This window comes from Leptolyngbya sp. UWPOB_LEPTO1 (genome assembly GCF_017302695.1).
Lineage (GTDB): Bacteria > Cyanobacteriota > Cyanobacteriia > Leptolyngbyales > Leptolyngbyaceae > Leptolyngbya > Leptolyngbya boryana.
On record NZ_JAFLCJ010000016.1, the window covers coordinates 57672 to 165466 of the forward strand.

Genomic DNA, 107795 nt, shown 5'->3' on the forward strand with positions numbered 1-107795 from the left:
TTTTTGAATTTCAGACCGAAAGCGCGACAAATCGAGGCGTAGAATGCGGCGGATTGATGCGATCGGGATAACATTTGGCGTATTTCTTGCGGGCGGACTTGCGTACCTGATTTTTCAGGGCGTAGGTCTGGATCAATTTAGCGCCGGAATTTGGAGTCAGGTTTTACTCGTCGGCGGCTTAATCGGATGGCTGATCAGCTATCTCACCCGCGTCCTGTCGAAAAATATGACCTATAACCAGCAACTGCGCGACTATGAAGAAGCCGTCCTGCAAAAACGGCTCGAAGAATTAACGCCTGAAGAATTAGAAAAACTTCAAGCCGAAATCGAACAGGAAAAGTCTTGAAATTCCGACCCAGATTTGCAGTACGCTACTGAAGTTGTCAAATCTAGAGGGTTGAGATGTCTTCAGTGTCGGAATGCTTTGAGCGGCTTCGGAATCAAGCTCAGTGTGCGTTGATTCCCTTTTTAACTGCCGGAGATCCGGATTTAGAAACCACTGCCAAAGCGCTGGAAATTCTCGATCGCAGCGGAGCCGATTTAATTGAACTGGGCGTACCCTATTCCGATCCCTTGGCAGATGGGCCAGTGATTCAAGCTGCCGCAACGCGATCGCTTGCCCAAGGAACCCGTCTAGAAGATGTCCTACAACTGGTCAAACAATCGGCTCCGAACCTGCGTGCGCCGATTATTCTGTTTACGTATTACAACCCGATTCTGAACCGGGGAATTGAGAAATTTTTGAAAGATATTGCAGAAGTTGGAGCAAAAGGTCTAGTCGTACCCGATTTGCCCTTAGAAGAAGCTGAAACGCTCTTGAAACCTGCAAAAGAATATGGCATTGAATTGACATTGCTCGTTGCACCGACGAGTCCAAAAGAACGGATTATGGCGATCGCCGAGCAGTCTCAAGGATTCATTTATCTGGTGAGTACCACAGGTGTCACCGGAATGCGAACACAAATGGAATCGCGCGTCAAAGATCTGATCGCCGAAATGCGGCAAGTCACCGATAAACCGATCGGAGTCGGATTCGGAATTTCTCAGCCCGAACAAGCCAAACAGGTGATGAATTGGGGATCAGATGCTGCGATCGTCGGCAGTGCCTTTGTGAAAAGACTTTCGGAAGGAACGCCTGCAGAAGGATTGAAATCTATTGAGGAATTTTGTCGATCGCTACGGGCAGCAGTTACACCTGATTGAGCAACCCCAACCCCTGGCTTTGCTCACGCATTTCAAGTTCATCAATAAATAAAAACACGGAGGATTCTACGGAAATCTCCGTGTTTTTATTCACGGGCGGAACCTGCTGATTTGTCTTACCCTGATTGAAACTGAGTAATTTTGGCTCCCGAATCATCCAGGTTTTCCTGCTCTATTCCTCAAATTTACCGGGTATATACCCAAATCAATCTCGTACAGACACGGAGCATCAGGAAAACTATTTATGTGGTTTTTATAACAAGTAGAAATTTATCCTGATCTATCCGAAGAATCACTGTATCAGTAGTCGTGTGCATCTGTAGAGGTCGCGATCGTTTTGAAGGCTCCCTCTCAATTTCCTCAATGTTGGTGTAGCAAAGTTCAACCCCGTGAGCTTATGAAGTTGAAATTAACCCCTACTCGTATTTCGCTCCTTGCTTTAGGGGCTTTCGCAGCAGTCGTTGCCCAAGAACTGACGCGTTCTGATGCAAAAACACCGAGCGCTACTCCTAATAATGCCAAGTCAAAGCGCAATCCTACTGCTGTGCCTGCTTCACTACCCAGTAGCGCTATGGCACTTTCGCAACCAGAAAGTTTGTTTTCTGCTGAAACCCCGCCCCTCGTTCCGAATCCTGCCGCCTCGTCCTCACCCAAAAGCTCTCTGAAAGAGGCACCTCAACTGAACTTTGCTACTCCGACTCTGCGGCAACCCCCTCAAGTGAGTGTCACCCCGAATCGGCTGCGCGTTGTCGATGTTAATCAACTGCCGATCGATGCACTCGTCGATGCCACCTTAAATCTCGCGAACACAGCGCCTCCCCCACCGCCGCGAATCGCTGCGGCTTCCGGTGTAGACGAAGAACCTACTCCTCAGAAAGTTACAGCGGCAAACAATACTCAAAATACTCAAAATAATAAGGTTGCAAAAGACATTCAAGGACACCGTGCCCAAGCCCACATTACAGCCCTGATGCAGCAAGGAATCATGAAGGGATACAGTGATGGCACATTCCGTCCAAATGAGAAGATTACGGATGCGCAGTTTAGGGCAGTCGTCAATCAAGCCTCGAACCGATCCAAGTCTCTAGCGGCTCTGCGCCGCCCTCGCGATATTGTGAGCCGTGCTGATGCTGCAACTTATATCCATCGTCAGTTGCAGCGTACTAATCCTATCGGGTCAGAGGCTCTCATTGCCAAAACCGCGACTCCGCTGCCGAAACTTGCCAGTGCTGAGATCGCACCGATTGCTCAAAGCAGTCCCTTGCCTCCCGCACTTGCTCAAAGCAGCCCTCTACCTCCCACAACCTCTCCATCTTTCACATTTGAAACCGTTCAGAACACCGCATCAGCCGATGCCGCCGATGCCGATTCCTACACGTTGGGTGCAGGCGATCGAGTGCGCGTTGAAATCTTTAATGTCCCGGAGTACAGCAAAGAATATACGGTTCTCGTGAATGGAACACTCACGCTGCATCGCGCGGGCAGCCTTTCGGTCAGCGGCTTAACCCTGCGGCAAGCACAAAGCGCGATCGCGGCTCGATATGCGCGTTTGCTCAAAAGTCCGGTCGTCGATCTCAGCCTAATGGCATCGCGCCCATTAAATCTCGCGATCGCAGGTGAAGTCAGCAAACCTGGAACCTACTCTTTGACCGCCACCGACGGTAAGTTTCCCACGGTCACAAAATTGATTCGAGAAGCGGGTGGGATGAATCGATCTGCAAATGCCCGGCAGGTGATTGTGCGTCGTCCTCAGCGATCCGGTCCCGACCAGCAAATTCGCTTGGATATGTGGGAACTCTTCACCACAGGCAACATTCGTCAAGATCTCACCCTTCGAGACGGCGATTCAGTGTTTATTCCCGCCTCCAATACTGTGAATTTAGCAGAAGCAACTCAGATGGCAGATGCGAACTTTAGCGTCAGTTCGACTCAGCCTGTCAGTATTGCGATCGTAGGTGAAGTGTTGCGTCCGGGACCTTACACTCTAAAAGATAAAACTCCGACTCTCTCAGCCGCGATTCGAGAAGCGGGAGGCATCAAGCAGTTAGCCAACCTCAAAGAAGTCAAAGTCAGTCGGACTACGCGCACTGGCACCCCCCAGTCAATCAGTGTTGACCTGTGGCAATTGCTCAAGTCCGGCGATTTAAATCAAGATCTCGTTCTTCAGCAAGGCGATACCATCACCATTCCAACTGCACTCGCAATCAATCCTGAACAGGCAAGAGAACTCGGAGATGCGAGCTTTGCAGGCTTAGTCAAGGTTACGGTTGTCGGTGAAGTCACCCGACCCGGACAGATTGAAGTGCCCATGAATACTCCGCTCAACCAAGCTTTGCTGACCGCAGGTGGATTTACGCGTCAAGCGAATCGCCGTCGAGTTGAGTTAGTGCGCTTGAATGCGAATGGCAGCGTCACACGTCGTGACGTCTCGATCGATCTATCGCGCGGCATTGATGAGCAAGGCAATCCGCTGTTACAGAATGGCGATGTGCTCGTTGTCGATCGTAGTGGAGCAGCTAAAGCAGGAGATACGCTCGAAAACATTCTCAGACCCGTATTCCAAGTCTTACCTTTCCGCTTTCTGTTTGGATTGTAATTCCTCGCTCTCCTTTCACCTGTAGGCTCATTCATTTTGCATCGCTCTTCAACGTTCGATTTCTTTTAGGTGTCCCAATGGAAAACCAAACCAAGCTCTCCTCATTAGACATCTCCAAAAATGGTAAAGTACCTGCCCTGCCGGAGTATTTGCAGATCTCAGAACTTTCCCAACTTGAAGAGGAGTCAGGACAGCTTTTTGACACCCTACGGCGTAGAGTGCCGCTTATTGCTGGGATAGCAGCAGCGACCACTGCTGCGACTTGGGCAATTACTTGGAATCAACCTCCGGTCTATGAAGGTGGACTTCAACTCTTAATTGAACCTGTTAACTCACAGGCGCAGCAAGCTCGTGAACCCCTGAGCCAGAATTCACAAGGCTCTGACAAAGGCGAAGTTGACTATGCAACTCAAATCGAAGTGCTGAAGAGTCCAAAACTGATGCAACCGATTTTGGAGCAAGTTAGAACACGCTATCCGAATTTTTCTTATGCCGATCTCGCGCAATATCTCACAATCGCGAATCCTGACGGTACTAAGCTCATTCAAGTCACTTACACTAGCTCTGAGCCAGATCAAATTAAGTTTGTGCTGGATAAAGTTGCAGAAGCCTATCTGAGATACAGTCAGAAAGAGCGCGAAAGTAATCTCAGCTATGGGATTACTTTTGTCGATCGACAGATTGTCGATACGCGCAAACGGGTAGACAGTCTACAGCGACAGATGCAGGCATTTCGCCAACAGAACAATTTTGTCGCTCCAGAATCGCTCGCTGGACAAGTGACGGGTCAAATTCAAAGCCTGACGCAGCAACGTCTAAATTCAGATAAAGAGATTGCAGAGAAGCAGCGGAGATTTAACAGCCTAAACGAGCGTGATGGAGCACTGGCAGCACTAGCCGGTGATGCTTCTTATCAAAGCACTCTGAATAAGATCCGTGAATTGGAGAGTAAGCTAGCGGTTGAGGGGACTCGATTCCAAGCTGAGAATGATGAAATCCGCGTCCTCCGACAGCAGCGAGACAGTTTATTGCCCGTTCTACGCCAAGAAGCGCAGCGAGTTTTAGGGAATGAACTTGCAAAATTGGGAACAGAGTTGTCAGTGCTATCAACTCAGCAGCAGGTGCTGACTCAAGCAGAAGCCTACTGGAACAGGGAGGTTCAACGAGTCCCTGTTCTCTCACGCGTGTTTACGGATCTCGATCGAGAACGCACCGTTGCTACTGAGAGTTTAAATCGTCTGCTTGAAACTCGTGAAAAATTGCAGATTGAGGCAGCACAGAAAGAGATTCCCTGGCAATTAATTACACCCCCTGAACGTCCTGATTTGCCGAAGGAATCGAGGGAACGCAATTTGATCTTGGGCGCGATCGCAGGATTGCTGTTAGGGGTTGCGGCGGCTTTAATGTCGGAACGCTTTGACAAGCGGTTGCGGACAGTGACTGATGTGAAAAAGCTCTCGAAACTGCCAGTTTTGGGCGTGGTTCCGCACGAAACAAATCCTTTGGGACGGGGTGCGATGCCGCAGATTTTACAAACGATGCAGAGCGATCACCCCAGATACGATCTCAGTCAATATTCACAATTTACAGAATCGTTTCGATCTCTCTACACGAATCTTTGTTTGCTCAATACTGATCATCCTGTGCGATCGCTCGTGGTCAGTTCTCCAACTGCGGGAGATGGCAAGACTACCGTGGCACTTTATCTCGCTCAGGCGGCGGCGGCGATGGGTCAAAGAGTCTTGCTCGTGGACACGGATTTGCGGAGTCCTCAAATTGCAGATCGCTTAGAAGTTTCAAATGAGCAAGGGTTAACAGAACTGATTGCAAGAAATCTGAATCCTCAAGATGTCGTACAGCGGATCAATGCCTTGGCAACGGCAGGCAATGTCGATCGTGCAGCAGTAGAGCCAACGAATTTCTCGGTGCTTGTTGGTGGAAAAATACCACTTGATCCGACACGATTGCTGTCCTCTCAGAAAATGCAGCGCCTGAATGACTATTTCAAAGCGATGTATGATCTCGTGATTTTTGATGCTCCCCCATTGTTGAACTTTGCAGATAGTAGTCTGCTCGCAAATCACACTGATGGTATGTTAGTCGTGACCAGATTAGGAAAAACCGATCGTGAAGATCTGCGGCAGATGCTAGATACCTTGCAGACCGCTCGAATTTCAGTGTTAGGGATTGTCGCAAATCAAAGTAGTTCAGGTTCCGACGTTTAAGGTTCAAAGTTTAAGGTTCAAATTTAGGGAGAAAAGCGCGATCGCAGTAAGCGATCGCGCTTTTTTTGATTGAAAGATCTCACCCTAGGTAGAGTGCAACTCTACGAATTAACGAAATAAATTTCTCTTGGGATAGATAGCTTTCAGAAGAGTCGCAGCCTAGAATGCAGACATGATAAGCAATTCAACAAAAAAATCTATGTCTGAACCAAATGGCGTGATGATGCAATATTTCCATTGGTATAATTCACCGGATGGAAATTTCTGGAATGAATTGACCGAGAATGCTGAAGAACTAGCAAATGCTGGCATTACGTCGCTCTGGTTGCCTCCTGCTTACAAAGGGTTGGGTGGAGGATGCGAGGTTGGGTATGGCGTGTATGACCTCTATGATCTGGGTGAATTTGATCAAAAGGGCAGCGTTCGGACTAAGTATGGAACCAAAGATGAATACTTAAAAGCAATTAAAGCAGCTCATGATGCGGGATTGCAGGTCTATGCTGATGTGGTATTCAATCATCGTATGGGTGCAGATGCAGAAGAAGAAGTAGAAGCAACCCCGTTCAATCCAGACAATCGAGGAGAAGTGATTGGGGAGTATAAGCCAATTCGAGCTTGGACACATTTCACCTTTCCAGGACGTAATGGCAAGTACTCGGATATGGAATGGCATTGGTGGCACTTTGATGCGATCGATTACAATGCAGATGAAGCAGACCAAAATGCAATCTACCTGCTTAAAGGCAAGCAGTTTGATGCGAATGTTGACCTTGAGAAAGGTAGCTTCGACTATCTCATGGGTTGTGACCTGGATATGGACAATCCTGAGGTGCGCGAAGAACTCAAGCGTTGGGGAGAATGGTATATCGATACAACGGGTGTCGATGGGTTTCGCTTTGATGCAGTGAAGCATGTGAAAGCAGGGTTTTTCAAAGAATGGTTTGAGCATGTGCGGCATTATGCTCAAAGGGATTTATTCTCAGTTGGTGAGTACTGGTCTGCTGAAGTCGATGCGTTGCACTACTTCTTAGATGTCACGGATGGTCGAGTCGCACTGTTTGATGCGCCGTTGCACTATAACTTCCATGCAGCGAGCCAAGCAGGAGATAGTTATGATATGCGCCAAATTTTTGATAATACTTTGGTACAGCAGCAACCCGCACTTGCAGTAACGTTAGTTGATAACCATGATTCTCAGTCGTTACAGTCGCTGGAGTCTCCCGTCGAATCTTGGTTTAAGCCATTAGCATATGCGTTAATTTTACTCAGAGCACAGGGCTATCCTTGTATCTTTTATCCTGATTACTATGGAGCCTGTTACAAAGATAGAGGCAATGATGGGAATGAGTATGAGATTTGGATGGATAGCCATCGCTGGCTGATTGACAAGTTCTTAGTAGCGCGGCGAGAGTTTGCTTATGGCGACCAATATGATTACTTTGATCATCCGAATTTAGTCGGTTGGACACGCTTGGGTAATGAAGAGTATCCGGGTGGTGTGGCAGTTTTACTCAGCAATGGTGAAGGCGGAAGTAAGTATATGGAAGTGGGACAACCCAATCGCACTTACATTGATATTACTGAACATGTCGGTGAGCCTGTGACGACAAACGAGCATGGTTGGGGCGAATTCCGCTGTAATGGAGGTTCGGTTTCTGTTTGGGTTCCGCAAGACTAGGAGTTTATTTTGATCAGATGGGGAGATAGGGAGTGATCTGAGTCTGAGTTCTTCCCACTCATGCAGCGGACTACTCGTATGGGTCTGGCACGCGATCGACACTCTATCTGATAGCAATGAGAAATCATATTCTTAGCGCTATATTTTGAACCGCTTACGCTAAAAAAAGCCCCTCATTTATTGAGGGGCTTTTAGTCATTGCATTAGAGACTTCTAGAAGCTGAACTGGGTGCGAATATTACCGACAAACACGGTTGGGTTGCTTTCAAAGTTGTTGGGATTGAAAATCGCATAGAACGTCGGCACGATCGCGATTTTTTCCGAAAGTGGGTAGAAATATGAGGCTTCTAGCTCATACTGCGTTCCGCCGTCTCCACCCCCAGAAGCGAAGAATTGGCGACCTCTCGTAATGTCCATCGGCATCACAAATGCCACTGTTGCTTGCGCGCCTTTTTTACCCAAATCTGGGAAAGCTGCTCCAACTTGGAACGATTGTGTTCTCACTTTGGCATCGATCGGATTCAGGGTGAGATTCGCAAAGCTATAGCGTCCAAACAGCCCAATTCCAGGCGTAATCAACCAGTCAAAATTCACGCCGAACATACTGGCTGTAGCATAGCGTAGACCGCCTCCGATTCCACCTTCTGAGAAACCGGGACCTGCATCCAGATAGCCATAAGGGATTGGTTCACCGATCGCGCCTCCCACTTGTCCACCGTAGGCTTGAATTCGCGAATAGTTATATTGCAGGCTCAAGTTAATATTACTACTCGGAGAATAGGTGAGTTCCGCAGATGCAGTATTCGTGCCGCCAAAGAGTCCAAATCTGGGAGAGCTAGAGGTATTGAAGCCAAATTGGGAAGGAAGAAATTCAGTGTTCTCACCCAGATAGCCCACCGCAAGCTTGAGTTGCCTGTTCAGTTGCCATTCTACAACTGCACCGGAACCGCGATCGATTGTATTCGACTGAGTACTATTCGAGGTGTCAAAGCTTGCTCCAGAGCCAAAGATGGACAAGAAGCGGTTGCCATCAAAGTGGCGATACCAGTTGATGCGAGGGCCGACTGTCACTTTAATTGCATCATTGAGTGGGAAGCTATAGAACAAGTCCCGGATAATGATGTCGCTGACTCCATTGGTTGTCCCAGCCGTTTGATCGAAGAAAGGAACACCGCTGGCATTGTAAAAGCCTGCTGAAGCGTATTGGTTGTAGGGCGATCGACCGTTACCGGATGCTAGCTGAGTAACTAACTGATCTTTCCCGCTAAATGACGTGACTAACGTTAACCAAGCTAAGAAACTTGCTGTAATTTCTGGATCTTCAGCGACAACCCGAGTCGGCTGTCCATTCGTTCGCGTTGCAAAGAATCGTCCTTCTGTATTGTTTCCGCTACCTGCAGGACCTTCAAAGACGACATCGCGGTTTGCACCTGCACCTGTGATATTGAACCAGACGTTTCCGAACAGTTTTGTCGTAGTTGAGAATTGCTGTTTCTCAAGGGTAGTGGTGCGGGCTTCGAGAGAGTCCACGCGACCACGTAAGGTTGCAAGTTCGGCAGCAAATTGTTCTTGCAGCTTTTGTAGTGCGTCAAGGTCTTCTTTTTTAACCAGATCAGCAGTTGAAGCGGCGATCAGTTCGTTGACGCGATCGAGACAAGCATTTAGACCTGCTGCAAATTCATAGCGGGTTAGCGCGCGATTGCCACGATACGTTCGGTCAGGATAGCCTGCAATACAGCCGTAGCGCTCGACGAGAGACTGCAAGGCTTGGAATGCCCAGTCGGTCGGGCGAACATCGGTCAGTTGAGATACTGAGGTGACTTGAGCCATCTCAGCTGGAGTTTGAGTATCAGGCGCATTGAGTTCGGAAACGCTTAGAACACGCTCAAAACCCGGAGTTGCATCTTTTACATCGGATTTTGCTTTATCGACGATCGCGTGTAAATTCGCTGCCTCGATCGCTGAATTAGAAACTTGGACTTTTTCTGACGCTTGAGCAGATTGCATCCAACATAACGCGACTGGAGCTGCTAACCACAGCTTCCAGTGTCGAATAGAATTTGCCATTTTTCCTCACACCAAATGAAATTCACCAAGGATGTATGGTATCAAACATTCTTTCGCGGATATGTAACGTGGCGTACGGATATGGCATGGGGATGTCAGGCTTTGCACACACAAAATTGCGCTGTCGGCTATCCCTCCTTGGGGTTAAGTTTCGGATGCTAGTTGATGGCATTCATTTTGCGGAGTGGGGAGGAGATGGGAGAATGTAAATTCATCGCTTATAGGTGAGTACAACGAGAACAAGTGATGAATGGGTTAAGGTTTCAACTTGCATGGGTTGCCACCTTCACTCAAACTTGGGAAGAGTCCGATATACATACCATTTTCCATGTGATACGCTAATGAATACAGCGTCGTAATAGGCATTGAATTTAAGCCTTGCAATCGTATTTTGGAAGCCTAGCTCCAGGGTCAGCATCAGCACAACCGAAGATAGTGTTAGCTTCGGATGGTCACAAGTACCTTGAATCGCTTGTAAGTAGCTGCTTATGAAAGTATTTCAATTCAGTCCACATGAGTTAGAAGCGTTGCCCAAGACAGAAGATAATCGGCTGCTCTTTCAAGGCAGAACGTTTGTTGAAGATTTCAATGTGTCTCAACGTGTCTATCAGCGTGTCATTGAGCAGTTGCGGCAGCAAGATGACGAGACAACCTTCTGCCTCGTGGTTGAGATGGAAACAGGCTATATGACCTGGCGAGAAGTGAAGCCCTCCCCTGCTGCTCCGATCGCAGCACATGTTACCGAAGTGATCGCGCTCAATCAGCCACTGCAAGACACGGTTAGCATACTGCCAGTGACCGAGACGAGTATTCTCGATCCCGATCAAGCGACACAAGTGGTGCAACCTGAGTTGGCAGAGTTGGAGCAGGCTGAGGCGATTCCGGTAGAGCCATCGACACTCGAGGTTCCGGAGTCACCCGCAGCCGACGTGCCTTCTCCGCAACAACCTCCGATACGCAAGTATCGAGGAGTCCCCTATGCTTCTCCGGCGATTGAAGTTCCGGATTCGCCTGCATCTGACGTGCCTTCTCCGCAACAACCTCCGATGCGCAAGTACCGGGGGGTGCCCTATTAAGCACTTCACATCTTTATATCGATTTTGAAGTTCCGGGTCAGTCTATGACGATCTAGAGAGTTGGGGCGTTAAACGTAGTCAACGTCAGTTCGGGTTAACGTTTGGGCGACTGGCGAATGGAATTCGCATCGGCACAAGAGCGAAATCCCTTATTCCGAATTCACGTTAGTCAAGTTCTAGCAAGTTAGGACTTTCTCGGGATTTAGAAATCAACTCGATCGAAATTAGAAAAGCCCGAGAAGGGCTTTTCTGATGTTGCTACTTTGCCTTGGCTTCTAGATTTTCTAGGCGACTCTTGAGATCCTGGTTTTCTTGCTTGAGTTGATCGAGTTCTTCTCGAAGCTGTTTGAGAGCTTTGTCAGAACCTGCATTTTTTTGCACCGTTTGAATGGATTCTTCGGCAATGCGGCGAACGCGACCATCAGGGGTTTGATCCGCAAGCGATTGCAGAACTGCGATCGCTTTTGTTGTTTCCATTTGTCCTAGGGCGACTGCAACCGCGACTTGAGTTAGGAAGAATGTCTCACGCGAGAGAACTTTCAGTCGATCGAGAATGCGCTCTAAGTTGAGCTTGTCTTGTCCGGTTGAGATTGCGCCAAGTGCTCGAATTGCAGCAAGACGCAGAGGTTGAGGTACGCCAGGTTGCGTGTAGTCCAGAATGAGATTCAGGGCAGATTCAGACGTTTTGAGTTGGCTCAGTGCTCCGATTGCGCCTGCTCGAACAATTTCATTCCAACCTTGACGCTGCTTGAGAACAGAGTCGATCAGGCTTAACGTGTCTGCTTCTGAAGATTCACTCAGCCCCGAAGCAGCTACTTTCCCGAAACTCCGAAGTGCGGCAGCTTCGGTGTAGTAACTCGCATCGCCTTTTTCAACGATCGCAGCAAGTGCTTTGTAGCTTTCAGGCGTTGCAATTTGAGCGAGGCTTGTGACGATCGATTTTCTCACTCGTGCTTCAGGATCGCTCAATCCAGCAAGCACAGCTTCAACGGCTTGATCGAGTTTGATCGTGGCTAGGCTTTCTGCGACTTCAGCACGAACTCCCCAGAATGGATCGTTTTGCAAAGCCTCAGAAAGTGCTTTGACTGCTTCGAGTCCGCCTTTTTTCGCGATCGCTTGTGCTGCATAAATTCTGGAAACAGGATCAGGGTCATGCTGCAATTGCGCTTTGAGTTCTGGTAGCGGATACTCTAAAGCTACTGTTTTAAGGTGATAGTTATCGACATCAAAGCTAATGAAATCCGGTTTGCGATCGCAGGGGAAGTAAAAGCTTTGCTCTTTTTCATGCACTCGAACTTTCAAGAGTTTCGAGTCACCGTCGATGTAGCGTAGCGCGATCGGGATTCTCAGATCAAATAAGTCGGGTTGAGTCTGAGTCACCGTAATCTTTGCGAGGTTACTATCTGCGTCATAGCTGTAGCTGAGTTTGAAATCGGGATGTCCACCGCGATAGACATATTGATCAAACAAGAAGGTAAGATTGCGCCCGGTTGTTTTCTCGATCGCTCTGAGTAAATCGATCGTTTCTACGGTGCGGTGAGCATTGTCTTTGAGGAAAGTTGCGATCGCGCTGTAAAACAGTTCATCACCAAGTTCTGCTCGAATCATGTGATAGACACACGATCCTTTTTCATAGATGTGTCGATCGTAAAGCTCGATCGCTTCTCGATACACATGAGTTATCAGCGATCGCCGATAGCGCGAGGAGTCTTCATCTAAATACTGTCTCGCTTGACCCAGTAAGTAATACAGGGCTTCTTCTCGCCCATATTCTTCCTCGAACCACATGACTTCTGCGTAAGAAGCCATGCCTTCTTTGATCCACGCATGTGACCAGTGCTTGATCACGATCAAATCGCCAAACCACTGATGCGCAAGTTCGTGAGCAACTAAAGATTCGGTACTGCGATTGTCGATCGCGGCACGTTCGTCGAGTAAACAGCGATCGGTGAGTAATGTTGTCGAGGTATTCTCCATCCCTCCAAAAATGAAGTCATCGACGCAGACTTGAGCATATTTGGGGAAAGCATAAGAGTAGCCATACTTTTGACTATAAAACTCAATCATGCGAGGCGTTTTACTCATGCTCAGACGAGCTTGATCTTCTCGTCCTTTCTCGACATAGTAAGTGACAGGTTTGCCGTTCCATTCATCGCGTAGTTCGGCAAAATCTCCGATCGCTAACGTCATCAGATACGTCGGATGAATTTCTCGCTGATACCAATGGAAGATTTGGGTGTCACCTTTGTCTTCAGTCGCAATCAGATCACCGTTTGAAACAGCGATAAAAGGTTTTGGAATCTCGACGCGAATTTCAGAAGTAGCAAGCTGTCCAGGATAGTCAAAGCAGGGAAACCAAAACCGCGAATCTTCATCTTCGCCTTGCGTCCAAACTTGAGTCGGCTTATTCGGATAATGTTCGTCTGGAGCAATGAAGTAGATACCGCGTTGAGGTTTCTCGACGTGGTAGGCAATGACTAACTCGATTCTTTCTGCAATTTTAGTCGGCTGTTTTAGCTGAATGTTTAATAGCTCTCCGTCATAGTCAAACGGCTGTGAAACGTTGTCGATCGTAATCTTTTCAATATTGAGATTGACTGCATCTAACGTTAATCGATCGATCTGGCTGCGAACTGGGTTCAACCGAATCTTGCAAGTGCCTCGATAGCTTTGATTCGGGATGTCGAAAATCAAATCGAGCGCAATATGCTCAACTTGTCCAGGGCGATCGGGATTGTAGTGCGGACGTGCGCCGGGTAGCTCGAAGGATTTGTATCCATTATTGTCTGTATCGTGCATGAGTTCGTGCAGCATAATGTGGGTTCTGAAGCCTACGATTTTCAAGTTTAGCCACAGTTTGGCATTGCGAACCCTTGGACATGATGAAACTTTTGAATGAAAGGAAATGAGCAAGCATCGTTTTATGCTTGCTTATTTATGTTCCTGGGCGCGATCGTAAACTTTCACTCATAAAAGAGCGATCGCCCAGTCGTTTCAATTGCGGCCCATATTTGCCGAATTCCACCACACTGACAGAAGCCGCAGGCATGTCGATGCGATCGCGATATCGCCCTAAATCAATGCCGAGCAAGCCACACAGCACAATCCGCAACGTGGATTTATGTGAGACAACTAAGACATTGCCTGATTTATGAGTTGCGGTAATTTCAGAAATGACGAGTTCTGATCGGCTATCAATCTGGACTGCTGTTTCTCCGCCAGGGGGAGGATTCCAGGCGGGTTCTGTCATCCAGTCTATATAGTTCTCTGAATCATTTTTCCGAACCTCGTCTTGAGTTTTGCCTTCCCATTCACCAAATTGAAGTTCTTTTAATCCGTCTCGTAATTGCATTTCTAGTCCAACTGCGTCACAGAGCGGCTTTGCAGTTGCGATCGTGCGTTTCATCGGGCTGACATAGGCGGCTGTCCAATCGAGATGAGAATAGGCTGCGGCAAAGGCTTCTGCCATTTCGAGTCCTTCAGGAGTGAGGTCGGGATCGAGCGAACCGCAGAATCCGCCAGTGCGACTATAGATCGTTTCGCCGTGGCGGATGAAGTAGAGCGTTAATGCCATGATTCAGAGAATAACTTTTACATCAAAGTATCAGGACAATGAATCGAACAGGGTTCATTCGGAGGACAGATCTTCAGTGGGTCGATCTTCCAGACTTCTTTCACATATTCGCGAATCGAGCGATCGCTGGAAAATTTCCCCATCCGCGCTGTATTTAAAATGGACATGCGCGTCCAGTGGTCTTGATCGCGATAAGCCTCGCCCACTTGCGTTTGAACGTCAATATAAGATTGATAATCCGCAAAGAGCAGATAGGGATCTTGATACATCAATGAACCGACCAACGGTTTGAAAAGTGCTGCATCACCTTTGGAGAAAAAGCCAGAATTAATGCGATCGATAGCAGCCTTCAATTCTGAATTGGCGATGTAGTACTGCATCGGATCGTAGCCTTTCGCTTTGATTTGGGAAACTTCTGAAGCCGTTAGCCCAAACAAAAAGAAATTCTCGGCTCCGACTTCCTCACGAATTTCAATGTTCGCGCCGTCGAGAGTTCCGATCGTTAAGGCTCCATTCATCGAGAATTTCATGTTGCCTGTGCCAGAAGCTTCTTTTCCAGCAGTTGAAATCTGCTCAGACAAATCAGCAGCCGGATAAACGCGCTGTGCAAATTTGACATTGTAATCTTTGAGAAAAACGACCTTAATGCGATCGCGAACATCCGGATCAGAATTCACGACATCTGCAACCGAATTAATCAATTTAATGATCAATTTTGCCATCTGATAGCCGGGTGCAGCTTTCCCACCAAAAATAAAGGTTCGAGGCGTAATATCGAGATCAGGATTCGCTTTGAGGCGATTGTAAAGCGTGATAATGTGCAAGATATTCAAGTGCTGACGCTTGTATTCATGAAATCGTTTGGCTTGAATGTCAAAAATTGAATCAACATTCACTTCGATGCCATTTTGCTCTTGAATATAGTTTGCGAGATCTTGTTTAATCGATTGCTTGATTTGCCGCCATTCATTTCTAAATTCTGAATCTTCTACAAAGGATTCGAGTTTGCGGAGTTCTTGTAGATTTCTAATCCAGTGCTCGCCGATTTTACTAGTAATCAGTTTTGTTAATCTCGGATTACTCAGCACCATAAATCGGCGCGGTGTTACCCCGTTGGTTTTATTGTTGAAGCGCTCTGGATACATCTCAGCAAAATCGTGCAAGACATCTTGCTTGAGCAACTGAGTATGCAGTTCAGCAACTCCATTGATCGAATAACTGCCCAACGTTGCTAAATGCGCCATTCTCACATAGCGATCGCCACTTTCATCAATGATCGACATGCGCCGAATGCGCTCGTCATCTTTCGGATATCTCAATCGCACTTCATTGAGAAATCGCCCGTTAATCTCATAAATAATTTCCAAATGCCGAGGCAGTAACGACCCAAACAATCCAACTGCCCAACGCTCCAACGCTTCGGGTAACAGCGTGTGATTCGTATACGCCATTGTACTTTGCGTAATGTGCCACGCTTGATCCCACTCGATACCATGTTCATCGAGCAGCAACCGCATTAATTCTGCAACTGCGATCGCGGGATGCGTATCATTCAGTTGCACCGTAAATTTCTCGTGGAACGTTGTGATCGGTAATCCTCGGCGATCGCAATGCGTCCGAATCATATCTTGCAGCGAACAAGACACAAAGAAATACTGCTGCTCTAAGCGCAACTGCTTACCCTGGATCTGCTCATCATTCGGATAAAGAACCTTCGAGAGATTTTCAGAAAAGACTTTGTTACCAACTGCCCCATAGTAATCACCTGCATTAAAGGCTCTGAAATCAAATGACTCGACTGCTTGGGCTGACCAAAGCCGCAAGGTATTCGTACTACTCGTTTCATAGCCTAGAATCGGCGTATCGTAAGGCACACCCTGCACCATACGATCGGGAATCCATTTCACCCGACTCCGCCCTTTTTCATCGGTGTAACGCTCGGTTCGTCCCCCAAATTTGACCTCGAATGCCCATTCTGGACGAGCAATTTCCCAGGGATTGCCATTTTTTAGCCATTTATCTGTAATTTCGACTTGCCATCCGTCGTGAATATCTTGATCAAAAATGCCAAATTCATAGCGAATGCCATACCCAACCGACGGAATATCCAACGTCGCCATCGAATCGAGATAGCACGCTGCGAGCCGTCCTAAACCGCCATTGCCGAGTCCCGGTTCTTCTTCTTGTTCGAGCAATGCCTCAAAATTCAATCCGAGTTCTTGAACCGCTTGCCGCATGCGATCGTAGATTCCCAGATTAATCAAGTTGTTGCCTAAATGCGGTCCCATGAGAAACTCAGCCGAGAGATAGCACACTTCGCGAGGCTGAACTTTTGTATAAGTTTGAGAACTAATTAGCCAACGGTGAATTAAGCGATCGCGCACCGTATATGCCAGTGCCATGTAGTAATCATTCAGTGTGGCAATCTCTGGAAACTTGCCTTGAATATAGAAGAGGTTATCTAAAATCGCACGTTTTAGGGTTTCAATCTCTAAGCCAGTCCGATCGTCTTCAATTCTGATTTGAATATCTTCAGTTTGCATAACATGACCGCAGAACGGATGTGCTGATAAGGTAGCAAGAAAAATCACCTCAGATTAATAAATAATTGTGAAAAATGCGGAGCGTCGATCGCTGAAATTTCGCTCATCATCCGGCTGAAGAGAGTGGCTACCTCCGGATAGTTTTGTGTTGGTGCAGAATTGATGCACAATCAGACATGCCAGCGAAAAAAGGAAGGAAGTTCTGGAATGACCTGTAAAACCGTAGCAACGCAACCGTTTTCCGATCAAAAGCCTGGAACATCAGGTTTACGGAAACTCGTTTCAGTCTTTCAACAGCCCCACTATTTAGAGAATTTTGTCCAAGCGATTTTCGATAGCATTGGTGATTTCAAAGGACAGACTTTAGTTGTCGGCGGTGATGGTCGATTTTACAATCGTCAGGCGACGCAAATTATTTTGAAAATGGCGGCGGCGAATGGGTTTGGTCGGGTGAAAGTTGGTCAAGGCGGCATTCTTTCAACGCCTGCGACCTCGGCTGTGATTCGCAAATACAACGCGTTTGGTGGCATTATTTTATCCGCCAGCCACAATCCGGGTGGTCCTGATGGCGATTTTGGCATCAAATACAACATCGACAATGGCGGCCCTGCACCGGAAAAAGTCACGGACGCAATTTACGATCGCAGTAAGACGATCACCGAATACAAAATTGTCGATGCTCCGGATATCAATCTCGATATTCTCGGCACTTCAACGCTTGAAGGAATGACCGTTGAAGTGATTGACTCGGTGATTGATTACGCTGCATTGATGGAATCACTATTTGATTTCGATCGCATTCGTCAATTGTTCACAACGGGCAAGTTCCGTATGTGCATGGATTCACTTCATGCCGTGACCGGATCGTATGCTCACGCGATTTTTGAACAACGCTTAGGCGCACCGAAAGGAACGGTTCAAAATGGCGTTCCGCTGGAAGATTTTGGCGGTGGACACCCTGATCCAAATTTGGTCTATGCACATGATTTAGTCGAAGTCATGTTTGGTGAGAACGCACCGGATTTTGGAGCCGCATCGGATGGCGATGGCGATCGTAATATGATTCTCGGTCGCAATTTCTTTGTGACTCCCAGTGATAGCTTGGCTGTCCTTGCTGCGAATGCAACGTTAGTTCCCGGATATCGCAACGGACTGGCAGGAATTGCGCGATCGATGCCGACTTCTCAAGCTCCCGATCGCGTTGCTGCGAAGCTTGGAATTGATTGCTATGAAACTCCGACGGGTTGGAAGTTCTTCGGCAATCTGCTCGATGCGGGCAAGGCAACCCTGTGCGGTGAAGAGAGCTTTGGAACCGGATCAAATCATATTCGCGAGAAAGATGGGCTGTGGGCGGTCTTGTTCTGGTTAAACATTCTGGCAGTGACCGGAAAATCAGTTGAAGAACTGATGAAAGAGCATTGGCAGACTTACGGACGAAATTACTATTCGCGGCATGATTATGAAGCGATCGATAGCGATCGAGCAAACACACTGATCACTCAACTGCGCGACAAATTGCCGACGCTCAAAGGTCAGAAATTTGGCAATTACGAAGTCGAATACAGTGACGACTTTAGCTATACCGACCCGATCGATGGCAGTGTCAGCCAGAAACAAGGCGTGCGGATTGGCTTTACAGATGGTTCGCGGATTGTGTTCAGACTATCGGGCACGGGAACACAAGGTGCAACTTTGCGACTGTATGTGGAACGGTATGAGGCTGATCCGACGAAACACAGTGATGATCCTCAAGTTGCATTGGGTGAATTAATTGCGATCGCGGATACAATTGCTCAGATTAAATCGTTAACGGGCATGGACAAACCGACCGTGATTACCTGATAGGTGCGTCAAATCCATTGCCCAGATTGCTCAAATTGCCCACCGGACTCTATTCGGTGGGTGTATTCTACAAACTGGTCTATGAATCCTCGCAATTCGCTTTTCATCGCTGCTTTTGCCCTCTTCCTTGGCAATGCTCTCCCCGCTCAAAGCCAAACGGTTCCCCTCGCGACTGCCGAAGCCCGAATCCGGCAGCGCCAAGACCAACTCAATTTGATTTCGCCTGCTGCCTACGATCTCACTCGCAATCCCATTAACGCGCAGACCGAAAGACGCTGGCGGCAACTGCTTTGGGCAACGGCGGTGATCGAACCTCAAGATGCGTATGTGCAAGACTCGATCGCTCAAATTCTCACCCTTACCTCGCAAAAACTCAATCCTCCCCAAACTCGCATCGTCGAAATGGCGCTCCAGGTTGGAACTCAACTCTACTCAACCAATCCCACTTCGACTTTAAGAGAACGATTCACTCAAACGATCGCTCAAAGTTCAAATCCCAGATGGGTCGCACTTTCTCTCTCTGCATTAGTCAAAGGCGGTGCAACGATTCAAGAGCAGCAACAATGGATCAATCAAATTGCCCAACGCTTTCCCCGCTGGTCTGAGAATGTCAGTCTCTACACAACCTTTCAGGATTTAGCAGCACCGAATCGAACACCTCCCGTTAGAGATTTACTGAACTGGTCGATCGCACCAAATCAGCAGCAGCTTTATGTCTTTTGTAGTCGCGATCGCGCTCAACTCTGTTCAGCGTTTCTCAAAGACAGACGCGGGCAATTTGTCCGAGAAAATGGGCGATTGTGGTCGATTCCTTTGTTAACGCGATCGCTGCATAATCTTTCTTGGAACTTTTCACGCGGGTATACTCCACAAGGAATTTATCGTATTGAGGGAACCATTCCCCAACCTGATACTGACTTCTTTCGCGCTTATGGTTTTTTTCCGTTGGTGAAACTATTCGCACCGTTTGAACCAGGAGTCAGAGAATTTATTCCCGGACGCAAAGGAACCTTGGCTGGAAAACTTCCAGGCTACAACGCACTCCTTCCTCCGAGTTGGCGCAACTATTTTCCGATTCAAGGAAGCTACTGGGCTGGACTGGCGGGACGTAGTGAATTTAGAATTCATGGCAGCGGTGAAGATCCAGGATTCTTTACCAACAATCAGCGCTACCCTGACAGCGCAGGCTGGAATCCTGCGATCGGGTGTCTTTCTGCACTTGAACTCTACGACGAGCAAGGACGACTCAAAACCAGCGATGTCCCACGGTTACTGAATTTATTAGGAGCAAAACCAACCGGGTACTTAATCGTGGCAGAATTGCCCACAGACAGTCGGTCAATTCCTGCTCAAATCGAAGCCGCGATCGCGCGTTAAACTCTATGCGTATTTTCTTACTCAGTCTGATTGCCGTAGTTCTCACTGCGCCCGCTACCTGGGCACAGTCTGCGGCAGATTATCGACAGCGAGGTATTCAGTACCGGACTCAAGAACAATTTCCGCAAGCGATCGAGTCTTTTCAAAAAGCAGTCGAACTCGATCAAAAAAATCTCGCGGGTCGAATTGGACTCGGTTGGACATTGCATCTCGCCAATCGGCGCACAGAAGCGATCGACATGCTGCAAAGTGCGATTCTCTACAATCCATTCAACATTGAAACCTTTAATGCGCTCGGCATTGCTTACTTGGTGAATGGCGATTTGACTCAAGCTGTGGCAGCCCATACTTGGGCAACCATGCTCGATCCGAACAACGAAATTCCGTTCTACAATCTCAGCCTGTCTTACGAACGGCTTGCAATGTACGACTGGGCGATCGAATCTGCAAAGCGCGCCGCCGAATTAGAGCCGGATAATCCGCATCCCTGGGTTGCTTTAGCGATTGCATATCAAGGTCAAGGCGATCGCGTTTCCGCCAAGCAAATTTATCTGCAAGCAATGAATATGGATGCTCGGTATCGCGATCGTGCTTTCCTAAAATTCCTTGCCGAAGCTGGATTCAGTGCAGAACAGATCGCCACTGCTCAAGCATTGCTGAACGAAGTAGACGGGAAATCCGCGTTTTCAGAAGACGCAAATGAGAAGATGTCGCGTCAAGCAAGCGGCTCGTTTAAACAGGTCTAGGTGGAATCTGTCACAGGAAGGGCTAAGCCTCGATTATGGGGAAATGTATACCCGTTTGCCAAACCGGAACGGAAACCGTGCCCGTCTGTAGTTCATTTGTGTAGCTTGTATGATTTCTATCTAAAAATCTGATGTAGTGTCCTCAGCTACAAAAGCAGACGCGAATAATTAAATTAGCAAGTCGTTCGTCTGTTTTATATGACTCAAACCAATCCGAAAGGTGTGAGTCGCGATGAAGTTCAGAAACTTTATCGTGATTTTCGTAAGTCGGTACTGATTTCTACTGCCCAGCAAATCACCCGCGAAAATCGCGCTCAGATTCGGCAGAAAGTTGAGATTTTAGACGTAGAAATCGACAATATCTCAAAAGCTGAATTGTTGAATCGATTAACGAGAGGCGTGATCTTCACGCCGAACGTCGATCATTTGATGAAACTGCAAACAGATCCAGAATTTAAACAAGCCTATGAGGTTGCAGATTACAAAATCTGTGACAGTCAAATTGTCTTATACGCTTCAAAATTCTTAGGTTCACCTTTGCAGGCAAAGATTTCTGGTTCTGAACTGTTCCCGACTTTCTGTGAACACCATAAAGACAACCCGAACATCACCATTTTTCTGCTTGGGGGTGCCGAGGGTGTCGCGAAACAAGCTCAAGTCAGAATCAATGCAAAGATTGGACGAGACATTATTGTGGCGGCACATTCGCCTTCTTTTGGGTTTGAGAAAGATGAAGTGGAATGTCAAGCGATCGTGGAGTTGATCAATCGTTCTGCTGCGACTGTGCTTGTGATTGGAGTCGGTGCACCGAAACAAGAGATTTGGATCGCGAAATATAAGGATCAACTGCCGAACATTGATATTTTTATGGCGGTTGGGGCTTCCATTGATTTTGAGGCAGGCGTTAAACCCAGAGCGCCGGAATGGGTCAGCGATCGCGGTTTAGAGTGGTTTTACCGCTTAATGTCTGAGCCGAAGCGGCTTTGGAAACGGTATCTTGTCGATGATTTGCCTTTCTTTTGGCTGTTGTTGCAACAAAAATTGAAGCGGTTAAGGTAAAATCGCGCCCGTTAGAATTGCGCCCCGAAGATTTGTATGCGTCAAATTCGCCCCTGCAAAGTTCGCCTTACTCAGATTCGCCCAAGACAAATCTGCCCCCGATAAGTCTGCATCCGTGAAATCCGCCCCAAATAGATAGGCTCCAATCAGATGCGATCGCACTAATTTTGCCTGCCGAAAATTCGCTCGATACAAATGCGTTCCGCTCAACTCCGCCTCAAACAAATTTGCCCCTGCAAAATTCACATCGGCTAAATTTGCGCCCAGTAAAATGGCATTGCTCAGATCGGCTCGACACAATTCGGCTTGCATCAGATCCGCCTGCTTCAATCTCGCGCCTCTTAATTCAGTGCCAATCAAATTTGCACGGATTAAATCGCTATCACTCAAATTCGCGCCCTTCAGATCAGAGCCAATTAAATTTGCCTCAGTCAAATCCGCTGCCCGAAAATCGACTTCAACCAAATTCGCATCAATAAATTCAGCCTGTCGCAGTTTTGCACCGATCAATTTCGCTTGATGCAAATGGGCTTTATTGAACTTCGATCCACTCAGATCCGACTGATTGAGAATTGCCTCAGTCAAATTGGCGCGACAGAAATCGACTCCACGCAGATCTGCGCTTTGCAAATCTAGTCCTGATAACGCTGCATCACTTAAATCCGGCTGTAGCGTTGGATAACGCGATCGCCAATTTGACCACGCGATCGCGCCTCTCTGCAATGTCATCACCTGCGTCATCACCGCCACGATCGCTTACTCCTTACGATCGTCGTAATATTCGCGACCGGGCAGATTTTCCATCGTCTCAATCACCGCTTTCGAGGCTGCGATAATATCGCGTTCTTCACCGCCCAGATATAGCCGTCCAAAACTTCCCACGGCTGAGATCTGCAAAATATTAATCAGTGCCGCTTTTTCTGCCTCATTTGCCGCCAGCGACGCATACGCCGCAGGTTCAACTTCAAACACATACAAGGTTTGCCCTGCCAGAATCATATTGCCGCGCCGAGTCCGGTTAATCAACTGCGTATGATGCGCGTCAATATTGCGAATAATCTGACTCGAGATCACGCGGGGTTTCAGGCAATCCTGCTTACGCACATCTAATGCCGCTAAAATGGCTCGTCCTGCTGCATTGACTTCGCCTTGATTGCTGGCATGAATTTCCATTAATCCATACAATCGCTCTACGACTTGCACCCCAGGACGGACAACAGCCGCTTTCAGCGCGACATCCATAATCCGGTTAATCTCGATCCCCGGCGAAATTTCAATCCAAAGCGATGCATCACCCGGCAAAGGTAAGAAGCCCAAAGACTCCGTTCCCAAATACGCGGCATGTTGCGGCTGTAAGCGATCGATATAAACGTAGCTACGAAGATCAATTCCCAAGGTGAACGAATGTAAAGTCCTCTATTAGTATAAAGCGTGATGAATCCCCGATCTCAATTCAGCGTGATTATGTCTTTAGGACTACTCCTTTCGACAGAGACGTGCCCATTGCGGGTCACGCTATCTTTCTAGGTGTATTTCTCCGATGACGATTCTGTTCATTATTAGCTAGAAAATCTGTGTTTCAATATCTTCCGCCTCTTAACGAACACAATTTACCTTATCCAGATACCATTCACCCGATTGTGATTCATTTTGTTCTTGCAATGATCTTCTTCGCATTCTTCTGCGACATTGTGGGATATTTTACAAAAAATACACGATTGTATGAGGTCTCCTGGTGGAATCTCGCTTTTGCAACTGTTTCTATTTTTATTGCAATTATTTTCGGTCAAATTGAAGCGGGTCTCGCAGAACCCTATCAAGCCGCCGCAGATACACTCAATTTACATACCTTGTTGGGATGGTCGCTCGCGGGAATTTTAGCGGGAGTCACAGGATGGCGGTATGTGATTCGATTGCGTGAAAAAGAGCAATTGCCAACGGCTTATATGGTCGTGAGCGTCCTCACGCTTTTAATCGTTTGCATTCAGACTTATTTAGGTACAGCGCTTGTCTGGATCTATGGATTGCACAGCATTCCGGTCGTCGATGCAATTCGAGAAGGAGGATTGTAATGAATCCAGACTTAATTGAGCAATTCGGTCGCCTCGGTGCAAATGGATTGCCCTATGTTGTGCCGATTCATCCCCTGTTTGTGCATCTGACTTTGGGATTGTTTATTGCCGCGATCGCATTTGATATTGTTGGCGCATTTTATCCAGTTGAGAAGTCCATCTTCAAATTCTTAGCGATTCCTGCCACTCGCTCTGGGCTGTTTGATGTCGGCTGGTACAACATGCTTGCAGCCGCTGTGGTGACGTTTTTTACGGTTGTAGCGGGCTACTTTGAAATTTCATTGGCTGTTCCTTTGGCGGATGTCAAAAGCGCTTGGGGGTTGCAGGCTTTAAAAACAATGGTGCTCCACGGTGTGGGAGGCATTTTGATCTTGACGCTCATTGTCGGGATGACGGTTTGGAGAGGATACCAACGATTTCTCTGGCGTAAAGATATGGCGCGGCAGGTGCAGTGGAGCTATCTAATTGCAGGGCTTGGTATCTTTCTGCTGATGTTTTTGCAAGGCACACTCGGTGCGCATTTAGGCGGAGAGTTTGGCATTCATGTCACGGCTGATCAACTACTCCATCTAGGCGAAAATCCGAATCAAGTTTTGCAATAGTACTTAGGAAACTGACGATGAAACTTCGCGCAATCCTTATCCTGACGATTTATGCTGTGGCGATCGCATTCATAAGTTTGTGGGCCGCAAAACAGTCTTACTCTTGGTTTCCGCCAGAAGCGGCGGCTGAATCGAAGCTCTTTGATGATTTATTTAGCTTGTTTACTGGCTTAGGCACGTTTATTTATCTCGGTGTGATGGGACCTTTTGTCTATTCTTTGATCTTTCATCGAGCGGCAAAATATGATCTCAGCGATGCACCTCCGATCGAAGGCAATACTTGGCTAGAAATCATCTGGACAGCCGTGCCGTTGGTCTTAGTGCTGAGCCTTGCCTTTGCGAGCTATCAAACGTATGAAAAGATGGCAGTTCGAGGCCCGATGGAACTCGTGCATCTGCACATGCCGAAGGTTGTAGAAGCTGCATATGCCGAGCCATTTGATGATACGCCTCAAAAAGAGATCCAGAATGCTCTGCAAACGGCTCCGGTCGAGCATATTGATGTGACAGCGAAGCAATGGGCTTGGATCTTTCGATATCCAGAGCAGAATGTGACGAGTACTGAATTGCATTTGCCGATCGATCGACGAGTGAAATTCACGCTGCATTCTGACGACGTACTGCATGGCTTCTACATTCCTGCCTTTCGGCTTAAGCAAGATGTCGTTCCAAATCATGACATTGACTTTGAATTGACTCCAGTACGAGCTGGACAATATCGCTTACGCGATTCGATGTTAAGTGGAACTTACTTTGCTGCGAATCAGGCTGATGTGGTTGTTCAGTCTCAAGCGGATTATGAGCAATGGCTAGCTGATGCCGCAACTCGCACTCCCGCTCCTGCGTTTAATCCAGCCGCAGATGAATATGCGCGCGCACAAGCCCAAGGACGGAAAACCAAAGACAAAACTGCTGTTCGGGGTTGGGCAACGTTACCGCCTGCACCGCCACCGATTGTGAACTATTCACCCCAGCATGAACCGACTAGCCCAGCGACTTGATGAGGATTATTGAATTATGGCAAATATCTCGATCGACACTCCCCAAGTCGTCCGTGGACAACCTTATCCAGGCGCACCGGATAACTGGAAGCGATTTTTTACGTTTAGTACCGATCACAAAGTGATTGGGATTCAGTACATTGCGACTTCATTCTTCTTTTTCTTAGTCGGTGGGCTGTTCGCAATGGTGATGCGGGGTGAATTGATTACCCCAGAAGCAGATTTAGTCGATCGTACAGTCTACAATGCACTGTTCACGATGCATGGTTCGGTCATGCTGTTTTTGTGGACATTTCCAGTGCTCGTCGGGTTAGGAAATTATCTCGTGCCTCTGATGATTGGCGCGCGAGATATGGCATTCCCGCGATTGAATGCAGTTTCATTTTGGATGATCCCGATCGTAGGGGTGCTGATGATGGTCAGCTTTCTCATTCCGGGAGGACCGTCTCAGTCCGGTTGGTGGGCATATCCGCCCGTCAGCTTGCAAAATCCAACCGGAAATCTGATTAACGGGCAATTTCTTTGGCTTTTGGCGGTTGCGATTTCTGGGGTTTCCTCGATTATGGGAGCCGTGAACTTCGTGACGACGATTTTCAGAATGCGTGCTCCCGGAATGACTTGGTTTAAAACCCCTGCATTTGTGTGGGCGGTTTTAGCTGCGCAATTGATTCAGCTTTATGGACTCCCGGCACTGACAGGCGGCGCAATTATGTTGCTGCTGGATCTAACGGTAGGGACGAGCTTTTTTGCTCCTGAACGTGGTGGCAATCCGATTTTGTACCAGCATTTCTTCTGGTTCTATTCTCATCCTGCGGTGTATGTGATGGTACTTCCTGTGTTTGGGATCTTCTCAGAAGTGCTGCCGGTTCACGCGCGTAAGCCATTGTTTGGCTATCGCGTGATTGCTGCATCCTCGGTTTTGATCACCGTTATCAGCGCATTCGTCTGGGTGCATCATATGTTTGCGAGTGCGACTCCAGGCTGGATGCGCATGTTTTTCATGGTGACCACGATGCTGGTTGCTGTGCCCTCTGGCATTAAAGTGTTTGGCTGGGTTGCCACTATTTGGGGAGGTAAAATCCGCTTTACGACACCGATGCTATTCGCTCTAGGCGGAATTAGTAACTGGGTGTTTGCCGGAATTACGGGCATTTTCTTAGGTTCAGTGCCTTTAGATATTCACCTCAACAATACTTACTTTGTGGTGGGCCACTTCCATTATGTGTTGTATGGGGCGATTGGCATGGGCATCTATGCTGGGTTTTATCACTGGTTCCCGAAGATGACGGGGCGAATGTACTACGAAGGCTTAGGCAAACTACATTTTGTTCTGACCTATCTCGGAATTGCGCTGACGTTTATTCCAATGCATCCGCTTGGATTTATGGGAATGCCGCGTCGAGTGGCTTCCTATGATCTAGAGTTTGCTTACTGGAATGTGATTGCAAGCTTGGGCAGCTTTTTACTCGGTGTGTCTGTTGTGCCGTTTATTCTCAATATGGTCAGTGGGTGGATTCGGGGTGAAAAAGCGGGGGACAATCCTTGGAGAGCTTACGGGTTAGAGTGGTTGACGACTTCGCCTCCAGCAGTTGAGAACTTTGAAGAAACCCCGATCGTGATTGCAGGACCTTATGGCTATGGTAGGACTGAACCTTTAGTCGCCAACAATCCAAATCCAGATTCAATCAATCCGATGCCGGGTTTGGTTGAATCTTCTACAGAACAGGAGTAAGGCTATGACAGAAAGAGCCATTGCCCAAGATGTTGAAGCTCAAGTGCGATCGCATCAAGAACACGATGAAGCGGGAAATAGTAAATTCGGCTTTATTGTGTTCTTACTGTCGGAAAGCGTAATTTTTCTTAGCTTTTTTGCGGGCTACATTATTTACAAAACCCAGACTTTAGATTGGTATCCGCCGGGAGTCACAGGGTTAGAGGTAGATGCTCCTCGAATTAACACGATCGTGCTGGTGTCGAGTAGCTTTGTCATCTATGTGGCTGAGCGATACTTGCATGATAAAAAACTGTGGGGCTTTCGCCTATTTTTGATCGCAACGATGGCAATGGGCGGCTACTTTCTGTATGGACAAGCTGTGGAATGGAGTAGCTTATCGTTTGGGCTGACCGATGGTTTGTTTGGCGGCACGTTTTACTTGCTGACTGGATTTCACGGACTTCATGTGTTGACCGGGCTGTTGTTACAGACGCTCATGCTCGGTCGATCGTTTATTCCCGGTAACTATGACAATGGCTCGTTTGGAGTCGAAGCAACCTCGCTGTTTTGGCACTTTGTCGATGTCATTTGGATTGTGCTGTTCATTCTGATCTACGTTTGGCAATAAGAGGGAATTTCCATGATTATTGATGATCAGCTTTATGATGTGATTATTATCGGCACAGGTGCAGGTGGCGGAACCTTAGTGCGGAAGCTCGCTCCCACGGGACTGAAGATTCTTGTTCTCGATCGAGGAGACTTTCAAGAGAAAGAAAGTTCAGAGTTAGTCGATCTTGAAGTCTTCAAACGCGAGCAATATCATGCGCCTGAATCCTGGACAGATGAAGCAGGAGAACCGTTTTATCCGCAAACCAATTACGGAGTTGGGGGAAATACGAAGACTTGGTACGGTGTGTTGATGCGAATGCGCGATCGCGATTTTGAAGCAGTTCAGCACCAAAATGGCATTTCTCCTGAGTGGGAACTCAAAGCTGCTGACTTTGAACCTTACTACACCGAAGCAGAAAAGCTTTATCAGGTGCATGGTAAAACAGGCGACGACCCAACAGAACCGTCTCATCGCGAAGACTATCCATTTCCAGAAATTGCCCACGAGCCTTTTCCGATTCAAAGCATTTCCGAAACGCTTGCTGAGCAAAACTTGCATCCTTTTTATTTACCGCTCGGATTGGGCGATCAAGGTAGAACTGATTCCGAAGATAGTGGAGTCACTCCTGCTCTGAAATACGAAAATGTGACGCTGAAGACTTCGGCGCAAGTGCTTTGGCTGCATACCAATCCATCGGGAAGCGAAATTAAAGGGGTGCAGGCGAAAGTTGGGGATCAGTACTATCTGTTTCTCAGCCACATTGTTGTTGTCGCTTGTGGTGCAATTAACTCTGCTGCATTACTTTTAAAGTCTGCAAACGAGAAGCATCCGAATGGCATTGCAAATGGCTCCGGCATGGTCGGACGTAATTTGATGAAGCAGCAATTATCCGTTGTTGTGCAATTAATGGCTTCACAGAACTCTGGGCTATTTCCAAGAACGCTTGGGGTGAATGATTTTTACTGGGGCGACAAAGATTTCGCGTATCCGATGGGGCATATCCAAAACTCAGGCGGCATTCTGCGAGATGTTCTCTTTTCTGAGGCACCGCCGATTTTGTCTGCGATTAAAAGTCTGTTACCTAATTTTGGATTGCGACAGTTAGCAACCCGTTCGATCGGGTGGTGGTTGCAAACCGAAGACTTACCTGATCCAGACAATCGGGTGCGATTTGTCGGAGATAAACTGCGTGTCGAGTACAAGGTGAATAACTTTGAAGCGCACGATCGCTTAGTTTATCGCTGGATCGATGTCTTGAAAAACGTGGAAGCAGCACGACCTTCAATCTTTAGCCGTAATGCTCATCCCCGCAGTGATATGCCCATTTCTGTTGTGGCTCATCAGGCGGGAACCTGTCGGTTTGGGTCTGATCCAACTCAGTCTGTGTTGGATTTGAATTGCCGCGCTCATGAGGTTAATAATCTGTACGTAGTCGATAGTAGTTTCTTCCCGTCTAGCTCCAGCGTTAGCCCAGGTCTTACTGTCATTGCAAATGCGTTGCGAGTAGGAGATCATTTGATTCAGCGATTCAAAGGATGAGACTCAATTTATTCAGGCAGAATCGGCAAACGGATCTGAGAAGATTCTCCTGAATAAAGCTCGATCGTGATGATCTGAAACTCGATCGCTCTTGCATCTTTCGGCTTTTTCCCAATTCCAGCATTGACAGCATAAGCTGGAAAACAAGCCCCACTTAGACTCAACCGAATGGCACTACCTTGACGAATCCGAATACAAGTCGGTTGCAGTACGATTCGATAAGCAGTTCGCTCAGAATGTTCACTGCGTAAATATCCCTGGGAAAAGTTCATCACACTGCCATTCGACTGTACCTCTGATAGCACTGCACACAGATCAAAGCTCTCTGCATCTGAACTAGCATCAAGCTCAATGACAACCTCTCCAGCGATGTGCAAATCCGTTTCCAGTGGATCAGTCGTGTAAGTTAAAACATCGCTCCGCGCATCGATCGCGCTACGCTCAAACGATCCACAAGGATAAGCAACATGCCCTCCCAAAGCTGGAACAGGTCGCCAGGGATCATGCACAATCACATCGATCGCTGAATTTAATTGTTGCGTCGTTAACTTGCCTTCTCGATCGTCCATGCCTGCTAGACCGCTACTATTGAGAAAAAGCAATTTTTCTGAACATTTTGGAAATTCAGAGAACGATCGCCATTGATTGCTTCCCATCTCAAACAATTGCACTGCTGGATCAGTTAGCTCTGCTCCTTTGAGAAAGTGATCAAACCAGCGAATCTGAGCGCGATCGCAAAAACTGATCGCATCGGCTCCATAATCGATCGCGCCAACTTTCCGCCCCCAAGGCAAATGTGCCCAAACACCAACAATTAAATGCTGTAGATGCTTTTTAGAGCTAGCTTGATACGATCGCAATGTGCCCCGCATATAAGTATCAAACCAGCCTCCAATATGCAACATGGGTAGCTCGATCAAACTGACATCGGGGGTCAATTTCTGCCAGTACGCCTCTTCTGAATTGAGCCAATCTTGATAGTAAGCATCATACTGTGCATATTTCTGCATCACATCTGGATAAGCTGGAATGCGATCGCTCAAAGGCATGTTTTTTGCTGCTTGAGATAGTTCTAGAAAAGCAACCTCATCGCCTTTCAATCGAGCCGTTTCTGCTGCCAATTGAATCGCCCATCCCAGATTCGCGAATAAACAAAATGCCCCATTCTCATACGCCCAGTCGTGCTGTAAATTAGGCGCTAACATTGCCGGACAAATGGTTTTTAGGGGTTCTGGACGATTCAAGGCAGCATACAACTGAGTCATGCCTTGATAAGAAAATCCATACATCCCAACCTTGCCATTACTCCGAGGCAAATTCGCTGCCCAATTGACTGTATCAAATCCATCTTCGATCTCATGCTCAAATAGCTTAAATTCTCCCTCTGAAGTTCCGCCTCCTCGTACATCCTGAATTACCACAATGTAACCCTGAGCCGCATACCAACTGGGATGAGCATACACAACTGTTGAAGCGATTGCGCGTCCATAGGGTTGTCGCATTAATAGAACCGGAAACTCTCCCTCTGCATCGGGATAGTACACATCCGCATCTAAGCGCACGCGATCGCGCGTATACATTGAAACAGTCTGTTTCAGCATGATTGGGATTTTTGAGCATTCAACAGTGGTTGAGTTGCATAGTAATAGATCGTGAACAAAATTCCTGAAAAAATTTGTCCCCCCACCGTACCATGCCAAAACTCAAACGCATCTTTGCCCCAATACACCGCAGCTAAAACCATGACAGCAATTCTGCACACATTCAGCACGACTGCTAAAGTAATGCCGATCACAATCAACGCAGTCATTTGCCGCGATCGCACTCGAAATGCAATGCCGAGAATGATTGCTGTTAGCAGCATCACAAATGCCATCTCAAACCCATCACAACCTTGGGCAACCTCAACCACCCCTGCAGGCAAGACCACATATTGTTCTTCGACTGACACAGGCTGTCCGATCGCTTTGAGTAGTCCACCTCCCCCCCAAGCCATCCATTTCGATAGGGCTTCGGGAGAAAAAGCGAAATGCCAAAGATGCCGCGCGATTCGGATTAGATTCGGGTGCAAGCTTGCGATTAAGAGCGCGATCGCTAACCACTGCTTTCGGAGAAATTGCCAGCCCTGATAGCTCAAAACTCCACCGATTAAGATGATCATGCAGCTTAGAGATTGTGGAGTCAGAGCGGGATAGTACAGATAGAAAATCCCTAATGCCCCCAAGATTAAGCTACTTCCAAGCCAACGATCTTCAGGTGGAATGTCCAGCACAGGGGAGCGCGATCGCCTGAGTTGCTGAACTGCAAGACCAATGAGTAAAACATTGAGAATTAAGTGTGGCATTCCGCTCAACACGACTGTGGCACACCCATAAATCCAGGTTGGAAAATACACTCCCAACCCAAAAGTTGCACCAGCGAGCAGAATCCAGTTATGAATCGATCGCAGACTCGATTTGAAGAGAGAGAATTCTCGGCGCATTCTCAGCTTCTAAAGAGGTACAACCCATATCGTCCGAGAACGAGGAGTGCCGTCCCAATCACAGCTAAATTACCGATACTGAGAATCCCGCTTTTCAGAATGCTATTATTTGCAGTTTGTTTCACAGATTCTGCTTGAGCACTGATACGCTGGGCAGCTTGCTCTAGTTGTCCAGGAGTCACTTTCGCTGCTGCTTCTGGATTGGCTTGAATGGATTGAATTCTAGAATTGAGTTGTGAAACTTGGGCACTGATTCGCTCATTCGCTTGTCGCTGTAGCGCTAGACTATCTTGGGCAACGACAGCACAAGACAGCAAAAAGAGAATGCCGATCGTAAAACAGAATAATGCGAGCGATCGCAACCTTTTCCGCTGCTCAGCACCATACATGAGCAATGCGACTCCGAACAAAATCACAATACTGCGATCGCCAATTTGCTGAAGCGTTCCTAATCGCCACTGCGATAACCCAAAATTTGGCGGCAGGACAATGACGAAAAAATCGACTGCAAATGCGATGAGACAAGCAAGACCAACAATCCGACAAAGTTTTTTAGCACGAGGTGAATCAATCAACGAGGAACCCACGATTTTCTTGGAAGTAAGAGCCATAAAGAGGACTGCGACGCGAAAGAACAAGTGGTAGCCTGCGCCGAATTCCCTGATCGGTTAAGTACCCGCAATTCTAACAAGGGGGTTTTAGCGCCTTGTGGAAATTACTCAAACTTTATTAAGACTCGATATTGAATTCATCTAGTTTTTATAGACTGCTTCACTAATTTTGCTGTGGGCTTCACGGATTTTTGTAATTGCGCGTTGGGTCGTGGCATTCCAATCGACTTGTTCTGGATAAGGTGCAAATACAGCTTGTCCGGTTACAGGATTGTAGATGCGACAGAATAGAACTTGTTCTGTATCTCCAGCTTCAACCGCGATCGTAATCGGTTGCCGAAAGGCTTCGACCGGAAGTTTGGACAGCATAAACACTAGGCCACGGGCGAACAGAGTGTCATACCCAGATTGGATGACATAAGCGCGATCGGCACGCATGTGCAAATTCACTTTATAGTCAGGTTTGCCGCGAAATTCTTTCTCTTCGACTTCAAGTTTTTCGATGATTCCGGTAAGGGCGTGATGTTCGATCGGTTCGTGTTCAGATTTTGCACCGTTCCAGAAGTACCACAGACAATCACTGTATTGGCGATTCGCGTAGATATAGCGCGGCTTTGGAGGATGACTAAAGCCTAAATTTTGTTTGGAGGAGCGCAGTTCGTCAAGAATCGCTTGCAGAAGTTGATTGCTGTCCATAGAAGACGAGAATAAGTTAATACACACATACTATACTCTGGAACAGAAGGATGATGAGAAAAATTCAAATTTCTTCGCCAAGGACAGTTGGTTTACGCTTGGTTCGTTAAGTTGAGAATGATGGGGAGCAAGAGTCATTTCTAATTTTCTCCCTATCTCCCTATCTTCTAGGCTGACTGCCCAATCCAATCCTCGACCTCTGAGAAGTCATTACATCCGGTGATTTCCATCAACGTTTGTAGCATTGCGATGTCTCGTTTTTCCCACTCTGCCAGGATCGAATCTCGATCGTCTTGGGGTGGAAAATACTTGTAAATTCGTAACCCGCCTCGTCGTCCATCGGGTGCAACGGCTCGACCTGTACAAGTCAGCTTTACTCCGATTTTGCCAAGCAAGGTTTGAACAATTGCAATCGGCGCAAGTTTCTCGGTGACGGTGAACTTAAACAATGCCTTCATGTCTTCACGGCACTCTAGTGCAGTCTTCGCCACAAATTGCACTAAGTCATCTGTTGCGAGAATCTTCTCTTCGGGCTTGAGAAATTCGAGAATTTTCAGCGATCGTAGTGCTTCAACTTGCGCGGTTAAAAGTTTGACATCCTGAATCGAAATCTTTCCGTAACCGCGTTCGAGATGATCTTCAAGTTCCTGCATATCGTGTAAACGCACATATTCAGGATTGTGAGTGAGGTAGTAATACAACCGCAATTGGGTATACCATCCATCATCATCTTTGAGTTTGATTTCAGGAGTGATCGTTTCAACGTTGTACTTGCGTTGTAGTTCGTGTTTGCGTCTACTATGGCGTTTCTGAACGGTTTGATTTGCCTGCTCTTTGAGTTCGTAGTATTCTTCTGCGGTAATTTCGGGAGAATCAGAAACAGCGATCGCTTCTGCGGTTTGATTGCGTGTGCGAATTGCGGACATGACTTGAGCAATGCGATCACACTCTTGGGCATCATGTCGAATTGGGAGATATTCAAACCCTGGAACTTTTAAGGTTCCAGCGAGTAATTCACCTGACATTTGATCGTTATACTGTCCGAAGATTTTCTCCAAATCATCTGTGACGGTTGTGACTTGATGACCTTCCAGCAGTAAACCGTTGCGAAACTCTCGACGATAGCGCCACAGAGACGCATTGACTCGTGCTGCCATCTTTGCCCAAGTCCGAAGTGCGATCGGATCACTTTGCTCATCGAGATCGAAATCAATATCTTTGAGCAATGCAATGTTGTACTGAACTGATTTGGTCAAAGATTGTGCAACATCTCGATAGTTACAGCTACCATTGCCAATTTTTCCCGGTCCAAAATGAGCTGCCCAAATATAACGAGGAACAGATTCACGAATTCTTGCTAAAGCCTGACGCGACTCAGAATCAGGTGTAACCCCTTGGAAAATACCAAACACCGCTTTGAAATGATTGCGAATGTCGATCGATACGCCAGTTCCGATCGTTGGAGTTGCTAAAACAACATCGTAATCACCGACGACATCGTTAATCCGCTCAGCAATGTGATAAGCAGCATGATCTGGATCAGAAACGGTTTCGCTATCGATTCGGAGAACTCGCTTTTGGGGAAATTGTAAGCGCAAATAGGTTTCTAAGTTTCTAGAACTCCAGCGCCCGCGAACTTTTTGAGAATCGAGACAGACAAACACAGCTCCTTCTTCTTGCAGAACAGTGCCTAAGCGATCGAGCAGTGGTGCAGGATTTTTTGTATCGTAGAGTGAAACATTCCAAGCAAGTTCAGGCTTCCACTCATTCACAACGACCCAAGGCTGAATCGCACTTTCAGCTAAGCCTCGCAGGTAATCGATACTCACGTCAGATAAATCTGCATCTTGAGCAATTAACAATCCACCCGTTTCGAGCACAACTGCAACGAGTTCGCGCAGTGTTTCTAAAATTCTGACGCGCTGTTGATAGCAAGTTGCACTATTCAAAGCGTGCCAAAGCACTTGCTCGACTTCATCGAGAATGACGATCGCGCCTTCCCAATCCGCCGGATTAAACCGCGCTCTCGAATTTGGATGCAATGAATCAACACACAAACCATAGCTATGTTGATTTTCAGATTTCAAAGCATCATCAATCCAATCGATGCCAATACTTTGACAAATTGCTTTGCCGAGTTGAATTCGGTGAGTAATGACTAAAACTTTTCGTCCAACTGATTTTTTAATTAACGCTTGTAGAGCCGTGGTTTTGCCCGTTCCTTTAGCACTTTTAATACAAGCTAAACCTGACTCTGGGTAAGGCAAATCACCCAAAAACGGCTGATTTAATTTTAGCGAAGCAGAATAAGTTAATGACCATAGTTTGGATGCTTGCCAGAATTCAAGCTCGATCGCTGATTCATATAAGTTTGTAAATGCATCAGCACCACGAGCGACAACGAAATCATCAACGCCTTTTTCAGCGCCTGGCAGTGTAATAACTTTAACTTGACAGCCAGCATTGGTTAAAAGTTGTCCTAGTCGAGAAGTTGCAAGAAAAATATTTTGTAATGTTTTGGGTTTCGTTTCGTAGTCAAAACAGATGTGAACAGACCGCTCTTTGCTAGCAAAGTATGCGAGTTCTGCAATGAGCTGCCGAGTTTCCCGGCGATAGCCACTAAAAATTCCAGGTAATGCGATCGCGGGATAACCTAGTGTCAACACACATCCTGCTTTCTTCTCACCTTCTGTGAGCACGATCGGTAAATTATTTTGCCAAACCCATTCCCAGAAATTCGTCGAATCTGCGATCGGCACATTAAACCGCTGTGAAATGTTCTGCCAAATCTGTGGCGGAACATCGAGCAGAACTAATCGGCTAGAGCCTTTGCCCAAACTTGGACTGAGATATTTTGCAGGTTTGCCCTTTTTCTGGTCGAGAACTGGTGTATCCGCGTCTGGCTTAAACCGTCCCCAATCCATTCGCTGCCAATGATTGAGCGGATCAACTCCACTCACCCACCAGCCGCGCATCGAAGCGCGTGTCTGTTTACCAAACCGAGTCACCCGCCAATTCAGCAATTCCGCGATCGGGTATTCTGCTTCACGAGTAAAGGGATTGCATTCGGTATCTTCGAGCGATCGCACATTGCGGCGAATAATTTCTCGATCGACTCCGCTTGCTAACCATTCCTGTTCATGATCCGGATGAAGGTCGCCAGCCAACTGTGCCGCTGCTCCTGAAGGAGCAACTCTGAGGTAAGTCACCATCAGTTTTGCTCCTGAGTTGCGAACGGGTTCAAACAAAATGCACGGAAAAGTAGCGCAGAACGACTGCACATGATACGATGTTCAGACATAGAAATCAGCCCAATCTTTTTTGGGCAAACAAGGTTATCAACCCCTTAAGCTGACTGTGGTAGGAAGGCTTTGGGGGTTTTGCTTTTGTGTTTTTTTAGAGAATCAAAGCTTGGCGGAGTGGTGGTAGACACTCGAATCGCACAATCTTTTTTCTTAACTCCAGACAAACAAGGTCGGTCAGTTGGATGGTGGTAGACATCGCTGACGTGAGGAAGAGATTAACACCGATTTTTGATCCGCTCAAGAGGGGGTGGATCAGAAGGACGGGGGAGTTATAGAGAGAATGTACGGGGGAGTTAGGGAGATAGGGAGTGGGAAGTGGGGAGTGGAGAGGTTTGAAATTCGGGGAGATCGCGTAGAATTGAAGCGGTAGAATTTTGGGGTTCGGGGGTCGGATTTTGGACGCGGGAGTTGCAGAGGCGGCGCGCGAAATCAGACGCAGGTGTTATAGGACTCCGCAAAAACACTACTACTGGTGGGGGTCGTCGTGGATCATTGGTCGGTAAGACGCCAGATATAGCGTTTTACCACTAGACAAAATTCAGAGGGTGAGGCACTATATGTGGGGTTCTCATTCTCACGAGCGATGAAACAACTAGAAGCAGCCTTTCCAGTCGATAGTCAACTTTTGATGGTCTTGCCTAGAGCAGGGGCATCTGTGCGAAATCCAGATGTGCGATTACCAATTTTGCGATCGGATGTCGATGGCTATTATTTGGAAATGCGGGTCGAGGAGGATGCTCAAGATGACAGCGAGTTTTCGGTGATTCGGCGCGTTCCTTTAGAGAATTTGTCGGATGAAGAATTAGCAGACATCAAAGCGGAATATGCCAATCTGGATTGGTCAGCTTGTGTGAATAAAGGCGTGAGTAATGGATTAGAAAAAATCCACGATCGCCGAATTCAAAGAATGTTCATGGCGTTGATGACATTCCTAAATCCACGCCAAATCTCGATCATTCTTTACCTTTATAAATTGGCAGCCGAGCAGGGAAATAACGGGACAGTTAAATTTCGATCGAACGATTTATTGGAGATTTTGGGATATACGCGGACGAAAGATGGCGGGTTTGCATCGAAATTGCGATCGCAGTTAAATCGCGATTTGGTTGCGCTGCATCGAACTGAATTGGTATTAGCTCAATCTTTCAAGAAGACAAGTCTGAATCGTGGCGCAAAAGTCATGATTAAAAGCATTCTGAGAATTAAAGATTACGAGGTGGATCATGCTCCTAGAGACTTTGATATTACAAAAGCAGCTGATTATACGTATGAATTGGCTGATTCTTACACGATCTCTTTGGAATTTTTTGATGGCACAAGAAACGGAGATTGTGTCTTATTTCCAAACCAGTTTGACATTACTCAGCGACTTGGAAGTAATGCAAAATGCGACTATAAAACAAAGCTTCTGATCTATCTGGCGAGCCGCATGAAATGGGACACGCTCACAGATGGACAATTCATTTCAATTTCTAAGCAGTATTTGTTTAAGAATTTGGATTTGTTCGGAAGTAATTCTTCTCGAAATAATCAAATTTTTTGGCGAACGGTGGATGAGTTGAAAGAGGAAGGCTATCTGTTTGGAGCGCAGGAGTTATCTGGAAAACATCGGATTTCAACGATTCAATTTCAGATTAATTCGATGAAATTGAAATGTAAGTGATGTATAACTTTGCTCAACGCTGAGAGGACGCTTTAAAAGTATAAAAAGACTCTTCGCTCACGCTGTCCTCCCGCCCCGGAATGGAATTCCAGGGCTAGTAAAACGAAGTCCACTAAACTGGACTACACAGAGGTTTGAGCGATGCAGTCCTTTTAAGGACTTCGCACTGTTAGCCCTGGAATTCCATTCCGGGGCGGGTGAATGCGATGAACGATACGTTTCAAACCTCCTCTTACTCCTCATGACATGAGCAGAGCTATATTTGATTTTGTAACTTTCTCGCTCTCTGGAATACGCTACACTTGCATCTACGAAATTAGGGCAAACGATCGTGGCTCAAGTTGTTCTCGAAAACATCTATAAGTCCTATCAGAAGGGCGATCAGAGCGAAAAAAATGCGGTCTTGAGATCGATTAATCTCCGCATCGAAGACGGCGAGTTTATGGTGCTCGTCGGGCCATCGGGCTGTGGCAAAAGCACGTTACTGAGACTGATTGCAGGACTCGAAGAACTGACCGCCGGACAGATCCGTGTCGGCGATCGCATTGTCAACGATTTGCCTCCCAAAGAGCGTGACATCGCGATGGTGTTTCAAAATTACGCGCTTTATCCGCATATGAGCGTTTATGACAACCTCGCGTTTGGATTGCGTCGCACGAAGCTCGATGGCAAGCGATCGAAATGGACAGAGAATCTTGCAGTCGGTGTGACGCGCAAATTACCGAGCGGAATGCGCTATGTCAGCGATCGAGAACAAGCCGTCCAAGAACGCGTTAAACTCGTGGCTCGGATGTTACAGATTGAGCCGTTACTGAATCGTCTGCCGAAACAACTCTCAGGCGGACAAAAACAGCGAGTTGCCCTGGGTCGTGCGATGGCAAGAAATCCGCAAGTCTTTTTGATGGATGAACCGCTCTCAAACTTAGATGCAAAACTGAGAGCCGAAACCCGCGCTCAGATTGTCAAACTCCAGCGACAGCTAGGCACAACGACAATTTACGTCACGCACGATCAAACTGAAGCGATGACGATGGGCGATCGCATTGCTGTCATGAATGCCGGACAAATTCAACAACTGGCAACCCCGCTGGAACTTTACAACACTCCCGCCAATCGCTTTGTAGCTGAATTCATTGGTTCTCCGCCAATGAACTTTATTCCCGTGCAAGTTCGCGCCCCCCTCACGCTGCATCATGCGTTATTTCAACTGACTTTGCCGGAGCAGTGGGCATCTGTGCTAAATCGCTATGACGCGCAAATGATCTCGCTTGGCATTCGTCCTGAGCATCTCAGTTTGAGTGACTCCACCGATCAGACCCTTTTAGTTGCAGTCGATCTGATCGAAGCATTGGGGCACGAAACTGTTTTATCGGTGCGCTTGGCAGACAACTCTGACACGATGCAAGTCCGAATTACGCCTAATCGAGCGGTAAAACTGGGTGAAGCGCTACGGCTAGCGTTGCCGATCGACAAAATTCATTTGTTTGATCAAGAAAGCGGAAATGCGATCGTGCCTGAGTTGCACTAATGCCGATTTCCATGAGAAGGACAAGGCGGTGCAGAAATCGAACGATCGAGCCAGCCGACTGCTTGCTGCAAGCGAGGGAGGGCTTCTTCTGGATTTTCTTTGAGCAGGTAGACTAATGCAACTGCTGATTGTTCGAGCGCTCTGGCTTTGCGATTTGATTTGAGGCGATGCCAATCTTGATTATTAATGCTTAGGCGTTCGACTAGGGCTTGAGCCAGTTCGAGGGTGGTTGCTTCAGAGAGAGCGGCTGGAGAAGAAAGAGTTTCTGACATGATGAGATGTGAGTAAAATGAAGCGTTCTTCCTTTATTTTGGCGCATGTCGGCTTCGCAATCAGAATCAGAAGAAACCAATTTTGAGCAAAATTTGGAAAATGTTGAGCGATCGCTCAATGCCCTCAAAGATCGCTATGCTCAAGTTCAGCAAGATCAACAGCGAAAAGCTGAGCTAGAAACTCAGAAAGAATCGGCAAAATTGAAAACCGAATTACGGGAAATTGAGCAACAATTAGAAGAACTAGAATTAAATCTGGAAAGCCGATTGTTTTCGTGGTCTGGCTTGACAGAAATATTCTGGTTGGCGGTGCGATTCGGAGGACTGGGAATTGCGATCGGTTGGTCGCTTGCCTTCGTAACTCTGAAAAATCCAACGCCAAATTCTTCTTCGACTCCTTCTAGTTTGTCTAGCCCCAAGTGATTTATGACTCGACGTATTGCAGAACTTCTCCGCGCTGGTCAACCTGACGAAACTGTAACGATTCAAGGTTGGGTGAGAACAAAGCGTGAGCAAAAAGGTTTCTCATTTATTGAAGTGAATGATGGCTCTTCAATGGCTGGGCTGCAAGTTGTGATTAATCAAGACGTGCCCGATTATGAGGCAAGTCTCAAACGGATCAGTACCGGAGCTTCGGTGGAAGTGTCGGGCGTGCTGGTTCCGTCTCCTGGCAAAGGTCAGCGGATTGAATTAAAAGCTGAGTCGGTCAAAGTCTATGGCGAGGCTGATCCTGAAACTTATCCGTTGCAGAAGAAGCGGCATTCGTTTGAGTTTTTAAGAGAGATTGGACATTTACGATCGCGCACCAACACGTTAGGTGCTGTCTTCCGGGTGCGGAATGCTTGTGCGACTGCCATTCATCAATTTTTCCAAGAACGCGGATTTTTGTGGGTTCACACCCCTGTGATTACGGCGAGTGACTGTGAAGGTGCAGGTGAAATGTTCGCTGTGACGAGCTTGAATCTGAAACAGCCTCCGCTGAATGACCAGAAAGAGATTGATTACAGCCAAGATTTCTTTGGTAAGCCTGCTTATTTGACAGTCAGTGGGCAACTCGAAGCTGAGATCATGGCAATGGCATTCAGCAATGTCTATACATTTGGACCCACCTTCCGGGCAGAAAACTCGAATACTTCACGGCACTTAGCAGAATTCTGGATGGTTGAACCTGAGATGGCATTCTGCGATCTCGACGGAGATATGGATTTAGCCGAAGCCTTTTTGAAATACATCTTCAGCTATGTGATGGAACATTGCCCTGAAGATATGGAGTTTTTCAATAAGCTGATTGATCAGTCAGTGTTGTCAACGGCTGAAAATATTATCAATAATCAGTTTGAGCGGATTACTTACACCAAAGCGATCGAGCTTCTAGAAAAAGCCGACAAGAAATTTGAGTATCCGGTTGAATGGGGCTTAGATCTGCAATCCGAGCATGAGCGCTATTTAGCAGAGGATTTGTTTAAAAAGCCAACGATCGTCACCGATTATCCGACTGAGATTAAAGCGTTCTACATGCGGCTGAGTGATGACGGCAAGACCGTTCGAGCGATGGACATTCTCGCGCCGAAGATCGGCGAAATCATCGGCGGATCGCAGCGCGAAGAACGGTTGGATGTGTTGGAACGGCGGATTGTTCAGCAAGGCTTAGATCCAGCAACCTACTGGTGGTATCTAGATCTGCGTCGGTATGGAACTGTTCCCCATGCCGGGTTTGGATTGGGATTTGAGCGATTGGTGCAATTTATGACCGGAATGGCAAACATTCGCGATGTGATTCCATTCCCGCGCACACCTCAGAATGTGGAGTTTTAGAGTTCAAGATTTCTGATCGATTTTCGATTGTGTCAAATCTTTCTACTGAACTGTGCTTATATATTTGCGCTATCCATTTTTCTTAGATGGACGAGAAATCTGCAAGGGGTTGAATTGTAAGCCCCTTTGCAGCTGCAGCTCTCACCTGACGCTCATCTAGCGAAATGAGGGGAAGATCTAATTGCTCAGCAAGCGCGATGTAGAGCGAGTCATAAATTGCAAGTTGATACGTTAATCCAATTTGCAGTGCATTGGGCAATAGCGAGATGACTGGCTCGATTTGCAATGGTAAACGTTGTAACTCTGTGATAATTTGAGATGCGATCGAGGGTGCTAGATCATTAAACCGAACAGCCTTCCAAATCACGTTTGTACACTCTAGAAGACAAAACTCAGGCACATATAGACGATCTCCCTGATACATCCGCGCAATCAAAACTCTTACTGCTGGTGTGTATTCTTGTGTGATTGCATACTGAATCAAAACACTAGCATCGACGACGTAAGCAGACATTATTGATCTCGATCCTCACGAATCATCTCTGAAGTCGTTTTTGCATCGGGTGGCGGAGTCCAGCGGATCTGATCCATTGCTGCCAAAACTTCTTCTATAGTACGATCGTCTTCCGGGGCGCGATGCAGTTTTTCATCCACAATTTGAGTCACGAATGTTTTAAGTTCTTCGATCGTCATGTCTGAAACTCGCTGTGTTCTCATATGCCCAAACCTCTGAAGAAAATGTTAACTGAGTCTATCCGAAAGATAGTCAGCGGTCGCCTCAACCAAGGCGATCGTATCTTCATACAGCATTCGAGTTGGCCCCAAAACACCGATACTTCCGACTGGAACCGTGCCGCGATTGTAAGTCGATGAAATCAGCGAACAAGCACGGATCGGTTCAAGTGGATTTTCAGAACCAATTCGGATCGAGACGCGCCGACCTTCTGAATCCGGTTGATCAAAAATCAAAGGCACAAGCTGATCCTGTTCTTCCTCCAATAGATGCAGGATCATTTGCACTTGGTTGAGTTCTGAGAATTCGGGCTGACGCAATACTTCAGCCACTCCGCTAATCATCAATTGAGAGGGCAGCGCCGATTGAGCGAGACGATTGAGTAAATCTGTCAGAACAGACGTGAGTAAAGAGCTATAGCGATCGAACTCTCGCCCCAACTCACCCCAGTCTAAGGTTTGTAACTCGGTCAAAGAGCGACCGCGCAATTGCTCAGACAAAAAGTTCGAGAGAATTTTGAGTTCGCGATCGATGACTTCTGGATCGTCTTCGGACGGCGGCAGTTCCATCAAGACAGACTGGGTTTCATACGTGTCGGTGACTACAATCAGCATGACGCGACTTGCATCAATGGGAACCAGTTGTAAATGGCGGAGTTGCGTCGTATGCGTCATCGGCATCGTGACGATCGCGATGTATCCACTCAGCGTGGATAGAATTTGTGCTGCCCCTTTTAAAACAGACTCAAAGCTCCATTTGTCCCAATTTAAGCGATCGCTCAACATCTGCTCTAATTGCACCGAGATGCCTGGCGAGGGCTGAATCAATTGATCTACATAAATTCGATAGCCTGAATCTGAGGGAACACGACCTGCTGAAGTATGCGGCTGAAACAATAGCCCAACTTTTTCCAGGTGTCCCATCGCATTGCGAATTGTCGCAGAACTGACGCTGAGATTAAACTCTTTGACTAATGCGCCTGATCCAACAGGTTCGGCAGTGGCAATGTAATGCCTGACCGTTGCCCAGAGAACTTGCTGCTGGCGATGATTAAGGGGAGGATTTATCGGCATTTTGTAAGAACAAGCGCTTTATATCGAATTGAGACTACGATAGCATTTTCATTATGTTTACTTCAGATTCTGGCGAAGTATCGTAGCAAAACCGACGAAATCCTTAAATTTATCTTTGAGCGCTGGACAATTTTTAGGGCAGTCAGACTGGCGCAACTGAGATCGAGGAAAGCTGGCCATCTTCCATATTGATAATGCGATCGGCAATATCCAAAATGCGGTTATCATGCGTCACTAGCAAAATTGCTGCGCCCTGCTGCTTTGCTAGATTTTGCATAATCTCGACGACATCTCGACCTGATTTTTTATCGAGTGCCGCAGTGGGTTCGTCTGCTAGAACAATTTTTGGATTACACACTAAAGCTCTAGCGATCGCAACTCTTTGCTTTTGTCCTCCCGAAAGCTCATGAGGATATTGATTGATCCACTCTCCAAGTCCAACTGCCGCTAACATCGACTCTGCCATCGAATAGGCTTTGACTTTTGGAATATCCGTATGAAGCTCGATCGACATCTGGACATTCTGTCGAGCGGTCAAAGAATTCAGCAAATTGTGGGCTTGAAAGATATAGCCAATGTTGCGCCGTAGCTCAACCAGTTTACTTTCAGGTGCATCTCTCAATTCTTCTCCTAAGACTTGCATACTGCCTTCTTGAGTCGATCGTAATGCTCCAATTAAAGTGAGAAGCGTTGTCTTTCCAGAACCAGATGGCCCGGTCATAATCACGACTTCGCCAGGCTCGATCGAGGCTGTGACATCAAATAAAACCTGCTTCCGTAATCGTCCAGAACCATAGTAGTGATTGACGTTTTGAATCTTGATGATGGAATCGCTTGCCATAGTTGGAAAATATCAGGTTAAAAAATGTCAGCCGGATCAGCTTGTTGGACTTTACGAACCGCGATCGCGCCAGAGATCACACACATTAAGATGGTCAGACACAAGACAAAGATTCCTCTTGAGAGCGTCATCGCGAGCGGTAATGAAGTTGCATTGCGAGTTAAATGGTATAAGCCAATGCAGAGAACATAGCCAGGGATATATCCCATGACTGATAAGATGATTGCTTCTTGAAACACAACAGATAACAGATAGCGATTCTTATAGCCCATTGCTTTGAGCGTGGCATATTCAGCTAAATGATCTGCGACATCCGTATAGAGAATTTGGTAAACAATCACTGTTCCGACAATAAATCCGATCGCAGTTCCCAAGGTAAAAATAAACCCGATCGCAGTACTGTCTTTCCAGTAGTTCATCTCAAAAGCGATAAATGCTGCTTTCGACATCACACGCACATCACCAATGACAAAATCCTCGCGATTGTCTTGTTTTTTCGGGTCAATTCGGCGTTCTCCTGGTAAATTCTTGAACCGTTCTAAACTTGCATACAAGTCTGCTCCTGGTTCGAGCTTAATTACCCCGATATCAATCTGTCTCGGATCACGGCTCGGAAAAATGCGATGGAAAGTGAGATCGCTTGTCATTAAGTTGCCATCTGCGCCAAAGGAAGCCCCCAGTCGAAATAAGCCTCCAATCTCAATCTGCCGACTTTCAACTTCAGTCCGAATCGGTGGATCAGATGGGCTGAGCGCCTGAAGTTTTTCTGGAATCGGCCCAAACTCAGGACGAGACGCACTATCAAATAGCACGACATCAGTCAGACGAATCTTCGATCGATTCTCTTCTACGCCTGGAACTGAAAATAACGTATCTCCTGGATTCGTTCCAAGCACCAAAATACTGCGCGTCTGAGGGGTCGGTAGACCCTGCCAATACGGATTCTTCCAAATTCCAAACCCAATGTAAATCGGACTAATCGACTTCACTCCGGCAAAGCCTAACGACTGATAGAGCCGCCGCTCTGGAAAGCTTTTCATGGCAATCAAGGAAGTCGATTGTGGACTGACCAAGAAAATATCGCCTTCAATGTTCTGATGTAGTGTGACAGCGCTATCAAATAAGGCATCCTGAAATCCCAATTGCAGAAACATCAGAATGACGGCAAAGCCAATTCCAGCTAATGCAACAAGCAACCGAATTTTCTCGCGCTTAAGTTGTAACCAAGCTAGAGGAATTGCAAACATTAACCGCTCCCCCTATGGTTCGATCACAACTTTCACTTGCAAGTTCGTCAATCCTGCAACGGGTTCACTGTTGTCTAGGCGAATTTTGACTTCTACGACTCGCGTATCGGTTTTATCGACCGGATCAGTGTTCAAAACTTCGTTCTTACGCACTTGTAAGCCAACGCGATCGACGGTTCCGGTGAGTTCTCCCGGAAAAGCAAACCCTGTGATTTTCGCACGTTGTCCCGGTTTTACTCGACGGATAAAATTCTCATCGATTTCAGCAACAACATACATCTGATTGGTGCGACCGAGATCCATGACTCCTTCATTTCCAACAACTTCGCCTGGATCGCTATGAATTTTCAAGACTTGACCTTCAGCAGGCGCACGGACGATCGCTTTATCTAAATCTGCTTTTGCTCGCTGAAAGTTTGCCATCGCAACCTGTACGCCTGCTGCTGCTTGCTGTACATCGGTTGGGCGCACTTCGGCAACACTTTCTAACGTTTGCTTTGCCCCTTCAAACTCAAGCTGTGCTTGTGCGACCGCTGCGGAAGCTTGTTGTCGCTGTTTTTCTGTGGTGTCCAGAGCCAGCTTACGATTTCTCACCTCTGATTCGTTCACGGCTCCTTCTTTGAAGAGTGTCGAAAAGCGATCGTAATCCCACTTTGCTTTCTGAAATTCTGCATCGACTCGCGCATACTCTGCTTCTGCTTTCGGCAATTCTGCCTGTGCGCGCAGTACAGTTGCCCGTTGAGCGTTGATATCGCCTCGTTTTGCTCCGGCTTGCACTTGTGCCAATCTCGATTCAGCTTCTTTGACTTGTGCTTCTGCCTGCATGGCAGTGGCTAACAGCGATTGGTAAGTATCGAGAACAGCTAAGGGCTGATTTGCTTTAACGTTTGCGCCTTCTTTGACTAAAACTCGTTCAATTCGCGATCCGCCAAATCCGCCCGCAGCAGACGCACTCGGAGCCGAAACTTTAATCACACCGCCTTCTGGTTCTAATCGTCCTAGTGCGCTGACTGCATCGGGTTGAGAGGATTGTTCTTGCTGGGATGGGCTAGCAGACGATTGCGATGTGGGACGAAAAATTGAATAAGAGAAAATGCCAAAGCCAGTTAAAGCGAGTGCGATCGCAGACCCAATCAACACCACGCGCGCACCACCAGGTTTCATCAGCGGTTTCAGACTCACAACGGAACTCCTAGCTTATGGTAAGCAAGAAAAAAGAACGGGAGCGAAGTTCTTCTATTATGAACCAATTATTACTGAATATGAAGAATTTAACAGCAAACTTCTGTTGCCCCCATTCTCCCAACTTGCAACCCTTTGAGGACTGCGATAAAACCGATTACCGAGGTTCCATCGTTGGCATTTGTTCAGGTGAGATCGCGATCGCAACGGTGCGATCTTTTCGTCTGACTTGGACATTTAATCTGCCATGAATTCCGGCTTCATCGACCTGTTGTTGAATCATTTTGACTTGTTGAACAGGCTGATCGTTAATCATTTCAATCACGTCTCCGGCACGGAGTCCAGCTTTTGCAGCAGGTGTTCCTTGACCAACTTGCACGACTAAGATCCCTTGATCTTGCTCAACTTTTAGACGGCTATTCGGTAACTGATTGACATAGTTCTTGACATTCGGATCTAGCGCGACTAATTGCACTCCGATGTAAGGATGCGTTGCTGCTCCTGTTGCGATTAATTGTTCTGCAATTGTTTTGGCTGTGTTAATTGGGATAGCAAAGCCTAATCCTTGTGTGCCCTGAATGATAGCTGTATTGATGCCAATCACTTCACCTTGAGCATTGAGCAATGGGCCGCCAGAATTACCCGGATTGATGGCTGCATCTGTTTGCAAAAAGCCGACACGTTTATCTGGAACGCCAATATCGACACTCGATCGCTCTGTTCCACTAATCACACCGACGGTCACGGTTTCTTGCAGCCCGAGCGGATTCCCAATCGCGATCGCCCACTGTCCTTGCCGAACTTGATCCGAATCACCTAATGTCACTGTGGGCAAATTATCAGTTTCTACTTTAATCACAGCAACATCTGTGACGGGGTCTTTTCCGAGCACTTTGCCTTCTAAAACACGCCCATCTTGAAATGTTACGGTGACTGTATCTGCGCTATCTACAACATGGGCATTGGTAAGGATTTGCCCGACTTTGTTGATCACAAATCCCGAACCTAACCCGCGCAATACCCGACCTGGCGCTGCTTGCGGATTTCCTAAAAATGGACGTAATGCTGTGGGAACTTCACCCCCTAAAGTTCGAGAGACATTGACCTGCACGACCGCATTCTCCGCGCGATCGACAGCATTCATCACAAAGTTGTCATCTAAATTTCCGAAGGGAGCTGCTTGTGCTGGGAAGCTGAGCCATAGCAGTCCAATCCATACGATCGCGCTACTGAGCCAACCCCACTGAAATGGTTTATGCATAATTGTTCCCTTATGTTTAGATCGGAAAATTTTAACTAAAAATTAGCCTATTCACAGCGTAGAGGTTGTCGTCAAATCGCCTTCATTCCTACGATAGAACTTCGCGCTGATGCGATACAAATGTGTTTGGGCTTTCAAAAATCAAAAATGACGGATAAACTCTATTACTTCTCAAACCAATCTTTTGAACATTCCTTTGACATTTCTCACTTCTCTCCCTTCAGGAGTATTCTCATCGTTAAGAGGAGTGGTCATTCTCTAGAGAGTTTGTGTGAATACAATCAGTCCTAACTCAACGCATCACTCTGAGCCTGAGTAGCATTGATAACCCAGATTATCGTCGCATTGTCAATCTTTATCGATCGTATGACCTGTTCTACTCAAACGCTTCTTCTCATTGGAGATTGCCTGCCGGATCGAGAGAGATATCGGCAGTATTTGATGTCGGATTCGGAGTACGCCTATCGCTTGTTGGAAGCTGAATCGATCATAGAGGCATTAGAAATATGTCGAACCCAAGCGATCGATGTGATTCTCTTAGAGTATGTGCTACCCGATGGGAATGGTCTTGAGATGATTCAAGCACTGCACGCGCAGAGTAAGGATGGAAGCCCACCGATGGTGATGATTACAGATGGAGGAGATGAAAGACTTGCAGTACAAGCGATGAAGCGAGGAGCAGAAGATTACCTAGTAAAACATTATCTCACACCAGAACTCTTGCAGTTGACGATACGAAGCGCGATCGAGAGTGCTCGATTACGATTACAACTGCAACAGGCGGAATCTGAGCAACTGCGGTACGAAAACGATCTCAAATATCATCAGCACCAGCTTCAAGAATCAGAGCAACAATTACAACTCGGTATCAAAGTCGCGGGCGTTGCCTTGGCTCGATTTGATTATGTCTCGAATACAGTCACGCTTTCTCCCGAAGCGGCAGTTCTCTATGGAATTGAAATTACAGATTTAACCGTCACCCGCGATCGCTTTCACGCAAACGTTCATCCTGACGATCGCGATGAACTGGCTCGCCTGATTGCACAAGCGATGCATCCCGCTGGAGCTGGTTGGTTTGCTCATGAATATCGGATTCGGGGGCGAGATGGCGCGGTGCGTTGGCTAAGTGTGCGAAAACAAATCTTCTTCGATCGTTCGGGTCAAACGCCTCGCCCAGATTATGCAATTTTGGCAGCGATCGATGTGACTCAAGCGAAACAGCACCAAGCCGAACGCCAACAAGTCGAAGAAACGCTACGCCAAAGTGAAGAACGCTATCGGTATCTATCCGGTCTGATTCCGCAGTTAGTTTGGATTGCAACTGCGGAGGGCGTAATGCTCGATGTGAATCAACGCTGGACGGAGTTCACTGGATTGACGCTACAGCAAGCTCAAACCGATGGCTGGCAGCAAATCGTTCATCCTGAAGATGTTCCTATTCTCACTCAAGCCTGGCAACAGGCACAGCAAGAAGGCAACTCTTATCAAGCCGAAGGGCGGATACAACGAGTAGACGGCATTTATCGCTGGCATTTGCATCAAGCGACACCGTTGAAAAATGCTCAGGGGAAAATCATCAAATGGTTTGGAACAGCAACCGATATTCATGACCTCAAGCAGATTGAGGCAGATCGAACTCGATTGCTCACAGAAGCACAAGCCGCACGAGAAGAAGCTGAAGCAGCGAATCGGAGTAAAGATGAGTTTGTCGCTGTCGTCGCGCACGAACTGAGATCGCCTCTTAACTCGATCGCAGGCTGGGCAAAGCTTTTACAAACTCGCAAGCTCGATGAAGCAACAATGGCAAAAGCGCTTGATACAATCTGGCGCAATACTCAAGCACAAGTGCAACTCGTCGAAGATTTGCTCGATATTTCTCGCATGGTTCGAGGAACATTGCATCTGCAAATTGCGGCTGTGAATTTGATCGAAGTGATTGAATCGGCTTTAGATGTCGTTCGCCCCATGACCGAGGCTAAGCCGATTCAGATCGAAATGCACTTCGCTGCTGTACCACACATTGCAGGGGACTTTCATCGTCTTCAGCAGATTGTCGTTAACTTGATGACAAATGCAATTAAATTCACACCTGCGGGGGGACGAGTCGAGATTTCTCTATCTGCGATCGAGTCTGAAGTGATGCTGCAAGTTCAGGATACGGGAAAGGGCATTGCGTCTGAGATCTTGCCGCAAATTTTTGAGCGCTTTAAGCAAGGTCAGCAGAATATGGGGTCGAAAGATGGTTTAGGCTTGGGACTAGCGATCGTCAAAAATCTCGTTGAATTACATCACGGCACGGTTACGATAGAAAGCCCTGGCATTGGGCAAGGAGCAACTGTTACAGTACGTTTACCAAGATACAGTCCCCGTGCTGCTTTGTTGGATCACAGATAGACAGAAAAGATAAAAGCAGAGTACGGCTCATGCACTTCGGAGACGATGGTACAGACTCGTTTTACCTTGAACTGCTTCAAATCGAGAATCCAACTGAAAAGTAGTTTCGCCGCCGCCTAGAAACAAGTAGCCATCCTGCTGTAAATAGGTCTGAACTTTGTTCAAAATCGATCGCTTGGTCTCAACATCAAAGTAAATCAGAACATTTCTGAGAAAAATAACATCCATTTTTGGCAGGACGCTCCAAGATTGAATCAGGTTCAGGGGTCGAAACTCAACCATCTGTCGAATTTCATGAATGATTTGCCAAGATTGCTCAGTCTTGTAGAAATAGCGATCGCGCAACTTAGGCGTTAATCCTCGCTCGACCTCTAAACTGCTATACCGTCCCTGCTCAGCTCGATCCAAAGCCTGCTGAGAAAAATCACTCGCAATAATCCGAACTGTCCAAGTGGAAAGTTCTGGAAAATTTTCTCGAATCAACATCGCAACGCTATAGGGTTCCTGCCCGGTTGAGCAAGCTGCGCACCAAATATGAATGGTTTTCTGCATGGCTCGCGCTGCAATCAGCGCCGGAAGCACACAAGATTGCAGTGCTTCAAAAGGATAGCGATCGCGAAAAAAAGACGTTTCATGGATCACTAAAGCTTCGATAGCTTGATGATGCACATGACTCAAAGGACTTGTCTTCAGATATTCAACGAATGGCGCGAGAGATGCAAATCCAGCTTGAGTCGCAAGTTCACTCAGATATAAGGTAGCGAGATAGTCTTTGTGTGGCTCTAGCACAACTCCAGACTGCTCTCGCACCAAATGACGAAGATACTCAAAATCAAACGAAGAATTGGGCATTAGGGGGTGCTCCGCATCGAGTTGGACGCGCGACTGACCCGGCGTAAAATCTCGGGCATCATGTCATCGATCGCGAACACTGCATCTGCAAGTCCTGCATTCACTACAAATTTCGGCATTCCCCAAACCACACTGCTCGCTTCATCTTGAGCCAAGATTTGCCCATGCGATGCGCGAATTTTGTAGCAACCTTGTAGCCCATCTTGTCCCATGCCTGTTAAAACGACACCTAAAGCACGATCGCCATAAGTCTCTGCGACGGATGCAAATAAAACATCGACCGACGGACGGCAAGAATTGCGAGGCGGAGTTTGATCCAATACAAGCTGCACCCCTGATCGAGTGTGTTGCACGCTCAGATGATAATCTCCGGGTGCAATCCAAATCGTGCCGGGATTCAGACATGCGCCCATCGTTGCTTCGCGCACAGACAAAGGGCATTTTGCCGTCAGTCGTTCGGCGAGTAGCTTTGTAAACATGGGTGGCATATGTTGCACAATCAGGATGGGAACTGGAAAATCAGCAGGTAAGGTTGAAAGTATCCGAGCGAGTGCATTCGGTCCGCCCGTTGAAACTCCGATCGCGACAACCTCAGCGAGGGCATTAGTTCTAGTTGAGGTTGTAGAAACCGCAGGTAGGGAAGATGCGATCGAAGGTTTTGTGCTTTCTCTGCGGCTTAAGACTTTGATTTTTGGAATTAGAGTCGCTTCTAGATATTGAGTGACATCTCCTGTATTGAGCATGTGGTCTGGCTTTGTCACATAGTCTGAGGCTCCCAAAGCGAGTGCGTCTAACGTAATAGATGCTCCTTTGAGAGTCATTGCACTAAACATAATCACAGGGAGCTTTGGGTCAAGGTTGCGGATATGACTTAAAGTTTGTAGCCCATTGAGATCAGGCATTTCTATATCGAGAATGATCACGTCGGGCTTAAGCTGTGGCAGTTTTGCAAGAGCAATTCGTCCTGTTGCTGCAACTCCTACGACTTCGATGTGCGGATCGGTCGCTAAGATTTTACTCAAACGGCTTCGCACCATGACCGCATCATCCACAATCAAAACTCGAATTTTTTGCATCATGCTCACAGGATAAAGGGCAGTGCCGATTTGATGTTGACTATAACCTGCTTTCAGATGCTTTCTAAGAGCACAACTGACAGTTGAGTGAGCCTGTATTGTCGCAAATTCTCTTCCCTAGAAATGTTCAACTGCTTAGACCTCGAAACTGCTGAACAATGTTTTGCAGGTTGACTGCCATTCGTGCTAGTTCCGTTGCTGCTTGGGCTGTGTTGTCTGCTCCAGTGGTTGTCATTTGAGCATTGTCTGCCAAAACCCCAATATTTTTCGCAATATCAGAGCTTCCCTGTGCGGCTTCTGTAACATTGCGAGCAATTTCATTCGTCGTTGCTGTTTGTTCTTCTACAGAACTCGCGATCGTATTTTGAATATCATTAATTTGATTAATGACTGCGGTAATCTGAGTAATTGCTTCGACTGCACCTTTTGTATCGGTCTGAATCGCTTCAATTCGCTGGCTGATATCTTCTGTTGCATGAGCAGTTTGTTTCGCTAATTCTTTCACTTCGCTGGCAACAACGGCAAATCCTCGACCTGCATCGCCTGCTCGTGCTGCTTCAATTGTGGCATTCAAGGCGAGGAGATTCGTTTGCTGAGCGATCGAGGTAATGACTTTGATCACCTTACCAATTTCAACACTGCTTTGACCGAGTTTCGTAATCGTGGCATTCGTCTGATCCGAGGTTTTTACTGCATCCATCGCCACCTGTGCTCCTGCTGCTGCATTTTTAGCAATTTCGCGAATGCTCAGGTTCATTTCTTCGATCGCGGTCGCAACGGTGGCAGCGTTCTGGCTGACTTGTTCTGCTGAGACAGACGCAGAAGTCGCTTGTTCAGAAGTTTGTCCGGCGTTACTTGTCATTTCTCGGCTCACGGCTGTTAATTCTTCTGATGCGCTTGCAACGGTTGCCGAAATTTCTCCAATTTCACCTAATGAGTCCCGCAGGTTCTGAATCATTTGATTGATATCATCAGTGAGCACCCGAAACTCTCCGACATTTTCTGCTGTAATTTGGTTTGCGAAGTCTCCTTGAGCAACTGCACGCGAAATGTGAGCAATACTGCGAATCTGCTCGTTGACTTGACTCGACATCTGATTGACGCTCTCAATCAGGGCTTGCCAGTCTCCGGATACATCTTTGACGGTTGCAACTGAGTCGAGCTTGCCTTGTGTTCCAATTTCGCGGGTAACACGGGTGACTTCACTTGCGACTAACTGGAGTTGATCTGCTATGGCATTGACCTGTGTTGCCACTTGTAGCACTTCGCCTGCAAGTGGTTGCTCCTCAATTTCTAGCGCAATTCTTGCATTCAGGTTTCCTTGTGCGATCGCGCTGAGGACTCGTTCTACTTCACTCATGCCTTGAGCAGAGTGCTGATGATGGCTGACCCATTGATTAAATTCTTGAGCAATCTCCTCAAGTCCGTTACTTTCATCAAGCCGGACTGAAAGATCGCCTGCATTGACTGCCTGCATTGCTGCGAGCAGTGTTGCTTTCATTGCAACTATCGAATCTTGCTTTTGTGATGAGTTAGAAACCATTGCTCTCTCCTAATCTAAAATCTTTGCAGTATTGAGAACGAGTAAAAAATCTTGCTCAAGTTTGTATGCTCCTTTTAGAAAAGTTCGCATCTGAGGATTCAAATTACTCGGAGGTGGATCAAATGTGCTGCTCGAACAGTGCAGCACATCTCCAATGTCATCCACAACGAAACTGACCGTATCCTCGATCGTATGAACAATGATGTTGTAGATGGTTTCATCGCTTCTGACGCAGGGTGTCGATCTCAGGGCTAAACGACAAGCTAAATCAACGACTGGAATGATTTGCCCACGGAGATTCATCAATCCGCAAATCTCCGGCGGTGCGAGGGGAATTCGGGTGAGTGAGGGTTGACAAATAATTTCTTGAACATCCTCAATTTCAATGCCAAAGTAAGAACCATTGAGATAGAAGGTGCAGATCTGTTGAGTCACTACAGTTTACCTCCAGCTCTCGTCAGAGACGAGGTAGGGATTTGCTAGCTTGACGATCGCATCTAAATCTAACATCTCAGTAATTTGACCTTGCACACTGGCATAGCAGGACGAACCCGGACGAATCGCTGCTCCAGTCACCGTGAGCGATTCTTCTACAATGTCGAGAATCTGATCCACAATCAATCCAATCACCTGATTGTGTTCACGCTCGATGACAACGACCGCAATAGATTCCTCGAATTCATGGCTCGATCGAGGAATTCGGCTCAACACAGCTTGCAGATCAATGAGCGCTACAACGCGATCTCGATACTGCATCAAATATTGTTCTCCGACTTTTTCGATCTTTTGGCTAGCAATCATTTCAAGCCGAGTTGACTGAGTGAGAACAATGCCCATCCGAGTATTGTGATGCCCTAGAACAATCAAGATCAATTGCCGATTTTCCGGGGTTGGTTCAGCAGCAATGATCTGGTTGAATGAGGGCTGAATTCCTGCATATCGTGCCACTCCGACTGCATCCAGAATCAATGCTGCACTGCCATCTCCTAACACTGTCGCACCTGCAAATACTTCTAGCGACTTTATCTGTTTGCTCAGTGGCTTTACGACAATCTCTTGGGTATCTTCGATTTGATCGACAATCAGCCCAAATCGATAGCTCTCTGCGTCAATGACAACAAAGTAAAGCAGATCACTCGAAGACATCGGAAGCTGGAGCACAGTAGCCAGATTGACCAAAGGAAGAATGTGTCCTCGTAGTCGATAAACGGGCGCATCGAATAAGGTTTCAATCTGCTGATCGATGCGATCGCGTCCTTCGATCCGAATCAGTTCTTGGACACTCGACTGAGGAATTGCAAATCGTTCCCCGCCACTTTTCACAAGCAAGGTCGGAATGATGGCTAGAGTAAGCGGAATGTTCAGGCGAAAGGTAGTTCCTTGCCCGACCTGGCTTTCAACTTCAATCGAACCATTGACGGATTCAATGTTCCGCCGCACAACATCCATACCAACGCCACGACCTGAAAGATGAGTCGCTTCATTGAGGGTCGAGAATCCAGGAATAAAAATCAGATCGAGCGCTTCGCGATCGCGCATCGATTCGGCTTGCGCTGCACTAATCAGTCCAAGCTGCTGCGATCGCGCTTTCAGTTGAGCCGGATCAATTCCAGCCCCATCCTCTCGAATTTCTAGGATCACTTTCCCATTTTCTTGCGAAGCTCTCAGCTTTAACGATCCTTGAGCCGATTTCCCGGCTGCAACTCTCACCTCCGGTGGCTCAATCCCATGATCAATACAATTGCGAACGAGATGCATCAGTGGATCTTTAATCGCGGCAATGATATTGCGATCGAGTTCCGTTTCACTGCCTTCGAGTTCGAGCACAATTTCTTTACCACAGGCGATCTCTAGCTCTCGCACTAATCGAGGTAAATTGCGCCAAAGCGTATTAATTGGCTGCATTCGCGCCCGCATGATACTATCTTGCAGTTCATTGGTAATCAAATCAATCTGTCGGCACGTAGCCATCAAGGCTACATCACTGCTATCCGTAGTCAGCTGTAGCACTCGATTCCGGGCAATAACGAGTTCCCCAACGAGATTCATGACCTGATCCAGCAAGTCAACCTGCACGCGAATCGTTGAATCAAGCGTAGTTAAGCTTGTTGAGTCCGAATCTTCTAGCACTCCTGAACGAGTTGCAGCCTGGTGCTCTGAGCTATAGAGTACTGTCAGCTTGGTGATGAAACGCGAATAGTCTGCGGTTCCTTCGGTTTTAGTCGTTTCAATCGTTTTAAGCAGTTGCCGAATGGTATCGGTTAAGTCAAGTAAAACGGTTGCTACACCAGGTGTCATTTTAAACTCGGCGGTGCGAATTCCTTCTAAAAGCGTTTCTCCAGCATGAGCGATCGCGGCAAGCGTCGGTAAAGGCAAAAAACCACAATTGCCTTTAATTGTATGGAGGGCACGATAGAGCCGATTGAGGCGATCCGGATCAAGCGCATGCCGTTCTAAGTCCAAAACATCTTGCTCAAACTGGTTCAAAATCTCGTAACTCTCAACCAGAAAAGCTGCTAAATCCTCTGCATCGATTTCATGTAGAGACTCCATATTTTCAAGCGTACTCCAGCTTTATCCTTCAACATCCTAAGCAGCATCCTTATCTGTCAGGATCTATCTTAAGATAGATGTTTAAGCAGTAGACAACGCTGAACACTAATGATATTTTCATTTGAAAGCATCGCCATGGAATGCCCAAACTGTGGTTCGCATCAGTTACAGCGCAATGGATACCGCAGTCAGATCCAGTGCTACAAATGCAAGGACTGTGGACGGCAATTTCTTGAGACTTACAAGCAGATGCGATACTCAGAGGAGGTGAAGCACTTTTGCATTCGGATGTATTTTCAGGGCATGAGTGCTCGTAGCATTGAACAAGTTACGAACATTCACCACACAACGATTTTGTCATGGCTGCGTGAAACAGATGTTGACGTCTTAGAGCTGCTCTGTGCAGAGCAGCATTCTATAGAAAAATTAGAATTGTAAATATTCGCTGAATTATCTCCTTTCAAGAGGCATAAGTAGACTGTGGATACATCGAATTTGGTATCAGTGTTAATTGTGGATGATGCAGCCTTTTCGCGCCGAATGCTGCGGAAATACGTCGAGGCAGAAGGTTGCACGGTTCTAGAAGCAACCAATGGACAAGAAGCACTAGAGATGGTGAGTCAGCATCAACCGGACTGTATTTTCGTCGATTTACTGATGCCCAACATTGATGGGTTTCAATTTTTACAGAAGCTTCGGGAAGAGGGCTGTGCGATTCCGGTCGCGATCGTCAGTGCAGACATTCAAGATTCTTCTCGGCAGCGTGGACTCGAACTTGGAGCCGCAGCATTTCTGAATAAACCCGCAAAAGAAGCTGAAGTTCGCCAGACGGTTCAACAACTTTTGCAGTGCTGAGGAGCAATGAATGACTTTAATCACTGAGAAGCAGTTAGATGCTTTGCAAGAATTCATTAATATTGGCATCGGGCGGGCGGCTGGAATGCTCAATGAAATGCTGGATACTCCGATTCAGCTCTGTGTTCCGATGCTCCAGATGTTTGAGGGTGCAGCTCTTAAGCAAAAGCTCGCCCAACGACTCGATCCGCATCACTTTTCTGCAGTGAGATTAGGCTTTAGTGGTAGCTTTAGTGGGAGTGCCGAACTGCTCTTTCCGACCGAAAGTGCTTCAGCACTGGTCGCACTCCTGACTGGCGAAGACCGAGATTCTCCAGACCTCGATGGTGTCAAGATTGGCACTCTGACCGAAGTAGGCAATATCGTCATCAATGGCATTCTCGGATCGATTAGTAACTTACTCAGTGAGCATATGAGCTATGCTCTCCCGTCTTACCATGAAGACACGATGGAGCGCTTGTTACTGTCGAACCATCTCTTCAAAGTTGATACCATTTTTTTGCTTGCACAGGCTCGATTTGAGATTAAACAGCTTGAAATTGTGGGTGAGATTATTTTAATTTTTGAGATGACTTCTTTTAGTGAGCTACTAGCGTGTATCGATCGAGAACTTGCGCTAATCTCGCAATCTTCAGAAAAAGGAGCCGTTTGATCTCATGTCCTACCTCGACGATCGCTTTAGTCTGCTCGATCAAATGCCACTCGGGATTTGTGTGCTCCGATCGGACTATCAAGTCGTATTTTGGAACAGTGCGCTAGAAGAATGGACGCAGATTGGGCGCAAGCGGATTGAGGGGCAAGCGATTTGTGACTTTTTTCCTCACTTTCGTCAATCGCTTTATACCAATCGCCTCGCTCCGATTTTTGAGGGAGGACCACCGACAATTTTCTCCTCACAGCTTCACAAATACATCATTCCAACTGCGTTCTCGGATGGCAGACAGCGGATTCAACATACCACCGTGACTTCGATTCCCGCGACTCAAGGAGACGGATTTTATGCAATGCTGTCGATTCAAGATGTCACCGATTTGACCTTTCAGGTGCAAGAGTATCGTCAAATGCGCGATCGCGCTTTAGCTGAAGCTGAGAACCGCAAACTCGCTCAAGAAAGCGCTGAAGTTGCTAATCGCGTTAAAGACGAGTTTCTGGCGATCGTCTCTCATGAACTCCGTACCCCGCTTAACCCGATTTTAGGCTGGTCGAAACTGCTCTGTGAAGGCAAGCTTTCAGGCGAGGTCGCTCAACGCGCGCTCAATACGATCTTTAGAAATGCAGCGTTGCAAGTGCAATTGATCGATGATTTGCTCGATGTGTCTCGCATTCTGCGCGGCAAATTAAGCCTCAAGTGGGGGATCATTGATCTCATCGCTGTGGTGCATTCTGCGCTCGATACGGTTCGTTTGATGGCAGATAACAAAAGAATTAAACTGCAGTTTGAGGCTGAGGCTTCGATGATGATTCGGGGTGATGCGACTCGCTTGCAGCAAGTCGTGTGGAATTTGCTCACGAACGCGATTAAATTTACACCTGAAGCAGGACAGATTGAGATTTCCTTAAGCGATGCAGAAAATTTTGCAGTTTTATCTGTTCAAGATACGGGCAGAGGCATCACCTCAGATTTTCTGCCTTATGTGTTCGAGTCGTTTCGGCAAGAAGATGCTTCTAGTACGCGCAAAATTGGCGGGCTAGGACTCGGATTAGCAATTACTCGGCATTTAGTTGAACTGCATGGCGGAACGATTGAAGTGCACAGTGGCGGGGCGGGGCAAGGCTCAGTGTTTATTATCAAGCTGCCGATCGCTGAGCCTCGATTTCAGGCTCATTTACACCCAACCGACTTCAAAGGTGATGAGTTACCTAGCTTGGCTGGACTGCATATTTTAGCTGTGGATGATGAGCAGGATGGGCTGGATTTCCTAAAGTTTCTATTGGAAAGTTGTGGTGCGACCGTCACGGCTGTCGATTCTGTGTCAGAGGCAATGACTGCACTGAATCGTGCTCGATTCGACTTGATTGTGACGGATCTCAGTATGCCGAGTGCGGATGGATTTGAATTGATTGAATCGGTACGAGCGCGCTCGGATGCCGCGCGATTGATTCCCGCGATCGCACTGACGGCTTATGCCTCTGAAGCGACTCAGCAACAAGCGATTCTGGCTGGATTTCAACGGCATTTAGTCAAGCCTCTGAATCCTGACGAACTGATTCAAACCGTCAACCAACTTGCAACGACTCAGGCATGATTGAATACCTTCACGATCGCATTAATCAAGTCATCGGGTTCTACAGGCTTCGCTAAATGGGCTTGGAATCCAGCCCCCAAGGCGCGATCGCAGTCTTCGGGTTTAGCAAAAGCAGTGAGCGCGATCGCCTTGACAGATTGACCTTGTGGTAATTGTCGAATTCGTTGCAACAACGAATACCCATCTTCTTCTGGCATACCAATATCACTCAGCAGTACATCTGGCACAAACTGTTGAAATATCCCATACGCTTGTGCCGCAGAATGAGCGATGGCAACGGTTGCTCCAAAATCGCTCAGGACAAACTGAAGATAGTCACAAGTATCAAGGACATCATCGACAATGAGGATCTTGACCTTGCTCAAGTCTGCGATCGTAGGATTCGGCTCAATCGAGGTCGGTTGAGCAACCTGATCAATCAGTGGAAACCTGACTGTAAACGTTGCACCTTGATTTAGCCCCGGACTCTCAACCTGAACGGTTCCGCCATGCAATTCAACTAAATGCCGCACAATTGCAAGTCCTAGCCCTAATCCATCTTTCGATCGGGTGGTGCTATTTTCCACTTGTCGAAATCGCTCAAAGATATACGGCAAAAAATCAGCACTGATGCCTTGTCCTGTGTCGGTTACACTGATAGCAGCATCATTGCCGACCTGCTCTAACGAGACGGTAACATGTCCGCCGTTGGGGGTAAATTTAATCGCATTCGTCACGATATTTGTCAGGATTTGCTGCAGCCGATTGGCATCTCCTAAAATCCGTCCGACTTCTGGCTCAATGGTCGAACAGAGTCGAATTTGCTTTGTGGTTGCTGCAAGCTGTCCGTTTGCAACGACAACTGTGATAATTGGGGCTAAATGTATGGGCACACAATCTAAGCGGAGTTGACCGCGCAGAATGCGAGACACATCGAGCAAATCTTCGATTAACTTGACTTGAGCTTGCGTATTGCGCTCGATCGTTTCTAACGCTTGTTCAACTCTCGCAGAATCAAACTGACGAGAACGCAGCAGTTTTGTCCAGCCCAGAATCGCATTCAGGGGCGATCGCAGTTCGTGAGAGACGATCGCGAGAAACTCATCTTTGGTTCGATTTGCCAGTTCAGCCGCAGCACGAGCGTTCTGAGCTTCGGCAAGTAACATTTCTCGCTCGCGCTGGAGCTGTTTTTGTTCGGTTAAATCGACCACAAAACTAATGCCGCGATGGTGTGATCCTTCAAACATCACCCCCCCCAAAAGCACACTAATGCGGCTACCATCTTTGCGAATGTATTCTTTCTCTAAGGTGTCCGAGGTTTGCTGGCGCATTTTCTCGATCGACGCATCGCTAAGCTGGATCTGTTCTGGCGGGGTCAAAGCTCTCCAGTTTACTTTCCCAGCATGTAAGTCTTCACGCGTGTAGCCAACTAAATTGAGAAAAGCATCATTCGCATCTAAAACTGTTCCATCTGCATCCCAGAATTCAATGCCGATTAGATTCAAATCAACCAATCGTTTGAGTCGAGCTTCGCTCTCTCGCAAGTCTGCTTCGGTTTGCTTACGATTACTAATATCAATCGTACTTCCTACAATGCGGATCGGTTGACCTGTGATGTCTTTGACGACTAAACCCCGATCTTCAACCCACAGATAATGCCCGTTGCGATGGCGCACTCGATATTCTGCACAATAGCGATCGAGGCTTGCTAAGTGCTCATTTAAGTTACTGAAATCAAATCGAGCCAGGTCTTCAGGATGGATTTGTTGCCACCACCATTGCAGCGAAGGATCGACTTCTTCAGGACAATAGCCACACAGATCCATCAAGCCTCGTGAACGGTAAACGGTATTATTTTTGAAATTCCAATCGTAAATCAAACCATTGGTCGCCATGACGGCAAGCTCAAAGCGTTCGGTTGCTTGCTGCAAGGACAATTCAGTCGCTTTTTGCTCGCTGATGTCTCGTCCTGCGGCTTGAAATTCGATGATTTGATCTGCTGAATTGAAAATGGCGCGATTTGTCCACTGCTGCCAGCCTATCTCCCCGTTCGATCTGCAAACTAAATGTTCTTGAATCAGAGTCGGACGATCTGGAGTTAATGTATTGAGTACATCAATCTGTTGCTGAATCTGCTCACGAGCACCTTCGGGGATCAGGTGCAAAAAATTCTGCCCGAGCAAGGTTTCGGCAGTCGTCCCAAAGTAGCGACAGTAAGCAGGATTGACAAAGGTCAGTGTTCCATCGGGAAGAAAGTGGCAAATCAAAACGGCTTGATCTTGCACGATCGCCTGATAGCGTTCCTCGCTGTCTCGCAAAGCCTGTTGTGTTTGCTGGAGTGCTCGTCTCAGTTCAGCATGCTCGATCGCAGTTTGAAGGGTCAATCTCAAGCGGTTTGGCGTAATCTGACTTTTGACTAAATAATCTTCTGCACCGCTTTTCATCGCCTGATCTGCGATAGATTCATCTTCTTGCCCGATGATCATCACGATCGGCGGAAAAGTTTTGCCCCCTTGAGCTTTCAGCTTTGCCAAAAACTGAAGCCCATCTAAATCTGGCAGCCGAAAGTCAAGCAAAATTCCATCGATTTGCTGCAACTCGCATACCTTCAACCCATCGAAAGCTGATTCTGCTTCTAAAATTGTGTAGGTTATTCCTGGATCATTCGTTAAGTAACGGCGATACATTTGCCGATCTTGAAAAAAGTCATCAACAATTAGAACCGTCTGTTGGCTTTGCGTCATTGTGCTCATCAACAAGGAAACGAATGAAAACAGGACATACTTTCTAGGCTTATATCAAAGTTTGAATGCCAGTTCAGCAAAGATAAATTGATTCAGCACTCTCTTTCCTCTAAGATGCGTTCGATCTGAGCTTGATCTCAGTCATACAATTAACAGCAACGTAAGAATGCATATCAAAATCTCTCGTGATTAAGCAAAAATCATATCTATCTACAGAGGGGTTTAAGTTAATCTGTGAAGTGATAAGAGTATCAATTTCAAGAAGGAATGAGCGTTGATTCACCGAGAATTTCCCGAATGCGTTGCTGTCTCTAGATTCCCTCTCAGCCTCGAAGAGGGGAACAAAACGCCCGGTTTTTCTGCTGCGATTTGGAAAGAAGAAATCCTTGGATGAGAGCAAACTCAGACGATTTAGGCTGGTGAGTAATTGAATTGATAATTCTAGGCGGATGATCGATTTCCTAAAGTAATTCTGCTGGCTCTAAATCGTTTTTCTAAATAGGAATAAGATTATCATTTTCCAGACGAATTGCGTCTACAAATAAACTCAGGATTTCTCCAAAATTTCTTCAAATTTAAAAAGTACAATAAAAGGCTTTTTAGAATTGATCATGAACGCGAATTATTCTGTTAAGGCTCTTGCCAATCTTTCTAGCCAAGATATTTCAACACAGATGACAAGTTGCTTCATTACAAGGTTGTCCCAAACTGAAGATGTGAGTGAACGAGGGTAAAAGAACACGATGCCGCACAACGTTCAGAACATGAGGGTGAATTTTGAAGATGAATTTAGGATCGGCATGAAACGATGCAATCGTACAGTCCCATTAGGGGTAAATTATCTATAAGAAGTCTTAGTGACAGCAAGACTTTCGATAGCAACGGTTCTATGTTCTCGACAGCTTTGTATTGCTCCATACTTAAGAAGCTAAATATCCGATACAGGGAAGATGTAAAAGATAATGGAGAAGATACTTCGCAAAGAGAGAAATATCCACTTCAATCTGGCTTAGAGTTTATGTTAGCCAAGCGGATTCTGCTGATTGATGATGAAAGAAGACTGGCTCGGGTCATTCAAGCCTGTCTGAGCAAACTTGGAGGTTGGACAGTGATCGTTGCAACATCAGGGGCAGACGGATTGACGAAGGCTGAAACAGAACAGCCAGATGCAATCTTACTAGATATCATGATGCCGGACATGGATGGAATCATGCTCTTACGACACTTGAAGAAACATCCAGTCACCGCAGCCATTCCAGTTATTCTTTTGACTGCCAAGCTACCTGCGATCGCGGCTGATCCAAACAATCCCCTACCGATTTCCGGCATGATTGCAAAACCATTTGAGCCGTTAAATTTAGCAGAACAAATTGCAGAAATTTTGGCATGGTAACTACCAGGTCACACCTATAAGACTGGTACGGCGACGCTCAATTCCACTTCCGCGCAGCAGACAGGACTGCCATAGTAAATTTAAGCTTTTCTTAAAAGCCTGTTCTATCGCGTGGAAGATTTGTGATGAACTCTTGACCTAGTAAGCTACCCATAGCATTAGCAACGAGTTGGGTTTGGCTTAGCATGAACGCTTCAAATCAATGTTTTATTTGCTCTCATACTTTACTCTCCCATGTACTGCATGGAGAGAAGAATTGGTATTGTAGCCACTGTCGTGAATACTTTCCGGCTTCATTTCACCAACGGATACATGCAATGAATACGATTAGAAATGAAAGTCTGACTCGAACTCGCCAACCTTCGCATCGGCTACTACAACCTGCCGCGATCGCTTAAAAAGCAAGCTTGCCCTCTAAATTCCTAAGATTTGTGAGGTTAGAGAGCAAGACTGAGCAACAAGCAATTAGCGAACGGGCTGTTTTTCCCGTGCCAAGAACTTTTCAAGTTCAGTTAGCGCATCAGCGTCTACTTTCGTTTGCATGGGGCAGAACTTCGGTCCACACATCGAGCAGAACTCAGCAGTCTTATAAATGTCTGCTGGTAATGTTTCATCGTGGTATTCCTTGGCTCGCTCTGGATCCAGCGAAAGTTCAAATTGCCGATTCCAGTCAAAGTTATACCGTGCAGCCGAAAGCTCATCATCGCGATCGCGCGCTCCCGGTCGATGCCGTGCAATATCTGCCGCATGTGCCGCAATCTTATAAGCAATCAACCCATTACGAACATCTTCCGCATTCGGCAAGCCTAAATGCTCTTTCGGAGTCACATAGCAAAGCATCGCAGTCCCATACCAACCTGCCATCGCAGCCCCGATCGCGGAAGTAATATGGTCATAGCCTGGAGCAATATCGGTGACTAATGGACCCAAAACATAGAAAGGTGCTTCTGAACACTCTTCCATTTGCTTGCGAACATTGAACTCGATCTGATCCATCGGCACATGTCCTGGTCCTTCAACCATGACTTGAATATCATGTTCCCAAGCTTTGCGAGTCAGCTGTCCGAGTGTTTTTAATTCCGAAAGCTGAGCTTCATCCGACGCGTCGTGAGTACAACCCGGACGCAGTGAATCTCCTAAACTAAACGACACATCGTACTTCTTGAAAATTTCGATAATGTCATCAAAGTGGGTGTAGAGCGGATTCTGCTTGTGATGCTGCAACATCCAGCGCGCAATAATTCCACCACCGCGAGAAACAATCCCAGTAATTCGGGATTTGACGAGCGGCAAGTATTCGATCAACAATCCCGCATGAATGGTCATGTAATCCACGCCTTGTTGAGCGTGCTTTTCAATCACATGTAGAAAATCATCTGGGGTTAAGCGATCGAGATCTCCATGCACACTTTCGAGAACCTGATAAATCGGCACAGTTCCGATCGGCACAGGAGAAGCATTGATGATCGCAGTCCGAATCTCATCTAAGTTTCCGCCCCCGGTTGACAAATCCATCACGGTATCAGCACCGTACTTGACCGCGAGTTTGAGTTTGTCTACTTCTTCATCAATGTTCGAGGAATTGGGCGATGCCCCAATGTTCGCGTTCACCTTACATTTTGAAGCAATCCCGATCGCCATCGGCTCCAAATTGGGGTGATTGATATTCGCCGGAATGATCATCCGACCGCGTGCGACTTCATCGCGAATCAATTCAACAGGAAGATTTTCCCGCTGAGCGACATAGTGCATTTCTTCGGTAATGACTCCGTTGCGAGCGTAGTGCATTTGAGAAACATTCTTCTGTCCTCGGCGTTTTGCGATCCATTCTGTCCGCATTAGTTTTTCCTCTGATTAATGAGCTTCCCTTCGCTGGCATTACCCAGTCTCAGGTTCTAAGGGTTTGTTCTCAGCCCAGTCGGGCACCCCTAGCTTGATTGTCTATCGTACCAGTCTGAGCGCAGAAATGCAGGATGTGTCGCGATCGTTTCAGTCAAGAAAAGTTTGATGTAGAAGCGCGATCGTAGATAAACAAGCTGCCCACAAAAGGAAGCCCTCGATTGCAGAACAATCGAGGGCTTTATCATTCAACCGACTTTAGTTAGAGCAAATTAGATCGAAGTTGCGTCTAGATTGCGCTTGTAGGGAACGACATCTTCGCCAAAGAAGCGAGCATACTCAGTTCCATCGACGATCGCATGTACAACAGCACTCAACCCTTGACCCGATAAGATCTGATTGTATTCGTGCAGCTCTTCCTGACTGATCGGCGCCCGACCTAGCAAATGACGGAACAATAGCTCGATCGCTTTTGCATTCGGATAGGGAGTATAGAAGCGCTGGCTATAGCTCGGTGAACTTGCCAATGCGCGAACAAACTCCCGCACTGAAATTTCGCCCTGCTGCAACTGAGCTTCGAGATCCGATCGCTTAAACTCAACCGGAACTTGATCCGCTGGTACATTCATCACTTGAGCATAAATGGCATTGATCACCATCTCACTCTCGTGCTGCATCATGCCAGGATTCATCCGGTAGATGCGAGCAGGCTTACGGCGCATGTCCAACTCTGCCGGGACAAAGGGAGTCGAAGAACGACCCACTTGAGCTACATCTTTGCCATTTGCCGCGATCGCGCTAGAAGTCAACGGCATCGTGGAAATATCTAGGCGCGAATTCGTGGGCGAAAAGCTCGGAACTTCAACCTTATCGTTTTGCTTCGTCAGCTTGTTGTACAAGGTTTGAGAGTTCGGGAAGTTCGCAGCCGGCAAGGTTAAGAAACGGTTGTATGGAACCACATCTTCACCAAACGCTTCGTTGTACTCGACGGTGTTGACCATCTCGGTGATAAACGCCTTCAAGCCTTGAGTCGCCAAGATCTTGTTGTACTTGCGGATTTCAGCTTGATCCAGAGGAGCACGTCCTAAGAAATGCTTCGTTCCTAGCTCGATCACTTTCGTGTTCGGGTAAGGCGTGTAGAACTCCTTGACATACAGACTGGAAGAACCAAGCCCTGCAATAAACTCTTTCAAGGTGATATCGCCATTGCTGAGTTGAGTTTCCAAGACCGAGAATTCGTTTTGGATCACATACGGAGCAATGTCGCGCTCGAAGACTTGACGATAAGCCGCACCGATTACAGTCTTGAGGTTCGCCTTGTCGTTGAGTTGGGTAAGCTTGAAGACTTTCGTTTGTTCGCGCTTCTTGCTGACCCCTTGGTTGATCCGGAAGTCTACATCGGGTTGAGTCCGTAGACCAGTCGAAGTTCCCAATTGAACGAACAGAGGCGTTTCCTCTTTCGTAATCTTGGTGCCTTTGTCTTGAATCGAACCGACGCGGTTCATTCTCAGAGAAACACCTGCGGGGGTGAGATAGCGCTCATAAGGAACGGTATCTTCGCCAAAGGTTACGTTGTACTCTTCCGTGTCAAGAATCGCATCGACTAATGCGTAAACGCCTTTCTTCGCACTGATATCAAAGTACTTATTGGTTTCTTGGCGACCGTAGGTTGGACGACCCAACAGGCGACGGTGAATGTATTCCACCGCTTTCATCACATACAGTTTTTCCCAGTACAGACTGCGGAATAGCGGTGACTTCGCCAAGCGACGGACGAATTCTTTAATGGTGATTTCGCCGTTTTCCAGCTTGATTTCATCGACTTTGAGGCGTTGTCCTTCATAGACATCGCGCCCGAAAACTTGCAGATAAGCCGCTTTGATCACCGCTTGGGTGGAACTTTCTGAGAATTTGGTACTAATGCCTTTTGTGCCAGTAGACCGCTTTCCAAATGACTTGGTAAAGCTAGGACTTTGGTCGTATTTGAAGACTTTTGGACCAAGCGTGCCAGGAGCAACACCGCGCGCGCTTGGATTGCTGAGCTGGTTGTTGATGCCAGGTCCGCGATTGATCAAGATTCGACGTGTATCTTTGCCGAATGGAGCAGGGCTTGCGCTAGGAGTACGAGTTTCTTTCGGGAAGATCGCACCAAACTGGATTTCTAGTGGATCGTTTCCAGAACCGTAAACGTGCTGATCCGGCAACGGCTGATCGTAAGAGGCAAACGTGGTGAGAAACTGCGGAATCTTGCGGAAGGGTGCACTGTAGTTAAACAGGTTTTGTTGCGGACCCCAGTTGCGACATTCTTGAGCTTCTTGACCTAAGCCACGCAGGTACGGAACAGTTTCTTCTCCGAAGTAGTCGCTGTACTCTTGCGAATCGACCAAAGCATCGACGAGGGCATTCAACCCACCGCTCGATACGATCGAGAAATATTTCTGCACCTCTTCACGCGAAGAAGGACCCCGACCGAGAATGTGACGGAATGCCAATTCAAGAGCGCGGCTATTGATGTACGGCTCGAAGAAGTTCTTGCGGTACAAGGGTGATTTTGCCAAGCGACGGATGAATTCCTTCATCGAGATTTCGCTGTTTTTCACCTTCGATTCGAGGTCAGAGATGCTCAATGAGTAAGCGCGAGTGATGTCCCGCTCAAATACCTGGCGGTAAGCTGCCTTGACTGCTTCGTTTTTCTCGCTTGCCGACAGTCCTGGTTTCATCACAAACTTCGGACGGCGTTCTGCTGCATTGAAGTAGATTTGCGGCAGTTGTAAGCCCTGTTGGTCGGGAGAAGGACGTTGACGCAGTTTGGTTGAAGGTGTGGGCGCTTTAAATTCAGTGATCAGAACATCGAAGTACTGATCGACGATCGCTTTTGCATCTGCATCCCCCCGGAAATAAATTCCGGCTGCGACTTTCATTTCTTGCAGTGCCACGATGGTTGCTTCACCGGAACATGCTCGTTCAATAATTTCGCGCAACCCGCGAGTATTGACTGAGATGATGCTCGGATCGCCTGCCACGATCGCATAGGTCGTATAGCGTAAGAACCAGCTTAAGTCGCGGAGCGACTTCGCCATATTGCTCGGGCCATAGCGTGCCACGTTAATTGGACGGAACCCTGGAGGGATTGCACCTGCGCTCGGCGTTAGGAAGAAGTTCCGAATGCCGCCAAATAATCCGCCGCCGGAGCCTTCCGCATAAGTGACAGTTCCCAGTTTCATCCCTTCTTCGGTATTCAGGGTTGTGCCTGCCACCGTTTTCACAGGTTCTGCGTCAACATTGGGCTTTTCAAGGAATGCCATCGGAGAGCCGCCTGTAAAAATGCGGTTTGCCGATCGCGAGACGATCAGTTCAGAGTTCCGTGTCAGAATTTCAGCGATTTCTAGACGTTTTTGCCCAGATTTGAAATACTGCACGAGTTCATCGAGTTCGCCCCGCCCTAAAAAGCGGTCTTGTTGCTCTGCCTGTGAAATCGTTGCAACTGGTACTGTTTGGTATAGTTGCGGGCGCGCAACCGAGCTTCCACCACTTGCCTTAACACTCATTGGATTTCTAAAGCTCCCATTTACGGATCGTTACTGTGTTAAATCTGACCAGAGCTTCACCTGGAACAGCCAATTTAGATTTTGGATTGGCGATTTTGGATTGACTATATATGATTTCATCCACATGCTGAGGCTGATGGAATTTAGGGATCGGGTTCTGAACAAAAATTCAAAATCCAAGATCTAAAATCCAAAATCAGAAGTCAAACACCGCCCAGGGTCAACCAGTTCATTTTTAAGATTAAAACGATTCGGGTTCCTACACTTGAATTATTAAAAAGTGTGTAGAACTCGATCGCTGCTGAATCGACTTCTCATCATAAAAGATAGCGGGTGCGCTGATGAGAGACGGTATAAGTTTTGTAACAAACGCCCGATAAATCTTAATTGCCCGTCCGTACGATTAAACGATACTCTCGATTGGTGTTTGGAGTTACGGTCCCCACCCAAACTTGGTAAGTGCCGGGTTGCAAGTCTTTCTCTCGTAAGCGAGCATCTTTTTTAGAGCCAGCATCGGCACAGCGCACTCCGCCCGGTCCTGACATCAGTAAAGTGGTGTCGCTGCCGCCGCTATCGACCTGAAGCGTCAGAGTAGAGACTGGTTTTTTCAGCACGATCGTATGATCGGGATTCGGATCGCCAAAGCCAAGACATTTGCGTTCGGATCGATCGCTGTTGCTGACAACGGCAGGTAGGGAAGTTGTTCCTCCAGTCGATCCCATCATCATTCCCGATGAAGTTTGATCGTCGATGGTCAAAGTTTTAAAGTTATTGGGTTGTGCCAGTGCAGGCAGAGTAAGAGTGATCGCACTCACTAGCACTCCGCTCAAAAGTCGCCTGATCATTGTAAAATTCCCTGCGTGAAGTGTGAATAATCGTTTCTTAACCGCATCTAATTTGTATTCTAGAACCGAAGAGAGGGGCGATCGTCAGTGAGTGTTCGCTTTTCAGACTGCCGGTGGCAAGCGTCCTGTAGCGCCATATAAATCAGCATTTATTGATACATTCAGAGTCAGGAGAGTCATGCCATTTTTCATTTTGGCTGTGCTACCATTTCTAGGGCTTAGCGTGGTTAAAGTAATCTTATTTCCTTCAGAAGTCCTCACATATTTCCAGGTTCCCGTTTGGGTCTTCTGGTTTACCATACTCAGTGGATTGACTTGGCTCCTGAAAGATTGACCATTTTTTAGTGCGGCTCTCATATCCGTATCGCAGCGATTAATAGCGATTAATACAGTTGCGCACTGTTTGACCTGGTATAAAAAAACCGCCAGTTGTCCGCGAAGAAAATTATGATCGCATCCCCGGAACAAGAAGCGGCGAGACTCATCACCCTCTACGGGTACGGCATTCTAGACCAGTCCTGTCGGGAACTGTTTGATAGCCTAACTCACTTGGCAGCACAGATTTGTGACGTTCCGATCGCACTGTTAGGGTTGATGGATACCGATCGCTTAGTCTTTAAGTCCAGTGTCGGAATCGATGCGACTGAAATGCCCCGCCGTAAATCCATGTGTAACCATACATTGACGAAATCGGATGTCGTCGTCGTCGTGGATGCGTCTGGAGATGAACGGTTTATTTGTCATCCTTTAGGATCGTCGGCTACTCCCCCCATTCGATTTTATGCAGGAATGCCATTAATTGATGCAGAGGGGTACGCGTTGGGGACGCTTTGCGTGATGGATTATGTGCCCCAGAGTTTAGATGCGCAGCAGAAAACGGCGTTGCGATCGCTGGCTCAACAAGCTGTGACATTACTAGAGCAGCAACGAAAAATCTTTGAACTAGAGCAAAGGGCTGCACAAGGGCGATCCACAGGAATGCAGCTTCAGCTCCAGCTTCAGCATCTTGTGACACGCGTTCTCGCGGAAGCGCCATCGTTAAATGAAGCAACACCACGATTGCTGCAGACAATCTGTGAACATACCAATTGGGATTTTGGGGAGTTGTGGATTGCCGATCGTACTGCCAACGTGATTCGCTGTCAGGCACATTGGAGTCGATTAGCCGCGCAGTTTCATGAGTTTTCAAATTCCTCGGAATCGTGGGTATTTGCACCGGGTTATGGGTTGCCCGGACGAGTTTGGAGCAGTGGGCAACCGCTTTGGATGAGCGATGTGGTCTACGACAAAATGTTTTTACGATCGCATATTGCGGCTCGAGTCGGACTGCATGCGGCAATGGGCTGTCCGATTCTGAGCCGAGAGCAGACGGTTGGTGTCATTGCACTGTTTAGTCATCGGGTACGCCCGCCGGATGCGGAAATGATGACCGCGATGATGGTGGCAATCGCGGCACAAGTTGGACAATTTATTGAGCGCAAACAAGCCGAAGAAGAAGCGCAACGGCAAAATGCGCGATCGCAATTACTCGCAGCCATTACGTTGAAGATTCGGCAATCGTTGCATCTGAATGAAATTCTAGAAACGACTGTGGCAGAAGTGCGGCAGTTTTTGCAAACTGATCGAGTGATCATTTATCGATTTGAGCGAGAGCTATCAGGAACAGTGGTCGTTGAATCTGTTCGTGCGGGCTGGAGTTCGGCACTGGGTGCACACTTTGAGGAAGCCTGCTTCAGAGAGGGACCGTGGAAATGGTATCAGCAGGGCGGAACGATCGTGGTCGATGATACTGAACTTGCTGACCTGATGCCGTATCAGCTGCGATTACTCCAACAGCTTGAAGTCAAGGCGACCTTAGTCGTTCCAATTTTGCAGCATCAAGACGATGCAGTAGAACCGCAATTATGGGGGTTGTTAATTGCGCATCAGTGCGAAAGCACGCGTCAATGGCAAGCGTTTGAAGTCGAGTTTTTAGTTCAGCTCGCGAATCAAGTGGCGATCGCTTTAACGCAGGCAAGACTGCTCGATCAAGAGCAACAGCAGCGATCGCGTTTAACCGAGCAGAATTTAGCTTTAGAGCAAGCAAGAGCCGCAGCAGAACGAGTTTCCCAGATGAAAAGTACGTTCCTTGCCACCATCAGTCATGAGATTCGGACACCGATGAATGCTGTCCTTGGGATGACCGGATTGCTCTTAGATACAGACCTGAATCCGACTCAGCGAGATTTTGTCGGAACCATTCGGGCGAGCGGCGATAACTTACTGACCCTGATGAATCAGATTCTCGATTTCTCGAAGCTAGAAGCGGGAGAAATGGAGCTAGAAACGCTCGATTTTAATCTCACGACTTGTATTGAAGAAGTCGCTGATCTGTTTGCACCTGCTGCTTTTGCGAAGGAATTAGAGATTGCAACGTTGATTCATCATGATTTACCGATCGCGCTGCGCGGCGATGTTAGCCGATTACGCCAAATTCTCACGAATCTCGTTGGGAACGCGATTAAATTCACCAAACGGGGTGAAGTCCTGATCGAAGCGATTTTAGACTCTCAAACTGCTCGCGAAGCAACGATTCTCTTTTGTGTCAGCGATACGGGAATTGGAATTCCTCAAGAGGCTCAAGCACGGCTTTTTCAACCCTTTGCTCAAGTCGATGCATCGATGACTCGGCAATACGGGGGAACTGGGCTAGGATTAGCGATTTCGCGGCAACTCGTCGAATTGATGGGTGGCTCGATCTCGGTTGAAAGCGCGCCAAAAGCTGGCTCCAAATTCTGGTTTTCCTTGACGTTTGCAAAGCAATCTCAACCGCTTGTTGCGCAAGATAGTGATGACAATGCTCTGACCCAAATTCCAGATTTAGCCAATTTGCGATTGCTGGTTGTCGATGATCACGAAACGAATCGAACGATTGTTCGCTCTCAAGTTTCGGCGTGGGGGCTTGAGGTCGAAGAGGCGGAGAATGCAACGATCGCTCTGCAAAAATTACGCGATCGCGCTCATGCTGGAATACCTTACGATCTTGCGATTCTTGATATGCAAATGCCTGAGATTGATGGCGAAATGTTAGGCGCACAGATTAAAGCCGATCCAACACTCGCGCATACCCGATTAATTATGCTCACCTCTGCCCATCGATGGGGCGGTGCGAAACGTATGAAAGAGCTTGGGTTTTCCGCATATCTGATCAAGCCAGTCAAACAATCCCGGTTGCTTGATTGCATGATGAATACGATGCAGAACGTGGACGCGATCGAGAAAAACACAGCAATTCCGGTGTTGTCTGAAAAAACAAACTCAAAGCTCAAAATTCTCTTGGTTGAAGACAATATTGTCAATCAGAAAGTGACTTTGAATCAATTGAAACATTTAGGCTACACTGCTGACGTTGCGGCAAACGGAAAAGAAGCGATCGACATCCTGCATCAAATTCCATACAACCTTGTATTGATGGATTGTCAGATGCCAATTGTCGATGGCTACGAAGCGACCCGCTTGATCCGATCTCAGCAATCCTCGCGTCGCATTGTGATTATTGCGCTCACGGCAAATGCCATGCTTGAAGATCGAGACCGCTGCTTAGCATCAGGAATGGATGACTATTTGAGTAAGCCAATTTCCAAAGAGAAGCTAAGCGAAAAGCTGACCTACTGGGGTGAGTTTTTAGAACAACAAGTAGTAAAACAGACTATGACTTTAGCGATCGATTGGGAGCATCTCCATCAAATCTCAGACGAGAATGAAGCGTTTGAGAGAGAATTATTGCAAATTTTTGCAGAAGATTCGCATCAGCATCTCAATGCTGCAAAAACTGCATTGGCCAGCGAAAACGCGATCGACCTTTCTCGTGCAGCGCATCACATTAAAGGGGCAAGTGCAAATGTGGGTTTATATGAAATGCAATCAGTTGCATCAATGCTAGAAGTTCAGGCATTGCAAAATGATTTAACACAAGCCCCCCTGCTCATCATGCAACTCGTGGAAATGCTGGAAGCGTTGAATCAATTTCTGACGAATCAAACCTAATCAGGGGGGGTGTGAGAATGTTTTGAAAGTAATCATTGAGACGCATTCACCTGCCCTGAAATTCCATTCCAGGTTAGCAGTGCGAAGTCCTTTGACGAGAACTGGATTGCTCAAACCTTTGTATTAGAAAGTTGCACAGACTTCACTTCACTAGCCCCGAATTTCATTCCAGGGTGAGATGGCAAGGTGAGCAAAGAGACTTTTTATACTTCTAAAGCCTCCTTTGAAAACAGCGATCGATTTAACCGATCGTTGTTCTTTTCATACTCACTTCTTAATGTTGCTATGAAATGCTACTGCTTATGAGAAAACTGTTTCACAAAAGCTGGATTGCACCGTTCTTAGCAATCGTATTGCTCATTCTTTTTCTCAGATCTGCTGTAACCGCTCAAAATCTGACGACCTTAGTTGGATTTGCTGCTTTGCCTGCGGATGTATTTGTTCCGGGTGCAAATTCAGGTGCAAAAATCTCAGCAAACGGGCGGACGGGCAGTTTTAATGGACAACCGATTCAAGGATTGAGCGCGGTGCAATTTGCCGATCGCGATTCTTTCTGGTTCTTGACAGACAACGGATTTGGATCAAAAGAGAACAGCTCAGACTTCTTACTCAGACTTTATCAAGTCACACCGAATTTCCGAGGCAGAGGCGGAAACGGAGAAGTGAAACCACTCAAATTTTTTCAACTGATCGATCACGATCGCAAAGTGCCCTTTAAGTTGGTCAACGAAGAGAGCCGTATGCTCACGGGTGCAGATTTCGATCCTGAATCCTTGGTAATTGCCAGCGATCGCTCAGTTTGGATCGGGGATGAATTCGGTCCTTATTTATTGCATTTTGATCAATACGGCAAGCTTCTAGCTCCACCGATTTCGACTCCCGATCTCAAAGGAGGATGGGTACGATCGCCTCAAAGTTCAGACAAGCCCAACCTCGCTGCATCAAAGGGATTTGAAGCGATGGCGATCAATCCCGATCGCACCAAAATTTATCCAATGCTTGAAGGAACTGTGAAAGGTGATCCTGAAGGCGTGTTGAGAATTTATCAAGTGGATGCACAAACGGGGAAATTTAACGGATTAGCTGGTTATTACAAGCTCGAAAATTCAGAACATGCACCGGGTGATATGACTGTCATCAATGAAAATGAATATTTAGTCATCGAACGAGACGCAAAACAAGGAAAAGAAGCGAAATTCAAAAAAATATACAAAATTGATTTAACCAAAAAAGACAAAAATCAATGGGTTGAAAAACAAGAGATTGCTGACTTATTAAATATTGAAGATCCAAATGATCTGAATCGAGATAAGAACAAACAGTTTCAGTTTCCATTCGTCACGATCGAAAATCTGCTTGTGCTTGATGCCAACACCATTCTGGTTGCAAATGACAATAATTACCCATTCACAATGGCTCGTCCTCCCTATATCGACAATACGGAAATTATCTTACTCAGACTAGCTCGATCGCTCAATTTAGATTCCCGTATCGGTTTACCCAAACGTTAGACTATGAATCACTTTCGCGTTCTCAAACTCATTCCTTTTGTAGCTCTCTTTGTGACTCTGGCAGGTTGTGAAAAAACCTTAGATACTGCAAAAATCGAAGAAATCATCAAATCTGGCATCACAAAACAAGGTGGAAGCGCTGTAAAATCCGTCATTTGTCCTGCCAATATCAAACCAAAAGCAGCGAGCACCTTTGAATGTGTCGGTGTCCTCGACGAAAAGGTTGGATTTGCGATTTCTGTTCAACAGCGAGATGACCAGGGCAGTATCACTTGGGACGCAACCAGCGTCAAAGGCTTGCTCAATATGGCACAACTGAAAACCGAATTTGAGCAAGGGCTGCAAAAAGAAATGGGTCGAGCTGCGATCGATTGTGGGGGAACAAATCTTTATCGACCCGTCAAACCTGGCGAAACTTTTGAATGTCAGCTCCTCAAGCATGAAGAGAAATCTGAAAAAACTGTTCGTTCCAATCAACCAGAAGACAAACCGGCAAAGCAACCCGATCAACCCAAGGAAACAATTCAAGTCACGGTTCAACCTTCTGGTGCGATTAACTGGCAGCGCATCATCAAGGTCAGCGATCCCAAACCAGCCGCGATCGCGACGAATACAGAAATACCATCCCCAGTCTCGGCGACAAAAATGCCACCCGAATCCAAGCAATCAGAAACCTCCACAGATGCTTCTGGTCAATCCTCTGGGCTGCCTGCACAAACCGCAGAAGAAGCGCTGAATACGCAACCGCCCCCAGAGGATTAACTAGAAGATTAACTGCGGAACACCTGTTTCAGCACCTCTAGGCGAGAACACTCCCAATAATCCACATGTTCTGAAATCAGACCATCTGAGTTCACGTGCAACTTACTCCATCCTGGAATCCTCATCCGGGGCTTCCAGGGTAGAGGCGCATTCCAACTCAAAATCCATCGCGTCTTGATTTCATTCTCGGTTTGTACGATCGAGATCAAATCCATCTGGACATCCACAAACCAAGTCTCGATAAACCGGATCATTTTTTGATAGCGATCAATGCCACGAAACTCATTCATCGGATCTTTGAACCAAACATCCGGTGCATAAATGCTGTACGTTTGGTTAGCTGGAAATCTCGTATAATCTTCGCGCAACACTTCCACTAAATTCATACGTCCTCTCCCTCGTCCCAGAGTCGTCGCAGTTGACGCTGCCAAGCGTCCATGGTTTGTTCTCTCGACTGCGCTCCCATCGCCAAATCACCCATCATTCCTTCTTGATAAAAGCGATCGAGCATCTGAATCGTTGCCTCCAAGGATTGCCCCTGGAGCTTCGCTGCCTGCACAATTTGTCGGATTTGCTTCTCCACAAAGGCATTGAACAGATCTGTTAATCCTGCCTGCTGTAACGCGATCATTCGTTCAAGTGCAGCTTGGAAATCTCTGGTCGTCAATCCCGCGATCGCATGTTGAAACACTGCCCAAAGTACGCCTTGATGCAACCCATAGCGCACCTCTTGCGTGACATCAAAATTCGATTCGAGTAGCTGTTCTAAATAAGGTTCCGCATCTTGAGCAGGTGCGATCGGGAGCAATGCCCTGACCCAAGACTCATCTTCTGAAAGTAATATCAATAATCGAAACTGGGGAGTTTCAACTTGAAATGAACCTGGAGCCAACGCCTGGACTTGATCCCCAAACAGAACAGTCAACGTCGAAGACAATTCATCTAACGTCATAATTCATCAAATTCATCAATAGAGCACAGATAACTAGAGAATGCAGAACACTAACCACTTAGCGTCGTGTCTCATCCCTCTAATGTAATCAGGATTCTGCCCATAAAAAAAATCGATCGAGTACTCGATCGATTGGAAGGGAGAACTGAGAACGAGGTGAGCCGAAGCGCTGCTCACCTCTTGGCATTACATTAGACGAGCCATTCTTCGATCGCTTCTTCTTTCGTATTCGTACGACGCGCAGGCGTTTCACGCTCGAACTTCATATGAATCTCGCGATTTTGTTCGCCATCTGCGGCAACCGCCATGATCGGGAAGTCGATCAAACCGTCCTGGAAGGACATTTGGAATCGGAACGTACCATCGGGATTCAGCGTGATGGGGCGACCGCCGATCGTCACAGTTGCATCTGGCTCAGTTGCACCGTACACAATCAATTCCGCATCCGCAATCAACCAGAATTTCCGGGGACGAATTGGCGGAGCAGACGCTGAGAACCCAACACCCGACATATTGACTCCCGAAGCAGTCGGCAATGCCCACATGCCTACACCCGATGGGAAGACGTAAGAACTGATCGTGTCTAGATGCGAGACAGAAGCAGAGTGCTGCATCGAACCGTAGAGCGATCCCGCAATTCGCATTGCTTCGGTCGTTTGCGCCATGCCAAAGATTTCGTCGTAAATCGGATTGCTTTGAGCACCGCCAACGCCTGTGCCCATTGCTTGCTTCTTAGTCGGCGGAACCAATTCCAGAAGCGTCTTGCCGCGCAGATCTTCATCCCAAGCCAAGGTGATGAAATGATCTTCGATCCAGTCAGATGGGTAAACCGGAGGAACGCGCACCGATGCGGAGCGTGCCAGAACTAACCAGCGACCATCTCCCGCCCGGTAGCCAATTTCAATCGCATAATCGCGATCGCTGACCGGAACAGGCAAATACCATTCCCGCGCCATCTCATCACAGGGATATTCTTGAACGCTGTGCGGGCTTTGGTAATCCAAATTCACGTCAGTGACATCGTACACACGCAGTGCTAATTGCTGTCCACCTTGGCGACGTAGGTCTTGCTTGTGCTCATTGGGGATATCCCAGTATGTATATGCCCATTGAGGATCGCGGGGCATCAATACAATGCGGCTTTCTCCATATCCTTCTGGAAGATCCATTAAATCGGCATCAACCGTTGCTAAAGTCATTGCCGTGAAGGATTGAGCGTCGTCTTGTCCAACATCGAATTTAGTTGCTTCCACAGCTTCTTGTGCCTCTATGGTACGGGGGGACGGGGTAGGGGTCGAAAATCGTGTCCGTTCAATCTCCTGAATCGATGCGAGAAGCTGGTCTTTTCGCATTCGGCTATAGCGAGATACGCCATATTCGCTAGCAACTCGACGCAATTGCCGCAAGGTCATTTCAGTGAGAGGGGGACGTTCTGTAGCCATATCACTTCTCCGTGATTGTGTTGATTGTCCTTATCTCAAGCGGTCGGGGGGATCACCCAACTTAACTTCTCTTAATCTTTGGGGATCGCAAGATGCCTTACATAGTGCCGGAATCTTCTCCCAGGATCAAGGGGTGAAAGCGCTTGATTGATCAGGCTTTTACGATTTTTCAGGCAATTCAGGGATCGTAATGTCATCAAATCATAACAATTTGGGATCACTTTAGCGTTCTGGGATCGCAGAATGTCAAAATTTGATGACAAATGCAGTTCGCAGGGGCTTTCCTGTACACTGCTCTAAAGCCTCTTTACTGAATGACATATGACTTTGAGCGATCGCGATACGAATGAAATTGAGACTGCTGCAACAGGAACTCGATTAATCAGTAAAGTTTTGGCTCCGGCTGTTCGACTCTGGTTAAGATCTCAAGTCGAGCAAGTTGAGGAGTTACAAGTTCAGATTGAATCAGGAGATCGGCAAATTCTCTCAGGCTGTATTCCTCAACTTGCGCTGACCGCGAGAAATGCGATTTATCAAGGTCTTGCATTCAGCCAGATTCAACTGACAGGGCAAAATATTCGCGTCAACGCTGGTCAAATTGTCCGAGGCAAGCCGTTACGACTGCTTGAGCCGATCTCTGTTCAGGGATCAGTTTTATTAGAAGCGACGGATCTAAGTTCGTCTCTGAATGCGCCTTTACTGAGAACTGGCGTGATTGAATTTTTACAGACTCTTCTGAGATCAGGTGCCGCAGGAGTCAGTAGCAATCGCGAATTGAATTTGCAGAATCTCTCGATTCAACTGCGCTCCAATCTCGTGGTGTTAGGGGCAGATTTGATCTCAGATAGTGGAAATGCAACGCCGATCGCAATTCGGACAGGTTTTGATTTAGCTGCACCCAATTTATTGAAATTGGTCAATCCGCAATGGCTACCTCATGCCACTGCCAAACGAGGCTTACCGCTTTCAGATCTGGACGGGTATACCTTTAATTTAGGCAGCGAGACGGAGATTCACGAATTGACGATCGAACCTGACAAGGTGACTTGTATTGGTAAATTAATGGTGCTTCCCTAGCCATTTGGGGAGTAGGGAACCTTGAATTTCTCCCTATCCCCCTATCAGACTGATTGTGATGAACGACAGGGCTGAGGACGATTGAGCATCAAGTCTTAGGAAGCAGCGGCAAAACTAAAGTGACGAAATAATAGACGAGCGGTGCTGTAAAGACGTAGCTATCTGCGCGATCGAGAATTCCACCATGTCCTGGAATCAGTTGCCCTGAGTCTTTTACGCCTGCATCGCGTTTCATCATCGACTCGGTTAAATCTCCGAGTAGACTGGCAATTCCAATCAACAAGCCGAAAATAACTCCGGTAATTGGCCATCCTGACCAATCCAGATACCAAGAGCCAATAACTGCTACAGCAACACTGGCAGAAACTCCAAACACTGCGCCTTCAACCGTTTTCTTCGGGCTGATATCCGATAAGCGAGTTCTACCAATCCAACGACCCACGGTGTAGGCTCCGATATCTGCTGCCCACATACAAACGAAAGCGAGTAGGGTGTGGGTTAAGCCTTGAGGTAAGTTCTCAAACCCCTGCCAGGACAAAATCCAGAACCCGTCCAGTGGAAGATTGCTGAGATCGGCTTGTCCAAGTGATCGCAGTCGAATCCAAAAACTGGGCAGATATCCTACGTAGAAGAGTCCCATGATCGAAGCGGAGATATCCGCGATCGTGGCGAATTTTGGCTGAAATAGTAGGTAGAAGCAAATCAACGTTCCGGCTACCGGAAAAATGGCATCGGCAAGCGAAGGATTGAGATTTGAGATGAACAATAGGATCTGAGTGACAACGAGTGTTGTTTTTCCAGCAGGAGCGATGCCTTTGGCGCGGACAAGCTCGAAGTATTCTAGCTGCCCCAGATAAATGATTACGCCAAAAAAAGCGGTGAAATACCAGCCGCCCAGCAGAAACATCACCAACGCGATCACGATCGCTACAATTCCACTAAAGATGCGAGACCAAGGCATAAGACTGTTTAGCGTTCACGACAAGAACTTGGTCTAACTGTCCCTTCTTAAGTCAACTGATCTGGCACACTCCTGAATCTGGGACTGGATAAGATTTTGGTTAAGAAGGTTAAGAGTCATTTGGATCACTTTATCAGAGTGACGTGTCCAGGATGTGGAATTTTTTATTCAAGTTTTTCGCCGCTCAATACAAAAATTGGATCAACTGCGACGAAAGATTGGCTTGTACCACGGGTTTCCAAGCGATTGATTGCGGATTGGACAACTTCAATATTGCGGGCGTGAAGTTCAGCGAAACTTTCTGAAATTTTATAGAGGTTTTCTAAATTTGCAGCAGTAGCGACGATTCGACCTTGAGGTTTGAGGTGTTGCCAGACTTCGCTAAGGGTTTCTTTGATGGATTTTGTGCCTTCAATACAGACTCGATCGGGCATTTGCTTCAGCGTTTTCAAACAGTCAGGCGCACTGCCTTCAACGACTTTGACGTTTTTCACTCCGAAGCGATCGCAGTTGCGCTGGATGAGATTAGCAACATCTTCATCGCGCTCGATCGCGATAATTTGCCCTTGAGGACAAAGTAATCCCGCTTCGACAGGGATGGTTCCGGTTCCGGCTCCAATGTCCCACAAGACTGAATTTGATTTGAGTCGAAGCTGACACAGCATGAGCAGCCGAATTTCACGCTGGCTCATGGGAATTCCAGGTAGGTTTTCAAATAACTCATCAGGAATACCGGGAGTCACATAAGACCAGAGAGGAGAAGACATAATAAACGCGAGGCAATAGGCTTAACCCTATTGTGATTCAGGATTTGTGATTCAGGAATCGAAATCTAGCGTAAGACTTTTAAGGTGTTGAGAGAGGAATCGCTACAGCCGCTAATAAATCCGCCTGCGGCAAGGACAGTTTTGAGAGCCGCGATCGCGCCTTTTGTAATTCGCTCTCCTGGTAGCAAGACTGGAATGCCAGGTGGGTAAGGACAAATCAATTCGGCACTCACGCGATCGATTGCCAGATGAGTTTCAACTGTTTCTGATCCTGCAAAGAACGCTTCTCGCGGAGACATGACCGTTTCAGGCAAATCAAACTCAGAAATTTGTGTAGGCGAAAATGACCCAGAAGGAAGCTGTTTCAAGGCTTGCACTAATCGATCGATATCTGTTTCTGTATTGCCTAAGCTGATGATAAAAGTCAAATGTTGCAGCGAGGGAAGTTCAGCTGTTACACCCAGATTTTGGTGAAGGATTTCGTCTGCGGTGAATCCATCGATTCCAAACTTTGTCACTGTCACCGTCAAACGAGTTTTATCCAATACCCAGTCTTTGGGCTGAAACACCTTGAGATTCGGAAGTTCTGCGATTCTCGATCGAGCTTTATCGGCAAGTTCTAAAGTTCTTGCCATCAACTCTTTTCCTTCAATTGCCATTTGTGCCCGTGCTGCATCTAGAGAAGCTAAGAGCAAATAATTTGGACTGGTGGATTGAACCAGTTGCAGAGATCGAGCAATCCGATCTCGATCGATTCGCTCTCCCTGAACATGTAGCATTGAGGCCTGAGTGAGAGCCGAGAGCGTTTTATGCGTCGATTGCACACTCAGGTCTGCACCTGCGGATAAAGCTGAAATTGGTAAATCAGGATGAAAGGCGAAATGTGCGCCATGCGCTTCATCGACTAAAAGCGGAATTCCCGCAGCATAGGCAAGATCTGCGATCGCTTGAATCTCCGCACAGACCCCGTAATAGGTCGGATAAACGATAAGAATTGCTTTGGCATCAGGATGAGTTTGAAGTGCGATCGCAACTGTTTCAGGTGTAACACTGTGCGCGATGTCTAGATTTGCATCATATTCAGGCTGTAAAAAAATCGGCATCGCACCCGACAAGATCAAGCCAGAAATTGCCGACTGATGCACATTTCGAGGCAGAAGAATTTTATCGCCTGGATTGCAGGTTGCCAGAATCGCCGCAATGATGCCCGCAGTTGAGCCATTGGCAAGAAACCAGGTTTGCTCAGCCCCAAAAGTTTGGGCAGCTAAAGTTTGAGCTTGCGCGATCGCACCTTGAGGCGCAAATAAATTATCGAGTTCCGGCAATTCGGGCAAATCGGCTTGTAATGTGCGATCGCCAACGAGTTGCTGAAATGCCTTGAAACTCCCCTGACCACGCTTATGCCCCGGTGTATGAAACGCAGCATTTTGGCTTTCAGCACACTCTGCCAAGATTTTGAGTAATGGGAGTCGATCAAACTGCATTCTTGTGACGCTTGAGCATTTCAAGTTCTTCGCGCAGTTGTCCAGGACTCATGACGGGATTGCAATCGTCAAACGTCACCGCATCAATATCCAGGAATTGAGCTAACGCCATCTCAATCACGAGTTCGATCGGAAATTGATTTGCAGTCGCATAGGCTTCTAGCGCCTGCCGAATTTTCTCAGGAACCTGAATGTTTAGCTGCGTTTCGGTTTGAGACTGCTGCACTGCGCTTCATGAAGAAGGACACTGGACATTATAAATCTGTTCACGAATCGATCGTAATCTGACTCCACCCTCAAACGCTGACCGAATGACAGATGAATCTTGATTTCTGACTTTCTAGGTTAGAGAAGCCAAATTATCGTTAGGATATCTTATGGTTTATTCGCCACCGAATCCGGTTCCATCGCCGTTGCCAAATCCGACTCCAGAACCGAGTCCGATCCCCGCACCGATACCTGATCCGACTCCGGAACCTGTTCCTGGAACTGAACCGGAGCCGATGCCTGACCCTGTTCCGACTCCGTCGTAACCGATTTATCCTTTTATTTCACACACAAACATGTTAAGAGCCGGGATTGTTGGATTGCCCAACGTTGGAAAATCAACCTTATTTAATGCGGTCGTTGCCAATGCAAAAGCCCAAGCCGCCAACTATCCCTTTTGTACGATCGAACCCAATGTCGGGACGGTCGCTGTGCCAGACGATCGCTTGAAAGTTCTCTCTGACATCTCAAAATCAGAAGAAATTATTCCAGCCCGCGTTGAGTTTGTAGACATTGCGGGACTCGTCAAAGGTGCATCTCAGGGTGAAGGCTTGGGAAATAAGTTTTTGGCAAATATCCGTGAAGTCGATGCGATCGTGCATGTCGTCCGCTGTTTCGATGACGATGACATTATTCACGTCTCTGGCTCAGTTGATCCAGCCCGAGATGTCGAAGTGATCAACTTAGAATTGGGACTAGCGGATTTAGATCAAATCGATCGTAGAATCGAGCGCAGTCGCAAACAAGCTCGTACCAGTAAAGAAGCCCAACAAGAAGTCGAAATTCTAGAACGGCTAAGTGCTGCCTTGAACGAGGGAAAATCGGCTCGTCAAGTGGTTCTGAATGAGGAAGAAGAACTAATTATCAAACCGCTAGGATTGCTCTCGCGTAAGCCTGTCATCTATGCCTGTAACGTTTCGGAAGATGATTTAGCCACCGGAAATGAATGGGTTGAACAAGTGCGGAAACTTGCAGCCCAAGAGAATGCTCAAGTCGTTGTCATTTCGGCACAAGTCGAATCTGAACTCATCGAACTGCCTGAAGAAGATCGCGCTGACTTTCTTGCCTCGTTAGGCGTTGAAGAAGGCGGATTGAAATCGTTAATCCGCGCAACTTATGCATTGCTTGGACTACAGACTTACTTTACAACAGGCCCTAAAGAGACCCGCGCTTGGACAATTCGTGCTGGTATGCTCGCTCCCCAAGCCGCAGGTGTAATTCATACTGACTTTGAACGGGGATTTATTCGAGCAGAAACAGTGGCATATAAAGATTTAGTCGAACTCGGTTCGATGAATGCTGCTAAAGAGAAAGGGCTAGTTCGTAGCGAGGGCAAGGAATACACCGTCCAAGAAGGCGATGTGATGCTATTCCGATTTAATGTGTAGTTTCTGTAAATACGGTTACGTATTTGCGCTAATGCCACTGTATAATCACGTACATAAGGTTTTTGCGGGAACTTCTACGCCACCCCTCAAAGAACTGCCTTGAATTTGCCCTCGATCAATTATTTGATCGGGGGCTTTTAGTTCGGAGAAACTGTCGATCGACGCTAGAATTAAGTAAAAGAATGTAAAGAAATTCTCAGACAGGACTCGATTAAATGCGCGTAATTCTGATGACAGGGAAGGGCGGAGTCGGTAAAACTTCGGTCGCAGCAGCAACAGGACTTCGCTGTGCCGAATTGGGATACCGAACTTTAGTATTGAGTACTGATCCAGCACACTCTCTCGCCGATAGCTTTGATCTGGAGTTGGGACATGAGCCAAAACAAGTTCGCCCAAATCTCTGGGGAGCAGAACTCGACGCGCTGATGGAATTAGAGGGCAATTGGGGAGCGGTCAAACGCTATATCACCCAAGTCTTGCAGGCGCGCGGTTTAGAAGGCGTTCAGGCAGAAGAGTTGGCGATTTTGCCGGGAATGGATGAGATCTTTGGATTAGTGCGGATGAAGCGGCACTATGACGAAGGCGAATTTGATGTGCTGATTATTGACTCGGCTCCGACGGGAACAGCATTGCGATTGCTGAGTTTGCCGGAAGTTGGCGGTTGGTATATGCGGAAGTTTTACAAACCGTTTCAGGGCATTTCGGTCGCGTTACGTCCTCTGGTTGAGCCGATTTTTCGCCCGATCGCTGGCTTTTCCTTGCCGGACAAAGAGGTGATGGATGCACCTTACGAGTTTTACGAGCAGATTGAAGCGTTAGAAAAAGTGCTCACTGATCCCACGCAGACCACCGTGCGATTAGTGATGAATCCCGAAAAAATGGTGATTAAAGAATCACTGCGCGCTCATGCGTATTTGAGTTTGTATAACGTTGCGACAGATTTAGTCGTGGCAAACCGGATTATTCCTGAATCAGTGACTGATCCCTTTTTCCAACAGTGGAAAGAGAACCAAAAACAATATCGCGAAGAGATTCACTCGAATTTTACGCCCTTGCCGATTAAGGAAGTCCCGTTATATTCGCAAGAAATGTGTGGATTAGAGGCGCTCGATCGCTTAAAAGAAACGCTGTATCCCAACAACGAAGATCCGTCACAGGTTTACTACAAAGAAACGACCTTGCGAGTTGTTCAAGAGCAGAACCAGTACAGCTTGGAGCTTTATTTGCCAGGGATCGAGAAATCTCAGATTGAACTGAGCAAAACAGGCGATGAACTGAATGTACGCATCGGGAATCATCGGCGCAATTTGGTGTTGCCGCAAGCGTTAGCAGCCCTGCAGCCGTCTGGAGCAAAAATGGAAGAGGACTATCTCAAAATTCGATTTAGCGATCCCGCAAGAGCTTGAGACATACTGCTTTCATCTTCTAACCACTCCGCAGTTGAACTCTAAATCAAAAAGAACTCCAGGTTTTCTAACAACTTGGAGTTCTTTTTGAGTTTGACGGCTAGACGAAGGATTAACCGAAACGACCGCTCACATAAGCTTGAGTTGCTTGTTCTTGGGGGTTTTGGAAGATTCTTTCTGTGCGATCGTATTCCACAATGTAGCCTGTTCTATGCCCCTTCGCATTTGCTTCCACATTGAAAAATGCCGTGTAGTCTGACGCACGAGAAGCCTGCTGCATGTTATGAGTCACGATCACGATCGTATATTTCTCTTTCAACTCTTGCAGCAGATCCTCAACCTTCAGCGTCGAAATTGGGTCAAGTGCCGAACAGGGTTCATCCATCAGAATGACATCCGGCTGCACCGCAACCGCACGCGCGATACAAAGCCGCTGTTGTTGACCACCAGACAGATCGGTTCCGTATGCTTTCAGCTTATCTTTCACATCGTCCCAGAGTGCAGCCTGCTTGAGCGATCGCTCGACCAACTCATCCATATCGCCTTTGAAGCCTAACAAGCGAGGTCCAAACGCAACGTTGTCATAAATCGACTTCGGAAATGGATTCGGCTTCTGGAACACCATCCCAATCCGTCGGCGCACCTCGACCGGATCAATATCCTTCGCATACAGATCTTGGTCGTGGTAGTACATCTTGCCATCCAGATGGAATGACTTGATCAAATCGTTCAGGCGATTGAAGCAACGCAGTACCGTACTTTTACCGCATCCCGAAGGACCGATAAACGCAGTGACTGCGTTTTTGGCAATCTCGATCGACACATCGCGCACCGCCAAGAAATTCCCATAATAGATGTTCACATCTTGCGTGCGAAAGACTGATTCGGTTGTGCGAGCGTCTTGAGTTCTGGAAGTCATACCGTTTATGTAAGGAAGTAAAGTTGAATGCGTTGCAAATCGGCACTTAGCGACGTTTGATTACCATCCGAGACAGGATACTCGTGATTAACACGAGTGCCACCAAGACGAGAGAACCTGCCCAAGCTAGCTCTTGTTGAGCCTTGAAAGGCGATGTGGCAAAGTCAAACACCAAACGCGACATCGTTGCTGTCGGCTGCCACAAGGTTGTATTCCAAAATCGATTAAAGGAAGCCGTAAACAGCACTGGAGCCGTTTCTCCTGCGGCACGTGCTACCGCAAGCATAATCCCAGTCACGATCGCTGGAATTGCAGCAGGTAAAACAATTTTGAGCGTTGTCTGCATCTTTGTCGATCCTAACCCAATTGCAGCCTGACGGTATTCATTTGGAACCGACTCTAAGGCTTCAGCAGAGGTTCTAACAATGGTTGGCAGCATCAATACTGCTAAAGCAAAGCCGCCAGCTACAGCAGAAAAGGTTCCAGTTCGCAGCACCACAAGCGCATAAGCAAATGCCCCAATCACGATCGAGGGCACTCCACTCAAAACGTTGGTCAAGAAGTTGACCGTTTCTGCAAACTTCGTATCGCGCCCAAATTCCGAAAGATAAATTGCACCAACAATCCCGAAAGGAATTGCCATCAATGAGGCAATGCCGACCGTCAACAACGTTCCGACAAACGCATTCCCAAACCCACCGCCAGCTAGCCCTGGTGCAGGGGGAAGCTCCAGAAAGACAGACGGCGTGAGTCGCGACAAACCATTTGCCAAGACATAAATCATGACCGCTGCTAGCGGAATCAAGGCAAGTCCGGCACACGCAAAGGCGAGAACGGTCATTCCTGAAGAAAATAGCGTTCGCGGGGAAGTTGGCGATCGCTTTAAGCTTCTTGCGGCAGATGAAGTTGAAAATTCTGGAGAAGTCATATAGTGAGAGTCCTAAATCTGCCTAGAGCTTCATGCTAAAGCGGCGAACAATCCACTCGGCTAGCACGTTCACAATCAGCGTCAAGATAAAGAGAATCAGTGCCGCATACATCAGCGAGGCAACCTGCAGTCCACTTGCCTCAGCAAACTGGTTCGCGAGCAAAGAAGCAACCGTTGAGCCTTGCGACAAAATCGAGAAAGTTCGGATCGAATCGACGTTTCCGATCACCATGGTGACTGCCATTGTCTCGCCCATGGCACGACCCAGCGCCAGCATAATTCCACCCACAATGCCCGAAAAAGCAGCTGGCAGTAAAACCCTGAATATTGTCTCCCATCGAGTTGCTCCTAATCCATACGCAGCTTGGCGTAATTCAGACGGAACGGCGACCAAGGCATCTCGGGAAATCGCAGCAATAATCGGCAAAATCATAATTGCCAAAATAATGCCTGCTGCATAAATTCCAGGTCCCGCAGGAGCTGTACTAAAAATGGGAATCCAACCAAAAGCTGCATTTAACCAAATTCCGAACGGGCGCAGAACGGGGATCAACACGAAGATACCCCACAATCCATACACCACACTGGGAATCGCCGCCAGTAATTCCACCATAAACACGATCGGTTGTTTGACCCGCGGCGGCAAAAAGTCTTCACTCAGAAATAACGCGACTCCAATTCCCACCGGAACCGCTAGGAGCAGCGCTAGAAACGAGGTGATCAGCGTTCCATAAATTTGAGTTAGCGCTCCAAACACTTCATCATTCACGCTCCAACGACTGGTCGTGAGAAACCCGAATCCAAATTTCTGAATGGCTGGAAATGCATCCGTTCCGACTCGACCTGCGATCGTCAACAGCAGGATGCCAATCCCGAGCGCAAAAGCAGCCGTCAACCAAACAAAGCCATCGTCAATCCATCGGGACGCATCTGAGCGTTTCCAAGACATGCGCGAAGATCGATCAGCAGGCGAAGCCATAAAAAACCTATTCAGAGAAAGTAATACAACAAAAAGTGATGCAACAATATCACGGGATTGGGACGGGAATCAGCCGGGGAGCAATTTTTCTATATGCTCCCCTAACTTCATCTTATTTCCCTGCGACCTTCACTGTCTCTAATGCAGCCGCAGCTTTTGTCGATAAATCCTCTGGCAGAGGAATGAATCCTAGCTCTGTTGCAAATGCTTTGCCATCGCTGTACGCCCATTTAACGAATTCATTGAATGCTTTCGCTTTCGCTGGATCCTTGGGATTTTCGTACAACAGCAAGTAAGTCAAGCCTGCGATCGGGTAAGCCTCTTTGCCCTCTGGATCAGGAACCTTCATCGCAAAATCAGCGGGAACTGTAGCCCCAACGAATGCTTTCGCTGCCGATTCAGGGGTTGGAGCAATAAATTCACCTGCTTTATTCTGTAAGCTTGCAGTCGCAATGTTATTTTCCTTAGCAAAGGAATACTCGATATAGCCGATCGCTCCTGCGGTTTGCTGAATTTGAGCCGTGACTCCCTCGTTTCCTTTCCCGCCCGTTCCAGTCGGCCACTCTACAGATTTGCCTGCTCCTGCTTTCCAGTTAGGGCAAGCTGCTTTAATGTGATTGGTAAAAATTGCGGTCGTTCCACTGCCATCAGAACGGTGAACAAAGGTCAAAGGCTGGCTTGGTGCGGATGGATTGTTTGCCTTGATCTTGGGGTCATCCCAGGATTTGATCGAACCATCGACAATGCCACACAGAGCTTCACGAGTCAGTTTTAGATCGGTCAAACCCGGTGCATTGTAGCCCATCACAATAAACAGACCCGTCGATGGAACTTGTACCGCTTTACCCCGATCGCTAGGAACTTTCGAGCGATCTTCGTCTTTGAGTGGATCATCCGAAGCGCCAAAATCGACCGTTTGATCAATGAAGCGTTTCACCCCTGCACCACTTCCGACCGAATCGTAGCTAATCTGAACGCCTGGATTTTTCTTGTTGTACTCTTGGAACCAACGCTGGTAGAGCAAGCTGGGCGCACTCGCGCCAGCACCATTAATTGAAGTTGCACCTCCCGGAGCAGCGGCGGGTGCAGCCGGAGCATTGCCTGTTGCACCTTGAGGAGGAGTATTCGCTGTCTGAGGCGCACATGCCGCGAGTCCCATGATCAGAGCAGCGAGGGAGGTCATCGACACTCCCAAATGAAGTTTTCGGTGAGAAAATGCCATAAATAAAACGCAGGGCAACATGATTTATAGGTATCTCCCACAGAGTACACCTATAGATTTAAGACAAGATTAAGGGCAGAAATTTTCTACTCTTAAACCAATCTTATGTTGCCTGCGTTACAGACAGAAGTGGCTCTTCTTGCAAAGGATCGCTAAGATTCACCACAACATATAAACTCGATCACTCTAGATTCAGCGAACTAGCACTGACTCTTTTTCAAGGTTCTCTAATATTGTAACGTTTTGTCAACTTTCTGAGACAAGTTTCTCAGAGCAAATTACATCTAGAAATAGTTCGTTGCCTTCTCTAGCATAAGAATTAACGACTCTGTTTATCGACTTGATAAAAATTCCTATTTTTACAGGTAGACGAATGGCAGTTCTTGTGCTTCTCATTCTAGAGAGGGTCAGGTATAATACTCTAACAACGAAAGTTTGGCGATCGCGATTTGGGGGAGAGGATATCGATTCCTGCTGAATTGACAATCACCGACTTTGCCCCTCACACGAATGGTTTGGAGAGTAACGTGACTATTTACATTGGAAACTTGTCTTTTCAGGCAACTGAAGAAGATCTGAAGGAAGTGTTTGCAGAATACGGCGAAGTCAGCCGAGTTAGCCTTCCGACAGACCGCGAGACAGGTAGAAAACGTGGATTTGCCTTTGTCGAGATGGCAGATGATGCTCAAGAAGATGCCGCGATCGCTGAACTAGACGGTGCAGAGTGGTTAGGTCGCGAGCTAAAAGTCAATAAAGCGAAACCGCGTGAGCCTCGTGCAGGTGCGGCTGGAGGCGGTCCACGCGGCGCTAGAAATAATTATTAATCTTGAGACCCAAAGCGGACTGAATTCACGTGATGCAGTCCGCTTTCGCGTTTCTACCCGCGTTGGCTGAGAAATTGACCAGCCATCCCCATCATGTCGCCAATATCAACATCGCCATCGCGATCGGCATCTAGAAAAGCATTCAGGACGGGATTGCCCGTTTGACCGTCTTGCTGTTGCGCGGGCGCTCCGCTTTTTAGCATATTGAGAACGAGCGGCACCAGTACGGGCAGCATCGACATTATCAAGTTGGAGTCGATGCCTGTATGTTGTGAGATGCTTTCGGCGACTTGCTGCTGCATAGAGCCAGGAAAGAGCGCGTTCACAGCTTGGGGATTGTTGCCGAGTCCAGCAAATTGGTTGACCAGCGAGTAAGCTTGGTCGTTTCCTTGGTTTTGTAGCGAGGAACGAACATGTCCGCCGAGGAGCGACATGACCGCTTGAGTTGCGCCAGAATCGATACCCTGATTGCCAGCTACTTGCTGAGCAATGCCTAGAATATTGCCAAGCTGGTCGGTTGAACCTTGTTGTTGCGGATTCGCAACCGCACTGATGATTTGATCAAATAGACTCATAAGGTTTTTCCTTGAAGCGTTTCTATTTTGAAAGCGCACGAACTTTTTGACGATAAAAAATTTGTCTGAGGAAATCAAGAGGTGGTTCTGTATCGTTAGGATTGCTTCAGAATCATTGAATTGGCAAAATTCATCAGAATATTCGTCAGAATAAAGGTTGCCCCTCACGTTTTGACCAACGCTATGCCTTTATCTCGACTGGTAACACTGATTGTCGGCGTTTCTGTCATTTTGGGATTGATCATTTGGCTTGTCAGTTCGCTGACTCAGTTAACTTGGGCGATCGGGAATCCGTTGCTGGCAAATGCGCTGATCGGGTTGGTGATGATTTTGCTGGTTGGGCTGATTGCAGCGTTTGCGTATTATTTTTTCTGGTTGCCAAAGCAGGCGAAGCGGAAAAAACAACGGCGATCGCTGCCGAAAGTTTCAGCGGTCAAATCCGAGGCGGCGCAGGAGAATCTACAGGCTGTACGGCAGCAGATGGCGCAGATTCAAGATGAAGTGGCACGGCGTGAATTGATTCTGAGATCGAAAGAGATCGAGCAGAATTTAGCGCGAGGCGAATTAAAGGTGGTTGTGTTTGGCACAGGTTCGTCGGGTAAAACTTCACTCGTCAATGCATTGATGGGGCAAATTGTGGGTGAAGTCGGCGCACCGATGGGGACAACTGATGTGAGTGCAACGTATCGATTAAAGGTAAAGGGAGTCGATCGAGAAGTGATTCTCATTGACACTCCTGGAATTCTCGAAGCTGGAGTTGCGGGAACTGATCGCGAAACTTTGGCGCGGCGTTATGCAACTGAGGCGGATCTTTTACTATTTGTGCTGGATAATGATTTGCGCCAGTCGGAGTATGACCCATTGAAAGGCTTAGCAGAAATTGGCAAGCGATCGATTGTGGTTCTCAACAAAGCTGATCTCTATACGCAAGAGGATTTAGACGCGATTTTAGCTCGGTTAAGAGAGCGGGTTCGGGGCGTTGTAAGGGTTGAAGATGTTGTGGCGATCGCGGCGAATCCACCGATGATGCAAACCGAAGAGGGCGAATGGTTGCAGCCTGATCCAGAAGTCATGATCTTAATTGAGCGAGTCGCGGAGATTTTACGAACCGAAGGTGAGGATTTACTTGCCGAAAATATCTTGATTCAATCTCAGCGCTTGGGAGAAGAAGCGCGGCGACTCATTGATCAGCAGCGTCGCAGGCAGGCAGAAAAACTTGTCGATCGATATCAATGGATTGGAGCAGGGGTGATTGCTGTCACTGCGATTCCCGGTGTTGACTTACTGGCAACCGCCGCAGTCAATGCTCAAATGATTGTTGAGATTGGTCGGATTTATGGCTGTGAGATCTCGACAGAGCAGGCGAAAGAGATGGCGTTGTCGTTAGCAAAAACGATGGTCGGATTGGGGATTGTAAAAGGTGCGATCGAGCTTGTGAGTACAGCATTGCAAGTAAGCGTCGGCGGATTTTTACTCGGTCGAGCGATTCAAGGGGTGAGTGCGGCTTACTTGACGCGAATTGCAGGCAGAGCTTTTATTGAGTACTTCCGCAATGATCAAGATTGGGGAGATGGCGGTGTAACAGAAGTGGTGCAGCGACAGTTTCAGTTAAATCGGCGCGATGAATTTATCAAAGCCTTTATGCAAGAAGCGGTGATGCGAGTGGTTCGACCTTTACAGCTTGAGATAAGAGAAGAACCGCTCGAAGAGTTGAGAATGCCAGAGTATGAGGAAGTTTTGCTCGATCGAGAAGACACGATCGACGATTGGAAATAGATAAGTAGATTCAGAAACGCTCGCTTACCCTAGCAGCAATTACGGCGTTGATGTAGCTAAAAATTTCGTCGAGTTCTGAGATCGCCTCTAGTTCTAATATTTCTTCTGAACTCAGGGTGTCGGCTTTTTTCTTATCCAGAAGAGTTTGTAGGCGATCGCTCAACTCATCCGTAAATTTAAACAAAGTGAGGTGATTGATCTGCTGAATCTGTAATCCTTTTGGAAGCAAGGTAGAGGGCTTAGGCAAGGTTGTCATGATTGGAGTTTACCAGTGCAGCACAGAGCGATCGTAGCAGCTTGTTTAGAGGAAGTCAGGCTCGATTGAGCAAAAAAGACCGACGATTGGAAATAATTTTTTGCCAAATCTGCATAAGGCTCGATCGCTGTCCCTACTGAGTGAGTGTAGAGGATGAAACACCTTAAACACACACTCAATCAGAGGAAACAATCATGAAACTCATTCAATTCTCCAGCGCTTTGGTTCTTGCTTCGACTCTCTTTACTGGTTTACTTCCCATGCAGGCTCGTGCAAATGATGATTTGTTCGGGAAATTGGCAGACAAGATTCAGTGCAGTACAGCGGATGTTGCGCTCGGTAACAATACTCGCAATAACATTCAACGCAACAGTTCTTCTCGTCAATCTGCGGCTTCTAACAGCAATTCGGCTTGGGGCAATGCCTCGAACAGCCAATCGGGCAAGAAAACGCATAACGATGGCGGTGGCGGATCGGTGAGTGTGCTTGGATTGTTCAGCGTGGGTGGATCAGGTGGTTCACAAGGCAGCCAAGAGAGCAAGTCGAGCAGTTCTAGCGCTTACGGTCGGAACAATGCTGCTCAAAACTCCAGCCGCTCTAGCAACTCTTCTTACAGCGATCGTAGTACTTCTACCGTAGCAGTTGGGCAAGTGAAAGATTGCGATTCTAACAACGCTGCTGCTGCTGCAATTATTACGACAGTTGATACAAACCGGACTGCAAAAGATATCGCAAACATCAATGCTGACGTGAACAAGTATGGAATTGATGCTCAAGTGAAAATCAACTCTGATAACAACAAGACGGCAGTTGATTTGTTTAATGCTCAACGTCGCTCTGGTCAAGTCAACAATTTGATTCAATGGTACACACCGCAACGCTAATCGAAACGTTCAGAAACCTAGGATGAACTAAGGGAATGAGGAGGTCGATTGACCTCCTTTTTTGTGATCTTGATTAGCGAGGTAACACATCGTCCAGTCTTAAATTGATATGAGGAAACAAAGGAGAGATAATATTTTCACCTAAGCGAAATTGCTGCGGTTCGTAGAGCTTCCCAACTCGCTGATTGACCGTAAAAGTAGGTTGTTTTGGATCACCGATGAATCGGATGCCTCCAAGCCCACGAAAGTCGATAATCCAGTATTCAGCAATGCCCATCAGCGCGTATTCTTCAACTTTTCGCGCGTAGTCATTTTCCCAATTGGTACTGACAACTTCAACAACCAATTTGACCGATTCACCTCGCACAATCACGGGTTCTTGTTGCCAGTAGGGTTCATTCATTAATGCAGCTTCATCTAGCACAATCACATCTGGACGGCGGGCAGTTGCCTCGTCTCCTGAAGGACGCAAGATACAGCTTTTGGGGATCAAGAACGGTAAGTTTTGTCGATCGATTTCTAAGCTCACTTTGCTGGCAACTTTTCCCGCAACAGCTTCGTGAGGCCCGGTTGGTTCCATATCAATGATTTCTCCGTTCACCAGTTCGTAGCGAGACTGATCGCCGTACTGTTGAATGAATTCCTCGAAACTGAGCAGTCTGAGCGGTGTATATGCCATAGAAAGCTGCCTCTATTCCCGATCGATATCATATCTTTTCTTGCTGTCTTCGGGCTTCGTACAGGATCAAAGCAGTCGCGATCGCAACATTCAAAGACTCTACTCCTGGAGCTAATGGAATAGTGACTTGAATATCTGCGAGTTCAATCAATTCGTCAGACAATCCGGCTCCCTCATTCCCCATCAAGACCAAACTCGGCTGAGTAAAATCAATTTCCCAGTACGTTTGAGTTGCACTTGGAACAGTTGCAATGACTTGCATTCCCTGTTGTTTTGCTTTCAGAATGTCGGTTCTAAGATCTGAAGTAGACATCGGTAGGCGAAACCACTGCCCGGAAGACGATCTTAAAACTTTCGGACTTTCTAAATCCACACAATCGGCACTCAGCCAAAGCCCTTCGACTCCTGCTGCGGCTGCGGTGCGAATGATTGTGCCGAGATTGCCAGGGTCTTGAATCGTTTCGAGCGCTAGACCGAGTTTTGTAAACTGAACGGGCTGAGTATGAAAGCGATCGACAGTTGCGACAATTCCATCGGGTTCAACGGTGGTTGCGATCGCTTTTAAAACTTCCGGTGAAACCAGTTCGATGCGGCTCGATCGAGCTTGAATCTTTTGCCACAGTGATTCATGATTTTGCTGCCAATGCTCGGTATAGCAAACCGTATTCAGCTCAACCCCAACTGCACAGGCTTCTTCAATTAAATGCGTTCCTTCCAATAAAAAAAGCTGCTGTTCTCGCCGTTCTTTGGCGCGATGCAGCTTTCGGAGTTGCTTAACTAATGGATTTTGGAGACTGGTGAGCATGACAGAAAGTAGGGAGTGGGGGGCAAGAATCTAGAATACTATCTCCCCACTCCCTACTCCCCAACAAACTTACGCTTCGTCTAGCGCTGCAATTCCTGGAAGCTCTTTACCTTCGAGCAGTTCCAAACTTGCACCACCACCTGTAGAAATGTGGCTCATTTGATCCGCTAAGCCAACTTTCTCAACGGCTGCAACAGAGTCGCCACCACCGATGATCGTGGAGGTTCCTTTGGGAGTTAATTCTGCTAGGGTATGTGCGATCGCTTCGGTTCCTTTCGCGAATTTGTCCATTTCAAATACGCCCATCGGCCCGTTCCAGATCACGCTCTTGCACTGTTCCAAAGCGGCTTGGAAGGTTTTCACAGAATCGGGACCAATGTCTAAGCCCATCCAGCCGTCGGGAATGTTGTCAACGCTGACGGTTTGGGTATTCGCATCAGGCGCGAAATTGTCTGCAACCACAACATCGGTTGGGAGGAGTAAATCTACTCCTTTTTCTTTGGCTTTCGCTTCTAAGGCTTTTGCCAATTCCAATTTGTCTTCTTCAACCAAAGACTTACCGACTGCCAAGCCGCGCGCTTTGTAGAAGGTGAAGACCATACCGCCACCGATCAGCAGTTTGTCTACTTTGTCGAGTAGGGTTTCGATGACACCGATTTTGCTCGAAACTTTCGAGCCACCGACGATCGCAGCTAATGGGCGTTTGGGGTTCTCGATCGCGCTTTGCAAATACTCTAGCTCTTTCTCGATCAACAAACCTGCAACCGAAGGCTTCAGATACTTCGTGACCCCTTCAGTCGAAGCATGCGCCCGATGCGCAGTTCCGAATGCATCGTTAACATAGAGATCAGCAACAGATGCCAATTTCTCAGCAAATGCAGGATCGTTCTTTTCTTCTTCTTTGTAGAACCGAACGTTTTCGAGCAGAACGACATCACCGGGCTGCATTGCATTCACGGCTGCCGTTGCTTCGTCGCCAATACAATCATTGGTTTTGACGACGGGTTTACCCAGAAGTTCTGACAGGCGAGTGCCGACGGGGGTGAGACGATATTTATCTTCGGGACCGTTTTTCGGACGACCAAAATGGCTGCACAAAATCACTTTTGCGCCTTTGGAAGTTAAAGCGTTGATTGTTGGCAGCGCGGCACGAATTCTCGTATCGTCAGTGATATTGCCTTGTTCATCTAACGGTACGTTAAAATCTGCGCGAACCAAAACACGCTTGCCTTGTAAATCGGCGGACGATAAATCATTAATAGTTTTCTTCGGCACAGTGCTGGCTCCTAAGTGAGTCTTTCTACCTATTTCTTATTTTTCCATTAATCGCGTCACCTACGATCGAAGATTCTGCGATGCTGATAAGTAAGTTGAGAAATTCTGGACATTATGTTTAAAACTGTGTTGTTTCCAATCGATGAAAGCCGCGATTCTCGTCAAGCCGTCGAGACTGTTGTAGAGCTTGTCAAATTTCACCAGAGTCGCCTGATTTTATTATCTGTGGTGGAAGCAAATTCTGATCACCCCGATGCAATGGCTTCGGCAGAAGCGGTAGCGAATTTGCTGCAAAATGCAAAATCGGTATTTTCTCAGAGTGGAATTGAAGCAGAAGCGATCGAGCGTGAGGGCAAGCCTGCCTTTACGATTTGCGATGTTGCAGATGAGATAGGGGCGGATCTCATTATCATGGGCTGTCGAGGATTGGGACTGACGACCGAAGGCGCATCGGATAGCGTTACGAATCGGGTGATCAGTCTTTCTCCTTGTCCTGTTTTAGTCGTTCCTTAAATCGGATAAAAAAGTCGAGCAATTGCAGAGAAAGCGGGCAATCGTCTCCGCTCAATTTTCACTCTCAATTTCCGCAATCCGTGCTGAGGTCGAAGCATTTGTTTAACCGATAAGAGCGCGATCGTACTAGCATGGATTGTCACTCTAGATCTTTGCTATGTCTTCCCCGCCGATTCAATGGTATCCCGGTCATATTGCCAAAGCTGAAAAAGCGCTGCTCGAACAGTTGAAGCGCGTGGATGTCGTGCTAGAAGTTCGAGACGCGCGGATTCCGCTTTCGACGCATCATCCGCAGGTCGATCAGTGGATTGGAGAGAAAGGGCGGATTTTGGTGATGAATCGGATGGATATGATCCCGCCGAAAGCTAAAGAGCAGTGGACAGAGTGGTTTCGCGATCGCGGAGAGGAGCCTTTATTCACAGATGCTCAGCATGGCAAAGGAATTGAAGCGATCTCCAAAGCGGCTCAGGCAGCCGGAGTGAAAATGAATCAAAGACGGCTCGATCGAGGAATGTTGACACGTCCGGTTCGTGCAGTGGTGATTGGATTCCCGAATGTCGGTAAGTCGGCTTTGATTAATCGGTTGCTGAAAAAGCGAGTGGTCGAAAGTGCTCGGCGCGCTGGCGTGACTCGGCAATTGCGATGGGTGAGAATTTCCGATCAGATTGAGCTACTGGATGCACCGGGAGTTTTGCCGAATAAATTGACGAATCAGGAGGCAGCAATTAAGTTAGCCATCTGTGATGATATTGGAGAGGCAGCGTATGACAATCAGCGAGTTGCTTCAGAGTTGATTGAACTGATCAGATCGTCTTCGGCATTGGAGACCCGATATGGATTGGAACTTGGAGATTTAACCGGAGAAAGTTATCTCAAAGCTTTGGCAGAGGCGAACTATAAAAATGATGCAGAGCGGACAGCGCGGCAGATTTTGACGGATTTTCGCAAAGGCAATTTAGGCGCGATCGCATTAGAAATGCCTCCCGAAGATTAATCTTTCGCTAGATAGGCTCTGGATTTTTTCGACTCACCTACAATCTTCGCATGCAGGATTTTAGTCAGTTACTCAAAGACAAAGTGGATTCAATTCGGCATGACTGGGCAGATGCTGTCGCTCACGATCGCCAAATTCCCAGCGCAGAAAGTCTGAGTCAAACTGCGATCGAAGATCACATTGATTTAGTCTTAGTCGCAATGTCACAAGCATTGTCCCAGATTGAAGAAGATGATACCGCAGCAGTTGAGGCAGCTAGTATTTCTCATGGGGTGCTGCGGGCGAATCAGGGATTTGATCCGACAGAAATCGCCCAAGAATATCATTTGCTGCGAAAAGTCATTTTTGAGAGTATCCGATCTGAATTGCTCAAAGGAACGGCTGAAGAATTATTTCGAGCGGTCAATGTGATTGATTCTGTCATTGATTCTGCGATCTCACAGTGTTTTAAAAGCTATGTGAATGAGCGATTACAGGAACTTGAGCAAGTTCAAAGTCAGCTTTCGTTGACGGTTTCAGAATTGAAGCGATTAGCTCGATCGAATGAAAATAGCCTCGCGACTTTGGCACATGAACTGAAAACGCCGCTGACCTCGATTATTGGATATGCTGACCTGTTTTTAAGACAATCGAAACAGGAGCACGATACCTCTGGCATCCGCAAACGTGACCGTGATTCGCTCTCCAGCCTCGATCACATTGAGCAAGTCTTGCAAGGTGGGCGAAGACTACTACGATTAATCAATGATGCACTAGAGCTATCACGATACGAAGCAGGGAAAAAGCAGGTGATTCCAGAAGCGATCGAAGTATCAGAGTTGATGCAAGCAGTGGTGAAAGTGATTCAGCCCTTAGTTGATAATCGCAAGTTGCAGCTAAAGGTCAACCTTGAGTTTGCACCGAAACAAGTCATTAGCGATCCGCTACGATTGCAGCAAGTTCTGACCAATCTGTTGAGTAATGCAGTCCGCTATACAGAGACAGGGACGATCACGCTAACCTGCCAAGAACTCAGTCATAATCGATGGTCGATTTCTATTGCTGATACTGGAATTGGCATTGCACCAGAAGATCAGTTACGTCTGTTTGTCCCATTTGAACAGGTTGGGTCATTCAAGTCGCCGGATAGTACGGGGTTAGGATTAGCGATCGTGGCTCGGCTAGTAGAACTGTTGCAGGGTCAGATTTATCTTTCATCGCAACTCGACGAAGGCTCAACATTTACGGTGATTTTGCCGATAGAAATTGATTAATCTCAATCTCTTGTAGGATTTGCATTTCGACTCCGCTCACCCCATGCGAAGGGCGAAGCGAAGCCGAAATGCAGCTAGTTACAATCCGGTTTCAGAATCGTGTTCGACAGCGTTCGGGTCAACGCCCATCGGTGCAACATAGTTCCGGAAGAAAGTAATTTGTTGCTCAAATTCCATTGCTTTTACACGATCGAGCAATTGCTGTGCTTCTTGAGCAAGCTGATAATCTGCTGGCATCGAAATGATTGTTCCATTGTCCATTCCCTGCGCTAAGAGATACCAGAACAGCAATTTTGTTGTATCTCCCACTGCACCGTATTCCCGAGTCAGTTGAGTATTTCGACGAGCGATCAGATCACGCTGGACGTTTAATTGTTCTTCACGAGGCAGGTCTTTGACTTGATTAAACAATCCTTCTGCGATCGCGGGAGAAACAGTACTTGCTCCAGGAGCAGCAGGCGTAACCGCTCCGCCCATTTCCTTGTAGATAAAATAGAACAATGCAAGCTGTGTATCCGCATCTAAGCCCTGAAATGCTTCGACCAAATCGCTAGCAGTGTTTGAAGTCACGTAAGACATAAAATAATTCTCATTCGACCTCAAAACCGTAACAAAGCGAACAAACTCGCTCGACTTGCGCGAGACAGACGTTTTAACCTAACTGGAGACAGAGGCATGATCCCGGAATCCTCAGCACTGTAGAAAGCGATGTTTCAGCCTTTCGACTTATGCCTCAAGTTTTTGGAAAGCTCCCGACCACCCGACAGCCTTGGATTTCTCTAGGAAATGTCGATCACATTGAAAAGCACGATCGCGGAGTGATTCTCACTTGTGGCACAGCAAAGCTAAGGCTCACGATTCTAGCTGCTAACCTCGTTCGAGTTCAACTTGCACCCCAAGGTGAATTTCTTCCAAGGCGATCGTGGGCAGTCAATCGACCCGATGAAGAATGGGAGCAAGTACCATTTGAGCTAGAAGAAAACGAGATTAGAACCTCTCAAATTCGAGTCGTGCTTCAGCGATCGCCCTGTCGGATTCAATGGTTTGATCAATCTGGGCAACCCTTCGCGCATGATACAGACATGGGCTGGCGAATGGGTCAAATTGCCTGCTGGAAGCGGATTGAAACAGAAGAGCATTTCTATGGATTCGGAGAGAGAGCGGGACTGTTAGATAAGCGATCTGAAGTCAAGACCAATTGGACAAAAGATGCGCTAGATTACGACGCGATCGACGATGAAATGTACCAAGCCATTCCATTCTTTATCGCACTCCGTCCGCAGCTTACCTATGGCATTTATTTGAACATTACACATCTGAGCCAATTTGATTTAGGTGCGTCTGAGCCAGGCATATGGCGGATGCAAGCTCAGAGCCAAGAATTAGACTACTACGTTATTCACGGGGATAGTCCCGCTCAAATTTTAGAAACGTATACGACTTTAACCGGACGGATGCCGTTGCCGCCAAAATGGGCACTTGGCTATCATCAATGTCGATGGAGCTATGAGACTGCTGAAGTTGTGCAGCAAATCGCACATGAATTTCGATCGCGCAAAATCCCCTGTGATGTAATTCACTTCGATATCGACTATATGAATGGATATCGAGTGTTTACTTGGAGTCCAAAGCGGTTTCCTGATCCAGCCAAGTTGATCCAACAGCTTAAACAAGAAGGCTTTAAAACCGTCACGATCGTTGATCCAGGCGTGAAGTATGAACCAGATGGAGACTATCTTCCCTATCACGAAGGCTTAGCAAAAGATTGCTTTGTTAGAAATGCAGATGGCAGCTTAGTTTATGGGTACGTATGGCCTGATAAAGCTGTCTTTCCGGATTTCCTACGGGCTGAAGTTAGGCAATGGTGGGGAGAATGGCAGCGTACGCTCACAGAGGTCGGAGTCGAAGGCATTTGGAATGATATGAATGAACCTGCTCTCACCGATCGACCATTCGGTGATGAAGGAGTCCATATTCCTTTTCCTATGGATGCACCTCAAGGCAATCCTGGAGAAGGGGGAACTCATGCAGAAACGCATAATCTGTATGGCTACAACATGGCAAGAGCTTCAGCAGAAGGATTGAAACAGCTTCGAGATCAGCGATCGTTTGTGCTAACTCGCTCTGGTTTTGCTGGAATTCAGCGCTGGTCGGCTGTATGGACAGGAGACAATCAATCGCTGTGGGAACACCTCGAAATGTCATTGCCGATGCTGATGAATTTGGGACTCTCTGGCGTGAGCTTTGTGGGTTCGGATATTGGGGGATTTGCTGGCAATGCAACCGGAGAACTTTTTGCCCGGTGGATGCAAATCGGAATGTTTTATCCATTGATGCGCGGGCATTCTTCGCTCACAACTGCACAACACGAACCGTGGGTATTTGGAGAACGAGTTGAAGCCATTTGCCGCGAATATATCGAACTCCGTTATCAATTGCTACCTTACCTCTATACCTTGTTTTGGCAGTCTTCTCAGACGGGCGCACCGATCCTTCGACCTCTGCTTTATGAATATCCGACTGATCCAAAAACCTACCATCTGCATGATCAATTACTCCTCGGTTCGTATCTCATGGCGGCTCCTGTGTATCGTCCTGGCGTAGAGTGTCGAGCAGTTTACTTACCCGAAGGAACTTGGTTTGATTGGTGGACAGGTGAAAAGTATGAGGGCAACCAACATATCTTGGCTCATGCTCCACTAGAAAGGATGCCGATGTATGTCAAAGCAGGAGCAATTATTCCCATGCAACCAGTCATGCAGTATGTGGATGAGCATCCGATCGCTCAACTGAAAGTCCGGATTTATCCAGGTGTAGGAGAGTTTACGCTGTACGAAGATGATGGTCGATCGCTGAATCCAGACTATCGAACGACTACTTTCCAGGTGAACGATACGATCGTCAAAATTCAGCCGAGTCACGCCGTTCGCGATCGCACAATGCTGGTCGAAATGGTCGGAGTGGGCGAACAATCAGTTTCAGAAGATGGCAGTGCGAAACAATTGAATTTTCATTCCCATACCTAACAACAAGCTGAATTGTAATTCTTTTACTCAGTAGCAATGTCTCACTTAAAACTCATTGCAATGCGTTGCAATGAGTTATCGTTACTCAAGCCAAAACCATTACTTTAAGTCACTATGTAATCGACACAAATCCATTTCTGCTCAAAATCAAAAATCTGCTGACGATCGAACCGTACAACCGGGGAACGCTGAACTTAATTGTTTAGATAATCGAACTCAGCGATTTCAGGGGACAGATGAAAAAAATTCTGAGCATTGATGGTGGTGGAATCCGGGGAATTATTCCTGCGCTGGTTCTCGCAGAATTAGAGCAAAAAATTGGCAAGCCGACTTCAGAAATTTTTGACTTAATTGCTGGCACTTCAACTGGGGGGATTTTAGCTCTAGCATTGAGCCAAGACGACGGACAGGGAAATCCTCAGTATTCCGCCAAAGATCTGATCCAGCTCTACGAGCAAGAAGGAAAAAACATTTTCCCTAAATCAGTGTGGCAAGATGTTTCTACCCTGTGTGGTCTAGCAGACGAAAAATATCCCAGAGAAGGCATTGATACAGTCCTGGCAAACTACTTTGGCTCGGCTCGGCTCGGCTCATGTCTGACCAAAACGGTAGTCACTGCATATGATATTCAAAATCGTGAACCCCTCTTTCTAAAAAGCTGGCGACCCGGACATCAATCCATTAAATCGGTTGATGCTGCACGTGCAACTTCGGCGGCTCCGACTTATTTTGCGCCTGTGAACATGTCTATCGAAAACAAAGATAGAGTGCTGATTGATGGCGGCATTTTCATCAATACGCCGTCGGTGTCTGCATATGTTGAAGCTTTAAGGATTTTCCCAGATGAGAAAGATTTTCTGGTCGTTTCTTTGGGAACAGGTGAGCTAAACCGACCGATTCCGTACCGTCAAGCAAAAGATTGGGGAATCGTCGAGTGGCTCAACCCCTTGCTGAGTTGTGTGTTTGATGGAGTCTGCGATGCAGCCAACTATCAAATGAGCCTACTACTAGAAGGAAATTATTACCGCCTGCAAACCTGGCTGGATAAGGCAGTAGATGAGATGGATAATGTGAGCGATGAAAACATGGCAGCCCTGAAAGCTGAAGCTGCTACTTTGCTCAAAGAGCATCAAGATGATATTCAGAGACTGTGTAGCATTCTGTAGGCATCGCAATTTTCGGGGTCTAGTCGTTACGTGTATTGAGTGTGGGGAGTGGAGAGCAAGTTGGAGGTGGGTTCTCTCTATCAGATTTATTGGGATGAATTAGTAGGTTTACGGCGTAGAGGAAACAGCGATCGTCCTAACAACGATTGAAAATAGGCTCCACCAACTGTAATTAAAAAGACGAAATATGCGATCGCTTGAACCAAATACAAGCGATCGGTATACCCCAACAATGCGCTCAAAATTGAGCCTGGAAACTGTTCAGCAGGCATGATCTTGCTGAAATTCCACACCATTGGACCTAAAACACAATCTCGATCTTGAGGTTTCGCAAATCGTTCATAGTAAAAACAAAGCGAATCCGATTTGCGATCGACTTGAGCTAATGCATTCATGCCAGCATCAAAATGTCCCAGTGCTGTAACAACCAAGCCAGAGACAATCATCAACAGTAAGATGCCCATAATCATAAAGAACTTCCGGACATCTAACCGAACTCCATATCGAAACAGCAGTGCTCCAATACCAGTTGCAAACCCAATACCAGCCAATGCTCCTAGAGTCGGAACGACTCCCTGCTGAAACTTCCCTGCAATAAATAAAACGGTTTCAAATCCTTCTCGCACAACGGCAAAAAAGATCAGTCCAAAGATCCCCCAACCTGCTTGAGCATCTTGTTTGATGGTTGATGCGATCGCACCTTCCACATCCTGCTTCAGCGATCGGGCATTCCGAGTCATCCAAATCAGCATCCAACTCAAACAAGCGATCGCAAGCACACTAAAACTGGCTTCTAAAAATTGCTCGATCGAAACTCCTGCTGTGCCTGCCTGTTCTACAATCCATCCAAATAACACTCCAATCATTCCACTTGCAGCTAGCCCAACACCAACGCCAGCCCAAACCCAACCTTTCAAATTCCGTCGATTCGCTTTATTCAGGTATGCCAAAACAATGCCAACAATTAAAGCAGCTTCAACACCTTCACGTAGGGTAATCACAAAGGTAGGGATTGCAGAACTCAGATCCATAATCACTCCAAATAACATTCAATCCTTAGGAGTCAGAGTTTTACAAGAACTCTGACTCCTTGCCACATATAGAATTTAGCTTTTAAGAAGCCTTGGCTACCTTTTGAGTGTTGCCCTCAATCTCTTTGACGAGCGCTGAAACCTGATCACTGGTTTTAGCAGGAGTTGCAGGAGGTGTAACTCCTGCCCAGGTTGTGGTCAGTTCAGCCATTTTCGTTGAAATGACTTGATGAGCGTCCGGCTGCGTCTTCAGCATTGCATCAGAAATGCCCTTATAGAGTTCATTTGCATAAAGCACAAAGCCGCGCGAATCCTGGTATTCAATCACTTGAGTAATTTTATTGTTTGCGATCGCGGCTCCATACTCTGAGTTTGCAGTATCTAGTAATCCATTGATCACTTGCAAGACAAAGGCAGGATTTTGACGTTGCGATTCGGGTAACGCATTGATGGCGGTATCAATTGCCTTGATCGAAGTATCATAGCCAGAAGCAACTTTACTCGCATTTTTTGCACCTGCCTTGACTTCATCTTGCAGTGCAATCAGCGGATCTTTGAATTCTGGAACTTTGCGATCGTTCAATTGCTCTTCCACATCGGCATAAATCTCTTCGACAGGATGCCCAATATGAGGTTCTGCTTGATCCGGCTTTTGCAGGTCAAGTAGCTCTTTTGCAACATAGAGATGCCCTTTCATCAAACCGAGCTTCGTCATGTAATCAACATCTCTGGCTTCACCTTCGAGTTTAATATCCTCGATCGTCACCATGTCTTTGATTTGATCAAACTGAGCTTGATTGATCACATTTTTAGCAACTAACTCTTCCGTTTTTCCATAGGGACGACTTGCTTGGATTTTATTAGAAAGCGCAGGAACACCGAGCTTTGCTTCTAGCTTATCTAGCTCGGATAAGATCGCACTGTTAATGTTAATCTTTCTACCGCCATGTGCAGGCTGGCTCGCGGTTGTCGTTGTTGTAGGAGCAGAGCTTGTATTGTTCGCAGTCTGAGAACTACAGGCGATGAGCACACTCAATCCTAGAGCGCATAGGAAATAAGCAAGGAATTTAAGTTGTTTCAGCATGATGGTGTTGATGAAGACAGAAAGAGATCGTTTTATAGGAAAAAACCTATCTCAGGGATTGAATTTAGTCATTGTGTAGCTTAAGTAGAATCTTTGTCAATAATGTGATTATTAAGTTCAGCTAAGCTTTTGAATTCGCAATCACCTCAAACGCTCCCATGCAGCCAGATTCCGCGATGTAGTCTTGATGCGGATGGAACATAAATTTGCCCGTGTGATGAAAACTAAACTCTAAAATGTGCCGTTCTGCGGTTCCCATCGTAATCACATCGGTTTCTTCACTCGGTTCTAAGGTGCGTCCTGTGCGATAGACCCGGAACATATTGGCATGGAGATGAAACGTTGCAACTGGATCGAATTCGATGAGATTCAAGACATAGAGCCGAATCAGTTGATCTTGCTGGATAGGAATTGGATGCTTCATGTAGTAATCCGGCAAGCCATTGAAAGCAAAAAGCTCGTTTTTACGATCGTCATTGACGTCATAGCCTGCCATAATCAACACGATTTCATCGGCAGGCGGTCGCGGAGTCGGAGGATCAACAATGAACATGCCGTATAGACCTTTGCCTACATGTCGCGAGATTGGCTCGATATGACAGTGATAAAGATGGACTCCAAATGGCTCTGCGTCAAATTCGTAGATCTGAACAGCATTGTGTTTGACAGGTTTTACACCATCCATTTCAGCCGAGTGGACTCCGTGAAAGTGAAGTGAATGCGAGTGCCCGGCTTTGTTGTAGAAAATCACGCGAATGCGATCGCCTTGGGTTGCCCGAAAGGTTGGGCCTGGAACTCGTCCATTCAGATTCCAAGTGACAAAAGACGTGGATTGATTGAGTTGCAGCGCCGAGGTGCGGGCTTCGACTCGAAATTCTCTAACCGTTCGCCCATTTTCCTGAGTGACTGTGCCGTAATCAAAATCGCGCAAAACAGCCGCCGGATTCGCTGCATCTTTGGTTTGAGGAATGTCAAACGGTGGAACAATCACGTTTTGACGGTTTTTTGACTGAGCGAGCAGGTTGATTCCAAAAGCTGAGCCAGCGAGTCCTACACCGGATAACAGCCCTAATTGGATCAATTGTCGTCGGCTTAAATGTTGAAAAAGATTAGAAGCTGGCATCGCAGATTTTGAGAATAAACGAGAAGTCGATCGCTCAAACTTCGTCGCTCAAAATTATCAATTATTCTGGATCTAGAATCAAGTGTATTAATAATTATTGTCAGTAATGTTTGTGAAAAGCTCAGCCTTTCGGATTTCTAACGTGCTTGCAGTCAACTTTTGATGCCGATCAAATTTGATCCCGAATCAAGTCAAGCGGACTGATTCGGGAGAAAGGGCAAACGCAAGAAAAAAGTGACGTAGGCTAAAAGCAGTGTAAACCGCTTGAGAGACACTGCTCATGACTCAACCTACGGATGCGCGGATTCTCACGCACTTTGCTGATTTGGCAGACCCTCGC

Annotated in this window: 90 protein-coding genes and 1 riboswitch (1 of these 91 only partly in view); of the genes, 42 read left to right on the forward strand and 48 right to left on the reverse strand. The window is 47.1% G+C overall.

Annotated features, from left to right (window positions below; all coding sequences use genetic code 11):
* The 6 genes from ndhL to J0L70_RS22055 all read left to right on the forward strand — a co-directional run.
* A protein-coding gene (ndhL, locus tag J0L70_RS22030) for an NAD(P)H-quinone oxidoreductase subunit L (protein ID WP_017289246.1) crosses the window boundary here: on the forward strand, positions 1 to 42 show its 3' end. It extends 171 nt beyond the left edge of the window; 42 of the gene's 213 nt are visible here — the last part of the coding sequence; its start codon lies beyond the left edge, outside the window; its stop codon occupies positions 40 to 42.
* Position 43: 1 nt separating this feature from the next.
* A complete protein-coding gene (locus J0L70_RS22035; RefSeq protein WP_017289247.1) occupies positions 44 to 346 on the forward strand; it encodes a DUF3007 family protein in 303 nt (100 codons plus the stop codon).
* A gap of 56 nt (positions 347 to 402) precedes the next feature.
* Positions 403 to 1203, forward strand: coding sequence for a tryptophan synthase subunit alpha (gene trpA / locus J0L70_RS22040; protein WP_190648142.1), 801 nt, complete (start codon positions 403 to 405; stop codon positions 1201 to 1203).
* A gap of 397 nt (positions 1204 to 1600) precedes the next feature.
* Complete coding sequence (locus tag J0L70_RS22045; protein WP_287455872.1) at positions 1601 to 3799, forward strand: SLBB domain-containing protein; 2199 nt, start codon at positions 1601 to 1603, stop codon at positions 3797 to 3799.
* A gap of 77 nt (positions 3800 to 3876) precedes the next feature.
* Positions 3877 to 6024, forward strand: a complete 2148-nt coding sequence (locus J0L70_RS22050; RefSeq protein ID WP_268182029.1) for a GumC family protein — start codon at positions 3877 to 3879, stop codon at positions 6022 to 6024.
* Between the two features lie 199 nt (positions 6025 to 6223).
* Positions 6224 to 7702 carry an alpha-amylase gene (locus tag J0L70_RS22055; RefSeq protein WP_287455873.1) on the forward strand — a complete coding sequence of 493 codons (1479 nt, stop codon included), beginning with the start codon at positions 6224 to 6226 and terminating at the stop codon, positions 7700 to 7702.
* Positions 7703 to 7915: 213 nt separating this feature from the next.
* Here J0L70_RS22055 and J0L70_RS22060 read toward each other — a convergent pair whose 3' ends face one another.
* Positions 7916 to 9769 carry an iron uptake porin gene (locus J0L70_RS22060; RefSeq protein ID WP_017289253.1) on the reverse strand — a complete coding sequence of 618 codons (1854 nt, stop codon included), beginning with the start codon at positions 9767 to 9769 and terminating at the stop codon, positions 7916 to 7918.
* A gap of 488 nt (positions 9770 to 10257) precedes the next feature.
* On the opposite strand from J0L70_RS22060, the gene J0L70_RS22065 reads away from it, so the two are divergent.
* A complete protein-coding gene (locus tag J0L70_RS22065; RefSeq protein WP_287455874.1) occupies positions 10258 to 10845 on the forward strand; it encodes a hypothetical protein in 588 nt (195 codons plus the stop codon).
* Positions 10846 to 11103: 258 nt separating this feature from the next.
* On the opposite strand, the gene J0L70_RS22070 is transcribed toward J0L70_RS22065, so the two are convergent.
* The 3 genes from J0L70_RS22070 to J0L70_RS22080 all read right to left on the reverse strand — a co-directional run bounded on the left by J0L70_RS22070 (position 11104) and on the right by J0L70_RS22080 (position 16962).
* Complete coding sequence (locus J0L70_RS22070) at positions 11104 to 13659, reverse strand: M1 family metallopeptidase (RefSeq protein ID WP_287455875.1); 2556 nt, start codon at positions 13657 to 13659, stop codon at positions 11104 to 11106.
* Positions 13660 to 13780: 121 nt separating this feature from the next.
* Positions 13781 to 14419, reverse strand: a complete 639-nt coding sequence (locus tag J0L70_RS22075; RefSeq protein ID WP_287455876.1) for a histidine phosphatase family protein — start codon at positions 14417 to 14419, stop codon at positions 13781 to 13783.
* 17 nt (positions 14420 to 14436) lie between these two features.
* The gene (locus tag J0L70_RS22080) at positions 14437 to 16962 is read right to left on the reverse strand and encodes a glycogen/starch/alpha-glucan phosphorylase (protein ID WP_287455877.1); all 2526 of its coding nucleotides are present in this window, start codon (positions 16960 to 16962) and stop codon (positions 14437 to 14439) included.
* Positions 16963 to 17169: 207 nt separating this feature from the next.
* On the opposite strand from J0L70_RS22080, the gene J0L70_RS22085 reads away from it, so the two are divergent.
* The 4 genes from J0L70_RS22085 to J0L70_RS22100 all read left to right on the forward strand — a co-directional run bounded on the left by J0L70_RS22085 (position 17170) and on the right by J0L70_RS22100 (position 21986).
* Positions 17170 to 18804, forward strand: a complete 1635-nt coding sequence (locus tag J0L70_RS22085) for an alpha-D-glucose phosphate-specific phosphoglucomutase (protein ID WP_287455878.1) — start codon at positions 17170 to 17172, stop codon at positions 18802 to 18804.
* 81 nt (positions 18805 to 18885) lie between these two features.
* Complete coding sequence (locus J0L70_RS22090; protein WP_287455879.1) at positions 18886 to 20181, forward strand: hypothetical protein; 1296 nt, start codon at positions 18886 to 18888, stop codon at positions 20179 to 20181.
* Between the two features lie 5 nt (positions 20182 to 20186).
* On the forward strand, positions 20187 to 20927 hold the full coding sequence (locus J0L70_RS22095) for a tetratricopeptide repeat protein (RefSeq protein WP_287455880.1): 741 nt from the start codon (positions 20187 to 20189) through the stop codon (positions 20925 to 20927).
* Positions 20928 to 21125: 198 nt separating this feature from the next.
* Positions 21126 to 21986 carry a WecB/TagA/CpsF family glycosyltransferase gene (locus tag J0L70_RS22100; RefSeq protein ID WP_268181988.1) on the forward strand — a complete coding sequence of 287 codons (861 nt, stop codon included), beginning with the start codon at positions 21126 to 21128 and terminating at the stop codon, positions 21984 to 21986.
* On the opposite strand, the gene J0L70_RS22105 is transcribed toward J0L70_RS22100, so the two are convergent.
* Positions 21978 to 22727, reverse strand: a complete 750-nt coding sequence (locus J0L70_RS22105) for a pentapeptide repeat-containing protein (protein WP_287455916.1) — start codon at positions 22725 to 22727, stop codon at positions 21978 to 21980. The genes J0L70_RS22100 and J0L70_RS22105 overlap by 9 nt on opposite strands.
* A 15-nt stretch (positions 22728 to 22742) precedes the next feature.
* A complete protein-coding gene (gene ccmP / locus J0L70_RS22110) occupies positions 22743 to 23381 on the reverse strand; it encodes a beta-carboxysome protein CcmP (RefSeq protein ID WP_017289263.1) in 639 nt (212 codons plus the stop codon).
* Between the two features lie 179 nt (positions 23382 to 23560).
* Here ccmP and J0L70_RS22115 point away from each other — a divergent pair, with 179 nt between their 5' ends.
* Genes J0L70_RS22115 through J0L70_RS22140 form a run of 6 tightly spaced genes read left to right on the forward strand, consistent with a single transcriptional unit; the run spans position 23561 to position 29524 of the window.
* Positions 23561 to 24058, forward strand: a complete 498-nt coding sequence (locus J0L70_RS22115) for a DUF2231 domain-containing protein (RefSeq protein WP_017289264.1) — start codon at positions 23561 to 23563, stop codon at positions 24056 to 24058.
* Positions 24058 to 24660: a DUF2231 domain-containing protein gene (locus tag J0L70_RS22120; protein ID WP_017289265.1), complete on the forward strand. Its 603-nt coding sequence runs from the start codon at positions 24058 to 24060 to the stop codon at positions 24658 to 24660. The genes J0L70_RS22115 and J0L70_RS22120 overlap by 1 nt, the downstream gene beginning before the upstream one ends.
* 17 nt (positions 24661 to 24677) lie before the next feature.
* The gene (locus J0L70_RS22125; RefSeq protein ID WP_268181986.1) at positions 24678 to 25661 is read left to right on the forward strand and encodes a cytochrome c oxidase subunit II; all 984 of its coding nucleotides are present in this window, start codon (positions 24678 to 24680) and stop codon (positions 25659 to 25661) included.
* A 16-nt stretch (positions 25662 to 25677) separates the two neighbouring features.
* Positions 25678 to 27393, forward strand: coding sequence for a cytochrome c oxidase subunit I (locus tag J0L70_RS22130; protein ID WP_017289267.1), 1716 nt, complete (start codon positions 25678 to 25680; stop codon positions 27391 to 27393).
* Between the two features lie 4 nt (positions 27394 to 27397).
* The gene (locus tag J0L70_RS22135) at positions 27398 to 28003 is read left to right on the forward strand and encodes a cytochrome c oxidase subunit 3 (RefSeq protein WP_287455881.1); all 606 of its coding nucleotides are present in this window, start codon (positions 27398 to 27400) and stop codon (positions 28001 to 28003) included.
* A gap of 12 nt (positions 28004 to 28015) precedes the next feature.
* Entirely contained in the window at positions 28016 to 29524 is a 1509-nt protein-coding gene (locus tag J0L70_RS22140; RefSeq protein WP_190648171.1) for a GMC oxidoreductase, read from the forward strand.
* 8 nt (positions 29525 to 29532) lie between these two features.
* Here J0L70_RS22140 and J0L70_RS22145 read toward each other — a convergent pair whose 3' ends face one another.
* The 5 genes from J0L70_RS22145 to J0L70_RS22165 form a co-directional block, all read right to left on the reverse strand.
* Positions 29533 to 31125: a CocE/NonD family hydrolase gene (locus J0L70_RS22145; protein ID WP_287455882.1), complete on the reverse strand. Its 1593-nt coding sequence runs from the start codon at positions 31123 to 31125 to the stop codon at positions 29533 to 29535.
* Positions 31119 to 32006 carry a cyanoexosortase C gene (crtC, locus tag J0L70_RS22150; RefSeq protein WP_287455883.1) on the reverse strand — a complete coding sequence of 296 codons (888 nt, stop codon included), beginning with the start codon at positions 32004 to 32006 and terminating at the stop codon, positions 31119 to 31121. The genes J0L70_RS22145 and crtC overlap by 7 nt, the downstream gene beginning before the upstream one ends.
* Positions 32007 to 32008: 2 nt before the next feature.
* Positions 32009 to 32617: an HpsJ-like protein, cyanoexosortase C-associated gene (gene hpsJ-C, locus J0L70_RS22155; protein ID WP_190648176.1), complete on the reverse strand. Its 609-nt coding sequence runs from the start codon at positions 32615 to 32617 to the stop codon at positions 32009 to 32011.
* A 141-nt stretch (positions 32618 to 32758) separates the two neighbouring features.
* Positions 32759 to 33313 (reverse strand): hypothetical protein, encoded by a 555-nt coding sequence (locus J0L70_RS22160; RefSeq protein WP_017289273.1) that lies wholly within the window; start codon positions 33311 to 33313, stop codon positions 32759 to 32761.
* A 167-nt stretch (positions 33314 to 33480) separates the two neighbouring features.
* A complete protein-coding gene (locus J0L70_RS22165; protein ID WP_287455884.1) occupies positions 33481 to 36525 on the reverse strand; it encodes a plasmid replication protein, CyRepA1 family in 3045 nt (1014 codons plus the stop codon).
* A gap of 676 nt (positions 36526 to 37201) precedes the next feature.
* On the opposite strand from J0L70_RS22165, the gene J0L70_RS22170 reads away from it, so the two are divergent.
* Entirely contained in the window at positions 37202 to 38281 is a 1080-nt protein-coding gene (locus J0L70_RS22170) for a hypothetical protein (protein WP_017289275.1), read from the forward strand.
* Between the two features lie 331 nt (positions 38282 to 38612).
* A complete protein-coding gene (locus tag J0L70_RS22175) occupies positions 38613 to 39809 on the forward strand; it encodes an ABC transporter ATP-binding protein (protein WP_287455885.1) in 1197 nt (398 codons plus the stop codon).
* Here J0L70_RS22175 and J0L70_RS22180 read toward each other — a convergent pair.
* Positions 39806 to 40081, reverse strand: a complete 276-nt coding sequence (locus tag J0L70_RS22180; RefSeq protein WP_287455886.1) for a DUF6439 family protein — start codon at positions 40079 to 40081, stop codon at positions 39806 to 39808. The two genes, J0L70_RS22175 and J0L70_RS22180, sit on opposite strands and share 4 nt — an antisense overlap.
* Positions 40082 to 40126: 45 nt before the next feature.
* On the opposite strand from J0L70_RS22180, the gene J0L70_RS22185 reads away from it, so the two are divergent.
* The gene (locus J0L70_RS22185) at positions 40127 to 40504 is read left to right on the forward strand and encodes a sll0565 family protein (protein WP_017289278.1); all 378 of its coding nucleotides are present in this window, start codon (positions 40127 to 40129) and stop codon (positions 40502 to 40504) included.
* 3 nt (positions 40505 to 40507) lie between these two features.
* A complete protein-coding gene (asnS, locus tag J0L70_RS22190) occupies positions 40508 to 41896 on the forward strand; it encodes an asparagine--tRNA ligase (RefSeq protein ID WP_287455887.1) in 1389 nt (462 codons plus the stop codon).
* 82 nt (positions 41897 to 41978) lie between these two features.
* Here asnS and J0L70_RS22195 read toward each other — a convergent pair whose 3' ends face one another.
* From J0L70_RS22195 to J0L70_RS22225, 7 genes are all read right to left on the reverse strand, one after another.
* On the reverse strand, positions 41979 to 42410 hold the full coding sequence (locus tag J0L70_RS22195) for a type II toxin-antitoxin system VapC family toxin (protein ID WP_287455888.1): 432 nt from the start codon (positions 42408 to 42410) through the stop codon (positions 41979 to 41981).
* Positions 42410 to 42613, reverse strand: coding sequence for a hypothetical protein (locus J0L70_RS22200; RefSeq protein ID WP_242044249.1), 204 nt, complete (start codon positions 42611 to 42613; stop codon positions 42410 to 42412). Before J0L70_RS22200 ends, J0L70_RS22195 begins: the two co-directional genes overlap by 1 nt.
* A 24-nt stretch (positions 42614 to 42637) precedes the next feature.
* Complete coding sequence (hrcA, locus tag J0L70_RS22205) at positions 42638 to 43702, reverse strand: heat-inducible transcriptional repressor HrcA (protein WP_268181966.1); 1065 nt, start codon at positions 43700 to 43702, stop codon at positions 42638 to 42640.
* A 142-nt stretch (positions 43703 to 43844) separates the two neighbouring features.
* Positions 43845 to 44543, reverse strand: a complete 699-nt coding sequence (locus tag J0L70_RS22210) for a DevA family ABC transporter ATP-binding protein (RefSeq protein WP_017289283.1) — start codon at positions 44541 to 44543, stop codon at positions 43845 to 43847.
* Between the two features lie 17 nt (positions 44544 to 44560).
* Positions 44561 to 45790, reverse strand: coding sequence for an ABC transporter permease DevC (gene devC, locus J0L70_RS22215; protein WP_268181963.1), 1230 nt, complete (start codon positions 45788 to 45790; stop codon positions 44561 to 44563).
* Between the two features lie 12 nt (positions 45791 to 45802).
* The gene (locus J0L70_RS22220; protein ID WP_287455889.1) at positions 45803 to 46972 is read right to left on the reverse strand and encodes an ABC exporter membrane fusion protein; all 1170 of its coding nucleotides are present in this window, start codon (positions 46970 to 46972) and stop codon (positions 45803 to 45805) included.
* A 157-nt stretch (positions 46973 to 47129) separates the two neighbouring features.
* Positions 47130 to 48233, reverse strand: coding sequence for a trypsin-like peptidase domain-containing protein (locus tag J0L70_RS22225; RefSeq protein ID WP_017289286.1), 1104 nt, complete (start codon positions 48231 to 48233; stop codon positions 47130 to 47132).
* Positions 48234 to 48599: 366 nt separating this feature from the next.
* Between J0L70_RS22225 and J0L70_RS22230 the strand changes: the two genes are divergently transcribed.
* A complete protein-coding gene (locus J0L70_RS22230; protein WP_287455890.1) occupies positions 48600 to 50627 on the forward strand; it encodes a hybrid sensor histidine kinase/response regulator in 2028 nt (675 codons plus the stop codon).
* A gap of 27 nt (positions 50628 to 50654) precedes the next feature.
* On the opposite strand, the gene J0L70_RS22235 is transcribed toward J0L70_RS22230, so the two are convergent.
* The 5 genes from J0L70_RS22235 to J0L70_RS22255 form a co-directional block, all read right to left on the reverse strand.
* Positions 50655 to 51479: a CheR family methyltransferase gene (locus tag J0L70_RS22235; RefSeq protein WP_287455891.1), complete on the reverse strand. Its 825-nt coding sequence runs from the start codon at positions 51477 to 51479 to the stop codon at positions 50655 to 50657.
* The gene (locus J0L70_RS22240) at positions 51479 to 52558 is read right to left on the reverse strand and encodes a protein-glutamate methylesterase/protein-glutamine glutaminase (RefSeq protein ID WP_287455892.1); all 1080 of its coding nucleotides are present in this window, start codon (positions 52556 to 52558) and stop codon (positions 51479 to 51481) included. Before J0L70_RS22240 ends, J0L70_RS22235 begins: the two co-directional genes overlap by 1 nt.
* A gap of 124 nt (positions 52559 to 52682) precedes the next feature.
* Entirely contained in the window at positions 52683 to 54098 is a 1416-nt protein-coding gene (locus J0L70_RS22245; protein ID WP_190652977.1) for a methyl-accepting chemotaxis protein, read from the reverse strand.
* A gap of 9 nt (positions 54099 to 54107) precedes the next feature.
* The gene (locus J0L70_RS22250) at positions 54108 to 54533 is read right to left on the reverse strand and encodes a chemotaxis protein CheW (RefSeq protein ID WP_017289291.1); all 426 of its coding nucleotides are present in this window, start codon (positions 54531 to 54533) and stop codon (positions 54108 to 54110) included.
* 6 nt (positions 54534 to 54539) lie between these two features.
* Entirely contained in the window at positions 54540 to 56651 is a 2112-nt protein-coding gene (locus J0L70_RS22255) for a chemotaxis protein CheA (protein ID WP_287455893.1), read from the reverse strand.
* Between the two features lie 135 nt (positions 56652 to 56786).
* Between J0L70_RS22255 and J0L70_RS32150 the strand changes: the two genes are divergently transcribed.
* Genes J0L70_RS32150 through J0L70_RS22270 form a run of 4 tightly spaced genes read left to right on the forward strand, consistent with a single transcriptional unit; the run spans position 56787 to position 59752 of the window.
* Positions 56787 to 57089 (forward strand): IS1/IS1595 family N-terminal zinc-binding domain-containing protein, encoded by a 303-nt coding sequence (locus J0L70_RS32150; protein WP_017289293.1) that lies wholly within the window; start codon positions 56787 to 56789, stop codon positions 57087 to 57089.
* Between the two features lie 42 nt (positions 57090 to 57131).
* Positions 57132 to 57506 carry a response regulator gene (locus tag J0L70_RS22260; RefSeq protein ID WP_017289294.1) on the forward strand — a complete coding sequence of 125 codons (375 nt, stop codon included), beginning with the start codon at positions 57132 to 57134 and terminating at the stop codon, positions 57504 to 57506.
* Between the two features lie 10 nt (positions 57507 to 57516).
* Complete coding sequence (locus J0L70_RS22265) at positions 57517 to 58158, forward strand: chemotaxis protein CheC (protein WP_287455894.1); 642 nt, start codon at positions 57517 to 57519, stop codon at positions 58156 to 58158.
* Positions 58159 to 58162: 4 nt separating this feature from the next.
* The gene (locus J0L70_RS22270; protein ID WP_287455895.1) at positions 58163 to 59752 is read left to right on the forward strand and encodes a hybrid sensor histidine kinase/response regulator; all 1590 of its coding nucleotides are present in this window, start codon (positions 58163 to 58165) and stop codon (positions 59750 to 59752) included.
* Here J0L70_RS22270 and J0L70_RS22275 read toward each other — a convergent pair.
* Positions 59743 to 62475 carry a PAS domain S-box protein gene (locus J0L70_RS22275; RefSeq protein ID WP_287455896.1) on the reverse strand — a complete coding sequence of 911 codons (2733 nt, stop codon included), beginning with the start codon at positions 62473 to 62475 and terminating at the stop codon, positions 59743 to 59745. The two genes, J0L70_RS22270 and J0L70_RS22275, sit on opposite strands and share 10 nt — an antisense overlap.
* Positions 62476 to 63493: 1018 nt before the next feature.
* Between J0L70_RS22275 and J0L70_RS22280 the strand changes: the two genes are divergently transcribed.
* Positions 63494 to 63868 (forward strand): response regulator, encoded by a 375-nt coding sequence (locus tag J0L70_RS22280; RefSeq protein ID WP_190652974.1) that lies wholly within the window; start codon positions 63494 to 63496, stop codon positions 63866 to 63868.
* A 465-nt stretch (positions 63869 to 64333) separates the two neighbouring features.
* Here the strand turns inward: J0L70_RS22280 and thiC are convergent, their stop codons facing one another.
* From thiC to J0L70_RS22295, 3 genes are all read right to left on the reverse strand, one after another.
* Positions 64334 to 65707, reverse strand: a complete 1374-nt coding sequence (gene thiC, locus J0L70_RS22285; protein ID WP_190652973.1) for a phosphomethylpyrimidine synthase — start codon at positions 65705 to 65707, stop codon at positions 64334 to 64336.
* A gap of 8 nt (positions 65708 to 65715) precedes the next feature.
* A riboswitch (TPP riboswitch) is annotated at positions 65716 to 65808 on the reverse strand.
* Between the two features lie 171 nt (positions 65809 to 65979).
* Positions 65980 to 69255, reverse strand: coding sequence for a phycobilisome rod-core linker polypeptide (locus J0L70_RS22290; protein ID WP_287455897.1), 3276 nt, complete (start codon positions 69253 to 69255; stop codon positions 65980 to 65982).
* 383 nt (positions 69256 to 69638) lie between these two features.
* A complete protein-coding gene (locus J0L70_RS22295) occupies positions 69639 to 70100 on the reverse strand; it encodes a hypothetical protein (protein ID WP_287455898.1) in 462 nt (153 codons plus the stop codon).
* Between the two features lie 447 nt (positions 70101 to 70547).
* On the opposite strand from J0L70_RS22295, the gene J0L70_RS22300 reads away from it, so the two are divergent.
* The 3 genes from J0L70_RS22300 (at position 70548) to J0L70_RS22310 (ending at position 76399) form a co-directional block, all read left to right on the forward strand.
* Complete coding sequence (locus J0L70_RS22300; RefSeq protein WP_287455899.1) at positions 70548 to 74126, forward strand: response regulator; 3579 nt, start codon at positions 70548 to 70550, stop codon at positions 74124 to 74126.
* Between the two features lie 302 nt (positions 74127 to 74428).
* Positions 74429 to 75637, forward strand: a complete 1209-nt coding sequence (locus J0L70_RS22305) for an esterase-like activity of phytase family protein (protein WP_287455900.1) — start codon at positions 74429 to 74431, stop codon at positions 75635 to 75637.
* Between the two features lie 3 nt (positions 75638 to 75640).
* On the forward strand, positions 75641 to 76399 hold the full coding sequence (locus J0L70_RS22310; RefSeq protein WP_287455901.1) for a DUF4333 domain-containing protein: 759 nt from the start codon (positions 75641 to 75643) through the stop codon (positions 76397 to 76399).
* 8 nt (positions 76400 to 76407) lie between these two features.
* On the opposite strand, the gene J0L70_RS22315 is transcribed toward J0L70_RS22310, so the two are convergent.
* The 3 genes from J0L70_RS22315 to J0L70_RS22325 form a co-directional block, all read right to left on the reverse strand.
* Positions 76408 to 76785 carry a C6orf136 family protein gene (locus J0L70_RS22315; RefSeq protein WP_287455902.1) on the reverse strand — a complete coding sequence of 126 codons (378 nt, stop codon included), beginning with the start codon at positions 76783 to 76785 and terminating at the stop codon, positions 76408 to 76410.
* Entirely contained in the window at positions 76782 to 77351 is a 570-nt protein-coding gene (locus J0L70_RS22320; RefSeq protein WP_287455903.1) for a hypothetical protein, read from the reverse strand. Before J0L70_RS22320 ends, J0L70_RS22315 begins: the two co-directional genes overlap by 4 nt.
* Before the next feature lie 191 nt (positions 77352 to 77542).
* Positions 77543 to 78793, reverse strand: coding sequence for a DUF4912 domain-containing protein (locus J0L70_RS22325; protein ID WP_287455904.1), 1251 nt, complete (start codon positions 78791 to 78793; stop codon positions 77543 to 77545).
* 321 nt (positions 78794 to 79114) lie between these two features.
* Here J0L70_RS22325 and J0L70_RS22330 point away from each other — a divergent pair, with 321 nt between their 5' ends.
* On the forward strand, positions 79115 to 79870 hold the full coding sequence (locus J0L70_RS22330) for an LmeA family phospholipid-binding protein (RefSeq protein ID WP_017289309.1): 756 nt from the start codon (positions 79115 to 79117) through the stop codon (positions 79868 to 79870).
* An 88-nt stretch (positions 79871 to 79958) separates the two neighbouring features.
* Here J0L70_RS22330 and J0L70_RS22335 read toward each other — a convergent pair whose 3' ends face one another.
* The 4 genes from J0L70_RS22335 to J0L70_RS22350 form a co-directional block, all read right to left on the reverse strand.
* A complete protein-coding gene (locus tag J0L70_RS22335; RefSeq protein WP_017289310.1) occupies positions 79959 to 80831 on the reverse strand; it encodes a phosphatidate cytidylyltransferase in 873 nt (290 codons plus the stop codon).
* Positions 80832 to 80995: 164 nt separating this feature from the next.
* Positions 80996 to 81598, reverse strand: coding sequence for a precorrin-6Y C5,15-methyltransferase subunit CbiT (gene cbiT / locus J0L70_RS22340; protein WP_287455905.1), 603 nt, complete (start codon positions 81596 to 81598; stop codon positions 80996 to 80998).
* Between the two features lie 65 nt (positions 81599 to 81663).
* On the reverse strand, positions 81664 to 83082 hold the full coding sequence (locus J0L70_RS22345; protein ID WP_287455906.1) for an aminotransferase class I/II-fold pyridoxal phosphate-dependent enzyme: 1419 nt from the start codon (positions 83080 to 83082) through the stop codon (positions 81664 to 81666).
* Complete coding sequence (locus tag J0L70_RS22350; protein ID WP_017289313.1) at positions 83072 to 83308, reverse strand: hypothetical protein; 237 nt, start codon at positions 83306 to 83308, stop codon at positions 83072 to 83074. The genes J0L70_RS22345 and J0L70_RS22350 overlap by 11 nt, the downstream gene beginning before the upstream one ends.
* 151 nt (positions 83309 to 83459) lie before the next feature.
* Between J0L70_RS22350 and J0L70_RS22355 the strand changes: the two genes are divergently transcribed.
* From J0L70_RS22355 to J0L70_RS22365, 3 genes are all read left to right on the forward strand, one after another.
* Complete coding sequence (locus J0L70_RS22355) at positions 83460 to 83615, forward strand: hypothetical protein (RefSeq protein WP_017289314.1); 156 nt, start codon at positions 83460 to 83462, stop codon at positions 83613 to 83615.
* Between the two features lie 30 nt (positions 83616 to 83645).
* Entirely contained in the window at positions 83646 to 84737 is a 1092-nt protein-coding gene (gene ychF, locus J0L70_RS22360) for a redox-regulated ATPase YchF (RefSeq protein WP_268181923.1), read from the forward strand.
* Positions 84738 to 84952: 215 nt separating this feature from the next.
* A complete protein-coding gene (locus J0L70_RS22365) occupies positions 84953 to 86143 on the forward strand; it encodes a TRC40/GET3/ArsA family transport-energizing ATPase (RefSeq protein ID WP_017289316.1) in 1191 nt (396 codons plus the stop codon).
* A 112-nt stretch (positions 86144 to 86255) separates the two neighbouring features.
* On the opposite strand, the gene pstB is transcribed toward J0L70_RS22365, so the two are convergent.
* The 4 genes from pstB to pstS form a co-directional block, all read right to left on the reverse strand.
* Positions 86256 to 87062 carry a phosphate ABC transporter ATP-binding protein PstB gene (gene pstB, locus J0L70_RS22370; protein ID WP_017289317.1) on the reverse strand — a complete coding sequence of 269 codons (807 nt, stop codon included), beginning with the start codon at positions 87060 to 87062 and terminating at the stop codon, positions 86256 to 86258.
* A gap of 46 nt (positions 87063 to 87108) precedes the next feature.
* Entirely contained in the window at positions 87109 to 87990 is an 882-nt protein-coding gene (pstA, locus tag J0L70_RS22375) for a phosphate ABC transporter permease PstA (RefSeq protein ID WP_017289318.1), read from the reverse strand.
* 22 nt (positions 87991 to 88012) lie between these two features.
* A complete protein-coding gene (gene pstC / locus J0L70_RS22380; protein WP_017289319.1) occupies positions 88013 to 88969 on the reverse strand; it encodes a phosphate ABC transporter permease subunit PstC in 957 nt (318 codons plus the stop codon).
* 112 nt (positions 88970 to 89081) lie between these two features.
* On the reverse strand, positions 89082 to 90191 hold the full coding sequence (pstS, locus tag J0L70_RS22385) for a phosphate ABC transporter substrate-binding protein PstS (RefSeq protein ID WP_017289320.1): 1110 nt from the start codon (positions 90189 to 90191) through the stop codon (positions 89082 to 89084).
* Between the two features lie 527 nt (positions 90192 to 90718).
* On the opposite strand from pstS, the gene rbp reads away from it, so the two are divergent.
* Positions 90719 to 91015 (forward strand): RNA-binding regulator, encoded by a 297-nt coding sequence (rbp, locus tag J0L70_RS22390; protein WP_017289321.1) that lies wholly within the window; start codon positions 90719 to 90721, stop codon positions 91013 to 91015.
* Between the two features lie 53 nt (positions 91016 to 91068).
* On the opposite strand, the gene J0L70_RS22395 is transcribed toward rbp, so the two are convergent.
* Positions 91069 to 91590, reverse strand: coding sequence for a DUF937 domain-containing protein (locus J0L70_RS22395; RefSeq protein ID WP_287455907.1), 522 nt, complete (start codon positions 91588 to 91590; stop codon positions 91069 to 91071).
* A 183-nt stretch (positions 91591 to 91773) separates the two neighbouring features.
* Here J0L70_RS22395 and J0L70_RS22400 point away from each other — a divergent pair, with 183 nt between their 5' ends.
* Complete coding sequence (locus J0L70_RS22400; RefSeq protein ID WP_287455908.1) at positions 91774 to 93366, forward strand: DUF697 domain-containing protein; 1593 nt, start codon at positions 91774 to 91776, stop codon at positions 93364 to 93366.
* Positions 93367 to 93376: 10 nt separating this feature from the next.
* On the opposite strand, the gene J0L70_RS22405 is transcribed toward J0L70_RS22400, so the two are convergent.
* Positions 93377 to 93622 (reverse strand): hypothetical protein, encoded by a 246-nt coding sequence (locus J0L70_RS22405; protein WP_017289324.1) that lies wholly within the window; start codon positions 93620 to 93622, stop codon positions 93377 to 93379.
* A gap of 194 nt (positions 93623 to 93816) precedes the next feature.
* Here J0L70_RS22405 and J0L70_RS22410 point away from each other — a divergent pair, with 194 nt between their 5' ends.
* Positions 93817 to 94506 (forward strand): hypothetical protein, encoded by a 690-nt coding sequence (locus tag J0L70_RS22410; RefSeq protein ID WP_190652956.1) that lies wholly within the window; start codon positions 93817 to 93819, stop codon positions 94504 to 94506.
* A gap of 73 nt (positions 94507 to 94579) precedes the next feature.
* Here the strand turns inward: J0L70_RS22410 and J0L70_RS22415 are convergent, their stop codons facing one another.
* The 3 genes from J0L70_RS22415 to J0L70_RS22425 all read right to left on the reverse strand — a co-directional run bounded on the left by J0L70_RS22415 (position 94580) and on the right by J0L70_RS22425 (position 97265).
* Positions 94580 to 95185 (reverse strand): Uma2 family endonuclease, encoded by a 606-nt coding sequence (locus J0L70_RS22415; RefSeq protein ID WP_287455909.1) that lies wholly within the window; start codon positions 95183 to 95185, stop codon positions 94580 to 94582.
* Positions 95186 to 95213: 28 nt separating this feature from the next.
* Positions 95214 to 95990 carry a TrmH family RNA methyltransferase gene (locus J0L70_RS22420; RefSeq protein WP_287455910.1) on the reverse strand — a complete coding sequence of 259 codons (777 nt, stop codon included), beginning with the start codon at positions 95988 to 95990 and terminating at the stop codon, positions 95214 to 95216.
* A 69-nt stretch (positions 95991 to 96059) separates the two neighbouring features.
* Positions 96060 to 97265, reverse strand: a complete 1206-nt coding sequence (locus J0L70_RS22425; RefSeq protein WP_190652953.1) for a phosphoglycerate kinase — start codon at positions 97263 to 97265, stop codon at positions 96060 to 96062.
* Between the two features lie 114 nt (positions 97266 to 97379).
* Between J0L70_RS22425 and J0L70_RS22430 the strand changes: the two genes are divergently transcribed.
* The 3 genes from J0L70_RS22430 (at position 97380) to J0L70_RS22440 (ending at position 100025) form a co-directional block, all read left to right on the forward strand.
* Positions 97380 to 97778 (forward strand): universal stress protein, encoded by a 399-nt coding sequence (locus tag J0L70_RS22430; protein WP_017289329.1) that lies wholly within the window; start codon positions 97380 to 97382, stop codon positions 97776 to 97778.
* 157 nt (positions 97779 to 97935) lie between these two features.
* Entirely contained in the window at positions 97936 to 98772 is an 837-nt protein-coding gene (gene ylqF, locus J0L70_RS22435; RefSeq protein WP_017289331.1) for a ribosome biogenesis GTPase YlqF, read from the forward strand.
* 50 nt (positions 98773 to 98822) lie between these two features.
* Positions 98823 to 100025: a sensor histidine kinase gene (locus J0L70_RS22440; protein WP_287455911.1), complete on the forward strand. Its 1203-nt coding sequence runs from the start codon at positions 98823 to 98825 to the stop codon at positions 100023 to 100025.
* 78 nt (positions 100026 to 100103) lie between these two features.
* Here the strand turns inward: J0L70_RS22440 and J0L70_RS22445 are convergent, their stop codons facing one another.
* Positions 100104 to 100604: an orange carotenoid protein N-terminal domain-containing protein gene (locus J0L70_RS22445; protein ID WP_268181900.1), complete on the reverse strand. Its 501-nt coding sequence runs from the start codon at positions 100602 to 100604 to the stop codon at positions 100104 to 100106.
* A 149-nt stretch (positions 100605 to 100753) separates the two neighbouring features.
* Between J0L70_RS22445 and J0L70_RS22450 the strand changes: the two genes are divergently transcribed.
* Positions 100754 to 103051 carry a glycoside hydrolase family 31 protein gene (locus J0L70_RS22450; RefSeq protein ID WP_287455912.1) on the forward strand — a complete coding sequence of 766 codons (2298 nt, stop codon included), beginning with the start codon at positions 100754 to 100756 and terminating at the stop codon, positions 103049 to 103051.
* A 236-nt stretch (positions 103052 to 103287) separates the two neighbouring features.
* Entirely contained in the window at positions 103288 to 104217 is a 930-nt protein-coding gene (locus J0L70_RS22455; RefSeq protein WP_287455913.1) for a patatin-like phospholipase family protein, read from the forward strand.
* An 86-nt stretch (positions 104218 to 104303) separates the two neighbouring features.
* Here the strand turns inward: J0L70_RS22455 and J0L70_RS22460 are convergent, their stop codons facing one another.
* The 3 genes from J0L70_RS22460 to J0L70_RS22470 all read right to left on the reverse strand — a co-directional run bounded on the left by J0L70_RS22460 (position 104304) and on the right by J0L70_RS22470 (position 107455).
* A complete protein-coding gene (locus tag J0L70_RS22460; RefSeq protein WP_287455914.1) occupies positions 104304 to 105248 on the reverse strand; it encodes an FTR1 family iron permease in 945 nt (314 codons plus the stop codon).
* 82 nt (positions 105249 to 105330) lie between these two features.
* A complete protein-coding gene (locus tag J0L70_RS22465; protein ID WP_287455915.1) occupies positions 105331 to 106332 on the reverse strand; it encodes a 4-helix bundle domain-containing protein in 1002 nt (333 codons plus the stop codon).
* Between the two features lie 121 nt (positions 106333 to 106453).
* Positions 106454 to 107455 (reverse strand): multicopper oxidase domain-containing protein, encoded by a 1002-nt coding sequence (locus tag J0L70_RS22470; protein ID WP_017289338.1) that lies wholly within the window; start codon positions 107453 to 107455, stop codon positions 106454 to 106456.
* Between the last annotated feature and the right edge of the window lie 340 nt (positions 107456 to 107795).

Coding starts and splice junctions, on each gene's coding strand:
- J0L70_RS22060 (WP_017289253.1), bottom strand. CDS start 9,769: ATGGCAAATTCTATTCGACACTGGAAGCTGTGGTTAGCAGCTCCAGTC.
- J0L70_RS22365 (WP_017289316.1), top strand. CDS start 84,953: ATGCGCGTAATTCTGATGACAGGGAAGGGCGGAGTCGGTAAAACTTCG.
- J0L70_RS22065 (WP_287455874.1), top strand. CDS start 10,258: ATGAAAGTATTTCAATTCAGTCCACATGAGTTAGAAGCGTTGCCCAAG.
- devC (WP_268181963.1), bottom strand. CDS start 45,790: ATGTTTGCAATTCCTCTAGCTTGGTTACAACTTAAGCGCGAGAAAATT.
- pstA (WP_017289318.1), bottom strand. CDS start 87,990: ATGACTTCTCCAGAATTTTCAACTTCATCTGCCGCAAGAAGCTTAAAG.
- J0L70_RS22085 (WP_287455878.1), top strand. CDS start 17,170: ATGACCTGTAAAACCGTAGCAACGCAACCGTTTTCCGATCAAAAGCCT.
- J0L70_RS22130 (WP_017289267.1), top strand. CDS start 25,678: ATGGCAAATATCTCGATCGACACTCCCCAAGTCGTCCGTGGACAACCT.
- J0L70_RS22135 (WP_287455881.1), top strand. CDS start 27,398: ATGACAGAAAGAGCCATTGCCCAAGATGTTGAAGCTCAAGTGCGATCG.
- J0L70_RS22335 (WP_017289310.1), bottom strand. CDS start 80,831: ATGCCTTGGTCTCGCATCTTTAGTGGAATTGTAGCGATCGTGATCGCG.
- asnS (WP_287455887.1), top strand. CDS start 40,508: ATGACTCGACGTATTGCAGAACTTCTCCGCGCTGGTCAACCTGACGAA.
- J0L70_RS22180 (WP_287455886.1), bottom strand. CDS start 40,081: ATGTCAGAAACTCTTTCTTCTCCAGCCGCTCTCTCTGAAGCAACCACC.
- ylqF (WP_017289331.1), top strand. CDS start 97,936: ATGTCTTCCCCGCCGATTCAATGGTATCCCGGTCATATTGCCAAAGCT.
- J0L70_RS22230 (WP_287455890.1), top strand. CDS start 48,600: ATGACCTGTTCTACTCAAACGCTTCTTCTCATTGGAGATTGCCTGCCG.
- J0L70_RS22075 (WP_287455876.1), bottom strand. CDS start 14,419: ATGGCATTAACGCTCTACTTCATCCGCCACGGCGAAACGATCTATAGT.
- J0L70_RS22145 (WP_287455882.1), bottom strand. CDS start 31,125: ATGCTGAAACAGACTGTTTCAATGTATACGCGCGATCGCGTGCGCTTA.
- J0L70_RS22310 (WP_287455901.1), top strand. CDS start 75,641: ATGAATCACTTTCGCGTTCTCAAACTCATTCCTTTTGTAGCTCTCTTT.
- J0L70_RS22455 (WP_287455913.1), top strand. CDS start 103,288: ATGAAAAAAATTCTGAGCATTGATGGTGGTGGAATCCGGGGAATTATT.
- J0L70_RS22235 (WP_287455891.1), bottom strand. CDS start 51,479: ATGCCCAATTCTTCGTTTGATTTTGAGTATCTTCGTCATTTGGTGCGA.
- J0L70_RS22245 (WP_190652977.1), bottom strand. CDS start 54,098: ATGGTTTCTAACTCATCACAAAAGCAAGATTCGATAGTTGCAATGAAA.
- J0L70_RS22470 (WP_017289338.1), bottom strand. CDS start 107,455: ATGCCAGCTTCTAATCTTTTTCAACATTTAAGCCGACGACAATTGATC.
- J0L70_RS22440 (WP_287455911.1), top strand. CDS start 98,823: ATGCAGGATTTTAGTCAGTTACTCAAAGACAAAGTGGATTCAATTCGG.
- J0L70_RS22415 (WP_287455909.1), bottom strand. CDS start 95,185: ATGGCATATACACCGCTCAGACTGCTCAGTTTCGAGGAATTCATTCAA.
- J0L70_RS22460 (WP_287455914.1), bottom strand. CDS start 105,248: ATGGATCTGAGTTCTGCAATCCCTACCTTTGTGATTACCCTACGTGAA.
- J0L70_RS22345 (WP_287455906.1), bottom strand. CDS start 83,082: ATGCAGTTTGATCGACTCCCATTACTCAAAATCTTGGCAGAGTGTGCT.
- thiC (WP_190652973.1), bottom strand. CDS start 65,707: ATGCGGACAGAATGGATCGCAAAACGCCGAGGACAGAAGAATGTTTCT.
- J0L70_RS22445 (WP_268181900.1), bottom strand. CDS start 100,604: ATGTCTTACGTGACTTCAAACACTGCTAGCGATTTGGTCGAAGCATTT.
- J0L70_RS22320 (WP_287455903.1), bottom strand. CDS start 77,351: ATGACGTTAGATGAATTGTCTTCGACGTTGACTGTTCTGTTTGGGGAT.
- J0L70_RS22355 (WP_017289314.1), top strand. CDS start 83,460: ATGGTTTATTCGCCACCGAATCCGGTTCCATCGCCGTTGCCAAATCCG.
- J0L70_RS22275 (WP_287455896.1), bottom strand. CDS start 62,475: ATGACGCAAAGCCAACAGACGGTTCTAATTGTTGATGACTTTTTTCAA.
- J0L70_RS22265 (WP_287455894.1), top strand. CDS start 57,517: ATGACTTTAATCACTGAGAAGCAGTTAGATGCTTTGCAAGAATTCATT.
- J0L70_RS22325 (WP_287455904.1), bottom strand. CDS start 78,793: ATGGCTACAGAACGTCCCCCTCTCACTGAAATGACCTTGCGGCAATTG.
- J0L70_RS22300 (WP_287455899.1), top strand. CDS start 70,548: ATGATCGCATCCCCGGAACAAGAAGCGGCGAGACTCATCACCCTCTAC.
- hrcA (WP_268181966.1), bottom strand. CDS start 43,702: ATGCCGATAAATCCTCCCCTTAATCATCGCCAGCAGCAAGTTCTCTGG.
- J0L70_RS22410 (WP_190652956.1), top strand. CDS start 93,817: ATGAAACTCATTCAATTCTCCAGCGCTTTGGTTCTTGCTTCGACTCTC.
- J0L70_RS22050 (WP_268182029.1), top strand. CDS start 3,877: ATGGAAAACCAAACCAAGCTCTCCTCATTAGACATCTCCAAAAATGGT.
- cbiT (WP_287455905.1), bottom strand. CDS start 81,598: ATGTCTTCTCCTCTCTGGTCTTATGTGACTCCCGGTATTCCTGATGAG.
- J0L70_RS22195 (WP_287455888.1), bottom strand. CDS start 42,410: ATGTCTGCTTACGTCGTCGATGCTAGTGTTTTGATTCAGTATGCAATC.
- J0L70_RS22045 (WP_287455872.1), top strand. CDS start 1,601: ATGAAGTTGAAATTAACCCCTACTCGTATTTCGCTCCTTGCTTTAGGG.
- trpA (WP_190648142.1), top strand. CDS start 403: ATGTCTTCAGTGTCGGAATGCTTTGAGCGGCTTCGGAATCAAGCTCAG.
- J0L70_RS22200 (WP_242044249.1), bottom strand. CDS start 42,613: ATGAGAACACAGCGAGTTTCAGACATGACGATCGAAGAACTTAAAACA.
- J0L70_RS22120 (WP_017289265.1), top strand. CDS start 24,058: ATGAATCCAGACTTAATTGAGCAATTCGGTCGCCTCGGTGCAAATGGA.
- pstS (WP_017289320.1), bottom strand. CDS start 90,191: ATGGCATTTTCTCACCGAAAACTTCATTTGGGAGTGTCGATGACCTCC.
- J0L70_RS22225 (WP_017289286.1), bottom strand. CDS start 48,233: ATGCATAAACCATTTCAGTGGGGTTGGCTCAGTAGCGCGATCGTATGG.
- J0L70_RS22270 (WP_287455895.1), top strand. CDS start 58,163: ATGTCCTACCTCGACGATCGCTTTAGTCTGCTCGATCAAATGCCACTC.
- J0L70_RS22465 (WP_287455915.1), bottom strand. CDS start 106,332: ATGCTGAAACAACTTAAATTCCTTGCTTATTTCCTATGCGCTCTAGGA.
- pstB (WP_017289317.1), bottom strand. CDS start 87,062: ATGACTTCCAGAACTCAAGACGCTCGCACAACCGAATCAGTCTTTCGC.
- J0L70_RS22080 (WP_287455877.1), bottom strand. CDS start 16,962: ATGCAAACTGAAGATATTCAAATCAGAATTGAAGACGATCGGACTGGC.
- J0L70_RS22305 (WP_287455900.1), top strand. CDS start 74,429: ATGAGAAAACTGTTTCACAAAAGCTGGATTGCACCGTTCTTAGCAATC.
- J0L70_RS22105 (WP_287455916.1), bottom strand. CDS start 22,727: ATGACGCAGGTGATGACATTGCAGAGAGGCGCGATCGCGTGGTCAAAT.
- J0L70_RS22140 (WP_190648171.1), top strand. CDS start 28,016: ATGATTATTGATGATCAGCTTTATGATGTGATTATTATCGGCACAGGT.
- J0L70_RS22170 (WP_017289275.1), top strand. CDS start 37,202: ATGAAACAACTAGAAGCAGCCTTTCCAGTCGATAGTCAACTTTTGATG.
- J0L70_RS22125 (WP_268181986.1), top strand. CDS start 24,678: ATGAAACTTCGCGCAATCCTTATCCTGACGATTTATGCTGTGGCGATC.
- J0L70_RS22280 (WP_190652974.1), top strand. CDS start 63,494: ATGTTAGCCAAGCGGATTCTGCTGATTGATGATGAAAGAAGACTGGCT.
- J0L70_RS22090 (WP_287455879.1), top strand. CDS start 18,886: ATGAATCCTCGCAATTCGCTTTTCATCGCTGCTTTTGCCCTCTTCCTT.
- J0L70_RS22070 (WP_287455875.1), bottom strand. CDS start 13,659: ATGCTGCACGAACTCATGCACGATACAGACAATAATGGATACAAATCC.
- J0L70_RS22405 (WP_017289324.1), bottom strand. CDS start 93,622: ATGACAACCTTGCCTAAGCCCTCTACCTTGCTTCCAAAAGGATTACAG.
- J0L70_RS22160 (WP_017289273.1), bottom strand. CDS start 33,313: ATGGACAGCAATCAACTTCTGCAAGCGATTCTTGACGAACTGCGCTCC.
- J0L70_RS22095 (WP_287455880.1), top strand. CDS start 20,187: ATGCGTATTTTCTTACTCAGTCTGATTGCCGTAGTTCTCACTGCGCCC.
- J0L70_RS22330 (WP_017289309.1), top strand. CDS start 79,115: ATGACTTTGAGCGATCGCGATACGAATGAAATTGAGACTGCTGCAACA.
- J0L70_RS22210 (WP_017289283.1), bottom strand. CDS start 44,543: ATGGCAAGCGATTCCATCATCAAGATTCAAAACGTCAATCACTACTAT.
- J0L70_RS22430 (WP_017289329.1), top strand. CDS start 97,380: ATGTTTAAAACTGTGTTGTTTCCAATCGATGAAAGCCGCGATTCTCGT.
- hpsJ-C (WP_190648176.1), bottom strand. CDS start 32,617: ATGGCTCTTACTTCCAAGAAAATCGTGGGTTCCTCGTTGATTGATTCA.
- J0L70_RS22420 (WP_287455910.1), bottom strand. CDS start 95,990: ATGCTCACCAGTCTCCAAAATCCATTAGTTAAGCAACTCCGAAAGCTG.
- J0L70_RS22450 (WP_287455912.1), top strand. CDS start 100,754: ATGCCTCAAGTTTTTGGAAAGCTCCCGACCACCCGACAGCCTTGGATT.
- crtC (WP_287455883.1), bottom strand. CDS start 32,006: ATGCGCCGAGAATTCTCTCTCTTCAAATCGAGTCTGCGATCGATTCAT.
- J0L70_RS22100 (WP_268181988.1), top strand. CDS start 21,126: ATGACTCAAACCAATCCGAAAGGTGTGAGTCGCGATGAAGTTCAGAAA.
- ychF (WP_268181923.1), top strand. CDS start 83,646: ATGTTAAGAGCCGGGATTGTTGGATTGCCCAACGTTGGAAAATCAACC.
- J0L70_RS22295 (WP_287455898.1), bottom strand. CDS start 70,100: ATGATCAGGCGACTTTTGAGCGGAGTGCTAGTGAGTGCGATCACTCTT.
- J0L70_RS22395 (WP_287455907.1), bottom strand. CDS start 91,590: ATGAGTCTATTTGATCAAATCATCAGTGCGGTTGCGAATCCGCAACAA.
- J0L70_RS32150 (WP_017289293.1), top strand. CDS start 56,787: ATGGAATGCCCAAACTGTGGTTCGCATCAGTTACAGCGCAATGGATAC.
- J0L70_RS22315 (WP_287455902.1), bottom strand. CDS start 76,785: ATGAATTTAGTGGAAGTGTTGCGCGAAGATTATACGAGATTTCCAGCT.
- J0L70_RS22400 (WP_287455908.1), top strand. CDS start 91,774: ATGCCTTTATCTCGACTGGTAACACTGATTGTCGGCGTTTCTGTCATT.
- J0L70_RS22165 (WP_287455884.1), bottom strand. CDS start 36,525: ATGGTGACTTACCTCAGAGTTGCTCCTTCAGGAGCAGCGGCACAGTTG.
- J0L70_RS22055 (WP_287455873.1), top strand. CDS start 6,224: ATGTCTGAACCAAATGGCGTGATGATGCAATATTTCCATTGGTATAAT.
- J0L70_RS22255 (WP_287455893.1), bottom strand. CDS start 56,651: ATGGAGTCTCTACATGAAATCGATGCAGAGGATTTAGCAGCTTTTCTG.
- J0L70_RS22185 (WP_017289278.1), top strand. CDS start 40,127: ATGTCGGCTTCGCAATCAGAATCAGAAGAAACCAATTTTGAGCAAAAT.
- pstC (WP_017289319.1), bottom strand. CDS start 88,969: ATGGCTTCGCCTGCTGATCGATCTTCGCGCATGTCTTGGAAACGCTCA.
- J0L70_RS22240 (WP_287455892.1), bottom strand. CDS start 52,558: ATGATGCAAAAAATTCGAGTTTTGATTGTGGATGATGCGGTCATGGTG.
- J0L70_RS22035 (WP_017289247.1), top strand. CDS start 44: ATGCGGCGGATTGATGCGATCGGGATAACATTTGGCGTATTTCTTGCG.
- J0L70_RS22290 (WP_287455897.1), bottom strand. CDS start 69,255: ATGAGTGTTAAGGCAAGTGGTGGAAGCTCGGTTGCGCGCCCGCAACTA.